The organism is Pseudomonas baetica, assembly GCF_002813455.1.
GTDB classification, from domain to species: domain Bacteria; phylum Pseudomonadota; class Gammaproteobacteria; order Pseudomonadales; family Pseudomonadaceae; genus Aquipseudomonas; species Aquipseudomonas baetica.
The window spans coordinates 3897950-4010276 of record NZ_PHHE01000001.1; the positions used below are offsets into that span (position 1 = coordinate 3897950).

The 112327-nt window shown below is 59.2% G+C and carries 114 protein-coding genes, 2 pseudogenes and 1 riboswitch (1 of these 117 only partly in view); of the genes and pseudogenes, 74 read left to right on the forward strand and 42 right to left on the reverse strand.

Features of this window, described 5'->3' with window-relative positions; genetic code table 11:
* Nucleotides 1–17 precede the first annotated feature (17 nt).
* Entirely contained in the window at nucleotides 18–641 is a 624-nt protein-coding gene (locus ATI02_RS17820; protein ID WP_095186995.1) for a C40 family peptidase, read from the reverse strand.
* A 248-nt stretch (nucleotides 642–889) separates the two neighbouring features.
* On the opposite strand from ATI02_RS17820, the gene ATI02_RS17825 reads away from it, so the two are divergent.
* The gene (locus ATI02_RS17825; protein WP_100846943.1) at nucleotides 890–1324 is read left to right on the forward strand and encodes an NINE protein; all 435 of its coding nucleotides are present in this window, start codon (nucleotides 890–892) and stop codon (nucleotides 1322–1324) included.
* A 93-nt stretch (nucleotides 1325–1417) separates the two neighbouring features.
* On the opposite strand, the gene ATI02_RS17830 is transcribed toward ATI02_RS17825, so the two are convergent.
* The 7 genes from ATI02_RS17830 to gshB all read right to left on the reverse strand — a co-directional run bounded on the left by ATI02_RS17830 (nucleotide 1418) and on the right by gshB (nucleotide 7481).
* Nucleotides 1418–2689, reverse strand: coding sequence for a dihydroorotase (locus tag ATI02_RS17830; RefSeq protein WP_100846944.1), 1272 nt, complete (start codon nucleotides 2687–2689; stop codon nucleotides 1418–1420).
* Nucleotides 2686–3690 (reverse strand): aspartate carbamoyltransferase catalytic subunit, encoded by a 1005-nt coding sequence (locus ATI02_RS17835; RefSeq protein ID WP_007913665.1) that lies wholly within the window; start codon nucleotides 3688–3690, stop codon nucleotides 2686–2688. Before ATI02_RS17835 ends, ATI02_RS17830 begins: the two co-directional genes overlap by 4 nt.
* A gap of 27 nt (nucleotides 3691–3717) precedes the next feature.
* Complete coding sequence (gene pyrR, locus ATI02_RS17840) at nucleotides 3718–4224, reverse strand: bifunctional pyr operon transcriptional regulator/uracil phosphoribosyltransferase PyrR (RefSeq protein ID WP_100846945.1); 507 nt, start codon at nucleotides 4222–4224, stop codon at nucleotides 3718–3720.
* Nucleotides 4225–4321: 97 nt separating this feature from the next.
* Nucleotides 4322–4759: a Holliday junction resolvase RuvX gene (ruvX, locus tag ATI02_RS17845; protein WP_064589634.1), complete on the reverse strand. Its 438-nt coding sequence runs from the start codon at nucleotides 4757–4759 to the stop codon at nucleotides 4322–4324.
* Nucleotides 4759–5331, reverse strand: coding sequence for a YqgE/AlgH family protein (locus ATI02_RS17850; RefSeq protein ID WP_100846946.1), 573 nt, complete (start codon nucleotides 5329–5331; stop codon nucleotides 4759–4761). The genes ruvX and ATI02_RS17850 overlap by 1 nt, the downstream gene beginning before the upstream one ends.
* 171 nt (nucleotides 5332–5502) lie before the next feature.
* Nucleotides 5503–6402: an energy transducer TonB gene (locus ATI02_RS17855; RefSeq protein ID WP_095187000.1), complete on the reverse strand. Its 900-nt coding sequence runs from the start codon at nucleotides 6400–6402 to the stop codon at nucleotides 5503–5505.
* 107 nt (nucleotides 6403–6509) lie between these two features.
* Nucleotides 6510–7481, reverse strand: coding sequence for a glutathione synthase (gene gshB, locus ATI02_RS17860; protein ID WP_095187001.1), 972 nt, complete (start codon nucleotides 7479–7481; stop codon nucleotides 6510–6512).
* A gap of 225 nt (nucleotides 7482–7706) precedes the next feature.
* On the opposite strand from gshB, the gene pilG reads away from it, so the two are divergent.
* The 17 genes from pilG (at nucleotide 7707) to ATI02_RS17950 (ending at nucleotide 27575) form a co-directional block, all read left to right on the forward strand.
* On the forward strand, nucleotides 7707–8111 hold the full coding sequence (pilG, locus tag ATI02_RS17865) for a twitching motility response regulator PilG (protein ID WP_007913673.1): 405 nt from the start codon (nucleotides 7707–7709) through the stop codon (nucleotides 8109–8111).
* 60 nt (nucleotides 8112–8171) lie between these two features.
* Nucleotides 8172–8537: a twitching motility response regulator PilH gene (gene pilH / locus ATI02_RS17870; RefSeq protein ID WP_027926574.1), complete on the forward strand. Its 366-nt coding sequence runs from the start codon at nucleotides 8172–8174 to the stop codon at nucleotides 8535–8537.
* 10 nt (nucleotides 8538–8547) lie between these two features.
* A complete protein-coding gene (locus tag ATI02_RS17875; RefSeq protein ID WP_100846947.1) occupies nucleotides 8548–9087 on the forward strand; it encodes a chemotaxis protein CheW in 540 nt (179 codons plus the stop codon).
* 154 nt (nucleotides 9088–9241) lie between these two features.
* Nucleotides 9242–11290, forward strand: a complete 2049-nt coding sequence (locus ATI02_RS17885) for a methyl-accepting chemotaxis protein (protein ID WP_100846948.1) — start codon at nucleotides 9242–9244, stop codon at nucleotides 11288–11290.
* A gap of 11 nt (nucleotides 11291–11301) precedes the next feature.
* Nucleotides 11302–17214 (forward strand): Hpt domain-containing protein, encoded by a 5913-nt coding sequence (locus tag ATI02_RS17890; protein ID WP_100846949.1) that lies wholly within the window; start codon nucleotides 11302–11304, stop codon nucleotides 17212–17214.
* On the forward strand, nucleotides 17207–17677 hold the full coding sequence (locus ATI02_RS17895) for a chemotaxis protein CheW (RefSeq protein WP_100846950.1): 471 nt from the start codon (nucleotides 17207–17209) through the stop codon (nucleotides 17675–17677). Before ATI02_RS17890 ends, ATI02_RS17895 begins: the two co-directional genes overlap by 8 nt.
* 528 nt (nucleotides 17678–18205) lie before the next feature.
* On the forward strand, nucleotides 18206–18571 hold the full coding sequence (locus ATI02_RS17900; protein WP_095187006.1) for a DUF6124 family protein: 366 nt from the start codon (nucleotides 18206–18208) through the stop codon (nucleotides 18569–18571).
* A 412-nt stretch (nucleotides 18572–18983) separates the two neighbouring features.
* Entirely contained in the window at nucleotides 18984–20654 is a 1671-nt protein-coding gene (mdcA, locus tag ATI02_RS17905) for a malonate decarboxylase subunit alpha (protein ID WP_100846951.1), read from the forward strand.
* A complete protein-coding gene (locus ATI02_RS17910) occupies nucleotides 20654–21526 on the forward strand; it encodes a triphosphoribosyl-dephospho-CoA synthase (RefSeq protein ID WP_100846952.1) in 873 nt (290 codons plus the stop codon). Before mdcA ends, ATI02_RS17910 begins: the two co-directional genes overlap by 1 nt.
* Complete coding sequence (locus ATI02_RS17915) at nucleotides 21526–21825, forward strand: malonate decarboxylase subunit delta (RefSeq protein ID WP_007913697.1); 300 nt, start codon at nucleotides 21526–21528, stop codon at nucleotides 21823–21825. The genes ATI02_RS17910 and ATI02_RS17915 overlap by 1 nt, the downstream gene beginning before the upstream one ends.
* On the forward strand, nucleotides 21818–22669 hold the full coding sequence (locus ATI02_RS17920; RefSeq protein ID WP_100846953.1) for a biotin-independent malonate decarboxylase subunit beta: 852 nt from the start codon (nucleotides 21818–21820) through the stop codon (nucleotides 22667–22669). The genes ATI02_RS17915 and ATI02_RS17920 overlap by 8 nt, the downstream gene beginning before the upstream one ends.
* The gene (mdcE, locus tag ATI02_RS17925) at nucleotides 22666–23451 is read left to right on the forward strand and encodes a biotin-independent malonate decarboxylase subunit gamma (RefSeq protein WP_100846954.1); all 786 of its coding nucleotides are present in this window, start codon (nucleotides 22666–22668) and stop codon (nucleotides 23449–23451) included. Before ATI02_RS17920 ends, mdcE begins: the two co-directional genes overlap by 4 nt.
* The gene (locus ATI02_RS17930) at nucleotides 23445–24065 is read left to right on the forward strand and encodes a malonate decarboxylase holo-ACP synthase (RefSeq protein WP_100846955.1); all 621 of its coding nucleotides are present in this window, start codon (nucleotides 23445–23447) and stop codon (nucleotides 24063–24065) included. The genes mdcE and ATI02_RS17930 overlap by 7 nt, the downstream gene beginning before the upstream one ends.
* The gene (gene mdcH / locus ATI02_RS17935) at nucleotides 24062–24982 is read left to right on the forward strand and encodes a malonate decarboxylase subunit epsilon (protein ID WP_100846956.1); all 921 of its coding nucleotides are present in this window, start codon (nucleotides 24062–24064) and stop codon (nucleotides 24980–24982) included. Before ATI02_RS17930 ends, mdcH begins: the two co-directional genes overlap by 4 nt.
* A gap of 65 nt (nucleotides 24983–25047) precedes the next feature.
* Nucleotides 25048–25464: a malonate transporter subunit MadL gene (madL, locus tag ATI02_RS17940; protein ID WP_095187013.1), complete on the forward strand. Its 417-nt coding sequence runs from the start codon at nucleotides 25048–25050 to the stop codon at nucleotides 25462–25464.
* A 1-nt stretch (nucleotide 25465) separates the two neighbouring features.
* Entirely contained in the window at nucleotides 25466–26230 is a 765-nt protein-coding gene (gene madM / locus ATI02_RS17945; protein WP_095187014.1) for a malonate transporter subunit MadM, read from the forward strand.
* Nucleotides 26231–26327: 97 nt separating this feature from the next.
* On the forward strand, nucleotides 26328–27575 hold the full coding sequence (locus ATI02_RS17950) for an IS256 family transposase (protein WP_095191982.1): 1248 nt from the start codon (nucleotides 26328–26330) through the stop codon (nucleotides 27573–27575).
* 134 nt (nucleotides 27576–27709) lie between these two features.
* Here the strand turns inward: ATI02_RS17950 and ATI02_RS17955 are convergent, their stop codons facing one another.
* Nucleotides 27710–28624: a LysR family transcriptional regulator gene (locus tag ATI02_RS17955; protein ID WP_095187015.1), complete on the reverse strand. Its 915-nt coding sequence runs from the start codon at nucleotides 28622–28624 to the stop codon at nucleotides 27710–27712.
* A gap of 228 nt (nucleotides 28625–28852) precedes the next feature.
* On the opposite strand from ATI02_RS17955, the gene trhA reads away from it, so the two are divergent.
* On the forward strand, nucleotides 28853–29461 hold the full coding sequence (gene trhA / locus ATI02_RS17960) for a PAQR family membrane homeostasis protein TrhA (protein WP_420875253.1): 609 nt from the start codon (nucleotides 28853–28855) through the stop codon (nucleotides 29459–29461).
* A 175-nt stretch (nucleotides 29462–29636) separates the two neighbouring features.
* Here trhA and ATI02_RS17970 read toward each other — a convergent pair whose 3' ends face one another.
* Complete coding sequence (locus ATI02_RS17970; RefSeq protein ID WP_100846957.1) at nucleotides 29637–30356, reverse strand: 16S rRNA (uracil(1498)-N(3))-methyltransferase; 720 nt, start codon at nucleotides 30354–30356, stop codon at nucleotides 29637–29639.
* Nucleotides 30357–30498: 142 nt separating this feature from the next.
* The gene (locus ATI02_RS17975) at nucleotides 30499–31905 is read right to left on the reverse strand and encodes an adenosylmethionine--8-amino-7-oxononanoate transaminase (RefSeq protein WP_095187019.1); all 1407 of its coding nucleotides are present in this window, start codon (nucleotides 31903–31905) and stop codon (nucleotides 30499–30501) included.
* Nucleotides 31906–32127: 222 nt separating this feature from the next.
* Between ATI02_RS17975 and ATI02_RS17980 the strand changes: the two genes are divergently transcribed.
* The 3 genes from ATI02_RS17980 (at nucleotide 32128) to ATI02_RS17990 (ending at nucleotide 35404) form a co-directional block, all read left to right on the forward strand.
* A complete protein-coding gene (locus tag ATI02_RS17980; RefSeq protein ID WP_100846958.1) occupies nucleotides 32128–33903 on the forward strand; it encodes a flavin monoamine oxidase family protein in 1776 nt (591 codons plus the stop codon).
* Between the two features lie 339 nt (nucleotides 33904–34242).
* Nucleotides 34243–34794 (forward strand): cytochrome b, encoded by a 552-nt coding sequence (locus ATI02_RS17985; protein WP_100846959.1) that lies wholly within the window; start codon nucleotides 34243–34245, stop codon nucleotides 34792–34794.
* A gap of 31 nt (nucleotides 34795–34825) precedes the next feature.
* Nucleotides 34826–35404: a YceI family protein gene (locus tag ATI02_RS17990; protein ID WP_095187022.1), complete on the forward strand. Its 579-nt coding sequence runs from the start codon at nucleotides 34826–34828 to the stop codon at nucleotides 35402–35404.
* Between the two features lie 257 nt (nucleotides 35405–35661).
* Here ATI02_RS17990 and rhlE2 read toward each other — a convergent pair whose 3' ends face one another.
* The 4 genes from rhlE2 to ahcY all read right to left on the reverse strand — a co-directional run bounded on the left by rhlE2 (nucleotide 35662) and on the right by ahcY (nucleotide 41202).
* A complete protein-coding gene (gene rhlE2 / locus ATI02_RS18000; RefSeq protein WP_095187023.1) occupies nucleotides 35662–37548 on the reverse strand; it encodes an RNA helicase RhlE2 in 1887 nt (628 codons plus the stop codon).
* 222 nt (nucleotides 37549–37770) lie between these two features.
* Nucleotides 37771–38583, reverse strand: coding sequence for a substrate-binding periplasmic protein (locus tag ATI02_RS18005; protein WP_095187024.1), 813 nt, complete (start codon nucleotides 38581–38583; stop codon nucleotides 37771–37773).
* Between the two features lie 193 nt (nucleotides 38584–38776).
* Nucleotides 38777–39622, reverse strand: a complete 846-nt coding sequence (gene metF / locus ATI02_RS18010) for a methylenetetrahydrofolate reductase [NAD(P)H] (RefSeq protein WP_095187140.1) — start codon at nucleotides 39620–39622, stop codon at nucleotides 38777–38779.
* 170 nt (nucleotides 39623–39792) lie between these two features.
* A complete protein-coding gene (ahcY, locus tag ATI02_RS18015) occupies nucleotides 39793–41202 on the reverse strand; it encodes an adenosylhomocysteinase (protein ID WP_007913721.1) in 1410 nt (469 codons plus the stop codon).
* Between the two features lie 23 nt (nucleotides 41203–41225).
* A riboswitch (S-adenosyl-L-homocysteine riboswitch) is annotated at nucleotides 41226–41324 on the reverse strand.
* A 198-nt stretch (nucleotides 41325–41522) separates the two neighbouring features.
* Here ahcY and ATI02_RS18020 point away from each other — a divergent pair.
* Both ATI02_RS18020 and ATI02_RS18025 read left to right on the forward strand, forming a co-directional pair.
* Nucleotides 41523–41930, forward strand: coding sequence for an acyl-CoA thioesterase (locus ATI02_RS18020; RefSeq protein ID WP_095187025.1), 408 nt, complete (start codon nucleotides 41523–41525; stop codon nucleotides 41928–41930).
* 176 nt (nucleotides 41931–42106) lie between these two features.
* Nucleotides 42107–42994 (forward strand): formate/nitrite transporter family protein, encoded by an 888-nt coding sequence (locus tag ATI02_RS18025; protein WP_100846960.1) that lies wholly within the window; start codon nucleotides 42107–42109, stop codon nucleotides 42992–42994.
* On the opposite strand, the gene ATI02_RS18030 is transcribed toward ATI02_RS18025, so the two are convergent.
* From ATI02_RS18030 to sctN, 9 genes are all read right to left on the reverse strand, one after another.
* A complete protein-coding gene (locus ATI02_RS18030; protein ID WP_100846961.1) occupies nucleotides 42995–44260 on the reverse strand; it encodes a cation:proton antiporter in 1266 nt (421 codons plus the stop codon).
* 174 nt (nucleotides 44261–44434) lie between these two features.
* Entirely contained in the window at nucleotides 44435–45493 is a 1059-nt protein-coding gene (gene sctU, locus ATI02_RS18035; RefSeq protein ID WP_095187028.1) for a type III secretion system export apparatus subunit SctU, read from the reverse strand.
* The gene (gene sctT / locus ATI02_RS18040; RefSeq protein WP_095187029.1) at nucleotides 45490–46278 is read right to left on the reverse strand and encodes a type III secretion system export apparatus subunit SctT; all 789 of its coding nucleotides are present in this window, start codon (nucleotides 46276–46278) and stop codon (nucleotides 45490–45492) included. The genes sctU and sctT overlap by 4 nt, the downstream gene beginning before the upstream one ends.
* Nucleotides 46275–46541, reverse strand: a complete 267-nt coding sequence (sctS, locus tag ATI02_RS18045; RefSeq protein ID WP_095187030.1) for a type III secretion system export apparatus subunit SctS — start codon at nucleotides 46539–46541, stop codon at nucleotides 46275–46277. Before sctS ends, sctT begins: the two co-directional genes overlap by 4 nt.
* Nucleotides 46542–46543: 2 nt before the next feature.
* Nucleotides 46544–47197 carry a type III secretion system export apparatus subunit SctR gene (sctR, locus tag ATI02_RS18050; protein ID WP_095187031.1) on the reverse strand — a complete coding sequence of 218 codons (654 nt, stop codon included), beginning with the start codon at nucleotides 47195–47197 and terminating at the stop codon, nucleotides 46544–46546.
* Nucleotides 47194–48126: a type III secretion system cytoplasmic ring protein SctQ gene (sctQ, locus tag ATI02_RS18055; protein WP_095187032.1), complete on the reverse strand. Its 933-nt coding sequence runs from the start codon at nucleotides 48124–48126 to the stop codon at nucleotides 47194–47196. The genes sctR and sctQ overlap by 4 nt, the downstream gene beginning before the upstream one ends.
* Nucleotides 48123–48722: a type III secretion system needle length determinant gene (locus tag ATI02_RS32395; protein WP_170947192.1), complete on the reverse strand. Its 600-nt coding sequence runs from the start codon at nucleotides 48720–48722 to the stop codon at nucleotides 48123–48125. The genes sctQ and ATI02_RS32395 overlap by 4 nt, the downstream gene beginning before the upstream one ends.
* Before the next feature lie 404 nt (nucleotides 48723–49126).
* The gene (gene sctO / locus ATI02_RS18065; RefSeq protein ID WP_100846963.1) at nucleotides 49127–49594 is read right to left on the reverse strand and encodes a type III secretion system stalk subunit SctO; all 468 of its coding nucleotides are present in this window, start codon (nucleotides 49592–49594) and stop codon (nucleotides 49127–49129) included.
* Complete coding sequence (sctN, locus tag ATI02_RS18070) at nucleotides 49591–50913, reverse strand: type III secretion system ATPase SctN (protein ID WP_095187035.1); 1323 nt, start codon at nucleotides 50911–50913, stop codon at nucleotides 49591–49593. The genes sctO and sctN overlap by 4 nt, the downstream gene beginning before the upstream one ends.
* 191 nt (nucleotides 50914–51104) lie before the next feature.
* Here sctN and sctW point away from each other — a divergent pair, with 191 nt between their 5' ends.
* From sctW to ATI02_RS18235, 33 genes are all read left to right on the forward strand, one after another.
* Nucleotides 51105–51980, forward strand: a complete 876-nt coding sequence (gene sctW / locus ATI02_RS18075) for a type III secretion system gatekeeper subunit SctW (protein WP_100846964.1) — start codon at nucleotides 51105–51107, stop codon at nucleotides 51978–51980.
* Entirely contained in the window at nucleotides 51961–52236 is a 276-nt protein-coding gene (locus tag ATI02_RS18080; protein ID WP_095187037.1) for a TyeA family type III secretion system gatekeeper subunit, read from the forward strand. The genes sctW and ATI02_RS18080 overlap by 20 nt, the downstream gene beginning before the upstream one ends.
* Before the next feature lie 9 nt (nucleotides 52237–52245).
* Nucleotides 52246–52614, forward strand: a complete 369-nt coding sequence (gene sycN, locus ATI02_RS18085; RefSeq protein WP_095187038.1) for a type III secretion chaperone SycN — start codon at nucleotides 52246–52248, stop codon at nucleotides 52612–52614.
* Nucleotides 52611–52976 (forward strand): type III secretion apparatus assembly protein SctX, encoded by a 366-nt coding sequence (gene sctX / locus ATI02_RS18090; RefSeq protein WP_095187039.1) that lies wholly within the window; start codon nucleotides 52611–52613, stop codon nucleotides 52974–52976. The genes sycN and sctX overlap by 4 nt, the downstream gene beginning before the upstream one ends.
* A gap of 5 nt (nucleotides 52977–52981) precedes the next feature.
* A complete protein-coding gene (gene sctY, locus ATI02_RS18095; RefSeq protein ID WP_095187040.1) occupies nucleotides 52982–53323 on the forward strand; it encodes a type III secretion apparatus assembly chaperone SctY in 342 nt (113 codons plus the stop codon).
* Nucleotides 53307–55433 (forward strand): type III secretion system export apparatus subunit SctV, encoded by a 2127-nt coding sequence (sctV, locus tag ATI02_RS18100; protein WP_095187041.1) that lies wholly within the window; start codon nucleotides 53307–53309, stop codon nucleotides 55431–55433. Before sctY ends, sctV begins: the two co-directional genes overlap by 17 nt.
* Complete coding sequence (locus tag ATI02_RS18105) at nucleotides 55430–55864, forward strand: LcrR family type III secretion system chaperone (RefSeq protein WP_100846965.1); 435 nt, start codon at nucleotides 55430–55432, stop codon at nucleotides 55862–55864. Before sctV ends, ATI02_RS18105 begins: the two co-directional genes overlap by 4 nt.
* Nucleotides 55865–55906: 42 nt before the next feature.
* The gene (locus ATI02_RS18110; protein WP_100848473.1) at nucleotides 55907–56185 is read left to right on the forward strand and encodes an LcrG family type III secretion system chaperone; all 279 of its coding nucleotides are present in this window, start codon (nucleotides 55907–55909) and stop codon (nucleotides 56183–56185) included.
* A gap of 10 nt (nucleotides 56186–56195) precedes the next feature.
* On the forward strand, nucleotides 56196–57128 hold the full coding sequence (locus ATI02_RS18115; protein ID WP_100846966.1) for a virulence-associated V antigen: 933 nt from the start codon (nucleotides 56196–56198) through the stop codon (nucleotides 57126–57128).
* Nucleotides 57129–57137: 9 nt separating this feature from the next.
* A complete protein-coding gene (locus ATI02_RS18120) occupies nucleotides 57138–57644 on the forward strand; it encodes a SycD/LcrH family type III secretion system chaperone (protein WP_100846967.1) in 507 nt (168 codons plus the stop codon).
* The gene (sctE, locus tag ATI02_RS18125) at nucleotides 57625–58791 is read left to right on the forward strand and encodes a type III secretion system translocon subunit SseC family protein (RefSeq protein ID WP_100846968.1); all 1167 of its coding nucleotides are present in this window, start codon (nucleotides 57625–57627) and stop codon (nucleotides 58789–58791) included. The genes ATI02_RS18120 and sctE overlap by 20 nt, the downstream gene beginning before the upstream one ends.
* A gap of 10 nt (nucleotides 58792–58801) precedes the next feature.
* The gene (locus ATI02_RS18130) at nucleotides 58802–59692 is read left to right on the forward strand and encodes a YopD family type III secretion system translocon subunit (protein WP_100846969.1); all 891 of its coding nucleotides are present in this window, start codon (nucleotides 58802–58804) and stop codon (nucleotides 59690–59692) included.
* A gap of 123 nt (nucleotides 59693–59815) precedes the next feature.
* Nucleotides 59816–60259, forward strand: a complete 444-nt coding sequence (locus ATI02_RS18135; RefSeq protein WP_095187048.1) for a type III secretion system chaperone — start codon at nucleotides 59816–59818, stop codon at nucleotides 60257–60259.
* An 8-nt stretch (nucleotides 60260–60267) separates the two neighbouring features.
* A complete protein-coding gene (locus ATI02_RS18140) occupies nucleotides 60268–60513 on the forward strand; it encodes a T3SS regulon translocated regulator ExsE family protein (protein WP_100846970.1) in 246 nt (81 codons plus the stop codon).
* Complete coding sequence (locus ATI02_RS18145) at nucleotides 60510–60926, forward strand: YscW family type III secretion system pilotin (RefSeq protein WP_100846971.1); 417 nt, start codon at nucleotides 60510–60512, stop codon at nucleotides 60924–60926. Before ATI02_RS18140 ends, ATI02_RS18145 begins: the two co-directional genes overlap by 4 nt.
* Before the next feature lie 254 nt (nucleotides 60927–61180).
* Complete coding sequence (locus tag ATI02_RS18150; protein WP_100846972.1) at nucleotides 61181–61996, forward strand: helix-turn-helix transcriptional regulator; 816 nt, start codon at nucleotides 61181–61183, stop codon at nucleotides 61994–61996.
* Nucleotides 61997–62114: 118 nt separating this feature from the next.
* Nucleotides 62115–62948: a T3SS regulon anti-activator ExsD domain-containing protein gene (locus ATI02_RS18155; RefSeq protein WP_100846973.1), complete on the forward strand. Its 834-nt coding sequence runs from the start codon at nucleotides 62115–62117 to the stop codon at nucleotides 62946–62948.
* 22 nt (nucleotides 62949–62970) lie between these two features.
* Nucleotides 62971–63393 carry a YscB family type III secretion system chaperone gene (locus ATI02_RS18160; RefSeq protein ID WP_100846974.1) on the forward strand — a complete coding sequence of 141 codons (423 nt, stop codon included), beginning with the start codon at nucleotides 62971–62973 and terminating at the stop codon, nucleotides 63391–63393.
* Entirely contained in the window at nucleotides 63381–65180 is a 1800-nt protein-coding gene (gene sctC / locus ATI02_RS18165; RefSeq protein ID WP_100846975.1) for a type III secretion system outer membrane ring subunit SctC, read from the forward strand. The genes ATI02_RS18160 and sctC overlap by 13 nt, the downstream gene beginning before the upstream one ends.
* Before the next feature lies 1 nt (nucleotide 65181).
* On the forward strand, nucleotides 65182–66486 hold the full coding sequence (gene sctD / locus ATI02_RS18170; RefSeq protein ID WP_095187055.1) for a type III secretion system inner membrane ring subunit SctD: 1305 nt from the start codon (nucleotides 65182–65184) through the stop codon (nucleotides 66484–66486).
* Nucleotides 66452–66655, forward strand: a complete 204-nt coding sequence (locus ATI02_RS18175; RefSeq protein WP_095187056.1) for an EscE/YscE/SsaE family type III secretion system needle protein co-chaperone — start codon at nucleotides 66452–66454, stop codon at nucleotides 66653–66655. Before sctD ends, ATI02_RS18175 begins: the two co-directional genes overlap by 35 nt.
* Nucleotides 66655–66909, forward strand: coding sequence for a type III secretion system needle filament subunit SctF (sctF, locus tag ATI02_RS18180; RefSeq protein ID WP_095187057.1), 255 nt, complete (start codon nucleotides 66655–66657; stop codon nucleotides 66907–66909). Before ATI02_RS18175 ends, sctF begins: the two co-directional genes overlap by 1 nt.
* Nucleotides 66910–66911: 2 nt before the next feature.
* The gene (locus ATI02_RS18185; protein ID WP_100846976.1) at nucleotides 66912–67262 is read left to right on the forward strand and encodes a YscG family type III secretion system chaperone; all 351 of its coding nucleotides are present in this window, start codon (nucleotides 66912–66914) and stop codon (nucleotides 67260–67262) included.
* Nucleotides 67259–67840: a YopR/YscH family type III secretion effector gene (locus tag ATI02_RS18190; protein ID WP_100846977.1), complete on the forward strand. Its 582-nt coding sequence runs from the start codon at nucleotides 67259–67261 to the stop codon at nucleotides 67838–67840. The genes ATI02_RS18185 and ATI02_RS18190 overlap by 4 nt, the downstream gene beginning before the upstream one ends.
* A complete protein-coding gene (gene sctI, locus ATI02_RS18195) occupies nucleotides 67840–68178 on the forward strand; it encodes a type III secretion system inner rod subunit SctI (protein WP_100846978.1) in 339 nt (112 codons plus the stop codon). The genes ATI02_RS18190 and sctI overlap by 1 nt, the downstream gene beginning before the upstream one ends.
* Complete coding sequence (gene sctJ / locus ATI02_RS18200; RefSeq protein WP_100848474.1) at nucleotides 68175–68924, forward strand: type III secretion system inner membrane ring lipoprotein SctJ; 750 nt, start codon at nucleotides 68175–68177, stop codon at nucleotides 68922–68924. Before sctI ends, sctJ begins: the two co-directional genes overlap by 4 nt.
* Nucleotides 68924–69565: a Yop proteins translocation protein K gene (locus ATI02_RS18205; RefSeq protein WP_100846979.1), complete on the forward strand. Its 642-nt coding sequence runs from the start codon at nucleotides 68924–68926 to the stop codon at nucleotides 69563–69565. Before sctJ ends, ATI02_RS18205 begins: the two co-directional genes overlap by 1 nt.
* Nucleotides 69544–70227: an HrpE/YscL family type III secretion apparatus protein gene (locus tag ATI02_RS18210; protein WP_100846980.1), complete on the forward strand. Its 684-nt coding sequence runs from the start codon at nucleotides 69544–69546 to the stop codon at nucleotides 70225–70227. Before ATI02_RS18205 ends, ATI02_RS18210 begins: the two co-directional genes overlap by 22 nt.
* 88 nt (nucleotides 70228–70315) lie before the next feature.
* On the forward strand, nucleotides 70316–72355 hold the full coding sequence (locus ATI02_RS18215; RefSeq protein ID WP_095187063.1) for a patatin-like phospholipase family protein: 2040 nt from the start codon (nucleotides 70316–70318) through the stop codon (nucleotides 72353–72355).
* Nucleotides 72356–72361: 6 nt separating this feature from the next.
* On the forward strand, nucleotides 72362–72772 hold the full coding sequence (locus ATI02_RS18220) for a CesT family type III secretion system chaperone (RefSeq protein WP_095187064.1): 411 nt from the start codon (nucleotides 72362–72364) through the stop codon (nucleotides 72770–72772).
* 348 nt (nucleotides 72773–73120) lie between these two features.
* A protein-coding gene (locus ATI02_RS18225) for an IS3 family transposase (RefSeq protein ID WP_425273620.1) occupies nucleotides 73121–74340 on the forward strand; the annotation gives its coding sequence in 2 pieces (ribosomal slippage) (nucleotides 73121–73466 and nucleotides 73466–74340; 1221 coding nt in all).
* Nucleotides 74341–74428: 88 nt separating this feature from the next.
* Nucleotides 74429–75262, forward strand: a complete 834-nt coding sequence (locus ATI02_RS18230) for an EamA family transporter (protein WP_095187065.1) — start codon at nucleotides 74429–74431, stop codon at nucleotides 75260–75262.
* Between the two features lie 40 nt (nucleotides 75263–75302).
* Entirely contained in the window at nucleotides 75303–75686 is a 384-nt protein-coding gene (locus ATI02_RS18235; protein WP_095187066.1) for an MAPEG family protein, read from the forward strand.
* Between the two features lie 141 nt (nucleotides 75687–75827).
* Here ATI02_RS18235 and mltA read toward each other — a convergent pair whose 3' ends face one another.
* Nucleotides 75828–77012, reverse strand: coding sequence for a murein transglycosylase A (gene mltA, locus ATI02_RS18240; RefSeq protein ID WP_095187067.1), 1185 nt, complete (start codon nucleotides 77010–77012; stop codon nucleotides 75828–75830).
* Nucleotides 77013–77140: 128 nt separating this feature from the next.
* Here mltA and ATI02_RS18245 point away from each other — a divergent pair, with 128 nt between their 5' ends.
* Nucleotides 77141–77590 carry a c-type cytochrome gene (locus ATI02_RS18245; protein WP_100846982.1) on the forward strand — a complete coding sequence of 150 codons (450 nt, stop codon included), beginning with the start codon at nucleotides 77141–77143 and terminating at the stop codon, nucleotides 77588–77590.
* Nucleotides 77591–77750: 160 nt separating this feature from the next.
* Here ATI02_RS18245 and ATI02_RS18250 read toward each other — a convergent pair whose 3' ends face one another.
* The 4 genes from ATI02_RS18250 to ATI02_RS18265 all read right to left on the reverse strand — a co-directional run bounded on the left by ATI02_RS18250 (nucleotide 77751) and on the right by ATI02_RS18265 (nucleotide 82356).
* Nucleotides 77751–78146, reverse strand: a complete 396-nt coding sequence (locus tag ATI02_RS18250; RefSeq protein ID WP_095187069.1) for a DUF1090 domain-containing protein — start codon at nucleotides 78144–78146, stop codon at nucleotides 77751–77753.
* Between the two features lie 96 nt (nucleotides 78147–78242).
* On the reverse strand, nucleotides 78243–79919 hold the full coding sequence (gene ligB, locus ATI02_RS18255) for an NAD-dependent DNA ligase LigB (RefSeq protein ID WP_100846983.1): 1677 nt from the start codon (nucleotides 79917–79919) through the stop codon (nucleotides 78243–78245).
* Between the two features lie 232 nt (nucleotides 79920–80151).
* Entirely contained in the window at nucleotides 80152–81342 is a 1191-nt protein-coding gene (gene metK / locus ATI02_RS18260; RefSeq protein ID WP_095187071.1) for a methionine adenosyltransferase, read from the reverse strand.
* Nucleotides 81343–81360: 18 nt separating this feature from the next.
* Complete coding sequence (locus tag ATI02_RS18265; RefSeq protein WP_100846984.1) at nucleotides 81361–82356, reverse strand: ArsR/SmtB family transcription factor; 996 nt, start codon at nucleotides 82354–82356, stop codon at nucleotides 81361–81363.
* A gap of 258 nt (nucleotides 82357–82614) precedes the next feature.
* Here ATI02_RS18265 and tkt point away from each other — a divergent pair, with 258 nt between their 5' ends.
* From tkt to fba, 6 genes are all read left to right on the forward strand, one after another.
* On the forward strand, nucleotides 82615–84612 hold the full coding sequence (tkt, locus tag ATI02_RS18270; protein WP_095187073.1) for a transketolase: 1998 nt from the start codon (nucleotides 82615–82617) through the stop codon (nucleotides 84610–84612).
* 150 nt (nucleotides 84613–84762) lie between these two features.
* A complete protein-coding gene (gene epd, locus ATI02_RS18275) occupies nucleotides 84763–85815 on the forward strand; it encodes an erythrose-4-phosphate dehydrogenase (protein ID WP_095187074.1) in 1053 nt (350 codons plus the stop codon).
* A 12-nt stretch (nucleotides 85816–85827) separates the two neighbouring features.
* Nucleotides 85828–86991 (forward strand): phosphoglycerate kinase, encoded by a 1164-nt coding sequence (locus ATI02_RS18280; RefSeq protein ID WP_095187075.1) that lies wholly within the window; start codon nucleotides 85828–85830, stop codon nucleotides 86989–86991.
* A gap of 34 nt (nucleotides 86992–87025) precedes the next feature.
* Complete coding sequence (locus ATI02_RS18285; protein WP_095187076.1) at nucleotides 87026–87247, forward strand: hypothetical protein; 222 nt, start codon at nucleotides 87026–87028, stop codon at nucleotides 87245–87247.
* Between the two features lie 57 nt (nucleotides 87248–87304).
* A complete protein-coding gene (locus ATI02_RS18290) occupies nucleotides 87305–87637 on the forward strand; it encodes an MliC family protein (RefSeq protein WP_095187077.1) in 333 nt (110 codons plus the stop codon).
* A gap of 253 nt (nucleotides 87638–87890) precedes the next feature.
* Nucleotides 87891–88955, forward strand: coding sequence for a class II fructose-bisphosphate aldolase (gene fba, locus ATI02_RS18295; RefSeq protein ID WP_100846985.1), 1065 nt, complete (start codon nucleotides 87891–87893; stop codon nucleotides 88953–88955).
* 81 nt (nucleotides 88956–89036) lie between these two features.
* Here the strand turns inward: fba and ATI02_RS18300 are convergent, their stop codons facing one another.
* Both ATI02_RS18300 and ATI02_RS18305 read right to left on the reverse strand, forming a co-directional pair.
* On the reverse strand, nucleotides 89037–90236 hold the full coding sequence (locus ATI02_RS18300; RefSeq protein WP_095187078.1) for a type II toxin-antitoxin system HipA family toxin: 1200 nt from the start codon (nucleotides 90234–90236) through the stop codon (nucleotides 89037–89039).
* Nucleotides 90233–90484, reverse strand: a complete 252-nt coding sequence (locus ATI02_RS18305; RefSeq protein ID WP_095187079.1) for a helix-turn-helix domain-containing protein — start codon at nucleotides 90482–90484, stop codon at nucleotides 90233–90235. Before ATI02_RS18305 ends, ATI02_RS18300 begins: the two co-directional genes overlap by 4 nt.
* Nucleotides 90485–90580: 96 nt before the next feature.
* Here ATI02_RS18305 and ATI02_RS18310 point away from each other — a divergent pair.
* Nucleotides 90581–90865: pseudogene (locus ATI02_RS18310) on the forward strand (class II fructose-bisphosphate aldolase); the annotation flags it as partial.
* Between the two features lie 90 nt (nucleotides 90866–90955).
* Here ATI02_RS18310 and ATI02_RS32045 read toward each other — a convergent pair.
* Both ATI02_RS32045 and ATI02_RS18315 read right to left on the reverse strand, forming a co-directional pair.
* Nucleotides 90956–91225, reverse strand: coding sequence for a hypothetical protein (locus ATI02_RS32045; RefSeq protein WP_146166132.1), 270 nt, complete (start codon nucleotides 91223–91225; stop codon nucleotides 90956–90958).
* A 1197-nt stretch (nucleotides 91226–92422) separates the two neighbouring features.
* Nucleotides 92423–93127 carry a transposase gene (locus ATI02_RS18315; RefSeq protein ID WP_100846986.1) on the reverse strand — a complete coding sequence of 235 codons (705 nt, stop codon included), beginning with the start codon at nucleotides 93125–93127 and terminating at the stop codon, nucleotides 92423–92425.
* A gap of 695 nt (nucleotides 93128–93822) precedes the next feature.
* On the opposite strand from ATI02_RS18315, the gene ATI02_RS18320 reads away from it, so the two are divergent.
* From ATI02_RS18320 to ATI02_RS18325, 4 genes and pseudogenes are all read left to right on the forward strand, one after another.
* Nucleotides 93823–95042 (forward strand): IS3 family transposase gene (locus tag ATI02_RS18320; protein WP_425273621.1). Its coding sequence is split into 2 segments (ribosomal slippage): nucleotides 93823–94168 and nucleotides 94168–95042, totalling 1221 coding nucleotides; the frame shifts between segments, so codons are not numbered across the junction.
* A 206-nt stretch (nucleotides 95043–95248) separates the two neighbouring features.
* Entirely contained in the window at nucleotides 95249–95476 is a 228-nt protein-coding gene (locus ATI02_RS32050) for a hypothetical protein (RefSeq protein WP_146166131.1), read from the forward strand.
* A 390-nt stretch (nucleotides 95477–95866) separates the two neighbouring features.
* Entirely contained in the window at nucleotides 95867–96346 is a 480-nt protein-coding gene (locus ATI02_RS32055; RefSeq protein ID WP_146166130.1) for a hypothetical protein, read from the forward strand.
* A 90-nt stretch (nucleotides 96347–96436) separates the two neighbouring features.
* A pseudogene (locus ATI02_RS18325) lies at nucleotides 96437–96532 on the forward strand (class II fructose-bisphosphate aldolase); the annotation flags it as partial.
* A 164-nt stretch (nucleotides 96533–96696) separates the two neighbouring features.
* On the opposite strand, the gene ATI02_RS18330 reads toward ATI02_RS18325, so the two are convergent.
* Nucleotides 96697–96969: a hypothetical protein gene (locus ATI02_RS18330; protein ID WP_100846988.1), complete on the reverse strand. Its 273-nt coding sequence runs from the start codon at nucleotides 96967–96969 to the stop codon at nucleotides 96697–96699.
* A gap of 396 nt (nucleotides 96970–97365) precedes the next feature.
* Here ATI02_RS18330 and ATI02_RS18340 point away from each other — a divergent pair, with 396 nt between their 5' ends.
* A complete protein-coding gene (locus ATI02_RS18340) occupies nucleotides 97366–97824 on the forward strand; it encodes a hypothetical protein (protein WP_100846990.1) in 459 nt (152 codons plus the stop codon).
* A 510-nt stretch (nucleotides 97825–98334) separates the two neighbouring features.
* Here the strand turns inward: ATI02_RS18340 and ATI02_RS18345 are convergent.
* Together ATI02_RS18345 and ATI02_RS18350 are read right to left on the reverse strand one after the other, a co-directional pair.
* On the reverse strand, nucleotides 98335–98700 hold the full coding sequence (locus ATI02_RS18345; RefSeq protein WP_100846991.1) for a DUF6124 family protein: 366 nt from the start codon (nucleotides 98698–98700) through the stop codon (nucleotides 98335–98337).
* A gap of 399 nt (nucleotides 98701–99099) precedes the next feature.
* On the reverse strand, nucleotides 99100–99768 hold the full coding sequence (locus ATI02_RS18350) for a polysaccharide lyase family 7 protein (protein WP_100846992.1): 669 nt from the start codon (nucleotides 99766–99768) through the stop codon (nucleotides 99100–99102).
* 321 nt (nucleotides 99769–100089) lie between these two features.
* Between ATI02_RS18350 and ATI02_RS18355 the strand changes: the two genes are divergently transcribed.
* The 3 genes from ATI02_RS18355 (at nucleotide 100090) to ATI02_RS18365 (ending at nucleotide 103130) form a co-directional block, all read left to right on the forward strand.
* Nucleotides 100090–102213, forward strand: coding sequence for a putative bifunctional diguanylate cyclase/phosphodiesterase (locus ATI02_RS18355; RefSeq protein WP_100846993.1), 2124 nt, complete (start codon nucleotides 100090–100092; stop codon nucleotides 102211–102213).
* A 43-nt stretch (nucleotides 102214–102256) separates the two neighbouring features.
* Nucleotides 102257–102748, forward strand: a complete 492-nt coding sequence (locus ATI02_RS18360) for a M48 metallopeptidase family protein (RefSeq protein ID WP_100846994.1) — start codon at nucleotides 102257–102259, stop codon at nucleotides 102746–102748.
* Between the two features lie 85 nt (nucleotides 102749–102833).
* Nucleotides 102834–103130: a winged helix-turn-helix domain-containing protein gene (locus ATI02_RS18365; RefSeq protein ID WP_100846995.1), complete on the forward strand. Its 297-nt coding sequence runs from the start codon at nucleotides 102834–102836 to the stop codon at nucleotides 103128–103130.
* A gap of 96 nt (nucleotides 103131–103226) precedes the next feature.
* Here the strand turns inward: ATI02_RS18365 and ATI02_RS18370 are convergent, their stop codons facing one another.
* Nucleotides 103227–103679, reverse strand: coding sequence for a GNAT family N-acetyltransferase (locus tag ATI02_RS18370; protein ID WP_095187088.1), 453 nt, complete (start codon nucleotides 103677–103679; stop codon nucleotides 103227–103229).
* A 255-nt stretch (nucleotides 103680–103934) separates the two neighbouring features.
* On the opposite strand from ATI02_RS18370, the gene ATI02_RS18375 reads away from it, so the two are divergent.
* The gene (locus tag ATI02_RS18375; RefSeq protein ID WP_100846996.1) at nucleotides 103935–104672 is read left to right on the forward strand and encodes a substrate-binding periplasmic protein; all 738 of its coding nucleotides are present in this window, start codon (nucleotides 103935–103937) and stop codon (nucleotides 104670–104672) included.
* A 112-nt stretch (nucleotides 104673–104784) separates the two neighbouring features.
* Here the strand turns inward: ATI02_RS18375 and yccS are convergent, their stop codons facing one another.
* The 5 genes from yccS to ATI02_RS18400 form a co-directional block, all read right to left on the reverse strand.
* On the reverse strand, nucleotides 104785–106977 hold the full coding sequence (gene yccS, locus ATI02_RS18380; protein WP_100846997.1) for a YccS family putative transporter: 2193 nt from the start codon (nucleotides 106975–106977) through the stop codon (nucleotides 104785–104787).
* Nucleotides 106978–107206: 229 nt separating this feature from the next.
* The gene (locus ATI02_RS18385; protein WP_100846998.1) at nucleotides 107207–108385 is read right to left on the reverse strand and encodes a BaiN/RdsA family NAD(P)/FAD-dependent oxidoreductase; all 1179 of its coding nucleotides are present in this window, start codon (nucleotides 108383–108385) and stop codon (nucleotides 107207–107209) included.
* 159 nt (nucleotides 108386–108544) lie between these two features.
* Complete coding sequence (gene dbpA, locus ATI02_RS18390; protein ID WP_238156321.1) at nucleotides 108545–109882, reverse strand: ATP-dependent RNA helicase DbpA; 1338 nt, start codon at nucleotides 109880–109882, stop codon at nucleotides 108545–108547.
* 128 nt (nucleotides 109883–110010) lie between these two features.
* Nucleotides 110011–111438 carry a multidrug transporter subunit MdtD gene (gene mdtD, locus ATI02_RS18395; protein WP_100846999.1) on the reverse strand — a complete coding sequence of 476 codons (1428 nt, stop codon included), beginning with the start codon at nucleotides 111436–111438 and terminating at the stop codon, nucleotides 110011–110013.
* Nucleotides 111439–111616: 178 nt separating this feature from the next.
* Nucleotides 111617–112327 carry the 3' portion of a TldD/PmbA family protein gene (locus tag ATI02_RS18400; RefSeq protein WP_100847000.1) on the reverse strand. The gene runs 627 nt beyond the window's last position, so the window shows 711 of its 1338 coding nt (coding positions 628–1338); its start codon lies beyond the right edge, outside the window; the stop codon is at nucleotides 111617–111619.

Sequence of the window (112327 nt, forward strand, 5' to 3'; positions counted from 1 at the left end):
ATTCTGGATCAGTCAGCTCAGCGTTGAACTACGCGCATCTGCTTGCTGGCAGGCTCTTTCGGCAGCACCCGCTTGGCAACCACGTAATGTTTTTCCCAGTACGGTTTGTTCAACGTATCGATGCTCACCGACTTGCCACGACGCGGTGCGTGGATGAAACGGTCGTTGCCCAGGTAAATGGCAACGTGATTGACCCGACGGCTCTTGATGTTGAAGAAAATCAGATCGCCTGGCTTCAGATCCTTGCGATCGACTTTCTCGCCGTGGCCGCTGGCCATGGCATTGGAGGTGCGTGGCAGGTCAAACGTAGCGTCGTTGAACGCGTATTTCACCAGGCCGCTGCAGTCGAAACCTTTACTTGGGCTGCTGCCGCCCCAACGATAAGGTGTACCGAGCACATTCACCGCGCGGCTAAGGACATTGCTGCTTTCCTTGCTCGCCATTGGTGGCACCAGTTTGCTGTTGCCTTTGCTGCTCAGCGTGGTGACTTTGCTTTGCTTGCTTTTGCTCGATGGGGCAGAAGCATGGGATTTAGGGGTAAAGCCGTTAACGTTGGGAAGACGTTGCTCACGATTGGTGGCGTGGGCGGCCAGTGGCATTAATAGGCAAATAGTTAGCCATGTCTTGAAAAATGGTCGCATTAGGCGTGGCTCTTAAGTGATAGCGCGCAACTTTATAACAGCTTTTTTGTCCCTTCCGAGTCCGTTGGTCGATTGACTCTGGAGGCAACGGAACCAAATAAGCGGCAAATTGACGCGATTGTCTGACAGAAGTCCGGTGCTATAAGGCTTTGACGGAGCTCAGCCTAACATTTGCCATACGTCGGCTACCTGTAAAAAAGTCACAAAGAATTCAAGAATATTTATCTATCGAGTGAAACGAGGTCTTCATGAACAGCTATCAGCTACCCCGTGTGAAGGAAAAAGACACCCATAGCAAACTCATCGGTTACCTGCTGTGGATCTTCGGATTTACCGGCGCTCACCGCTTTTATTACGGCAAGCCAGTGACCGGGACGATCTGGTTTTTCACCTTCGGTTTGCTGGGGATTGGCTGGCTGATCGACTTGTTTCTGATCCCGGCAATGGATCGCGAAGCGGATCTGCGCTTTGCCGACGGGCCGATCGAGTACAACGTGGCGTGGATTCTGCTGACCTTTCTCGGCGCGCTCGGCGTGCACCGGATGTACCAAGGGAAATGGATCAGCGGGCTGATCTACCTGCTGACGGGCGGGTTGTTCTTTATTGGCGTGCTGTATGACTTCTGGACGCTGAACGATCAGGTGTCGGTGCGTAACGCCGAGAATCGCGGCGCCTTCCAGTAAGTCTTCGCGAGCAGGCTCGCTCCCACAGGGGATTTGTGTCGTTCACAGATCCAATGTGGGAGCGAGCCTGCTCGCGAATGGGGCCGCCCGGTATCAGGCCTGGTGGCTGATCCGCCCATCCACCAGGGTGTAACGAACCACACCCGGCAAACTGTGGCCGAGGAACGGGCAGTTCTCGCCCTTCGACAGCCAGCCTTCACCAGCCACGGTGGACGCTTTTGGATCGAACAGGACGATATCCGCCGCACCCCCCACCGCCAGTTTGCCCGCCGGCAGGCGCAGCGCCTCGGCCGGGCCAGCGCTCAGACGCGCCAGCAGCGTCGGCAGATCGAGCAAGCCATCCTCAACCAGCGTCATCGCCAGTGGCAGCAGCAGTTCAACACTGCTGATGCCCGGCTCGGTCGCGCCGAACGGCGCCAGTTTGGCGTCGCGCTCGTGGGGCTGGTGATGGCTGGAGATCGCTGAGACCACGCCGGACTTCACCGCTTCACGCAGGCCATCGCGATCCGCGCGGGTGCGTAGCGGCGGCTGGACATGATAGAGGCTGCTGAAGTCGATCAGCGCTTCATCGGTCAGGATCAGTTGATACAGCGCGACATCGGCGGTCACCTTCAAGCCACGCGCCTGAGCCTGAGCGATCAGGGCCACGCCGCGAGCACTGGTCAGTTGGCTAAAGTGCGCGCGTACGCCGGTCTGCTCGACCAGCAACAGGTCGCGGGCCAGCGCTACGGTTTCAGCGGTTTCCGGAATACCCGGCAGGCCGAGGAAACTGGCGACGGCGCCTTCATGGGCCAGGCCACCTTCGGCCAGATCGTGATCCTGCGAGTTGAAGATCACCGTCAGGTCGAACGTCGCCGCATAGTCCAATGCCCGGCACAGGGTGCGGGTGTTGCGGAAACTTTCCAGACCGTTGCCGAACGCCACGCAACCGGCGTCACGCAGCGCCACCAGTTCGGCCAGTTGCTCACCGTCCAGGCCTTTGCTCAGTGCGCCAATCGGGAACACCTTGGTGTTGCCGGCTTCGCGGGCGCGGTCGAGGATCAGTTCGGCCACGGCGGAGGTGTCGAGCACCGGTTTGGTTTGCGGCGGGCAGCACAGGCTGGTCACGCCGCCGGCCGCTGCAGCGCGAGTCTCGCTGGCAATCGAGCCTTTGCGGCTGTAACCCGGCTCGCGCAGGGCAACGTTCAGATCGACAAGGCCGGGAGCGGCCACCAGACCTGTGGCGTCGATGGTTTCGACTGCGCTGAAACCGGCCGGTGCCGCGCCGAGGGCGACGATCTTGCAGGCTTCAACGTGAATGTCGGTGATTTGATCCAGGCCGCTGCTGGGATCGATGACGCGGGCGCCGAGAATGCTGAGCTTCACTGGGCGTTCTCCTGCTCGAATTGACGTTGCGCTGTTTGCCCGCTCATGGCCATGGACAACACGGCCATACGAATCGCGATGCCGTAGGTGACCTGATTGAGGATCACCGAGTGCGGGCCGTCGGCCACAGCGGATTCGATCTCCACCCCCCGGTTGATCGGCCCCGGGTGCATGACGATGCAATCGGGTTTGGCCCCGGCCAGGCGCGCGGTGGTCAGGCCGAACAGGCGGTAGAACTCGCCTTCGCTCGGCAGCAGGCCGCCGGTCATGCGCTCACGTTGCAGACGCAGCATGATCACCACGTCGACGTCTTTGAGGCCTTCGGTCATGTCGGTGTAGACCTTCACGCCGTATTGCTCGATGCCGATCGGCAGCAGGGTTTTCGGCGCGATCACGCGGATGTCCGGGCAGCCGAGGGTTTTCAGCGCGAGCATGTTCGAGCGCGCGACCCGCGAGTGCAGGATATCGCCGACGATGGCCACCGAGAGGTTTTCGAAACCGCCCTTGTGCCGACGGATAGTCAGCATGTCGAGCATGCCCTGCGTCGGGTGCGCGTGACGGCCGTCGCCGCCGTTGATGATCGCCACTTGCGGGCAAACATGTTCGGCGATGAAGTGCGCGGCGCCGGAATCACCGTGGCGCACGACGAACATATCGGCGGCCATGGCTTCGAGGTTGCGCAGGGTGTCGAGCAGCGTTTCACCTTTACTCGCCGACGAGGTCGACACGTTCAGGGTGATTACGTCGGCCGACAGCCGCTGGGCCGCCAGTTCGAAGGTGGTGCGGGTGCGCGTGGAGTTTTCGAAGAACACGTTGCACACGGTCTTGCCGCGCAGCAATGGCACCTTCTTCACGGCCCGGGCACCGACTTCGAGGAATGAGTCGGCAGTGTCGAGGATTTCCGTCAGCAACTCGCGGCGCAGGCCGTCGAGCGAGAGGAAGTGGCGCAGCTGGCCCTGATCATTGAGCTGCAGCGGGCGCTTGGTATCTAGAGGCGTCATCGCGAGGGGGACTCTCAATAGGGCGGATTAAGGATTCAGGTCTTGCAGTTCGAGCGTCAACGGCTCGGGGCCGGACAGCTTCACGCGCTCGTGGGCGGCCAGCGCCAGGGTCGCGCCGACCACGTTCGGGCGGATCGGCAGCTCACCGGCGTCCAGGTCCAACAGGCAGACCAGGGTCACGCTGGCCGGGCGGCCGTAGTCGAACAATTCGTTCATGGCGGCGCGGATGGTGCGGCCGCTCATCAGCACGTCGTCGATCAGCACCAGATGCTGGCCTTCGATCTCGAAGGGCAGGGCGGACGGGCGCACTTGCGGATGCAGGCCGTTCTGGCTGAAGTCATCGCGGTAGAAGGAAACATCCAGCGTGCCCAGCGGCACGTCGCTGCCCAATTCCTTGAGCAAGGCTTGCGCGACCCAGATGCCGCCAGTGCGGATGCCGATGTAACGCGGTTCGCGGATATCACGCTGGGCAAGGTGCGCCTTGAGGCGTGTCGCCATCTGGCTGATCAGATCGGCGGGATTGGGCAGGCTCATGGTTGCTCCTTCTTCGACCCGAGCCGCGTCCTGCCGGACGTGGCTGGGGGTTTAGCCAAAAGAAAAGCGCCGTAGCGCTTTTCAGAATTAAATGCAGTCAGGATTCAAAGAGTGCGGTGTTTTCGTCGAGCCAGCCCTGCAACAGCAGAGCCGCGGCGATGGCGTCCACCGGGTTGTCGCGGTAACTGCCTTTCTGGCCGCCACGGGCCAGCCGTTCGCCCTTGGCTTCGAACGTCGTCAGTCGCTCGTCGTGGGTGTAAAAGGGCAGGTTGAAGCGGCCATTGAGGCGCCGGGCGAACTTTTCTGCGCGTACGCACATGTCGCTCGGCGTGCCGTCCATGTTCAGCGGCAGGCCGACGACGACGGCGTCGGGTTTCCATTCCTTTATAAGCGCTTCGACCTGGTTCCAGTCGGGCACGCCGTTCTGCGCTTTGAGGGTGCAGAGTTCGCGGGCCTGGCCGGTGATCACCTGGCCGACGGCAACGCCGATCTGTTTGGTGCCGTAGTCGAAGCCGAGAATCAGGCGCAGGGCCATCAGGCGTGCCCTGCCTGGCTGGTCAGCAGGTTGAGGTCGATCCCCAAGTGCCGGGCCGCCGCGTCCAGACGCAATTCGCTGCTGGTGTTGAACAGGATGTCGGTGTCATACGGGCAGGTCAGCCAGGCGTTGTCGGCCATTTCGGCTTCCAGTTGCCCGGCTTCCCAACCGGCGTAACCGAGGGCAATCAGGCTTTTGGCCGGGCCGACGCCGTCAGCGATGGCGAACAGCACGTCTTGTGAAGTGGACAAGGCCAAATCGCCGTCGAGCTGGGCGGTGGCCTGGAAGGTCTTGCCCGCCGGGTGCAGGACAAAGCCGCGATCGGTCTGCACCGGCCCGCCGATAAAGATCGGCACATGCTGGCAGAGGCCCGGCGGATCGATGTCCGGGCGCAATTGCTCAAGGATGTCAGCCAGATTCAGCTCTTGCGGCCTGTTGACCACAATGCCCATGGCGCCATTGGCCGTGTGCTCGACGATGTAGGTCAAGGTGTGGGCAAAGTTCGGGTCGGCCATGTGGGGCATGGCGATCAGGAAGTGATGCTTGAGGTAGCTGGGGCTGACGTTTTTCATGTGCGCTAGTGTGGCGTTCAAGGGGCGAACTGACAAGCTAGTGATGCAGGTGACACACCGATCCAATGTGGGAGCGAGCCTGCTCGCGAAAGCGGTGGATCAGTCACATCAGTGTTGGATGACACACCGCATTCGCGAGCAGGCTCGCTCCTACAGGGTTTTGTAGTGTCTTTAATTGCTCGAGAGCTTGTCGCCCCGGGCGAATTTCCAGGTACGGATGATTTCCAGTCGGTCGATATCCGACAGGTCACCGGTAAACGGTGCAAATGGCGCTGCCAGTCGGACGATGCGCTGCGCTGCCTGATCCAGCAGCGGCTGGCCCGACGATTCCAGCACCAGCACCTCATACAGCGAGCCGTCGCGATTGATCGAGACCATCAGGCGCAAATTGCCATAGATCTGCTTGCGCCGCGCTTCCTCGGGGTAATTGAGGTTGCCGATGCGTTCGACTTTCTTGCGCCAGTCATCCTTGTACCAGGCACCCTTGTCGCGCATGGTCGACGCCGCGCTCAGGCGGTGAATCCGCGGGCGTTTGGCGTACAGCTGTTGTTCCTTGGCCAGTTCCGCTTCGAGGCTGGCGATGTCGCTGGACAGCTGCGAGCTGTCGAACTCCGGCGCGTCGACGGTCGGTTTGACCTCGGTTTTGCTTTCTTCTTTCTTGGTCGGGGCTTTTTTCGGCTTCGGCGCGACGGTGGTCACCGCCGCCTTGGGCGCGGCTTCCTGCACTTGCGGCTTGGCGGCCGGTGGCGGCGTAACCTTTTTGACCTGATTGTCCTGGAACGGCGCGACCTCGGTGGTCTTCGGAATCGCCTTCTTGTCCAGCGTGCCGCTGCCTTCCTGGTGTTCCTGCGCGAGGAAATCGGCCTTCTCGGGCTTCTTTTCGCTCTTGAAGGTGGCGAGGGTGATTTCCAGGGTTTTACTGATCTGCTTGGGCTCGACCATGGTGAAACCGACGCCAAGCAACAGCGCCAAGTGAATCAGCGCGGCGAGAAACAGGGTAAATCCGAGGCGATCGGCCGGGCGCACGCCACGATGGGCGAGTTCTGTGGGCAGATCGGACGGGAGGGTCATGACAAGAAAACCAACATCGCGTTTTTCAGAGGCTGCGCATGATAACGCAATGTTGGTTTCACGCCTTGGGCTTCACGCTTCAAGCGACAGACTGCATGTGACGCACATCAAGCTTGCGGCTTTTTGCCGGCGGCTTGCAGCTTCTTGTCGATCGCGTCCATCAGCATGCCGCCGATGTCGGTGCCGAACGCGTTGTCGATTTCGCGGATGCAGGTCGGGCTGGTGACGTTGATTTCGGTCAGATTCTCGCCGATCACATCCAGACCGACGAACAGCAGACCTTTTTCACGCAAGGTCGGGCCGACCTGAGCGGCGATCCAGCGATCCTTGTCAGTCAACGGACGCGCTTCACCACGGCCACCAGCGGCGAGGTTGCCACGGGTTTCGCCCTGGGCCGGAATCCGCGCCAGGCAGTAATCCACCGGCTCGCCGTCGATCATCAGGATGCGCTTGTCGCCGTCCTTGATCGCCGGCAGGTAGGCCTGACCCATGATCTGCTGGCCGCCGAGGGCGGTCAGGGTTTCGAGAATCACCGAAAGGTTCGGATCGCCGGCACGGTGACGGAAGATCGACGTACCGCCCATGCCGTCCAGTGGCTTGAGAATCACGTCGCCGTGTTTGGCGGCGAACTCGCGCAGGACGTCGGCGCGGCGGCTGACGATGGTCGCCGGCGTGCACTGCGGGAACAGCGTGGCGAACAGCTTTTCATTGCAGTCACGCAGGCTCTGCGGTTTGTTGACCACCAGCACCCCGGCGGTTTCGGCCTGTTCGAGCAGGTAGGTGGAGTAAACGAACTCCATGTCGAATGGTGGATCCTTGCGCATCAGGATCACGTCCAGATCGCTCAGCAGGTTGTCCTGTTCGGCGTCCAGTTCGAACCATTTTTCCGGGTTGGCGAAGACTCGCAGCGGCTTCATCCGTGCCCGCGCCTGACCTTCGGCCTGATACAGGTCGCGCTGTTCCATATAGAACAGTTCCCAGCCGCGCTTCTGCGCGGCCAGCAGCATGGCCAGCGAGCTATCCTTTTTATAGGAAATGCTGGCGATAGGGTCCATGACAATCCCGACGCGAACGCTCATTGGGTTTTCCTCGAAAATTGGCTACCGGATCGGTATGAAAAAAGTGCCGCCAGAGTGGCGCCGGCAGGGTTTTCGGTCAAGGGAAAACCCGTCGATAGATTGCATCTGGAGACTGTGCTAAAAAGGCTGCCATGCAGTGCCGGCCCTTGAACATCAAGGGTTTCCGGCCATTACTGATAGCAAAACGGACAATTTGATTCGCAAAGGCGACGGTAGAGCCCTCTTATGGAACAGCAGTCCAGCGCCTTGAAGGTCATGGTGATCGACGACTCGAAAACGATTCGCCGTACCGCCGAAACCTTGTTGAAGAATGTCGGTTGCGAAGTCATCACGGCAATCGACGGTTTCGATGCTTTGGCGAAGATCGCCGACAACCATCCCGGCATCATCTTTGTCGACATCATGATGCCGCGTCTGGATGGTTATCAGACCTGCGCTTTAATCAAGAACAACAGTGCGTTCAAGGCAACGCCGGTGATCATGCTGTCGTCGCGCGACGGGCTGTTCGACAAGGCCAAGGGGCGGATTGTCGGTTCTGATCAATTTTTGACCAAGCCTTTCAGCAAGGAAGAATTGCTCAACGCGATCCAGGCCCATGTTCCGGGCTTCGCCGCCGTTTTGCCGCAGTAAGACACGTACAGTGACGCTCGGCCAGCGGGCCGGATGTCGACAAGAAAAATGGGGAAGACCATGGCTCGTATCCTGATCGTCGATGATTCGCCGACTGAAATGTACAAACTGACCGGCATGCTCGAAAAGCACGGCCATGAAGTGCTCAAGGCTGAAAATGGCGCCGACGGCGTCGCCCTGGCCCGTCAGGAAAAACCCGACGCGGTGCTGATGGACATCGTCATGCCCGGCCTCAACGGTTTTCAGGCGACCCGTCAACTGACCAAGGACCCGGACACCGGGCACATCCCGGTGATCATCATCACCACCAAGGATCAGGAAACCGACAAGGTCTGGGGCACCCGCCAGGGCGCCAAGGATTACCTGACCAAACCGGTCGACGAAGAAACCCTGATCAAAACCCTGAACAACGTGCTGGCCGGTTGATCGCGCGGTCATGAGCGAATCGCTGACCGCGTTCGAACTGCTCTGGCAGATTGACCAGCGCTGCCGCTTGCTGGCGGCCGACCTGCCGTCGCAACCGGTGCGCCACGATCGCTGGAGCGGCATCGGCTTTCGCCTTGGCGAGCACTGGTACGTGGCGCCGATGGGCGAAGTCAGCGAAGTGCTGCACGAACCGCGCTTCACCCAATTGCCCGGGGTCAAACCGTGGGTCAAAGGGGTGGCTAACCTGCGTGGGCGGCTGCTGCCGATCATGGACCTGTGCGGTTTCTTCGGGCATGAGCTGTCGCCATTGCGCAAGCAGCGGCGGGTATTGGTGGTTGAGCATGGGGACGTGTTTGCCGGGCTGATGGTCGATGAGGTGTTTGGTTTGCAGCATTTCGAGCAGGGTAGTTTCGAGCCCATCTCGATCAGCAAACGGCAGGGCTCCAAGGCCGAGTTCGTCAAAGGGTATTTCCGGCGCGAGCAGAACTGGCGGGTGTTCAGTTTGTTTGCCCTGGCCAAATCCCCGGTGTTCATGAGCGTCGCGATATAACAGATTCAACACCGTCCCCTGTGGGAGCGAGCCTGCTCGCGAAGAGGGCGTGTCAGGCAAGATAAATATTGGCTGACCCAGCGCTTTCGCGAGCAGGCTCGCTCCCACAGGGATTGCAGCAGGCCTCAAAGGTGTGGGTTAAGGGCGAGGACCGATGACAAAAGCAAAAACAGGCAAGCCGGCGGAAGGATCGCGCAGTCGCTCGCAGATCATCGTGCTGTTTATCGCACTGATCGTGTTCATCATGCTGCTGTTCGCCAACTTCGCTTACCTCAACACCCAGGCGAATTACGACAAACAGTACATCGGCCATGCCGGTGAGCTGCGCGTGCTCTCGCAACGCATCGCCAAGAACGCCACCGAAGCCGCCGCCGGCAAGGCTGCGGCGTTCAAGTTGCTCAGCGATGCGCGCAACGATTTCGCCCAGCGCTGGGGTTATCTGAAGAAGGGCGACCCGGCCACCGGCCTGCCGCCAGCGCCGGCCACCGTGCGCCCGGAAATGCGCGCCGTGCAGCTCGATTGGGAACGCCTGCTGAAAAACACCGACGCCATTCTCTCCAGCGAACAGACCGTGCTGTCGCTGCATCAGGTTGCCGCGACGCTGGCCGAAACCGTGCCGCAGTTGCAGATCGAATACGAAAAAGTCGTCGAGATTCTTCTCCAGCGGGGTGCACCAGCGGCGCAAGTGGCGATGGCCCAGCGTCAATCGCTGCTCGCCGAACGCATCCTCGGTGCGGTCAACACCGTGCTGGCCGGCGATGAAAACTCGCTGCAAGCCGCCGATGCCTTTGGCCGTGATGCCACGCGGTTTGGTCAGGTGCTTAACGGCATGCTTCAGGGCAATCCGGCGCTGAAGATCAGCCAGGTCGAAGACCGCGATGCCCGTGCGCGGCTGAGCGAAATTTCCGAGCTGTTCCAGTTCGTTTCCGGCTCCGTCGATGAAATCCTCGAGACCTCGCCGGAACTGTTCAAGGTTCGCGAATCCGCCAGCAATATCTTCAGCCTCTCGCAAACCCTGCTCGACGAAGCCTCGCACCTGGCCACCGGTTTCGAAAACCTTGCCGGCGGGCGCAACACCGACACCATCGGCGGTTATGTGCTGGGCCTGCTGGCGCTGGCCTCGATCATCCTCATCGGTCTGGTCATGGTTCGCGAAACCAATCGGCAGTTGCGCGAGACCGCCGGGAAGAACGAACGCAACCAGAACGCGATCATGCGTCTGCTCGACGAAATCGAGGATCTGGCCGACGGTGACCTCACAGTGACCGCCTCGGTAACCGAAGACTTCACCGGCACCATTGCTGACTCGATCAACTATTCCGTCGACCAATTGCGCGACCTGGTGGCGACCATCAACCTCACCGCCGGCCAGGTCGCCGCGGCCGTGCAGGAAACCCAGGCCACCGCCATGCACCTGGCCCAGGCCTCGGAGCATCAGGCCCAGCAGATTTCCGAAGCCTCGACGGCGATCAACGACATGGCTCAATCCATCGATCAGGTCTCGGCGAACGCTGCCGAATCCTCGGCTGTGGCCGAGCGGTCGGTAGAGATCGCCAACAAAGGCAACGAGGTGGTGCACAACACCATCCACGGCATGGACAACATTCGCGAGCAGATTCAGGACACCGCCAAACGCATCAAGCGCCTCGGCGAGTCGTCCCAGGAAATCGGCGACATCGTCAGCCTGATCGACGACATTGCCGACCAGACCAACATCCTCGCCCTCAACGCCGCGATTCAGGCGTCGATGGCTGGCGATGCCGGGCGTGGTTTTGCCGTGGTTGCCGACGAAGTGCAGCGGCTGGCCGAGCGCTCGTCCGCCGCTACCCGGCAGATCGAAACCCTGGTGCGGGCGATCCAGACCGACACCAACGAGGCCGTCATTTCCATGGAACAGACCACCACCGAAGTGGTGCGTGGCGCGCGACTGGCGCAGGATGCCGGGGTGGCCCTGGAAGAAATCGAAGGCGTATCGAAGACCCTCGCGGCGCTGATTCAAAGCATCTCCAACGCAGCGCAGCAGCAGACGACTTCCGCCGGGCAGATCTCGCTGACGATGAACGTGATCCAGCAGATCACCTCGCAGACCTCGTCCGGCTCTACGGCCACCGCCGAGAGCATCGGCAACCTGACGAAAATGGCCAGTCAGTTACGGCGTTCGGTGTCCGGATTCACCTTGCCGGCGGCGACAGATAAAGCGTGAGTGGAGTGGTTATGGGTGATCGGCACGACTATGTGGCCCTCGAATGGGTCAAAGGCGAAATTGCCGAAACGCTGAAGCTGGCGCATCAGGCGATTGAAGCCGTGCTCGATGATCCGCAGGCCTTTCCCGGGCTGGACGAGTGTCTGGCGTATATCCATCAGGTTCACGGCAGTTTGCAGATGGTCGAGTTCTACGGCGCAGCCTTGCTCGCCGAAGAGATGGAGCATCTGGTCGAAGCCTTGCAGCAAGGTCGCGTCAGCCATCGCGACGAAGCCCTGCACTTGCTGCTGCAAGCCCTCGGGCAATTGCCGATCTACCTCGACCGCGTGCAGAGCGCCCGCCGCGATTTGCCGCTGGTAGTGTTGCCGCTGCTCAACGATCTACGCAGTGCCCGGGGCGAAAGCCTGCTCTCGGAAACCAGCCTGTTCAGTCCGCAATTACCTGAGTTGCCGCCGCTCAGTGAGGAAGCCCTGGCGCTGCTGGAACCGGCGGAACTGCCGAACGTGCTGCGCAAATTACGCCAGATGCTGCAAATGGCGCTGGTCGGTTTGCTGCGCGAACAGGATGACCAGACGCACCTCGCTTATCTGGCGAAAGTCTTCAGCCGTCTCGAAGCGCTAAGCGGCGACGCACCGTTGAGCCCGCTGTGGCAGGTGGCGTCCGCCTTGGTCGAAGGCATGCGCGCAGGCGTGATTGCCAACAGCCCGGCGCTGCGCAGTCTGTTAAAGGACGCCGACAAGGAGCTCAAACGCCTGCTCGACCAAGGCATGCGCGGCCTCAACCAGCCGCCACCGCCGGAGCTGCTCAAAAGCCTGTTGTTCTATATTGCCAAAGCCGAACATCCCACCGGGCAGATGCTGACCATGAAAGATCACTACTCCCTGGACGACGCGTTACCCGACAGCGCGATGGTCGACGAAGAACGCGCGCGCCTGGCCGGCCCCGACCGCGATGCGATGCGCTCGGTGCTCGCGGCATTGTGCGAAGAGCTGGTGCGGGTCAAGGAACGCCTTGATCTGTTTGTGCGCAGCGATCGCCAACATACCTCGGATCTGGAAAGCCTGTTGGCGCCGTTGCGGCAGATCGCCGACACCCTCGCGGTGCTCGGTTTCGGCCAGCCGCGCAAGGTCATCATCGATCAACTGGCGGTGGTCCTGAGCATCGCCCAAGGCCAGCGCGAACCCAACGACGCGATCCTGATGGACGTTGCCGGTGCCTTGCTTTATGTCGAAGCAACACTGGCCGGGATGGTCGGCACCGTCGAGCCGGAAAGCCCGGAAGACTCACGCCTGCCGACCACCGATCTGACGCAGATCCATCAGATCGTGATCAAGGAAGCGCGCATCTGCCTGCAACAGGCCAAGGACATGATCGTCGACTACATCGACGCCGACTGGGATCGCCAGCACCTGCAACCGTTGCCGGAGCTGTTGACCCAAGTGCGGGGGGCGTTGGCGATGATTCCGCTGAACCGTGCGGCCAGTCTCGTTGAAGCGTGCAACGGCTTCATTCGCGAACACCTGCTGCTCGATCCGCACGAACCGGGTTGGCAGCAACTGGACAACCTCGCCGACGTCATCACCAGCCTTGAGTATTACCTTGAACGCCTGAGCGATGACCCGCAGGCGCCCAGCGAACAACTGCTGGATGTCGCGCAGAAGAGCCTCGCCAGTCTCGGTTTCTTTCCCAGCGAGCAGCCCGGCGAGCCACATGTGCCGGTGCTCGACGACGTGCTCAGCCCCAACCAAGCGCGGGTGATGCAAGACCTGCAGGCGCTCGACGACCCGCAATTCGTCCAGTCGCTGGCCGATGTGTTGGCCAGCCCGGTCTCGGCGATCAACCCGCCCGCGCTGGTCACGCCCGGCAGCCTGATGCCGCCGCCGGCCAATGAAGAGCCGGTGGACGATGAACTGCGCGAAGTGTTCCTCGAAGAGACCGACGAGGTCCTCGATGTCCTCCACGAATACCTGCCACGCTGGTCGGCCAATCCGCAGGATCGCGCGGCGCTGACCGAACTGCGCCGCGCCTTTCACACCTTGAAGGGCAGCGGACGCATGGTGCGTGCGCTGATTCTTGGCGAACTGGCGTGGGCTGTGGAAAACCTGCTTAACCGCGTGCTGGAGCAAAGCGTCGAGCCGGGCACGACGGTAGCGCAATTGCTGACCGACACGCTGCTGTTACTGCCGGAACTGATCAGCGAATTCGCCACCAATCGCCAGCGTCAACGCAGCGATGTCGATCAACTCGCCGCTCGCGCCCATGCCTTGGCCAAGGGCGACCAACCGTTGGCGGCCGAAGATGTGGAAGATGTCGCGGCGCTCGATCCGTTGTTGCTGGAGATCTTCCGCAACGAAGCCGAAACCCATCTCGCCAGCCTCAACCGCTTTCTCGATCAAGCCGCCGAACACGTGCCGCTGCCGGCCAGCGATGAATTACAGCGCGCCCTGCATACCCTCAAGGGCAGCGCGTCGATGGCGGGTGTATTGCCGATTGCCGAATTGGCGGCGCCGCTCGATCAACTGGCCCGCGAGTTCAAGGCGCACCAACTGCCGCTCGATCTCGACGAAGTGGAATTGTTGCTCGAAGCCGAGGGCCTGTTCCGCGTCGGCCTGCGTCAGCTCAAGCACGATCCGCTGGCGCCGATCGTCGGCGCGCAGTCACTGATCAAACGCACGGGCGAGCTGCTCGCCGAGCGACTGGAATCGATCCTCAATGCGCCGAGCAGCGGCCTGCGCATCAAGCACGCCCCGCAACTGATCAACAACTTCCTCGCCCAGGGCATGGACATCCTGCTCGATGCGGAAAACCTCTTGCAGCGCTGGCAGCAGCACCCCGGCGAACGCCAGGAACTCAGCGCATTGCTGGATGAATTGACCACCCTCGGCGAAGGTGCGCACCTGGCGGATTTGTTGCCGGTCGATGTGTTGTGCGAAGCCTTGCTCGACCTCTATGGCGCCGTCGAAGAAAGCAGCCTGGCGGTCAGCGACCGGTTTTTCCAGGAAGCGCAGCACGCCCACGAAGCGCTGATCAACATGCTCGACGAACTGGCCGCCGGCCAGGAAGTCACGCCGCAGCCTGCGCGGATTCGGGCGTTGCACGAGCTGCTCGATGAGAGTCTCGATCCGTCGTCGATGGGCCTGATTCGCAGTGACGGTAGCCGCACGTTGAGCATCCGCGAACTGGGTGCCGCGACTGCTGAACTTTCACAAACCGGCTCCGCGCGCGAACCGGACGATGAGATCGTCGAGATCTTCCTCGAAGAGGCGGTGGACATTCTCGACAGCGCCGGGCAAGCCTTGCAGCGTTGGCTGAGCGACGCAAACAATGTTGCGCCGCTGTCGTCGTTACAGCGCGATTTGCACACCCTCAAGGGGGGCGCGCGAATGGCCGAAGTCGAGGCCATTGGGGATCTGGCCCAAGAACTGGAAGGTCTCTACGAAGGTCTGGCGGATCGGCGCTATAGCTACAGCGAAGCGCTTGGTCGCTTGCTGCACAAGAGCCATGACCGTTTGGCGCTGCTGCTTGAACAGTTGCAGAATCATCAGCCGTTGAACCCGGCGCATGAGCTGATCGAGGCAATCCGGCAGTTCCGTCAGGGCGCGTCCGGCAGCGCTGAAACGGCGCAACCGCCCGTTGATCACGAAGGCACCGGGCATGATCCGGAGTTGCTGGAAATCTTCCTCGAAGAAGGTTTCGACATCATCGAAAACTCCGGCGCCGCGTTGTTGCGCTGGCAGGCCGAGCCGGGCAATCGGCAGGAAGTGGAAACCCTGCTGCGCGACCTGCACACGCTCAAGGGCGGCGCGCGGATGGTCGAAATCGGCCCGATCGGCGACCTCGCCCACGAACTCGAATACCTTTACGAAAGTCTCTCCGCCGGGACGTTGCAGGCCTCGACCGAACTGTTTGCGCTGGTGCAGCGCGGCCACGACCGACTGGCGCAGATGCTCGACGCGGTGCGCGCCGGACAACCGTGTCCGCCAGCGGATCGGCTGATCAATGCGATCCAGAGTTTCAGTCATCCGGTCACGCCTGAAGCGCCGCCATTGTTGCCTCTGCCGGTTAAAACCGAGACCGCGCCTGCAGCCGCCGAGGCCAGCGCGGACATGGTCAAGGTCTCCGCCGAACTGCTCGACGAACTGGTCAATCTGGCCGGCGAAACCTCGATCTTCCGTGGCCGCATCGAACAGCAAGTCAATGACGCACAAGTCGCGCTCAATGAGATGGAAACCACCATCGAGCGTATGCGCGACCAGTTGCGCCGGCTCGACACCGAAACCCAGGGGCGCATTCTCAGCCGCCAGCAAGTCGATGGCGAGCGTCTCGGCTACGAGGAATTCGATCCGCTGGAAATGGACCGCCATTCGCAGTTGCAGCAACTGTCGCGGGCGCTGTTCGAATCCGCCTCCGACCTGCTCGACCTCAAGGAAACCCTCGACCGCCGCAACCACGACGCCGAGAACCTGCTGCAACAGCAAGGGCGGATCAACACCGAATTGCAGGAAGGCCTGATGCGCTCGCGCATGGTGCCGTTCGAACGGATGTTGCCGCGCCTCAAACGCATCGTCCGTCAGGTCGCCGAAGAGTTGAACAAAGACGTCGCCTTCGTCATCGGCAACGCTGAGGGCGAAATGGATCGCAACGTGCTGGAGCGCATGGCGGCACCGCTGGAACACATGCTGCGCAACGCCGTCGACCATGGTCTGGAATCTGTCGAGGCGCGGCTGGCGGCGGGCAAACCGGCGCAGGGCACGATCACGCTGGATCTGTCCCGCGAGGGCGGCGACATTGTTTTCGACATCCGCGACGACGGCGCCGGTGTGCCGCTGGAAGCGGTGCGGAACAAGGCGATCAAGCGTGGCTTACTGGCGCCGGACGCCGAGATCAGCGACCGCGATGTGTTGCAGTTTATCCTTCAGCCGGGGTTTTCCACCGCTGAGAAGATCACCCAGATTTCCGGGCGTGGCGTCGGCATGGACGTGGTTCATGAGGAAGTCCGCCAGTTGGGCGGCAGCATGAGTATTGATTCGGTGCCGGGGCAGGGCGTGCATTTCCGCATTCGCCTGCCGTTCACCGTGTCGGTCAACCGCGCGTTGATGGTGCAGTGCGGCGAGGATCAGTATGCGATTCCGCTGAACACTATCGACGGCATCGTCCGCGTCTTGCCGAATGATCTGGACGGGCATTTCCGTCTCGATCCACCGAGCTATCAATACGGCGGCCAACGCTATGAGTTGTGCTATCTGGGCGAACTGCTGAAAACCTCATCGCGGCCAAAACTGCTGGGTCAGAGCCTGCCATTACCGGTGCTGCTGGTACAGTACAACGACCGGCGCATCGCGGTGCAGGTCGACGCCATGGCCGGGACTCGCGAGATCGTGGTGAAAAGCCTCGGCGCGCAATTTGCGGCGGTGCAGGGCGTGTCCGGCGCGACGATTCTTGGCGATGGCCGGGTCGTGCTGATTCTTGATTTACTGGCACCGATCCGCGCGATGCAGGCACGGGTGGCGCAGTATCCGACGGTGCCGGACATCGACAGCGAACCGCACAAACCGTTGCTGGTCATGGTGGTCGACGACTCGGTCACCGTGCGCAAGGTCACCAGCCGTTTGCTCGAACGCCACGGCATGAACGTGCTGACGGCCAAGGATGGCGTCGACGCCATGCTCCTGCTGGAAGAACACATGCCCGACCTGATGCTGCTCGACATCGAAATGCCGCGCATGGACGGCTTCGAAGTGGCCACGCAAGTGCGCAACGACGAACGCCTGCAACACCTGCCGATCATCATGATCACCTCGCGTACCGGGCAAAAACACCGCGACCGCGCCATGGCCATCGGCGTCAACGACTACCTCGGTAAGCCGTATCAGGAATCGGTATTGCTCGAAAGCATTGCCCACTGGAGCAAGAGACATGCATGAGCGCCGCCACAATGCGCGCACCAGCCAACTCACCGGCCTGCTGCTGCCGCTGGCGGATCGCAACCTGATCCTGCCCAACGTCGCCGTGGCCGAGCTGATCGACTATCAGGTCAGCGCCTTCGATCTGGACACGCCGCCGTGGTATCTGGGGCGGGTAACCTGGCGTGAGCGGCAGATTCCGTTGCTGAGCTTTGAATCGGCATGCGGGCAGAAAGTCGTGATTGGAGAGCGGGCGCGGATCGTGATTCTCAATGCGCTGGGTGGGCTGCCGCAGCTGAAGTTCATTGCGCTGCTGGTGCAGGGGATTCCACGGTCTTACAAGCTCGACAGTCAGTTGAGCTATGTCGATGTGCCGTTGTGTGCGCTGGAGCAGGCGGCGGTGCAGGTGGGTGAGCAGGTGGCGAAGGTGCCGGATTTGTTGGCACTTGAGCAGTTGTTGGTGGAGGCGGGGCTGGTCCACTGATCCTGAGTTTGCGTTGATCTTGCTGGCCTCTTCGCGAGCAGGCTCGCTCCCACAGTTGATCTTCAGTGATCCCGGATTTTGCGTACGACACAGACCCCCTGTGGGAGCGAGCCTGCTCGCGAAAGCGCCAGTCGCCACACCTCAATCCGACAGAAAAATCCTCAATCTCTGTCCACAATAAACGACTTTCAGTCTCGTTGTTTAAAGACACTCTGTGTTACGGCTCTACAAATCCTTGCGCCGCTGCCTACGCATGCACCAGAATCCGCCGGCTTGTGCGCCCAAGGCTGGCTGCGTAACTTGGATCGGGTCACTGATTCGCAGTGATCGGGTTTAGCAGCCCGGCTCGTCCTTACCTCGGTTGCACAAATCTCATCCAGTCAGGCATTCGCCTGTACTTGATGGTGGCTGTGCGCATGGCGCCTTCGGGTGCGCCGGGTTGGGGTTTGACCGGTCTGCTAACTTGCGCACAGCCGCCACCCTATCGTTTAGCAGCGGGATGGTGCGGCCTCACAGAGGTTCATCCCCATGTTCAAACCAACGCCAAACCCGCCGGTCACCGACCCGGCATCCCCCTACGAATCGCCCGAATCCAAGAAATTTCACGAAGCCGCCGAGCGCGCGCTCGATCACTACCTCGGCCCGCCAACCGCCGAAATCATGGCCGCACCCTACAAAACCAACAAGCTGTACATGACCGACCCTGAAGCTGATACCGAGTCTCTCCTGGCAGATGCCAGCGAAACCCTCGGCTCGGCCACCGTCATGATCCATAACCATGTGGCAATGGTTGAAGGAACGCACCGCAAAACCCTGCAAGGCATTGCTCAAGTGGTGATGCTGGCGGAGCTGGCAGTTAATCGGGTGCTGGACAGGTTAGTGCCTACGGATTGATCCAGAGCTTTCACTGATTGCACTGGCCCCATCGCTGACAAGCCAGCTCCCACAGTGTCCGGGTTGTATCCGAATCTTGTGAACCACACAAAACCCTGTGGGAGCTGGCTTGTCAGCGATGGGGCCAGTGGCATCAGCAACTTCCTGCCGGCCAACCCCCTGACTCATCGGCGGACTTATCCAGAACTTACGCTGCTTTGGCTGGCCTCTTCGCGAGCAGGCTCACTCCCACAGTTGATCTTCAGTGCCCCCGGTTTTTGCGGACGATAGTGATCCCCTGTGGGAGCGAGCCTGCTCGCGAAGGTGGCAGTGAACGTTACGCTCAGCGTAATGATTCACCACCGCGCTTGATTGATGCCCTCACCCCACACGCCTAACTTAGCTCCACGACAGCGAACCCCGTGGAGTGAGCATGACAACAACAATTTCCCCCGACTCGCGCTGGACGCGGCGGCGTGACGAGAAGCAGCGCCGCCTCGACAAGGTGCGCGGGCTGGCCGACGGTGTGGTGTTGCCCACCGACAAGATCGTCGCCGCGCTCGAAGCGCTGATTCATCCCGGCGACCGTGTGGTGCTTGAAGGCAACAACCAGAAGCAGGCGGATTTCCTCTCCCGCTCGCTGGCCAGGGCCGACCCGGAAAAACTCCACGATCTGCACATGATCATGCCCAGCGTCGGCCGCTCCGAGCACCTCGACCTGTTCGAACGCGGCATCGCTCGCAAGCTCGATTTCTCCTTCGCCGGCACCCAGAGCCTGCGCATCAGCCAGTTGCTCGAAGACGGCCTGCTGGAAATCGGCGCGATCCACACCTACATCGAACTTTACGCCCGCCTTGTGGTGGACCTGATCCCCAACGTCGTGCTCTCGGCCGGGTTCATGGCCGACCGCGCCGGCAACATCTACACCGGACCCAGCACCGAAGACACCCCGGCACTGATCGAACCGGCCGCGTTCAGCGACGGCATCGTCATCGTCCAGGTCAACCAGTTGGTCGATGACGTCAGCGAGTTGCCCCGTGTGGACATTCCTGCGTCGTGGGTCGATTTTGTGGTGGTGGCGGACAAGCCGTTCTACATTGAACCGCTGTTCACCCGCGATCCACGGCACATCAAGCCTGTGCATGTGTTGATGGCGATGATGGCGATTCGCGGCATCTACGAAAAACACAACGTGCAGTCGCTCAATCACGGCATCGGTTTCAACACCGCCGCCATCGAATTGATCCTGCCGACCTACGGCGAGTCTCTTGGCTTGAAGGGCAAGATTTGCCGCAACTGGACGCTCAACCCGCACCCGACATTGATCCCGGCGATCGAGAGCGGCTGGGTCGAAAGCGTGCATTGCTTCGGCACCGAACTGGGCATGGAAAACTACATCGCCGCGCGCCCCGACGTGTTCTTCACCGGCCGCGACGGCTCGCTGCGCTCCAACCGGATGTTCTGCCAACTGGCCGGGCAATACGCGGTGGATCTGTTTATCGGCGCGACGTTGCAGGTCGATGGAGACGGCCATTCTTCCACCGTTACCCGTGGCCGACTCGCCGGTTTCGGTGGCGCGCCGAACATGGGCCACGACCCACGCGGTCGCCGTCACGGCACGCCGGCATGGCTCGATATGCGCCACGACGACTCGCAGCAACCGATGTTGGAGCGCGGCAAGAAACTTGTGGTGCAAATGGTCGAGACCTTCCAGGAGGGCGGCAAACCGACCTTCGTCGAAACCCTCGACGCGGTGGAAGTGGCGAAGAAAAGCGGCATGCCGCTGGCGCCGATCATGATCTACGGTGACGACGTCACCCACCTGCTCACCGAAGAAGGCATCGCCTATCTGTACAAGGCGCGCTCGCTGGAAGAGCGTCAGGCGATGATCGCCGCCGTTGCGGGCGTCACCGCCATCGGCCTGCGCCACAACCCGAAAGACACTGAACGCATGCGCCGCGAAGGCCTGATCGCCTTGCCCGAAGACCTCGGCATCCGCCGCACCGACGCCACCCGCGAACTGCTGGCGGCGAAGAGCGTGGCCGATCTGGTCGAGTGGTCCGGCGGCCTCTACAACCCGCCCGCCAAATTCAGGAGCTGGTAATGCACGCACTCAACCTGCAAGCGAAACCGATAACCCTGACCGAGCGACTGGCCGACCTGGCAGTGGACGCGTTGATCGACGAAGCGGATCTGTCGCCGAAACCGGCGCTGGTCGATCGTCGTGGCAACGGCGCACACACCGATTTGCATTTGGGCCTGATGCACGCCTCGGCATTGTCGTTGTGGCCAGCGTTCAAGGAGATGACCGAGGCCGCCATTGAAGTCGGCGAGATCAATCAAACGTTGCGTGAAAGCATTGGCCGCATCGGCCGTGAAGGCGAGCAAGCGATGCTCGCCACCACCAACGGTGTGAACACGCATCGCGGGGCGATCTGGGCCTTGGGTCTGTTGGTGACGGCCGCTGCGCTGGAACCGCAATCCTCCAGCGCCAATGCCGTGACCCTGCGCGCTGCACGTCTGGCCTTGCTGGACGATCGCCACGCACCCAAACCCTTGAGCCACGGCGCCCAAGTCGCCTTGCGTTACGGCGCCCGTGGTGCCCGTGAAGAGGCACAACTCGGCTTCCCCTCGGTGCTGCAACGTGGCCTGCCGCAACTGAAGAAAAGCCGCACCGCCGGCCACGGCGAACAGAACGCCCGGCTCGACGCCTTGCTGGCGATCATGACCGACCTGGCCGACACCTGCGTTTTGTATCGCGCCGGAGAGCAAGGCCTGCAAGCCATGCAACAGGGTGCGCAAGCCGTGCTCGACGCTGGCGGCAGCGCCAGCCTCACTGGTCGCCGGCGCCTGCACGAACTGGATCAACAACTCATCGCATTGAATGCCTCGCCCGGCGGCGCCGCCGACTTGCTCGCCGCCGCGCTGCTGCTCGATCGCATCGAGCGCGACGGCATCCTTCAGGGAGCGTTTTGATGGAAACCCTATCGTTTGAATTCCCCGCCGGGCAGCCGCCACGCGGGCGGGCGCTGGTCGGTTGTGTTGGCTCCGGTGACCTGGAAGTGCTGATCGAACCGGGGCTGGCCGGCAAGTTGACGATCAACGTGCAGACCTCGGTCAACGGCGCACAGCTGCGCTGGCAGCATCTGTTTGCGCGGATGTTCGACGGCACCACGCCGCCAGCGATGGCCATCGATATCCACGATTTCGGCGCGACGCCGGGGGTGGTGCGCTTGCGTCTGGAACAAGGTTTCGAGGAGATCGGCCATGACTGACAGCGCAGCGCTTCTCAATAAGCACAGCTTCGTCGAACTCGGCGCGCGGCAACGGGCGAAAGCCTTGCTCGACGCCGGCAGCTTTCGCGAATTGCTCGATCCTTTTCAACGGGTGATGTCGCCGTGGCTCGAACGCCAGGGCGTGGTGCCGCAAGCCGATGACGGCGTGGTGATCGCCAAGGGCAGCGTCGACGGTTTGCCGGTGGTGATCGCCGCCATCGAAGGCGCATTTCAGGGTGGCAGCCTCGGCGAAGTCGGCGGGGCGAAGATTGCCGGTGCGCTGGAACTGGCCGCCGAGGACAACCGCAAAGGCATCCCGACCCGCGCCGTGTTGCTGCTGGAAACCGGGGGTGTGCGCTTGCAGGAAGCCAATCTTGGCTTGGCGGCGATTGCCGATATTCATGCGGCGATTGTCGATTTGCAGCGGTACCAACCGGTGGTTGGCGTGGTTGCGGGCAGCGTCGGTTGCTTCGGCGGCATGTCGATTGCCGCCGCGTTGTGCAGCTATTTGCTGGTGACTCAGGAAGCACGCCTCGGCCTGAACGGCCCGCAAGTGATCGAGCAGGAAGCCGGGATCGAAGAATACGACTCCCGCGACCGGCCTTTCATCTGGAGCCTGACCGGTGGCGAGCAGCGCTTTGCCAGTGGCTTGGTGGATCGTTATGTCGCTGATGACGTGGCGAAGATTCGTCAGCAGGTCGGCGAGTTGTTGCAGCAAGGCTTGCCGACTCAGCCGCGCAGCCAAAGGGCCGAGTGGTTCCTGCAACGGTTGGCGAGTCTGGACACTGACAAGCAAATCGAACCGTTGGTGGTTCGCGATCTGTATCAAGGAGAGCGCTCATGAGTGGTTATTCATTGCGCGGTTTGAACTGGTTCAACGCGTTGAGCGCTGGGGCGAAAGCGGTAGACGGTTTGCCGCCGTCGTTGAAGGTTGCCGATGGCGAACTCGGGCGCTTTCTGGCCGTGGTCGCTGATCCTGAAAACCGTTTTCCCCGTGCTCGCAACGGCGAAGTCGGATTGCTGGAAGGCTGGGGTTTGGCCAAGGCTGTGGATGACGCAATCACCGCTGACCGCGACAAAACTCAAAAGCGCCCGTTGATCGCCATCGTCGATGTACCGAGCCAGGCCTATGGTCGTCGCGAAGAAGCCCTCGGTATTCATCAGGCCCTTGCCGGTGCCGCGGACAGTTATGCCCGTGCACGGCTGGCCGGGCATCCGGTGATTGCGTTGTTGGTGGGTAAGGCCATGTCCGGTGCGTTTCTCGCCCACGGCTATCAGGCCAACCGCTTGATCGCCCTGCGTGACCCCGGCGTGATGGTGCACGCGATGGGCAAGGCCTCGGCGGCGCGGGTGACTTTGCGCAGCGTCGAAGAACTGGAAGCGCTGGCCGCCAGCGTGCCGCCGATGGCGTATGACATCGACAGTTACGCCAGCCTCGGGCTGCTTTGGGAAACCCTGTCGGTGCAGCAGATCGAACAGCCGACCGCGGAGGATCTGGCGCGGGTGACTGAGTGCCTGAGGCAAGCAATCGGCGATGTCACCGGCAGTGATTTGGGCGGTCGTCTCGGTGCGAAAAATCGCGAAGCGTCCAGCCGCGTGCGCGCGTTGCTGAGGGCGCAGTGGTGAACACGCCGCTGGCCCACGATCTGCTCTGGGGCATGACGCCGGCGCAGTTGCCGGCGGATGCGCCGCAGTGGGCGATTGAGTCGCTCACTGCCGGGCAACCGGTGGTGGTGCGTCGGGCCTTGAGTGCTGAGGGTTTTGTTGCCGTGGGCGTGCGCGGTGTATTGCGTGAACAGCGGTTGACGGCGTTCATGGCGCTCGATTCGATTGCCTGTCGGGTCAGCCCGGAGGCGCTGTGTCACGTCGACAGTGAGCGTGATTTGCCGGCACTGCGTGCGCTCAAGCAATTGCGGCCGATGCTCGATGATTGCGGTTGGGTCTGGGGTGTCAGCGGCAGTGCCGGGTTTGAACTGGCCAGCGGATTTAAGGCGATGCACGTGGCCAGTGACCTCGATCTGATTCTGCGCACGCCGCAACTGATCACCCGAAATCGGGCACGCAAACTGGTTGAGTTTCTCGATCTGGCCGCGTGCCGGGTCGACCTGCAATTGCAGACACCATTCGGTGCGGTCGCATTGCGCGAGTGGGCCGGCGGATCTGCACGTGTGCTGCTGAAAAACGAGTATCAGGCCTGTCTGGTGGCTGATCCATGGAACCCGCAGGAGCAGGCAGCGTGAGTAGCTTGCTGGTGTTCCCCGGCCAGGGCGCGCAGCAGCCGGGCATGCTCCAGCGTTTGCCTCGGGAAACGCTGGTCGAGGCCACTGATGTACTGGGTGAAGATGTCTTGCAGCTCGATTCTGCCGAAGCGCTGCGCAGCACAAGGGCGGTGCAACTCTGTCTGCTGATCGCCGGGGTCGCAGCTTCGCGGCAGCTGTTGCAGGACGGTTTGAACGCGGACTATGTCGCCGGCCTGTCCATCGGTGCTTACCCGGCAGCGGTTGTCGCTGGGGCCTTGAGCTTCAGCGATGCCTTGCATCTGGTCAGCCTGCGCGGTGAGTTGATGCAGCAAGCTTATCCACAGGGCTTTGGCATGACCGCGATCATCGGCTTGCAATTATCCACCGTCGAAACGCTGTTGGCGCAGGTGCACAGCGAGGATTCGCCGGTGTATCTGGCCAACATCAATGCCGACAATCAGGTGGCGATTGCCGGCAGTGACGAGGCCATGCAAGCGGTGGCTGAACTGGCGCGCAGTCGCGGCGCCGGTCTGGCAAAACGTCTGGCAGTGAGTGTTCCTTCGCACTGCCCACTGCTGGACGAACCGGCGCTAACCCTTGCGCAAGCGTTCGCCAACGTAGAGTTGAAAACCCCGAAAATCGCCTACCTGAGCGGCAGCCGCGCTCGGCCGGTGATCAAGGTCGACGCCCTGCGCGACGACCTCGCCTTCAACATGTGCCGCGTGGTGGATTGGCGCAGCACCGTGCAAAGCGCTTACGAGCGTGGCGTGCGTTTACAGATCGAACTGCCGCCCGGTGCGGTGCTGACCGGGCTGGCGCGCCGGGTGTTCGAGCAAGGCACCGTCACTGCCTTCGACAGTGCTCGTCTCGACACCTTGCAGGCGCTGTTGCGAGAGGAGGGTGGCCGCCAACTCTAAAACCGCCGACTCATGCTTCGAACAACAAAAACAACATTCGACGATGCACTTTGAGGACTACAACAATGATTATTTACGGTGTGGCGCTGCTGGCGATCTGTACGCTGGCAGGGGTGATCATGGGCGACATGCTCGGCGTGTTGCTGGGCGTCAAATCCAACGTCGGCGGGGTCGGCATCGCCATGATCCTGCTGATCTGCGCGCGGCTGTGGATGCAAAAACGCGGCGGCATGACCAAGGAGTGCGAGATGGGCGTCGGCTTCTGGGGCGCCATGTACATTCCGGTGGTGGTGGCGATGGCCGCGCAACAGAACGTCGTCACCGCGCTGCACGGCGGCCCGGTGGCGGTGTTGGCGGCGATTGGTTCGGTGGTGATCTGTGGCTGCACGATTGCCTTGATCAGCCGCTCCCACAAGGGCGAACCGTTACCCGACGAACCGGCGAAAATCACCCCGGTCGGCACGCCAGTAGGAGGTCGCTGATATGTGGGATCTCATCGAAAAAGGTCTGGAGCACAACGGTCTGATCACTGCCTTCGCCTTCGTCGGCGTGATCATGTGGGTGTCGGTCATTCTCTCCAAACGCCTGACCTTCGGGCGCATTCACGGCTCGGCGATTGCCATCGTTATCGGTCTGGTGCTGGCATGGGTCGGCGGCACCATGACCGGCGGGCAGAAGGGCCTGGCGGATCTGACGCTGTTCTCTGGCATCGGCTTGATGGGTGGGGCGATGCTGCGTGATTTTGCGATTGTTGCCACGGCGTTTGAGGTGCAGGCGACCGAGGCGAAGAAGGCCGGGATGATCGGCGTGATCGCGCTGCTGCTGGGCACGATCCTGCCGTTCATTGTCGGCGCGTGCATGGCCTGGGCGTTTGGTTATCGCGATGCGGTGAGCATGACCACCATTGGCGCGGGCGCGGTGACTTACATTGTCGGGCCAGTGACGGGCGCGGCGATTGGCGCGACGTCGGACGTGATGGCCTTGTCGATTGCCACCGGGTTGATCAAGGCGATTCTGGTGATGGTCGGCACGCCGGTCGCGGCGCGCTGGATGGGTCTGGATAACCCGCGTTCGGCGATGGTGTTTGGTGGTCTGGCCGGGACGGTGAGTGGGGTGACGGCCGGGCTGGCGGCGACGGATCGGCGGTTGGTGCCTTATGGGGCGTTGACGGCGACGTTCCACACCGGGCTTGGGTGCTTGCTGGGGCCTTCGCTGTTGTTCTTCATTGTTCGCGCGATTGTGGGCTAGGTTCGGGTTTTGAGTCGTCTGGCCTGACGCCTTCGCGAGCAGGCTGGGGGTGTCAGAAATTTTGTGTTCGGGCATAACATGAGTAAGAGGTGCATGTATGCCAACCAAAAAGAAACCCCTGCGTGACCTACCAAAAATCCCCAAGGAGCTGCTCGAAGAGTTCGGTGAGGGGCTGATTACCGCAGAGGCTATTGAAGACGCTTCTGCGGCCTTCAAGAAGGCCTTGATTGAGCGAGCATTGAGTGCCGAGCTCGGTCACCACCTGGGGTATCCGCCGGGCGCGCAGCGCCCAGAGGATGAAACCAACCAGCGCAATGGCAAAACGGGCAAGACGATTTTGACGGGGGATGGCCCGCTGCGGCTGGAGATTCCCCGTGATCGGGATGGCAGTTTTGCCCCCATTCTGATCCCCAAGCATGAGCGGCGTTACACCGGTTTTGATGACAAGATCATCGCCATGTATGCCCGAGGCATGACCGTTCGAGAAATCCGCGCTTTCCTCTCTGAGCAATACGGGACGGACGTTTCCCATGACTTCATCAGCTCAGTCACGCACGAGGTGATGGAGGAAATTGGTGCGTGGCAACAGCGACCGCTTGAGCCGATGTACCCAGTCATTTTCTTCGATGCGCTGCGGGTCAAGATCCGAGAAGAAGGCCTTGTCCGCAACAAGGCGATTTACTTGGCGCTGGGTGTTTTACCCGATGGAACGCGCGATATTCTTGGTATCTGGATCGAAAACACCGAGGGTGCGAAGTTCTGGATGAAGGTCTTCAACGACCTCAAGACCCGCGGCGTAGAGGACGTGCTGATCGCCGTGACTGACGGTCTCAAAGGCATGCCAGAGGCGCTAAGCGCAGTATTTCCGGCAACAACGCTGCAAACATGCATCGTCCACTTGATCCGCAACAGCCTCGATTACGCGGCGTGGGACAAGCGCCGTGAGCTGGCCAAGGCGCTAAAACCGATCTATCAAGCCATCAACGCAGAAGCGGCTGAGGAAGCACTGGATGCCTTTGAAAATGGCCCTTGGGGTAAGCAATACCCAACGGTGGTGGCGGCCTGGAGACGAGCCTGGGATCGAGTGATTCCATTTTTTGTCTTCCCGCCTGCCATTCGAAAAGTGATCTATACGACCAACGCTATCGAAAGCATCAACGCTCAGCTACGCAAGATCATCAAGACCCGGGGCCACTTCCCGACGGATGACGCAGCGACCAAGCTGATCTGGCTTGGGCTGCGTAACATCACGGCAAACTGGGGCTCGGCGGCTCATGACTGGAAGAGTGCGATGAACCAATTTGCGATTCTGTACGGAGATCGATTTATCAGGCCGACCTGGTAAAACCCGGCCTGCCTGACGGCAGGCCATTACCGGCCCGCACACAAAAAATCTGACACTCTCAGCAGGCTCGCTTCCACAGGGAAATGCATTCCAAATGTGGGAGCGAGCCTGCTCGCGAAGGAGGCACCTCGGTCTCAAGCCTGGCGATTGGCATACATCCGACACTCCGCCAACAGCGCCAACAAATTCGGATCCCTCTCCTTGGCCTTCAAAAACACCACACCAATGTGCTGCTGCAACCGGTACTTCTCCTGCAACGGAATCAGCTTCACCCGGTTCTCATACACCGCCGCAATCCGCCCCGGCAGTAACGCATAGCCCACCCCCGAACTGACCATGCTCAACAGCGTGAAGATGTCATTCACCTGCATCGCCACCTTCGGCTCGAACCCTGCCTGCTTGAACACCCGATTGCCGTCCTGATGGGTGGCGAAGCCTTGGGTCAGGGTGATAAACGTCTCGTCGCGCACTTCTGCCAGATCCACTTCACTGCGCTGGGCGAACCTTGAATCCGCCGGGGTGGCGAGGAAGATGTCGTCGGAGAACAGCGCAATCTGCTCGCAGTCCGGATCGTTGATGCTGTCGTCCAGCGACACCAGGATCGCGTCGACTTCCATGTTCTTCAGCTTGTAGAGCAGGTCGATATTCGAGCCGAGGATCAGGTCGATGTTGAGTTCGCTGCGGCGGATCTTCAGGCCCATGATCAGTTGCGGCACAGTCTTCACCGTCAGCGAGTACAGCGAGCCCAGCTTGAAGCGTTCTGCGGAGAACCCGGCGGCTTCGCGGGTCAGGCGCACGCTTTCGACCACGTCCTGAATCAGCTTCTGCGCGCGTTCTTCGAGCACGTAAGCACTTTCCAGCGGCGTCAGGTTGCGCCCTTCGTGTTTGAACAGCGGGCAGCGCAGGGCGCTTTCCAGCGAGTGAATCGCGCGGTGCACGCTGACGTTGCTGGTCTGCAACTCGGCAGCGGCGCGGGCCAGATTGCCGGTGCGCATGAAAGCGAGGAACACCTCGAGTTTTTTCAGGGTCAACTCTTCGTCGATCAGCATGGCGCGGACTCTTTTTTATGTCGGTCGATTGTGCACGGTATGCGCCGCTCTTTGTAGGAGCTGCCGAAGGCTGCGATCTTTGCTTTTCAAGATCAAAAGATCGCAGCCTTCGGCAGCTCCTACAGGGATCGTGTTTAACGGAAACATTGCGCTTTTACGCTCAAGGCCCGAGCCTTGCGCGCTGCGGTAACGAAACTGAGGTGAGCAATACATGTATCACGGAGAACGATTGAACGCCTGGACGCCTGGACGCATCTGGTCGGGGCGGTGGCGGCGTTTATTGGCGGGGTGTGGATGCTGGTCATTGCCTGCCTGGACGGCAGTCCGTGGAAGATTGTCAGTGTGGCGATTTACGCCTTTACCCTGCTGGTGCTCTACAGCGCGTCCACCGTGTACCACAGCGTGCGCGGGCGCAAGAAAGCGATCATGAAGAAGGTTGATCACTTTTCGATCTACCTGCTGATCGCCGGCAGTTACACGCCGTTCTGTCTGGTGACCCTGCGCGGGGTCTGGGGCTGGACGCTGTTCGGGATTGTCTGGGGGCTGGCGCTGATTGGCATCCTGCAAGAGATCAAGCCGCGTTCCGAAGCGCGGATTCTGTCGATCGTCATTTATGCGGTGATGGGCTGGATTGTGCTGGTGGCGGTCAAACCGTTACTGGCGGCGCTGGGCACCACCGGTTTTGCTTGGTTGGCCACGGGCGGGGTTTTGTACACCGTGGGGATTATCTTCTTTGCCCTGGATCACCGGTTGCGGCATGCCCACGGGATTTGGCATTTGTTCGTGATTGCCGGGAGTTTGCTGCACTTTGTGGCGATTATGTTTTATGTCCTGTGAATGCGATTCCTGTGGGAGGGGGCTTGCTCCCGAAGGCGCCAGGTCAGCCAACATCATTGTTGAATGACATACCGCATTCGGGAGCAAGCCCCCTCCCACAGTGTATTTCCAGTGAACACAAATTCTTTGTACACCCAAGATCTACTGTGGGAGCGGGCTTGCTCGCGAAGAGGCCCTAGAAATCACCCCACAATTGTTGAGCCACCGCCAACGCCACAACCGGCGCCGTCTCGGTGCGCAACACTCGCGGGCCGAGGCGCGCAGCGTGGAAACCATTGCCTTTGGCCTGCTCGACCTCGGCGTCGGACAAGCCACCCTCCGGCCCGATCAGAAACGCCAGCGTCGAAGGTTTCGCATGACTCACCAGCGGCTCGGCCACCGGATGCAGCACCAGCTTCAGATCCGCTTCAGTCTGCTTGATCCAGTCGGCTAACAGCACTGGCGGATGAATCACCGGCACCCGCGAACGACCGCATTGCTCGCACGCACTGATCGCCACTTGGCGCCAGTGCAGGAGGCGTTTGTCGGCGCGTTCGTCCTTCAGGCGTACTTCGCAGCGCTCGCTGAAAATCGGGGTGATCTCAGTGACGCCCAGTTCGGTGGCTTTCTGAATCGCCCAGTCCATTCGCTCGCCACGGGACAGGCCCTGGCCGAGATGAATCTGCAACGGCGATTCAACCTGGCCGGGCAACTGCTCGTCGATCTGCACGACAACGCGTTTCTTGCCGACTTCCACCAGCGATCCGCGAAACTCATGGCCGGAGCCGTCGAACATCTGCACCGCATCGCCCTCGGCCATGCGCAGCACGCGACTGATGTAATGCGCCTGGGCTTCCGGCAATTCGTGTTCGCCAGTGCTCAGCGGGGCGTCGATAAAGAAGCGGGACAGTCTCATTTCGGGTCTCTGAAAAGATGTGAATCAGTTGAATCGGTGTCGGTTTCATTCGCGAGCAGGCTCGCTCCCACAGGGGAATGCATTCCAGGGTGGGAGCGAGCCTGCTCGCGAAAGCGGCAGTTCAGGCACCACAAATTTTGAATCAGCCCGGATCGCGGAAACCGGGGTGGAAATCCTTCGGCACGGCCACGCTGACACTGTCACGGGTGGCAATGTCGATGCCTTCGCTGGCCACTTCGGCAAGGAAGTCGATCTGCTCCGGGGTGATCACGTACGGCGGCAGGAAATACACCACGCTGCCCAGCGGCCGCAGCAACGCGCCACGCTCCAGCGCATGCTGGAACACCTTCAAACCGCGCCGTTCCTGCCAAGGGTAGGCCTCTTTGCTGGCTTTATCCTTGACCATCTCGATGGCCAGGACCATGCCAGTCTGACGCACTTCAGAGACGTTCGGATGATCAACCAGATGCGCCGTGGCCGAGGCCATGCGTTGGGCGAGGGCCTTGTTGTTCTCGATCACGTTGTCCTGTTCGAAGATATCCAGCGTCGCCAGCGCCGCCGCACAGGCCAGCGGGTTGCCGGTGTAGCTGTGCGAATGCAGGAAGGCGCGCAGGGTTGGGTAGTCGTCGTAGAACGCGCTGTAGACCTCGTCGGTGGTCAGGCACGCGGCCAGCGGCAGATAGCCGCCGGTCAGGGCTTTGGACAGGCAGAGGAAGTCTGGGCGGATGCCGGCCTGTTCACAGGCGAACATCGTCCCGGTACGGCCGAAGCCGACGGCGATTTCGTCAAGGATCAGGTGTACGCCGTAACGGTCACAGGCCTCACGCAGCAGCTTGAGATACACCGGGTGATACATGCGCATGCCGCCCGCGCCCTGAATCAACGGCTCGACGATCACCGCTGCAACGCTGTCATGGTGCTCGGCCAGCGTCTGTTCCATGGCCGCAAACATGTTGCGCGAATGTTCTTCCCAGCTCATGCCTTGCGGACGCCCGTAGCAATCCGGGCTCGGCACCTTGATGGTGTCCATCAACAGGGCTTTGTAGGTTTCGGTGAACAGCGGCACGTCGCCAACCGCCATCGCTGCCATGGTTTCGCCGTGGTAGCTGTTGGTCAGGGTGACGAAGCGTTTCTTGGCAGGCGTGCCGCGATTGAGCCAATAGTGGAAGCTCATTTTCAGCGCGACTTCGATGCAGGACGAACCGTTATCGGCGTAGAACACCCGGTTCAGGCCTTCCGGCGTCATTTTCACCAGACGCTCGGACAGCTCGATCACCGGTTGATGGCTGAAACCGGCGAGAATCACGTGTTCCAGTTGATCGACCTGATCCTTGATGCGCTGGTTGATCCGCGGGTTGGCGTGGCCGAACACGTTGACCCACCAGGAGCTGACGGCATCGAGGTAGCGTTTGCCTTCGAAGTCTTCGAGCCAGACGCCTTCACCGCGTTTGATCGGGATCAGCGGCAGCTGTTCGTGGTCTTTCATCTGGGTGCAGGGATGCCACAACACCGCGAGATCGCGTTGCATCCACTGGTTATTCAGGCCCATTTACAGTCTCCTCGAGGCGGCTCGCGTCAGGCGCGGGCAAACAATCGCGCAAGCCTATGCAATGCATCGCACGGGGACAACCCATTGTGTCAATTGAGCTACTTTGTATGAGCCGATAGACGTCGCTGGCGGCGTTTTGATGGCTAACGTATTCTTCGCGGTTCTTTGGGTCGTCTGACCCGCAAAACTGCTTTTTCCTACGTGTTTTCCGGAGTTCGCTGAATGTCTGTCGGTTGGCTGCGCGCCTGTGCGCTGGTGATGTTGGGGCTGTTCAGCGTTAACGCGCTGGCCAAGGATAAAACCGCAATCGTGATCGGCGGCGGCCTGTCGGGTCTGACCGCCGCTTACGAGCTGCAAAACAAAGGCTGGCAGGTGACCCTGCTGGAAGCCAAGCCAGGCATGGGCGGTCGCTCGGGCATGGCCACCAGCGAGTGGATCGGCAACGACAAGACGCAGCCGGTGCTGAACAAGTACGTCTCGACGTTCAAGCTGGGCACCACGCCGGCCCCGGAATTCGTGCGTACCCCGGGTTATCTGATCGACGGCGAATATTTTTCCGCCGCTGATCTGGCGACCAAGCAACCGGCTACCGCCGAGGCCTTGAAGCGTTACCAGAAAACCCTCGACGACCTGGCGCGCTCGATTGACGATCCGCAAAACCCGGCGGCGACCAACACCCTGCACGCACTGGACCAGATCAACGTGTCGAGCTGGCTCGACAAGCAGAACCTGCCGGCCACCGCGCGTCAGTTGATCAACCAGGACATCCGTACCCACTACGACGAGCCTTCGCGTCTGTCGCTGCTGTATTTCGCCCAGCAGAACCGCGTGTATCGCGGCGTCTCCGACCGTGACCTGCGCGCCTCGCGTCTGGTCGGCGGCAGCCAGGTGCTGGCGCAGGCCTTCGTCAAACAGATCAAGACCATCAAGACCAACTCGCCGGTTTCCGCTATCAGCCAGGACAAGGACGGCGTGACCGTCAAGGTCGGCAGTGTCGGTTATCAGGCCGATTACGTGGTGTTGGCCGTACCGCTGCGTGCGCTGAGCAAGATTCAGCTGACGCCGGCGCTGGATGCCCAGCATATGGCAGCGATCAAGGGCACCAACTACGGCTGGCGCGACCAGATCATGCTGAAGTTCAAGACGCCGGTTTGGGAAAGCAAGGCGCGCATGTCCGGCGAAATCTACAGCAACGCAGGTCTGGGCATGTTGTGGATCGAGCCGGCGCTGAAGGGCGGCGCCAACGTGGTGATCAACCTGTCCGGCGACAACTCCCGCGTGATGCAGGCGTTCGGCGACAAGCAGATGGTCGATCAGGTGCTGATCCGTCTGCACGCGTTTTATCCACAGGCCCGTGGCTCGTTCACCGGTTATGAAATCCGTCGCTACAGCACCGACCCGTCGATGGGCGGCGCTTACCTGGCCTACGGCCCGGGCCAGATCAGCAAGTTCTGGCGTATCTGGGAACGCCCGCTGCAACGCGTAGCGTTCGCCGGCGAACACACCGACACCTTGTACCCTGGCACCCTGGAAGGCGCCTTGCGCACCGGTCAGCGTGCAGCCAGCCAGGTTGAAGATCTGGCGGCAGGCAAATCGTTCGAACCGGCCAAAGTGGTGCCGGCCGCAGCAGCGGCAGGCGCGGCAGGTGCCGTGGCGGCGAAGAAGGGCAACTTCTTCAGCAATCTGTTTGGCGGTTCGGATGATGAGAAGAAGCCAGAGCCTGTGAAGGCGCCTGAGCCGGCTCCAGCGCCAGTAGCGCCTGCGCCAACCCCGGCACCTGCGCCAGCTCCGGTGGAAGCACCGAAGCCAGCGGCCCCGGTGAAAGCCGAGCCTGCGAAAAAAGCGGCGGCCAAGCCGGCAGCGAAGAAGCCTGCGGCCAAAACCGAAGCGAAAAAGCCAGCGGCGAAACCGGCGGCGAAAAAGGCTGAACCGGCGAAGAAGTCGGCGGCCAAGCCTGCAGCCAAGCCTGCGGCAACGACCGAGACCAAGGCGCAGTAAAGCCTTGCGGTGAATGAAGAAGCGCGGCGCTTATGCCGCGCTTTTTTTTGCCTGAGCGACCGCTTTCGCGAGCAAGCCCGCTCCCACATTTGACCGTATTTCTTCAGTTGGAATGCGATCACCTGTGGGCGCGGGCTTGCTCGCGAAGGGGCCGGCGCAGGCAACCCGATTCCATTGCCTTGTAATAACATCCCGCCACACTTTCGCCTTTAATCTTTCCTTAACACGCCACTTTCAGACTCTTGATCGTATTTCTCGATATTTCAAAGCGAAATTTTCCGCTTTAATTCGATAGATAACTCGCTAGTCTTGGTTCGCAGTTCTCACAGGATTTGGGCAATGCAGCTACGTAACTCTTCTTCGCGCTATGGTTGGGTCAGCATCTTCATGCACTGGGGTGTGGCGCTGGCGGTCTTCGGACTGTTTGCTCTCGGCCTGTGGATGGTAGCTCTGGATTACTACAGCACCTGGCGCAAAGACGCGCCGGATCTGCACAAGAGCATCGGTCTGGTACTGCTGGGTGTGATGGTGTTGCGGGTGCTGTGGCGCTTTCTCAGCCCACCGCCGCCGACGCTGCAAAGCTACAGCCGCATGACCCGAATTGGCGCCAAATTCGGCCATGGGTTTCTGTATTTCGCGCTGTTTGCTGTGATGCTTGCCGGTTACCTGATTTCCACCGCAGACGGTGTCGGGATCCCGGTGTTTGGCCTGTTTGAAGTTCCTGCACTGGTTTCCGGGCTACCGGATCAGGCAGATACCGCTGGGGTGATTCATCTCTGGCTGGCATGGGCACTGGTAATTTTTTCCGGTCTCCATGCGTTGGCAGCATTGAAGCACCACTTTATCGATCGTGATGCGACTCTGACGCGAATGCTCGGTCGCAAAGCCTGAAATTCAACCTCGACTCAAAGGAAAAGAAAGCATGTTGAAAAAGACTCTGGCCGCTCTGGCAATCGGTTCTGCACTGCTCTCGGCTGGTCAGGCCATGGCTGCGGACTACAAAATCGACAAGGAAGGCCAGCACGCCTTCGTTGACTGGAAAATCAGCCACCTGGGTTACAGCTTCATCCACGGTACGTTCAAAGATTTCGACGGTACTTTCTCCTGGGATTCGGCCAAGCCTGAAGCCAGCAAGATTTCCGTTGACGTGAAAACCGCCAGCCTGTGGTCGAACCACGCCGAGCGTGACAAGCACATCGCCAGCAAAGATTTCCTGGATGTGGGCAAATTCGCTGACGCCAAGTTCGTCTCCACCGCCGTCAAATCGACCGGTGACAAGACCGCTGACGTGACCGGTGATCTGACCCTGCATGGTGTGACCAAGCCTGTGACCTTCAAGGCCACGTTCAACGGCGAAGGCAAGGATCCATGGGGCGGCGAGCGCGCTGGCTTCAACGCCAAAACCACCCTCAACCTGAACGATTTCGGGATCAAGGGCCCAGGTCCTTCCTCGCAAACCGCGGATCTGGACATCTCGCTGGAAGGCGTGAAAGTTAAATAACTTTCCCCCGCCACACAAAAACGCCCCCGGTCGAAAGGCCGGGGGCGTTTTTTATTGCCTGCGACACACACATCCCCTGTGGGAGCGAGCCTGCTCGCGAAGGCGGCGGGTCAGTCAGCAATGATGTTGGCTGAATGACCGCTTTCGCGAGCAGGCTCGCTCCCACAGGGGAAATACGGTGATTCAGGGGTATTTGTGGCGCCATAAAAAATGCCCCGGCTCTTGCGAGGCGGGGCATTTTTTATGGCGGCGTTAACTCAGCGATTGCGGGTGAGCAATGCCGGTTTTTCACCGCGCGGGCGGGTTGGCAGTTGATCGAGCTGCTCAGGTGTCGGGAAGCGGTCGGCTTTCGATTCCTTGTGCATGATCTTTGGGCCGTTGCTGCGCGGGTTCTGCACTGCTGGCTCGCTACGTGGCTGATCGTCACGGGCCGGGCGGCGGTTGCGCGAGGACGAGGATGAGTCGTCGCGACGACCCGACTGACCATCACGCGGTGCGCCGTTGCGCGGGCCGCTGCGTTTGGCTGGCGGGGTGCCAGTGCTCGAACCGTTGCTGTTGCGCGGGCCGTTTTGGCGACCTTGCGACTGACCGCCGCGTGGTGCGCCGGTGCCAGCGCCTGCGCCCTGAGCCGGTGCGCCTGGACGACGGCCGCGGCCGCCGGCTGGAGCAGGCTTGGGCACGTAGTCAACGCGGTTACCGAAGTTATCGATATCGTCGTCGAGGAACTCGTCCGGAGCGCGATCAGCCGCAGCGCGTGGCGGCTGCGATGGCTGACGCTGTTCGCGGGCCGGAGTACCTTCGCGCGGCTTCTGTTGACGGGCAGGACGCTCGCCACGTTCACCGGCCGGTTTTTCCTTGCCCTTGTCCTTGCCTTTGTCTTTACGACCGCCGCCACCGCCGCCGCCATTCGGGCCGTCACCGCGTGGGCCACGGGAATTGCGTGGGTTACGCACGTCCGGACGCTCGCGCACTTCAGGCTTCTCGGCCTCGATGGTGCTGGAGTCGAAACCCATCAGGTCGCCGTCGGCGATCTTCTGCTTGGTCATGCGCTCGATGCTTTTCAGCAGCTTTTCTTCGTCCGGTGCGACCAGCGAGATCGCTTCGCCCGAGCGACCGGCACGGCCAGTACGGCCGATACGGTGCACGTAGTCTTCATCGACGTTTGGCAGTTCGAAGTTGACCACGTGTGGCAACTGGTCGATGTCCAGACCACGCGCGGCGATGTCGGTAGCCACCAGAATGCGCACTTCGCCAGCCTTGAAGTCGGCCAGGGCTTTGGTGCGAGCGTTCTGGCTCTTGTTGCCGTGAATCGCGACAGCCGGCAGACCGTGCTTGTCGAGGTACTCGGCCAGACGGTTGGCGCCGTGCTTGGTACGGGTGAACACCAGCACCTGTTCCCACGCGCCCGCGGTGATCAGGTGAGCCAGCAGCGCACGCTTGTGGCTGGCCGGCAGACGGAATACGCGCTGTTCGATGCGCTCGACCGTGGTATTCGGCGGCGTGACTTCGATGCGTTCCGGGTTGTGCAGCAGCTTGCCGGCAAGGTCGGTGATGTCTTTGGAGAACGTCGCCGAGAACAGCAGGTTCTGGCGCTTGGACGGCAGGCGTGCGAGGACTTTCTTCACGTCGTGCACGAAGCCCATGTCGAGCATGCGGTCAGCTTCGTCGAGCACGAGGATTTCAACGTGGGACAGATCGACGCTGCCCTGGCCGCACAGGTCGAGCAAACGACCCGGGCAGGCGACGAGGACGTCGACGCCACGGGACATGGCCTGAACCTGCGGGTTCATGCCGACGCCGCCGAAGATGCAGGCGCTGACGAATTTCAGGTCACGGGCGTAGATCTTGAAGCTCTCGTGAACCTGGGCCGCGAGTTCGCGGGTCGGGGTCAGGACCAGTACGCGCGGTTGGCGCGGGCCATGACGCTGGGATTTGTCCGGGTGACCGTTGGGGAACAACCGCTCCAGAATCGGAAGGGCGAAACCGCCGGTTTTACCAGTACCTGTCTGAGCCGCAACCATCAGGTCGCGACCTTGCAACACGGCGGGAATAGCCCGCTGTTGCACCGGAGTAGGCTCGGTATAGCCCGCATCTTCGATGGCGCGGACTAAAGCCTCGGAGAGACCGAGGGAAGCAAAGGACATGAGTAATCCTGTTTTAGTTAGGGCTTGGCCCAATGGGAGTCTTGCCTGGCGCGAATGGCGTTTAAGAGGACGCAATCCCGTCCGGTCCTGCTGCGGTTCCGAAGGCACGTCTGGAGTGCTCGCGCGGGCTGCAAAGCTGCGCTGTAGCGGGTCGAGAGGCCTGTTACGGTTCCGGGCGTCCGGGCGTGAGCCTGGCGGGAACGCCGGAGTATAACAGAGCAATCACCGCGCGCTGCTTTCCTGCTGCTCAACGGTTTTGCTGTTGGCCGAGACATTGCCCAGCGGCGCGGCCCCGACAGGCGCTGCGCCATAGCGAGCACTCAATTCGGCGTAGGCCGGTTCGCGCTTGAAACGCTTGAGTTCGGCACCGAAGCGTTGCACCAGCAAATCCATGCCGGCATTGCGCCGAACCGCAAGAAACTGGCTCTGGCGGCTAATGACTGTAGGGTTTTCGCTGATCTGATCGCGAATATTCAACTGATCGAGCAAATGCTGACCGACGCGGCGATCAGTGATGAGCAAGTCGATACGGCCGCGTAGCAGTTTGCCGAAGTTGGCTTCGTGGGTCGGTGCCGGTTCACGGGTAAACAGCGTCGATTCGCTGAAGTCGGGGCTGTACAGATAGCCCGGCGAAGTGCCAATGGTCAGGCCTTTGAGTTCTTCGAGTTTGCTGAAAGGGTGTGGCCGGTCGTTGGCATAGAACATCACGAACTCGACATCCGACAGCGGTTCGCTGGGGTAAAGCAGGGTGGCGTCGCGCTCGTCGCTGTGAAAGATGTCCAGCGCGCCGTCAGCCTGGCCGGTTTCCAGCATCGACAGACAGCGTTTCCACGGCAGAAATTGCCATTCGACTTCTATGCCCAGGCGCTTGAACACGATTGCGGTGGTTTCGTAGTCCAGGCCGAGGCTCTTGCCGTTCTCCTCGTAGACGTAAGGCGCCCACGGTTCGGTGACGATACGCAACTTCTCGCCTCGAGCGGCGAAGCTCAGGCAAGCAAAAACCAGCACGGCGAATAACTGCGTGATCAAGGGCATGGCTTGAGATTACGACGAGAAACGCGAAAGAGCCAGAAAGTGCCTGCACAAGCTCTGTCTCGGGCCTTTAAAAGCAAAAGATCGCAGCCTTCGGCAGCTCCTGCAGGGTGAACTAAATCCCAATGTAGGAGCTGCCGAAGGCTGCGATCTTTTGATCTGGCTTGTAGCTTTCAGCTTGAAGCTTGTAGCTGCTTCAGCGCGGCAACTTCAGGTTATTCCAGATCGCCAGGCTAGGTTCGGCCTGGTTCATGGAATAGAAGTGCAGCCCTGGTGCGCCGCCTTGTAGCAGGCGTTCGCACATCTCGCTGACGACTTGCTCGCCAAAGCGCTGAATGCTTTGCGTGTCATCGCCGTAGGCTTCCAGTTGCTTGCGGATCCAGCGCGGAATTTCCGCACCGCAGGCATCGGAGAAACGCGCGAGTTTGCTGTAGTTGGTGATCGGCATGATCCCCGGCACGATCGGCAGATCCACACCCTGCGCCTGCAAACGGTCGACGAAGTAGAAGTAGCTGTCGGCGTTGAAGAAGTACTGAGTGATCGCACTGTCGGCGCCGGAGCGGGCCTTGCGCACGAAGTTGGCGAGATCGTCTTCGTAATTGCGTGCTTGCGGATGCATCTCCGGGTAAGCAGCAACTTCGATGTGGAAATGATCGCCGGTTTCTTCGCGAATGAATTCAACCAGTTCATTGGCGTGACGCAGCTCACCACTGGTCATGCCCATGCCGGAAGGCAGGTCGCCACGCAGGGCAACGATGCGCTTGATGCCGGCAGCCTTGTACTCGTTCAGCAGGCCGCGCAGGTCGTCCTTGCTGTCGCCGACGCACGACAGGTGCGGTGCGGCCGGTACTTTGACTTCGCTTTCCAGTTGCAGAACGGTGTTGAGGGTGCGATCACGGGTCGAACCACCAGCGCCATAGGTGCAGGAGAAGAAATCGGGATTGTACGTTGCCAACTGACGGGCAACGTTGAGCAGCTTTTCATGCCCAGCATCGGTCTTGGTCGGGAAGAACTCGAAGCTGTAGCGACGGTCTTGGGACATGGTCATACCCTTGGAAACAAGAACCTTCGAGGCGCTGCAATCCCTTGTGGGAGCGAGCCTGCTCGCGAAAGCGCTGGGTCAGACAACGCGGATACTGAATGATAAACCGCCTTCGTCGGATCGCCGCCCGGAGCAGGCTCGCTCCCACAGGGAGAGCGAGCAAGCGCCTGTTAGTAGCGGTAAGCGTGCGGCTTGAACGGCCCTTCGACGGTCACGCCGATGTAGTCAGCCTGTTGCTTGGTCAGTTGAGTGACCACGCCGCCGAAGCCGCGAACCATTTCCAGGGCCACTTCTTCGTCGAGTTTCTTCGGCAGTACTTCAACGGTCAGGCGCTCGGCTTTCTGGGCTGGCGACAGGTCGGCGTACTTCTGGCCGAACAGGAAGATCTGTGCCAGAACCTGGTTGGCGAACGAACCGTCCATGATGCGGCTTGGGTGGCCAGTGGCGTTACCCAGGTTAACCAGACGGCCTTCGGCCAGCAGGATCAGGTAGTCGTCGTTCTGAGCGTCGAACGCGCCCGGGCCGGTACGGTGGATCTTGTGTACCTGTGGCTTCACTTCTTCCCATGCCCAGTTCTTGCGCATGAAAGCGGTGTCGATTTCGTTGTCAAAGTGACCGATGTTGCAGACAACAGCGCGCTTTTTCAGGGCTTTGAGCATGTTCGCGTCGCAAACATTGACGTTACCGGTGGTGGTCACGATCAGGTCGATCTTGCCCAGCAGCGCTTTGTCGATGCTTGCTTCGGTGCCGTTGTTGATACCGTCGATGAACGGCGAAACCAGTTCGAAACCGTCCATGCAGGCTTGCATGGCGCAGATCGGGTCAACTTCGGAAACCTTGACGATCATGCCTTCCTGACGAAGGGACTGAGCCGAGCCCTTGCCCACATCACCGTAGCCGATGACCAGCGCTTGCTTGCCGGACAGCAGGTGGTCGGTACCGCGCTTGATCGCATCGTTCAGGCTGTGACGGCAGCCGTACTTGTTGTCGTTCTTGGACTTGGTCACCGAGTCGTTGACGTTGATGGCCGGGATTTTCAGCTCGCCCTTGGCCAGCATGTCCAGCAGGCGGTGTACGCCGGTGGTGGTTTCTTCGGTCACGCCGTGAACGCGATCCAGTACTTGTGGGTACTTGTCGTGCAGCAGCTGAGTCAGGTCGCCGCCGTCGTCGAGGATCATGTTGGCGTCCCATGGCTGGCCATCTTTGAGGATGGTCTGCTCCAGGCACCACTCGTACTCTTCTTCAGTCTCGCCTTTCCAGGCGAAAACCGGGATACCGGCAGCAGCGATAGCGGCAGCGGCCTGATCCTGAGTCGAGAAAATGTTGCAGGACGACCAGCGCACTTCGGCACCCAGGGCAACCAGGGTTTCGATCAGCACGGCAGTCTGAATGGTCATGTGGATGCAGCCGAGGATCTTGGCGCCTTTCAACGGCTGTTCGCCGGAGTACTTGCGACGCAGACCCATCAGGGCCGGCATTTCCGATTCGGCGATGATGGTTTCGCGACGGCCCCAGGCAGCCAGGGACATGTCGGCAACTTTGTAATCGTTAAAATCTGCAGGCGTGATAACAGCGCTCATGAAGAGCCTCCATTCGTAATGTATGCGAATGGGCGCCGTTGTGCGTTTAGTGTCCGGCCTGAGCCAGTCAACGCCCCATCCGAGCCTGACAGGTTGAACCTGCTGCAGCGCCCCTCGGACAGGTGGCGGGAAAACGGTATCAATTGAAGATGACCGTTTTGAAACGGGGGCGATTATAGCCGTCTAAACTGATCTTCCAAAGGGTTTCTGTCGGCCAAATGAAGATCGCTAATGGCGACCATAGTAGAAGCCGCATGGAGCATGACCGCTCAGTCTGCCAAGATAGCGTCCATCATTGGGCAAGACACTCAGGAGTGAAGATGAATTTCCACACCCGCAAATGGGTAAAACCCGAAGACCTGAACCCCAACGGCACCCTGTTCGGCGGCAGCCTGCTGCGCTGGATCGACGAAGAAGCGGCGATCTACGCCATCGTCCAGTTGGGCAATCAGCGCGTGGTGACCAAGTACATCTCCGAAATCAACTTCGTCAGCGCCTCGCGCCAGGGCGACATCATCGAACTGGGTATCACCGCCACCGAGTTTGGCCGCACCTCGATCACCCTGACCTGTGAAGTGCGCAACAAGATCACCCGCAAGAGCATTCTCACCGTCGAAAAAATGGTTTTCGTCAACCTCGGCGAAGACGGCTTGCCGGCCCCGCACGGGCGCACCGAGATCAGGTATGTCAAAGACCAGTTCAAGGAAGATGAATCGCTCACTAACTGATATCGGCGTTGGCCTCTTCGCGAGCAGGCTCGCTCCCACATTTGGAATGCGTTCCCCTGTGGGAGCGGGCTTGCTCGCGAATGCGGTTGTGCAGCCACCGAATCTTTATCTGGCCACTGAACAGTCGTGAGCCGCGGGAGTCGTAGGTAAACACCACCCCCACCGGTTCCCACGCCATGACCACCCCGACAGACGGCAAGACCCCCGACCTCTCGACCGAAGAAAAACACGAAGTCGAGAAAAGCCAGCCGCCCCGCGCGGCGGTGCTGCATGAAATCATCCGCACCCAAGGCGATCAGGAACTGGAGCGCAGCATTGCTGCGCTGTGGTGGTCGGCACTGGCAGCCGGGTTGACCATGGGCTTGTCGCTGATGGGCATGGGGCTGCTCACTTCGCGGTTGCCCGACGGCGACGAATTCAAGGTGATTGCCAGTTTCGGCTACTGCGCAGGCTTTCTCGCGGTGATTCTCGCCCGCCAGCAACTGTTCACCGAAAACACCCTGACTGCCGTGCTGCCAGTGATGACCAAACCGACCCTGCTCAATGTCGGCCGGCTTGTTCGCCTTTGGACCGTGGTGCTGTTTGGCAATCTGTGCGGCACGATTCTGGTGGCGTACGTGATGCTGGAATTGCCGATCTTCGACACCAAGACGGATCACGCCTTCCTCGAAATCGGCCGCAAAGTCATGGAAAACCACGCCAGCCAGATGTTCGCCAAGGGCATCGTGTCCGGCTGGATGATCGCCACCATGGTCTGGATGATCCCGTCCATGGAAAGCGCGAAGATGTGGATCATCATCCTCATCACGTACCTGATGGCGCTCGGCGATTTCACCCATATCGTGGTGGGTTCGGCGGAGGTGTCTTATCTGGTGTTTGCCGGCGAGTTGCCGTGGAGTGATTTCTGGATGGTATTTGCCGGGCCGACATTGGCGGGGAATATCATCGGCGGCAGTTTCATCTTCGCCTTGATCAGCCATGCGCAGATTCGCAGCGAAAGCGGCAAACCGAAGGAGTCTGCGGATCAGGCGCAAGAGCCCGATCCGCAGCAGATCAAAAAATGATCAGTGGTGCGCGGGTTCACTGACCGTCGCGGGCTCGTTGCGAGTCGCGTGCTTGACCAGCTTGCCGATGGTCAGGCCCTGCAACAGGATCGACGACAGCACCACGATGTAAGTGATGCTCAGCAGCAGATCGCGTTCCGGGCCCAGTGGCAGGGCCAGCGCCAGTGCCACCGAGACGCCACCGCGCAAACCGCCCCAGGTCAGAATCCGGATGGTGCCGCTCGGCACCGTACGCCAGCGACGCAGCAGGACGATGGCCGGCGCCACGGTGAGCAGGCGCGAGAGCAGGATTGCCACCGCCAGCAAACTGGCCGCCGCGACGTGCAGCCAATTGAACGGCAGTAGCAACAGTTCCATGCCGATCAACGCAAACAGCAGCGCATTGAGCATGTCATCGAGCAGTTCCCAGAAGCCGTCGAGGTATTTGCGCGTCATGTCGTTCATCGCCAGGTTGCGCCCCAGGTTGCCGATGATCAGGCCGGCAACCACCATCGCAATCGGCGCCGAAACGTGCAGCTCGGAAGCCATTGCCGAACCGCCGATCACCAGCGCCAGGGTCAGCATCACTTCGATCTGGTGCTGCTCGATGCTCTTGATCATCAGGTACACCAGATAGCCGATCAGACCACCGAACAGCACACCGCCGATGGCCTCGTGAGCGAACAGCATGGCCGTGGCGCCGACGGTGGGTGTTTCGCCGAGTTGGGCAATGCCCAGCAACACGGTAAACACCACAACCGCGGTGCCATCGTTGAACAGCGACTCGCCAACGATGGTGGTTTTCAGCGGCTTCGAGGCGTTGGCGGTCCGCAGCACGCCGAGCACCGCGATCGGGTCGGTCGGCGAGATCAGTGCGCCGAACAACAGGCAGTAGAGGAAACTCACGTGCCAGCCGAACAGGGCAAAAATGTAGTAGGCCAGGCTGCCGATCACCGCAGTGGCAATCAATACACCGAAGGTCGCCAGCAGGCCGATGGGCCAGCGATAGCTGCGCAGGTCGTTCAGGTTGACGTGCAAGGCGCCTGCGAACAGCAGGAACGAGAGCATCCAGTTCATCAGCAGATCACCGAAGTCGATCTGGCCGATCAGTTGCTGCACGCGTTCTTCGAGGCCGGGGTAGCCGAGCAGGCTCAAGCCTTGCAGCAGTAGCGAAAACAGCAGCGCGGTGACCATCACGCCGATGGTCGGCGGCAGGCCAATGAAGCGAAAATTGACGAAGGTGAGGAGGGTGGTGAGGCAGATGAATGCGGCGACAAGTTCAAGCATCCGGGGTCCTTTGGATGGGAGCGTGAGAAGTTTGCCCGCAATGGCGGGCACAGCTTTGATGCGTGGTTTTACGCGGGAGATACATCCTGCGAGGCGTTAACGCCGGTCTGCGTTGACCGCAGGATCGGCGTGCCGTTTCCGCCTGCCGTAAAAAAAACGGGTGGCGCAGGCGTGTTACAGCTCCGATGGCGGTGTCTGTTGTTGACTGTCGAGCCAGCGCAATACTTCGGCTGTGGTCTGAATCAGCTCGGCCGGGATGTATTGGTCAACATGGCCATCCTGGTACAACGCTCGGGCCAACGGCACGCGGTGCAACACCGGAATGCCTTCTTCCTCGGCAATTCGCCGCACTTGCAGGGCCAGTGCTTCGGTGTGTTTCAAGGTGACGACCGGCAGCGGTGTCTCGCCCTTCACGTAGCGGATACCAACTGCAATGTGGGTGGGGTTGGCGACGATCACCGAAGAACGTTTGACGTCGGCGCGCAGGTTGCTCGACTGCAACTCCTGGTGAAACTGACGCCGTTTGCTTTTGATTTCCGGGCTGCCTTCCATTTCTTTGTATTCGCGTTTGACCTCATCCTTGCTCATGCGCAATTGCTTGGTGTGCTGGTAACGCTCGAAGGCATAGTCGAGCGCCGAGATCACGATGAAGCCCACGCCGCAGACCACCAGCAAGTCTTCAAGCAGCAGACCGATCACGGGTGCAATGCAGGTCAGGCCGCAGCCGGGCAGGCGGACCAGGGTATCGAGGTTGTCGGCCAGAATCGTCCAGACCAATATCGACAGTAACGCCACTTTGAACAGCGACTTGAGAAAATCCACCAGGCTGCGGATCGAGAAGATCTTCTTGGCGCCTTCCACCGGGTTGATCTTCTGCAAATCGGGCATGATCGATTCGCCACTGAGCAGGAAGCCGTACTGCGCCACATGCGCGGCGATTACCACCACTGCCGCGACGACCAACAGTGGCAGGCAGAGGTAGATCATCTCCTGGAACAGGTTTTCCACCATCAACTTCAAGGCCAGTCCAAAAGGTAGATTCAGGTACGTCTCGGGCATCAGCATCAGTTGCCCGAGGTGCTCCATGTAGTATTCGGAAAAGCCGATAAGTGTGGCGATCAATGCAAGGATCAGCGCGGTGGACACCACTTCCCGACTCTTGACGACCTGGCCTTTGGTTCGTGCATCGCGAAGTTTCTTCGGCGTGGGCTGTTCGGTTTTTTCAGCGCTCATGGCGTCTCCAGTACCGGGCGCAGTTGGCGCAGTGGGTCGATGGCGATCAGCAGGCTGTCGTAGGCGTGATCCATCAATACGTTCAGGTAAATCACCAACAGCAGACTGGCGACGATGCTTTTGATCGGCATGGCGAGGATGAACACGTTCAACGACGGCGCGAAGCGGCTGATCAGGGCCAGGCCGAATTCAGCGAGGAACATGGCGATCAGCAGGGGCGCTGCGAGCAACAGACACAGGCGTAACAGTTGCCCGAACTGAGCGTAGAAAAAGTCCACCCACTGACTACCGATGTACGGGAAGAAGGTTGCCACCGGCCAACTGACATAGCTCTGGTACAGCGCGCCGATCAAGGTCAGGAACGCACCACCGGTGAAAAACAGCGTGATCAGGGTTTGTGTCAGCAACAGGCCGGTGGGGCTGGTCTGGCTGCCCAGTGTCGGGTTGAGCGTCGAGGCAATGGAGGCGCCGCGTTGGTTATCAATGATGAAACCGGTGGCCTCGATGGCCCAGAACGGGATCGTCGCGACGAAGCCGATCAGCAGGCCAAGCAACACTTCTTTGCCGATCAGCATGGCCAGATCGATACCGTCGAGCGTCATCGGCAACGTACCGGCGACGGTCGGGTAGGCAAACAGCGCCAACGAACAGGCGACGCCATTACGCACCAGGCCGCCACCGAGCATCTGCTTGCTGAGAATCGGCATGACCACAAAACAGCTGATGATTCTGGGCAGCAGCAGGGTGTAGGCCAGCAGCAGTTGTTGCAGATCCTGAATGCTCATCGCACGAGGGGGATCTTGAGCAACGTCAGTTCGGCAAAGGCATACAGTTCATTGCCCATCCAGCCGGCCGTGACAAACAGGGTGATCACCACGGCAATCAGTTTGGCGACAAAGCCCAGGGTTTGTTCCTGGATCTGCGTCAGCGCCTGCACCAGCGACACCAGCGTGCCGACGGCAGCGGCCATGAGCACGGTGGGCATCGACAGAATCAGCACCAGCCACAGGCTCTGGCTGGTGAAGTGAAGGATTTCGGCGTTGTTCACCCTCAGCCCCCGTAACTGATCACGAGACCGTGGGTCAGCCGCGCCCAGCCGTCCAGCAGGACGAACAGCAGCAACTTGAACGGCAAGGAAATGGTCATCGGCGAAACCATCATCATCCCCATCGCCAGCAGGATGTTGGAGATGATCAGGTCGATTGCAATGAACGGCAGGTAAATCAGAAAGCCGATTTCGAAGGCGCGGCTCAGTTCGCTGACGGTGAATGCCGGCAGCAGGATCAGCAGACTGTCGGGTTCCAGGCGGTCCGCGTACTCGCTGGGCCAGACCTGGCGGGTGCCGTCGACGAAAAAGGCGTGTTCACGGGCATTAATCTGCTTCTTCAAAAAGGCCCGATACGGCTCCATGCCTTCGTCCAGAAATTGTTCCACCGATGCGGTATTGCTGAGGCTGACGTCATGCGTGCGCAAGTAGTCGCGGGTGGCGAAACCGATGGGGGCCATCACGTACAGACTCAAGATGATTGCCAAGCCATACATGGCCATATTTGGCGGAATCTGCTGCACGCCCAAGGCGTTGCGCAGCAATGAGAAGACCACGGTCATCTTGATGAATGAGGTGGCCATGACCGCAATGAACGGCAGCAATGCCAGCAGCGCCAATCCGAAAATCAGGCTGAGCTCGTCAGGCAGTTGAATCATGCGGGCTGATCCTGCAACAGGCGGGTGATGCGCACACCGAGACGATCCTGAATATTCACCAGCTCACCCACGCCCAGGCAGCGCTGGTTGACGAGGATTCGCACCTCGCCGTCGAGCGGTGCGGCCAGGTCGATCAACGAACCTGGTTGCAGGGTGGCGAGGGTCTGCAGGTCGAGGGTCTGACGGCCCACTTCGAAGCTGACCTGGACCGGGAGTTGATCCAGGCTGGCCAGATCCTGTGGGGTTTCGACGGGCGCTTCGGTGTGCATGGCGAGCAGTTCCAGTTGAGAATCGTGGTGGCGAAATCGTGCCCATGGGCGGTCTTCGACGACGCCGAGTAAGGGGCTGGCGGCGTCGTGGCGCGCTGGCAGCAACAGGAGATCACCGGTGGCCAGTGAATGCAGTTGCGCCGGGAGGAGGCAAACCGGGCCCCATTGCAGCGAGAGTCGCAAGGCAATTGCCGTCAGCTCTGCCAATGGGCGCGCGGGCATGCACGCAAGCAACGCGTCGGGGGCACCCTCAAGCCAGATCACCAGACGCTGCGCGCCACGTGACAGCGTCAACGCCAGCGTCGGTGTGTTCGTGCCGGATTCGGGTCGACACGGTTCGATGCTTTTCCAGATGAGCCCCGGCAGCACCGCACTTTCCAGCTCCAGCAATGCTAATTGCAGCGGCGGTGGCAGGCTGCTGAACGCGGCTTCCTGCAAGTGGGGTTCAAGCCATCCGGCCAGGCTTGCACTGTGACAGCGCCAGCTCAGGGCCAGACCTTGCCAGTGAACATTGAGCCGCACATCCAGCGCGTCGGGCTGCGGCAGGAACGTCAGCCGGGCTTCGCCGTCCGCGAGCGGGTAGCGCGTGCGACAACGACTGACTTTCTGTTGCAAGGCCAGTGCGCAAGCTTCAACGCGCGGCAGTTTCAGGCTGCTCATGTGTCTGGCTCCCACTCGTCCTGCACATGCCGACGCTGGCGCGAGCCCTGATCGCTGCCCTGTTGATGCTGGTTGAAGGTCAGCTGGATCGGTTGTCCGGGGTTGAGCCGTTGCAGGCGCTCCATCAGATCGCCACGGGCGAGTTGAAGTTGCAGCAAGCTGCCGGGGCTGGCCTGGATTTCAACGTGCAGGTGCCCATGCGAATGGGCGAGCTGGACATCGATCTGTCCCAGTTGCGCCAGGTTCACCTGCAATAACGTGGTGCTGCCATCGCGGGTCACGCCGGCATGGATGTGCAGTTGCAGGGTCTGCATCAGTTTGTCGAGGTCTTTGCCCAGTGCAGGCGGCTCGGCGCCTTGGAGCAAGCGAGCCAGCAGCTTGTCACCCGGTGTCTGAGTCGTCACGGCAACAGGTGCCGGCTCTTCGATCAGTGTATTCAGGGGGGGCTGTTGCTCTTGCTCGCCAGAAGAATTGTGCTGGTCAGAGGCCGTTTCTGCGACGACCCCGAGTGCAGGGCCACCGAGCGGAACGGGCAGACCCGGTTCGGGGTTCTTCGCGGTCACCGGGGTGTTTTCGCGCGGGCCTGTGGCAGGCACGGGACGTTCGCTCGCAAGCGCGGGTTGCTGATGCGCGCCTGTGGGCGATGGCGTGGGTTCTGCTCCAGGCTCCGGTTGCGCGCCGGCTCCGTCCTTTTCAGCGCGCTCATCCGGCGTGCCTGGATCTGACTCAGGGCCGGTGAGCGATTTTCGTCTGTGGTTTGCGGTCTCTGTGACGTGCCGGGAACCATCTTCCGGAACGCGCGATGCATTCGCAGGCGTTTTGCCCGGTTCACGACTATCGGACTTGCGCAAAGCTTCGGCCCGACGTTTCTCGTTCGCGTCAGGTTTATGGTTGAGTGCCCGTTCGAATTCAGCCTGACGGCTCTGGTCGGCTGCAACCCGTGCCGGTGCCGGTGTGCGCGTAAAGACATCCTGTGGGAAGTCCGGTGGAGAAGTTCTGCTCATGAAACGGCCTCGACACGACGGAACTCTTCGAGCTCCTGTTCTTCTTTGAACTCAAGCAACAGCCGTTCCTCGGCGAGGGCATGGCGGGTCAATTCGGTGAATTTTTCCACCTGCTGCTGAGCTTCCTGCAAGCGACGTCGGCTCAGGCGCAGGCGTTCGCGTTCCTGGCTCAGATTTTCTGCGTGCTCGGCAATGCGCTGTTCCAGTGTTGCTTCCTTTTCTCGCAGCAGGGCAACCTGTTGCTGCCATTGTTCAAGCGCCTTGCGGTTCATGAGCTTGGCCTTGCAGCGTTCGAACAATTGGTGCTCTTGCGCCTGGCGCCACTCTCGGTATTGCTGGTGTTCGGCGATTGCGGACTGATGGCTACGGTGTGCCTCGGCGACCTGCCGCTCCTGGCGTTGCAGCGCCTGTTCCGCGCGCTCGACGCGCAAGCTCTTGATGCGCAGCAGGGTGGGTAATGTCATCGGGTCAGACTCGCAAGTTGTTCAAGACAGTGCGGCAAATCACTGGGCTCGTGGGTGCCCTGACGTAACCAGGCCCGGATACCGTCCATTTTTTCGATGGCCCGATCAGCCACAGGGTCCTGGCCTTTCTGGTACTCGCCAATCTTGATCAGCAACTCGACCTCTTCGTAGCGGGCCAGCCATTCGCGCAACTGGTTGGCGCCTTTACGGTGTTCAGCGGTCACGATCTGGTTCATCACCCGGCTGACCGAACGCAGTACATCAATGGCCGGGTAGTGGTTGGACGCGGCCAGCTTGCGCGAGAGGATGATGTGCCCGTCGAGAATCGAGCGGGTCTCGTCCGCCACGGGTTCGGTCATGTCGTCGCCTTCGACCAGCACGGTATACAGCGCGGTAATCGAACCTTTGTCCGACTGGCCGGCGCGCTCCATCAATCGCGGCAAGGCGGCGAATACCGAGGGCGGATAGCCGCGCCGGGTCGGTGGTTCGCCCGCAGCCAGGCCGATCTCGCGCTGGGCTCTGGCAAATCGGGTGACCGAATCCATCAGCAGCAGCACGCGTTTACCCTGATCGCGGAAATACTCGGCAATCGTGGTGGCGACAAACCCCGCCTTGGCCCGCTCCATTGCTGGACGGTCCGAGGTGGCAACCACCAGCACCGAGCGTTTGAGCCCTTGCTCACCGAGGTCGGACTCGATGAATTCGCGTACTTCCCGGCCTCGCTCACCGACCAGCGCGAGGACGATGACGTCGACGTCAGCGCTGCGCATCAAAGTGGCCAGCAGCGTGCTTTTACCCCCACCGGCCGCCGCGAAAATGCCCATGCGCTGACCTTCACCGCACGTCAGCAGGCCGTCGATGGTGCGCACGCCAAGGGAAATCGGCCGCTCGATCAGCTTGCGGCTCATGGGGTCCGGCGCGTCGCGGTAAACCGGGTACCAGGCTGCGGGCTCAGCGAGGCTGCTGCCGTTGAGCGGCTGGCCGAGGCCGTCGAGTACCTGGCCCAGCAGGTGATCGCCAACACCAACCTGATGCATGGTGCCGGTTGGGCTGACTTCAGTGTTCGAGGAAATGCCGAGCATTTCACCCAGCGGAGTCAAGAGCGCTTGATGCTGCTGAAAGCCGATGACTTCGGCCATCAGCGACAGCGACTGATCCGGGTTGCGCAATTGGCATAGTTCGCCCACGCGCACACCCGGGACCACCGCTTTGAGCAGTGTGCCGGTGACCTGGGTGACCCGGCCGCGAATTTGAATCAGCCGACCTTTATCGATGGCCTGCTGCATCTGGCCGGTGATGTGTTCGAGTGAGAGGTGCATGGTCGGCTTGGGAGTGGGACTGGCCGCCACTATAAATAAAGGCTCGCTGCGGTAATTTCAGTGCCGGTCGCAAGTTTTTAGAAATTGGTTGGCGCAAGGCCTAAAAAAATGCGACTGATTTTGGCAGAGCCCTCGGCGGACGAATTTCTACAATGGCCCCACATCTCCGTTGCCTGCAAGCGAGTACTCCTATGGCCATTATTCAGAGTGTCGTCCCTGCGGCGTCGCTGCCGGATCGACAGACCGAGACGGGTATTGCGCGTGAAAGCCGGCCGACCGGCAGCTTCCAGGGCGAACGTGTGCATTACGTTTCCATCAGCCAGTCGATGGCTGACGCCGCTGAAGAGCTGACCTTCGCGCTCTCCGAGCGAGTTGAAAAGTCGTTGGCCAAGCGTAGCGTCAGCGACGGCCATGCGCGGCTCAGTGAAATCCTCGAAATGCTCGAAGAGCACCTCAGGAAAGTCCCGGACCTTGAGTCGCAACAAAAACTCGACGCCCTCGTCGCGCACCTCGGCAGTGGCCAGTTGAACAACCTTGCGCAGCTCAAGGCGTACCTCAAGGGGTTTTCTCGAGAGATCAGTCATCAGTTTGTTGCCCTGACCTTTGCGCGCAAAGAGCTGGCCGACAAGACCGACGCCTGGGCGATAGTCGAGCTGATTGATCAGGCGCTGCTGGAGATGGCCCAGGAACGGGGCCGCGCCATCGAGCTTGGCTTAAAGATCGGGCCGTTGGCGAAGGAGGCGGCAGAGCAGGGGATTGGAGACATCCAGTCACTGCGAGACACCTACCGCGATGCGGTCATGGATTATCGCGGCCTGAGTGCGGCGTGGGACGACATTCATGCGCGGTTCAGCAATAGCGCGCTGGAAGGCGTGACCGGATTTTTGATGAAGGCGTTGAGTGCCGACCTTGATAGTCAGCAGGCGTGGATCGACCCGATCAAGCTCGAACGGGTAATGAGCGACATGCACAAGTTGCGGGTGCTGAAGGGGTTGTCGGACCAGGTCAATGCACTCTGGCAAGCGCTGGTAACGGGGGAACGAGTCCATGGCATACGGGCCTTCTGACCTTATGGGGGGGCTGATCAAGTTGATCGACAAACGCTGGGCGAGTGTGCAGGACGTGCAGCGTCTGATCGCGCCGCTGGCAATCAACGACGCGGCGCGCCGGATTCATTTCTTTCGCGAGATCAAGCGCCTGATCCGTCTGATCCCGACAGAAATTTTTAGCGATGAGGAGCAGCGTCAGAACCTGCTCAATGCCTGCCAGCTGGCGCTGGACCTGGCCATCGATCAGGAAGAAGACGAATGGCAGGCACAGTGAGTAAACGACATGCACTGGATTGACCAGGCGCTGGCCCAGTTTTGCCAGGACCTTGGGGTGGCCGTGCCCGCTCCGGCAGGCGCGCTGATTCAGCTGGAGTTCGAGGAAAGCGGCACGCTGCAACTGGAGCAGCACGACCGCAAGCTGACGCTCTGGCTGGCGGTGGATCTGGCGTGGCATCAGGTTCATCAGGGCGCGGTTCGCGCGCTGGCGTTGACGTTCAGCCGCACCGGGCCGGCATTGCCGCTGCGGTGTGCGTGGGCGAGCGATCGCCTGTTATTGCTGATTACTCTGGATGAGCGGCGCGTCACCGCCCCGGTGCTGCATCAGGCGTTGCGGACCCTGAGTTCGGCGCGCCGCGCGGTGCTTGAACCGTGAGTCGGATCAGCGCGCCGCACATTGGCATCGAACAGCTGACCGAGGTCGGCGAGCACCATCGCACCGCCGCCTTGCCCGAGCGTTATGTGCTGCCGCCCGATGGTCGTTCGATCGAGACCCACCTCGATAATTTGTACCCGGCAGATCTTGCCGGGCGGCGGCTGCTGGCGTTTGCCTGCCCCACGGAAGGCTTTGACGAGCTGCTGCGGCCCCAGGCATTTCGCCACGCCCTGAAAGACCTCGAGCAGCAGGTTCGCTCATCCGATGTGCCCGAGTTGCAGGCGGCATTGGCGCTGCTGCAAGCGCGCAACGAAGACGAGTACTTGCTGCAGATGGCTCTCCATCTGCTGCACAAGGTATGACCCCCATGATGTTGAAACCGGTACAGCAAAACCTGCTGCTGTTGCTCGGCTGGTTGCAGCTGCAATGCGGCCAGCCAGGCCGTGCGCGAATATTTCTGGAAGCTCTGCTGGTGGTCGATCCGGCTCATTGCCAGGCGCGTCGTGCGTTGGTGGTGGCGTTGTTGCAACTGGAGGAAGGTGTCTTGGCTGAGCGTCAATGCGATCAGTTACTGGCCGATGGCGAGGATGATCTGGCGCTGTGGGGTTGTGTCAGCCGCGCGTGCCAGTTACAGGGGCGCATCGCCGATGCACGCGTCGCTCACGAACGGTTTCTGAGTCTGCGAGAGTCCCATGAACGCGCTGTCTGATTTCCTCAGGAAGGTAGGCGATCGTCAGGACATCATGCTGGCTGTGATGCTGCTGGCCGTGGTGTTCATGATGATCCTGCCGCTGCCGCCGTTTCTGCTCGACATCCTGATTGCGATCAACATCACCGTGTCGGTGGTGTTGATGATGATGTCGGTCTACGTCAGTTCGCCGTTGCAATTTTCGGTATTCCCGGCGGTGTTGTTGATCACTACGCTGTTTCGGCTTGCCTTGTCGGTCAGCACCACCCGCATGATTTTGCTGGAAGCCGACGCCGGCCAGATCGTCTACACCTTTGGCAATTTCGTGGTGGGCGGCAATTTGGTGGTCGGTTGCATCATCTTCCTGATCATCACCATCGTGCAGTTTCTGGTGATCACCAAAGGTGCCGAGCGCGTGGCCGAAGTGAGTGCGCGGTTCTCCCTCGACGCCATGCCCGGCAAGCAGATGAGTATCGACGGCGACATGCGCGCCGGTGTCATCGACGTCAACGAAGCGCGGGACCGGCGTGCGGTGATCGAGCGCGAGAGCCAGATGTTCGGCTCGATGGATGGCGCGATGAAGTTCGTCAAGGGCGATGCGATTGCCGGCCTGATCATCATCTTCATCAATATTCTGGCGGGCATCACCATCGGCGTGACCCAAAAGGGCATGAGCGCCGGCGACGCCCTGCAACTGTATTCGGTGCTGACCATTGGCGATGGCATGGTCAGCCAGGTACCGGCCCTGTTGATCGCGATCACGGCCGGGATCATCGTGACCCGGGATTCGTCCGATGGCGCCTCGGATCTGGGCAATGACATCGGCGGTCAGGTCGTGGCGCAGCCCAAGGCGTTACTGATTGGTGGTGTGCTGCTGGTGTTGTTCGGCCTTATCCCCGGCTTCCCGACGATCACCTTCATGGTGTTGGCGGCCGTAGTGGGGGGTGGCGGCTATTTCATGCTGTTGCGTCAACGCGGCGAGGCGGCCGAGAACAACCCCAGAGACTTGCCGACGCTATTGGCGCAAGGTGCGGGCGCCGCGTCGTCGGCCAGGCCCAAACCCAAGCCCTCGGGCAGCAAACCGAAAAGCTCGCGGTTGGCCGACAAGGAAGAGTTCGCCATGACCGTGCCGTTGCTGATCGATGTCGACGCGAGCATGCAGCAGGAACTCGAAGCATTTGCCCTCAACGATGAGCTGGTGCGGGTGCGGCGTGCGCTTTATCTGGACTTTGGCGTGCCGTTTCCGGGTATCCACCTGCGCTTCAATGACGGTTTGAAAGACGGCGAATACCTGATTCAGCTGCAAGAAGTGCCAGTGGCCCGTGGGCGTCTGCGCAGCGCGCGGTTGCTGGTGCAGGAACGGGCCAGTCAGTTGGAGCTGATCGGCGTGCCGTTTGAAGAAGGCGAACCGGTGTTGCCGGGCCAGCCGACGTTGTGGGTCGACGCCGAGCACGAGGGACGGCTGGAGCGATCCGGTTGCGCCTTTCTGAGCATGGATCAGGTGCTGACCTGGCACCTGTCCCACGTGCTGCGCGAGTACGCCGAAGACTTTATCGGCATCCAGGAAACCCGTTACCTGCTGGAGCAGATGGAGCACAGCTATTCGGAACTGGTGAAAGAAGCCCAACGCATCATTCCGTTGCAACGCATGACCGAGATTCTCCAGCGCCTGGTCGGCGAGGACATTTCGATCCGCAACCTGCGGGCGATTCTCGAAGCCATGGTCGAGTGGGGGCAAAAAGAGAAGGATGTGGTGCAACTCACCGAATACATTCGCAGCAGTCTCAAACGCTACATCTGCTACAAATATTCGAGCGGCAATAACATCCTGCCGGCCTATCTGCTCGACCAGCTGGTGGAGGAGCAGATTCGTGGTGGCATCCGCCAGACCAGTGCCGGCAGCTATCTGGCGTTGGACCCGGCGGTCACCCAGTCCTTTCTCGAACAAGTCCGGCTGACCGTCGGCGACCTCTCGCAAATGCAGACCAAACCGGTGCTGGTGGTGTCGATGGACATCCGCCGCTACGTGCGCAAGTTGATTGAAGGCGATTACTACGGCCTGCCGGTGCTCTCGTATCAGGAGCTGACCCAGCAGATCAACATTCAGCCCTTGGGGCGGGTTTCGTTATGAACGGCGATCCATTGACGCACTGGCTGCAAGCGAAAGGCTATGACATTCAGCCGCATTTTCTGCGCCAGAGCTCGTTGTCGCTGGGTTGGCGATTCGTGCATGGCGGCTGTGAGCTGGCCTGGCGCTGCGAAGGTTCGCGGGTCTGGATTGTCATGCTGCGCCGCGTCGACGGACGCCTCGGTCTGGGCAATTCCTTTGCTGCGCTTTATGTACTGGCTGAAGCGGTACTCGCGGTTCTCGGGCCGCAGGCCGGTTTGTACGGCAAGGTAGATGCGATGGCCGGAAGTCCGCTGGAGGGCCAGCGGATGGAGCGTTTCTATCGTCGCTGGACGGGCGCCGCCGAGCCGCAAGCCGGCTGGTTCGAGTTACAGGCTGGCCGCGTGTGCTCGCTGCAATCAATGCGAAAACGACAAAAAATCGACCGTACCTGACAGGAAGCCGGATGCCCTGCCCCTACTATAGGAATCATGGACATGTCTGACGAAACCTACGCTGCAACCGTTCAGGCCTCCGCTCTGGCGATTGAAGACAGCGAGCATCGCGCGCGTTTGCTCAGCGAAATGTGGCAAGGCTTGGGGCTGCCCGACGAGATCCGTGATCAGCTTTTTCAATCACCTGACAAGCCGCTGGTGCAGGCGGCAGAGCAAGAGCTGTTAAAGGAAGTGCAGCGGATGCGGGCCAACCGCCCACCCGTTGCCGAAGAAGGAAAACGACTGCGCCGACCCGCTTCGATGCGTGGACTTCAGGTGTAAGGAGCTGCCTATGCAAATCAAACACTACCAGCAAGACCTGTCGGGCTTTCTCAATCAATTGCAGACCGTGCCCGAGGATCAATTGCGCGGCAGCGATTCCGAGGCGCTGGCAGCGCTTCAGGCGCTGATCGCAAGCCGCAATATCACCTTCACGCATGACGCTCAGACCTTGTCGCCCGCCCAGGTCGAAAAGCTGCTGGCGTATTTTCTGCCGCCTGATCCGAGCGCCAGCGGCGGATTGTATGAGCTACAGGTCAAATCCGGGGTCGAGTCGGTCAAGCAACTGATCAGCCAGTACGCCGATGCCTCGCCGGGGCAACCGTGGCCAGTAAAAGAGTTCCTCGCCAAGGCACATTTCGGGCTGACCGGTGACCGCATCGACGATGACGTGCGGGACGTCTATGGCGAAGTGCTGGTGAACCAGGATAGCAAACGGACGGCGTTGCGTGATGACCTCAAATTGCTGACTGCCGAGCTCAACATCTTCAGCAAGATTCAGTCGCAGATCAACGCGAAGCTGGCGGCCAAGCAGGAGATCCAGATCGAGCCGGGGCTCAACCTGTTCGATCGCACCTTGTATGGCTACCCGGACGACAAGACCTGGCAGGCCAGCTCGGAATACAAGTTGCTCACCGGACTCAATACTTACAGCGCGGGCAATCCGCTGAGCATCAAGGCATTCCTCATGGGCAGTCCCAAGGAAAGCGGTGCGATGAAGGACAGCGACTTGCAGAACAAGTATGCGTTCGAGAAAGAGAACAATCCGATCGCCAACTTCGCCACGACGGTGGGCGATCGTGCGCGTCCGATCAATGACAAAGTCAGTGAAAAAACCACGCTGTTGAACGACGTCAGCTCGCGCTACAACTCGGCGATCGAGGCCTTGAATCGCTTCGTCCAGAAGTACGACAGCGTGATGCGCGACATTTTAAATGCCATATAGGAACGGTTGATGAGCCAGCAAGAACATGATGTGTCCGAGGATACCGAGAAGGAACTGGAGGCGTTTCTGCGCGACGGCGGCACGCTGGCCATGCTCAGGAATATCTCCACTGACAGCCTGGAGCAGCTCTATTCACTGGCCTTCAATCAATACCAGGCCGGCAAGTGGGAGGACGCCCACAAGATCTTTCAATCGTTGTGCATGCTCGATCATTACGACGTTCGCTTCTTTCTCGGGCTGGGTGCGTGTCGCCAGTCCATGGGGCAGCTCGAGCTGGCACTGCAGAGCTACAGCTACGGCGCGGTGATTGACATCAACGAGCCCAGATTTCCGTTTCATGCCGGCGAGTGTCACCTGCAAATGGGTGATCTCGACGGAGCCGAGAGTGGCTTCTACTCGGCTCGGGCCTTGGCCTCGGCACAGTCGGCGCACGCGGTTTTGGCCGAGCGTGCCGGCGCCATGTTGGAAGCCGTATTAGCGAGAAAGGATCAACACAATGAATCCGATAACGTTTGATCGCGTTGCGATTGCCATCGGGGATGTTCAATCGAACGACCCGGTGGCCCGTCCACGCAATGACCGAGGAGGGGACGCGCTTGCGGTCTCCAGGGTCGAAGCGGATGGCCGTCAGGCCCTCCATTCTCAAGGGGTGCAATTGACCGCGCCGCTGGCAGCCAGTCAGCAGCGTCTGGATGCCAGCTCTCGGGCGGACGTCAATCGTCTGGTGCAGTCGGTGCGCACGGACAGCGTGCAGGCTCAGCGCTTTATCGCTGAAACCTCTCGGCTGGGTGTGGCGCGCCTCAGCTCGGTGGAGGACTTCGAAATCGAGTTGGCCAAAGTGATCGGCGAACAGGAGTCCACGCAGAAGAAGCTCAAGATCGAAGAGATCAAGCAGGCGCGTGAGCAAAACCTGCAGAAGATAGAAGAAAACCAGAAGAAGATTCTGGAGGCGACCGAGGCGGCTAAAGAAGCGCAGAAGTCCGGTCTGATCGGCAAGATCTTTGGCTGGATCAGTGCCATTGCTTCGATCATCGTTGGCGCGATCCTGGTGGCAACGGGCGTTGGCGCGGCTGCCGGAGCACTGATGATTGCCGGTGGTGTAATGGGTGTCGTCTCCCAGGCTGTGCAACAAGCAGCGAAGGACGGATTGATCAGCAAAGAAGTGATGGAAAAGCTCGGACCGGCTCTGATGGGGATTGAAATCGCCATCGCCGTGATCGCTGCGGTAGTCAGTTTCGGGGGGGCTGCCGTGGGGGCGGTCGCCAAGGTGGGTGCAAAAATCGGTGGCAAGGCCGCCGAGCTCACTGCCAGTCTCGCCGGCAAAGTGGCGGATCTGGGTAGCAAGTTCGGCAACGTTGCCAGTCAGTCGCTTTCCCATGGCGCCAAACTCGGCATGCAGATTTCCGATGTGACGCTGGATGTCGCCAACGGTGCGGCGCAAACCGCCAGCTCGGCGTTTCAGGCCAAGTCAGCCGTCAAACAGGCCGATGTCCTGGAGGGGCGCTCCGAGCTCACGCAGTTCCAGGCCGTCATGGACAGGCTCAAGGAAGAGCTCAGTCACATGGTCGAGTCCTTTTTGCAGGTCATGGAACAGATTTTCCAGATGATCAATGCCAAGGGCGACAGCCTGCACAATCTTTCCAGCCGTCCTGCGGCTATCTGAGGAGCACATCATGATTATTGAAACAGGTTATGGCGCTCACGGGCTGAGTCAGGTTGGCAATACTCAGCCGCTGGAAAAAACTCAATCCGCCGCGCGCAGCGAAACCGTTCACGCCGCCGGCATGATGCCGCTCGGTGAAGCGAAAAAGAGCTCGGGCGTCGATCTGATCGAGCCGCGTCAAACGTTCAAGCCCGAAGGCCTGGGCAAAGTCAGCAGTGAACTCAATGGCAGTGTCGAGCTGATGGTGCTGTTGTTTCGCATCGCGCAGAAGGCTCGCGAGTTGGGCATCGTTCAGCGGGACAGCGAGAACACTTCGATTATCAACGCGCAGCAAGCCCAGGTGGATGAAATGCGCAGCGGCTCCAAGTTGATGATTGCGATGGCGGTGATTTCCGGGGTGATGGCCGTGGTATCGGCGATTGCCGGTGCCATCGGCGCGGTCAAGAATGGCAAGGAGATCAGCCAGGAGAAAATCCTGGAGAAAAACATCGCCGGTCGCAACGAACGGATCGACGCGGAGATGCAGGCATTGGGTAAAACCTCGGATGCCGATCGTGTCGAAGTCGGCAAGATCTGGGCCAAGGATCAGGCAGCCGATACCAGTGCGCTCAAACTGGCCGGGCAGCGCATTGATAACCGCAATGCCAAGCTGCAAAGCATCAACGGCGTAAATCAGGCACTTGGACAGATGTCCAATAACTCGGTGCAGGTCGAGCAAACGGCGGTTCAGGCCAATGCCAAGGAAGATGAAGTCAACGCATCGATTGCCCAGAGCGAAAAGCAAAAGGTCGAAGACCAGTTGAGCTACAACGCCAACTTCATGAAGGAGATGCTGCAGTTACTTGCGCAGTACACCCAGAACCACAACCAGGCATGGCGAGCGGCCGCTGGCGTAGCCTGATTTGATTTTGGTTGTAGGAAAAAAGCCGCAGTGATGTGGCTTTTTTCTTAAAAGAAAAGCCCGTCAGTGACAAAACCGCTGCATGGCCGGGTGCTAGCATTCGCCTAGCTCGAGGAGACATGCATGGATTTGAGTATCAGGGTCAATCAGCTACTTGCCGAATTTGCCAGTCGCAGTGGCCTTCCTGCTTTGTCGCTGGATGAAGAGGGGGTTGCCAGCCTTCTGTTTGACGATCACTTGGGCGTGACACTGGTATTGCTGCCCGGACGTGATCGGCTGGTCTTGGAAGCCGATGTGGCGGGGATTGAAACCTTTGGCGAGGGGATTTTTCGTCAACTGGCTAGTTTCAACCGTCGCTGGTATCGCTTCGACCTGCATTTTGGTTTTGACGAGGAAGCCGGACTGGTGCAGCTGTACGCCCAGATTCCGGCCACCGAGTTGACCTTGTTACGCTTCGAAACCACCTTGGCCAACCTGCTGGATCACGCCGAATTCTGGCAGCAATTGCTGCCTGGACACGACAGTGCCGCTCAGGCGCAATCCAGACCCGCCGGTATGAGGGTTTAAGCAGAGCTATGAAAATAGACAGCGTTGGTATTTCGCCCGCGGTCAAGACGGACGAGGCGCGGGTGTCCGGGAGTTTTGCCGGGCGCTCGCTCAGTCAAGTGCCCAGCCGTCAGGCAGGGGTCGCCAGTGTGGCTGAATTGGGGCGTTGGCTGGCAACCAAGGTGGCTACCGATCAACAGAGTGAGCGTGTGCTGCAACGATTGGTGGATGGCGACACATCGGTTCTTTATGGGCGTCGGGTTCGACAGCCATGATCAGGGCGCTGCGATGCAGTGTTCCTTTGGCTCTGGTTGGTTGTGTCAGTGTGTCGCCGGCGCCGATCGCGAAGATTGAAGTCAGAGGTGAGGTGCGCATGCCGTCCCCTGTCACGCGCCCGGCCTATGTCAGTGTGCGTCTTTACGCACCGGTCGAAGGGCAGCCGCGAATGATTGCTCAGGCCAGCTACCGGGTGACGGCGTTGCCTGTGCATTTCACCTTTCGCCTGATGCCAGCGCAAATAGCGGGTGACGGGGTGTTGCTGCGTAGCGAACTGGCCTGGTCCGAAGACGGGCCTGTGCAGGCTCGAAGTTGGCAGCCTGCGGTAACCGGCAGCGAGATGAACGTACATCTTGGACAGCTACCGTGTTATCCAAAGTGCACTGTTCGACGCGCATCGACAGATCGTTGAAATACTTTGTATTGATTTTTTTCTAATTAATTTCAGTGAGTGTTCCGATACATCATTCGTTAGACAAAGACAGGCGTGAGAGCGTTAAATAAGAGTAATTGTCCTAATTCGACAATTGACCATTATTAATGACAGCTATTGTTGAGCTGATCATCGTGAAAAGCGTCACGTCGTACTATGTCGAGAATGAGTTTTCGTGCGTCGCCTACCTGGGCGCCGCACAAACTGTATGTGCAGGTTGGGGTCACTAAAAAATGCAAGGTGCCAGTACCCGTGCTTGGAAACAGATAAAACTGTGCCGTTGGGCTATTCCTACGTTTGAGTTTGTATCGAACGGTGAAGCAGGGATTTATATCCTGCTAGAAGGACAGCTCACAGTTCAGGATTGTAATGCGACACTTTGCCTCATGCCGGGTGAACTGGTGTTTGCACGCAGAGGCAACTATGTCATCAGCACGGGCGAACATGAATGTCATGTACTTTGGATCCCATTATCGGTTCAGTTTTTACAAAAGTTTATTCAGCGTTTCGGTGAGCTGTTAAGTGAAGTCGAGCGCTGGGATGAGCCAGGGGTCAGTCTTATCGCGTTTGCCAGTACGCCGTTGATGGCCGACTGCATCAAGGGGCTCGAAGGCCTGATGGTGCACGAGCACCCGCCGATGCTGGCGCTGTTGCGGGTTGAAGAATTGTTGATGTTGTTCGCGTTCAGTCCGCAAGGGCCAGCACTGATGTCGGTGCTGCGCCAGCAGGGCAGCCGGCACGTCGAGCGATTGCAGGCGTTCATGGAGCAGCACTATCTCAAGGAGTGGCGGCTCTGTGAGTTTTCCCGGCAGTTCGGCATGGGCCTGACAACGTTCAAGGAGTTGTTCGGTTCAGTCTACGGCGTTTCCCCTCGTGCCTGGATCAGCGAGCGGCGTATCCTCTACGCCCACCATTTATTGCTTAACAGTGAGATGAGTATTGTGGATATCGCAATGGAAAGCGGTTTTTCCAGTCAGTCCTACTTTACCCAGAGCTATCGTCGCCGTTTCGGGTGTACGCCCAGTCGTTCCAGACAAGGAAAAGAATAGCGTCGGGCTAAAAAAAAATGACGTTTTTTGCAAGTTTGGTCCATTGGCCCTCAGTAAGATTGGTCACAGTGAAGGACGCTGACGGGTGTGCCACGAAACGAGATAGTCAAGGCAGAGAATGAGCCAGGAAGACCATAATCAACAGCCTCAAGCCGGTATTTTTGCTGGCCGTCGGGTCTCCGTAGTGGGACAGGATGCCCGCAGTCGAGGCAGAGCCGCAGGCTGCGTATCAGGCGGGCTGTACCGCGAATCGGGAATCATCAGCGCGCGTCAGTTGAGTTTGTTACAGCGCCTGCTGCCGCGTGCGCGACTGGAGCAGCTGTTTCAGTCCAATTGGCTGCAGCAGCGTCTTGCCCGCGGCATGGCCCTTGAGCGCGGGGACATTCAACTGGTGCTGCGTCACGCTTCTGCCCAAGGCGAGGACTGGTGCAACTGGCTGGGTGACCGAATCAACCTGGCCTCGACCCAGGCAATCATCGATTGGGTGCTGTTACCGGTCTACGGCTGGTGGGAGAGCCTTTTCGACGAAGCGATCCCCAGTTGGCGTTCGGCACTGATCGAGTATGAAACCCAGGCTCGTCAGTTGCGTATCAAGGCCGAGTTCTGGCGGCAGGTGGGCGCAACCGATTCGCAGCTGGCCCGGTTGGAATTGGCCAAAATCGAACGCTGTGAGGCCAAGACCCAGGTTGAAACGGCGGCGCTGGTGTGCAAGCTGAGTGCTATTTCCGAACAGGCGAGATTGGCCTGGCCTAACTGGCACCACGGCATGGCCGTGTTGCTGGCAGATGGCAAGCTCGATGGATTTGCGCCCGTGCCGGTGGTGCTGACCTCGCTGTGGGAGCCGCTGGCCAAACTTGACGAGGACGCCGGCGCCGCCGATGCGGTGCAGCTCTTCCTGCAAGAACGGAGCCTGTGTCAGGCCCACGATCACTTTTACTGGCAGAGCTCCTGACTGCCGGACACGCCGAGGAATCATGGAACATTTACTGACTGGATTGGCCGCACGCACAGGCCAGGGGGCCTTTGTGGCCGATCGAGCGGGCCGCTTCCACCTGCGGGTCGACGGTCACAGCCTGTTTTTGCAGCGTCAGGGCGATGACATGGTGCTGTCCAGTCCGCTGAACTGGCAGGTTCAGGGCCAATCCCCGACGGATCGCGACATGCTGATAAACCTGCTGGGTAAAGTCACCCGCTGGAGCCGGCAGCATCCTCAGGCGCTGGCGACTGATGAACAATCCAACCTCATCCTTGAGGCACGCCTTGACCTCGGCGCACTTGAACTTGACGACCTGGAACAGGCCATGGCGGCGCAGGTCGCCATTCTCGAAACGATCAAGCCCGACCTGCTGCTCGCAGGCCTGGAACCGCAGTGGAAACAAACGTCATGGCGTCCCTGAGAGTCTCGCGGTATTTGAGTCTGGTCGTGGTGTGGCTGTTGACCGGCACCGCGCACGGCCAGGATCTGGACTGGCCCGTCATTCCCTACAACTACGTAGCCCAAGGTGAAAACCTGCGCGATGTATTGGCCAATTTCGGCGCCAACTACGACGGCTCGGTGATTGTCAGTGACAAGGTCAATGACCAGGTCAGCGGGCGCTTCGACCTCAAGGATCCGCAGTCCTTTCTGCAACTGATGGCCTCGCTTTACAACCTCATCTGGTATTACGACGGGGCTGTTCTGTATGTTTTCAAATCCACTGAAATGCAGTCGCGACTGGTCAAGCTGGAGCAAGTCAGCGAAGCCGAATTGAGGCAGGCGCTGGAAGCGGGGGGGGTCTGGGAACCGCGCTTTGGCTGGCGACCGGACATGAGCGGACGACTGGTGTATATCTCCGGCCCTTCGCGTTACCTCGACCTGGTGGAGCAAACCGCCATGGCGCTGGAGCAGCAGCACGCGTTGCGCAGTGAAAAGACCGGCGACCTGGTGGTGGAAATCTTTCCGCTCAAGTACGCGGTCGCCGAAGATCGTCGAATCAAGTACCGCGAGGACGACATTGAAGCCCCTGGCGTGGCGACCATCCTCGCCCGGGTGCTGGGTGACGCCAACGTGGTGGCGGTCGAGGGGCAGGACAGTCCACGGTCGCCGGTGCAGTCCGGGCGTGCAGTGGTCCAGGCCGAGCCCTCGCTCAATGCCATCCTCGTGCGCGATACCAAGGAACGCATGCCGATGTACCGGCGCCTGATCACGGCACTGGATCGGCCGTCGGCGCGTATCGAAGTGGGGTTGTCGATTGTCGACATCAACGCAGAAAACCTCGCCGAGCTGGGTGTGGACTGGCGCGTCGGGATCAGCGTCGGACCTCGCCAGTTGGTCGACATCCGCACCACCACAGAGGACCTCGGCGGGCCCGAGGCCGGTGCCAGTCTGGTAGACAGTCGAGGTCTGGATTTCCTGCTGGCGCGAATTACCTTGTTGCAGAACCAGGGCCGCGCGCAGATCGGCTCGCGGCCGACCGTGCTGACCCAGGAAAACACCCTCGCGGTGATCGATCACAGCGAAACCTACTATGTCAGGCTTATCGGTGAGCGAGTGGCGGAGCTGCGGCCCATCACTTACGGAACCATGCTCAAGCTGACACCGCGGGTGATCCAGTTGGGCGACAAACCGGAAATCAGCCTCAGTCTGCACATCGAGGACGGCAACCAGAAGCCTAACAGTTCCGGACCAGGAGGCCTGCCGACCATCGCCCGTACCGTGGTCGATACCGTGGCCCGCGTCGGGCATGGCCAGAGCCTGTTGATTGGCGGTATCTACCGCGACGAACTCAGCGAATCGATACGCAAAGTGCCGTTGCTGGGTGATATCCCGTACCTGGGCGCACTGTTCCGTTTCAAGTCCAGTTTCACCCGTCGTTCGGTGCGCCTGTTTCTGATCGAGCCGCGACTGATCGACAACGGTCTCGGCCATTTCGTGGCCTTGGGCAGCAAGCGCGGCTATATGGATCAATTGCTCCAGGTCGATGAGTTGTCGAACCAGAGTCTTTCGTTGCAGAAATTGCTCGGTACCACGCAGTGCCAGGCACTGGGTCAGGCTCGCGAGCTGCAGCAGATCCTGGCGCAGACCGGCAAAGACTCTTCGCTGACCGCCTGCGCTATGGGCAACGACACTCAGGGTTGGCGCATCGCCGAAGGGGCTTGCGTCGAAGGCGTTGATCAGTGCGTCCGCGCGCCTGAGAAGCCTTGAGATGAGTTGGAAGATCCGTTTTTACAGCGGCCTCAATCAAGGGGTCGAAGTGCCTCTGGGCGAAGGGCGCGTGGTCATCGGTAGCGATCCGTTGCAAGCCGATCTGGTGCTGGTCGATGAAGGTATTGCGCCGGTTCATCTGGTGTTGGATGTCGACCCGCAAGGTGTTCGTCTGTTGGAGTGGGCCGAGGGTAATCAGCCGCTTCAGGGGGGGCAGCCGCTGGTCGGTGGTACTGCGTTGCAGGCGCTGGTCCGACAGGCTTGCGGGCCGTTGCTGTGGGCTTTTTGCGCTCAGGAGCGTCAGTTCAGCGAACAGTTGCCCATGGCCGCCCACCCTCAGGAACGGCGTACGGCGGTACCCCGCTCTTATTGGGGCGGGCGATTGATGCTCGCGGTCAGCGTGTTACTGCTGGTGGGTTTCGTGGGGTTGCTTGGCGGGCCATGGTCGGGCGGCAGCGGCGGTATGACCGGCGAAGATCCGCTGGTCGCGTTGCGCAGTTTTTTACGTGATCGCCAGTTCCAGTCCGTGCAGGTCGCGGAGCCACAGGCCAATGGCAGCATCACGCTCACGGGTTACCTGGAAGATAACCGCGCGCGGTTGGCACTGCAGCAATACCTTGAACGCAGCACGCTGACCTATCGGCTCGATGTGCGCAGCATGGAAGAAATTCGGCAGGGGGTGGAATTCATCCTGCAGAAATTCGGTTATCGCCAGGTACGCACGGTTAATGCTGATCAACCCGGCTGGATTCGCCTGACCGGCGAGTTGGCGCTGGAAGATGATCACTGGCTACAAATCGACAGCTTGCTCAAGGCAGACGTACCCGGATTGCTGGGCGTGGAAAACCGCGTGCGGCTGGCCGGCTCGCACCTCAAGCGACTCGACCAGATGCTCGCGGATTTCGGCCTTGAAACCGCATTGGCCTATGTTGACAAAGGCGAGCGCATTGAGGTGCGCGGGCAGCTCGATGAGGCGCAGCTCAACCAGTTTTATAAGTTGCAGCATGAATTTCGTCAGGAGTTCGGCGCCCGCCCGGCCCTGGAATTACTCAGTCGCAACAAGCGCGCCAGTACCGATGAGCTGGAGTTCGTGGTGCGTTCGGTGTCTCTCGGCAAACTGCCTTATGTGGTGCTGGGTGACGGTCAGAAATACCCGGTCGATGCGTCGACTCCGCAAGGCGTGAGGGTGTTGGCGATCAACGCCGACGCGGTGATTGTCAGTCGCGGCAAACAACAATTCATCATCAACCTGAAGGGAGAGCCACTTAGTGATGACGGCTTTGGAGGAGCGTCTGCGCGCCGCTGACGTGGATTTTGAGCGGCAGATTCGCGCGCAGTTGGAACAGGCCCAGGCCATTGGCAAGCGTCGTTTGATCAGCGGCGGTGAGCCTCGGCAATACCAGCAATGGCAGATGGAAGCCCAGGCAGTCGAGGCCGCCATCAGCATTCTCAACACCCTCAAGGGAGCTTCGTAATGGCATCGATTTTTACCAATGACAGCGCCGTCAACACCCTCGACAAAGTCGCGGACAACCTCAAGGAGCAGGCGAACAACGCCAACAAGGAAGTCGGCGATGCCATTGCGGCACTCAAGGAGGCCGCTGACAACCCGGCGCTGCTGGCCGAGCTTCAGCACAAACTCAACAAATGGTCGGTGATCTACAACATCAACTCGACCGTCACGCGTTCGATGAGAGACCTGATGCAGGGCATCCTGCAGAAAATCTGATGATGGACAGTTCATTGAAAGGGCTGATGGCAGAACTAGCTCTGGCCGGTACCGGCCACCATTGCCACGAAGAAGCGCAACATATTGCCAACTGGCTCGAACAGGTTGAAGGGCAGGCGCAGGCCGCGTGCCTGATCCGTCTCTCCAGTCTGATGAATCAGGGGCATTACCAACAGGCGCTGGAGTTGGGCGAGGGTCACCCCTGGCCGGAACTGGCACCCTGGCTGGCGTTGTGCGAATGGCGACTGGGCCTGGGCACGGCGCTGGATCGGCGTCTGGCCGGGCTGGCCGCGAGCGATGACCCGCGCCTGGTGCAGTTTGCCCAAGGCATGCGTAACCCGGAGGGGCCATGAACAAAATTGATGGATCGTCCGCGCAGTTGCCATTGCGCAATGGACCGGATGCAAGACCCCCGGCGCCGGTCGAGCCCGCTCAGGTGCAGGCTTTCGAAGCGGCGATGAAGGGCCCCCCGGTGGCGACCCGGCCAGCGCCGGTCGATGCCGCTCAGCAACTGTGGTTGCAAGGCGCGAGCCTGACGACAGCCCTGACCGGAAAGGACCGCACGCAGCAGCGCGACACCGTCTGGAAATGGTTTCGCGAGGACCTGCCGGAGTCGGCCAAGAACCGTCGTTCCGAGCTGCGTGACTGGCTCATGTACGGTCTGTCGGACCGCTTGCTGGCGCACTTCCCGCAATCACGGGGAGGACCTGAGCAGGATCGTCTGGCGCTCAAGGACCTGCTCAAGGAACAGGCACCTTTTGGCAAGCAACAGGAAACGCTGTTGCTCTACGTACTGGGCGAGATCAAGGGGGTTGAGGGCAGCGAGTACCTGAACACCCTGGTGCGCAGCGAGTTGCAGATCCTGATCCCGACCAACGGACTGGTCAAAAACATGATGAGCTTCACCCACTCACCCGATCTGGAGTCGTGATGGATATTAGTCCGATAAGTCAGACCGCGGTCACCAGTCTCGATGAACTCAAAACCCCCCAGGCCAGTGCCGGGCAAATCGCCGATTTCGAGCAGGCGATGGCCAAGGGCACCGAGAGTCTTGGGGGGGGGCTGCTCAATGAAATCGGACAGATCAAAGAACGTATCTCCCAGGTCAAGCACGATCTTGAGGTCCAGATGTCGACCCCCGGTGATGACCCGAGCAGCCTGATGCAGATGCAGTGGACGTTGATGCGCATCAGCATGCAGGAAGAGCTGATCGCCAAGACGGTCGGACGCATGAGTCAGAATATCGAAACGCTGATGAAAACCCAATAAGGTGCTGCGTGAAGAGACTCAATCGAACTCTGATGTTGCTGACCGTGATGTTGCTCGCCGGTTGCAAGGTCGAACTCTATGCCGGTATCAGCCAGAAAGAAGGCAATGAAATGCTCGCGTTGCTGCGCACCGAAGGGATCGGAGCGTCCAAGCAGCCGGACAAGGACGGCAAGATCAAATTGCTGGTCGAGGAGTCGGATATCGCCGAGGCCATTGATGCGCTCAAGCGCAAGGGCTATCCGCGTGAGAGCTTTTCCACGCTCAAGGATGTGTTTCCCAAGGAGGGATTGATCTCCTCGCCGGTCGAGGAGCGTGCCAGGCTCAATTACGCCAAGGCCCAGGAGATCTCCCGGACCCTGTCGGAGATCGACGGTGTACTGGTGGCGCGCGTCCATGTGGTGCTGCCTGAAGACCGTGATGGTCTGGGCAAGAAATCTTCCCCGGCTTCGGCGTCGGTGTTTATCAAGCATGCAGCCGACATCCAGCTCGACGCCTATATTCCGCAGATCAAGCAACTGGTGAACAACGGCATTGAAGGCCTGAATTACGACCGCATCAGCGTGGTGCTGGTGCCTTCGGCGGACGTTCGGCAAGTTCCGCTCGCACCGCGTTATGACACGGTGTTCTCGATTCAGGTGACGGAAGCATCCCGTGGACGGTTACTCGGGCTGTTCGGGTTACTGGTTGCGCTACTGGTGGTGAGCAACCTCGGTCAGTACTTGTGGCAGCGCAGCAGGACTTCGTAATGACGTTGTTGCTGACGCCCTATCAATTGCGATTTTGCCCGGCCCGCTACATCCACCTTACGCGTGTTCCGCCCGCGCTGATGCAATTGGCCGACACATTGAGCCATTGGCGTCGGCACAGTGGAATCAACGCCTGGCTGCTCAGTGAGTGCTCGCTGGACATCCATTACGAGTTGCCGCCGACACTCGGCGGTCTGGCGTTCTTTGAGCAAGCTGCGCTGGAAAAGACCCTCGGTTACCTGGGTGCGCTGCTGCATGGCCACGCTATTCGCCAAGTGCTGGACGCGAACAACCTGCGTCGGGTTCACGCGGTGATCGGCGAGGCTGGACATCGCTACTGCCTGGAGCAATTGGATCTGATCATTGGCGCCTGGCCGCAAGGCTGGCAGCAGCCATTGCCTGACGGTGAGCTCGGTGATTGCCTGCGCCAACGTGCGCTGGCTTTCTGGTTGCAGGCCTGCATTGACGTTGCACCGGGATTTGCCCGGCGCATTGCCTTGCGCCTGGCGCTCACCGATACCGCTGTGTCCGCGCCCCCGGTGCAGTGGGCAGTGAGCAGTGACCAGCGTTCATTGGCCCAGGCGTTGTGCCTGAAAGTCGCCCGACAAGTGAGCCCGCAATGCTTCCATTTATTGAAATAAAAGCTTCTGAAGTGCAGCTCGCGCCGGACCAGGTGTTGCTGCGCAGCCGCGACTATCAGGATTATCTGACAGCAGGCGAACTGGTCGAAGTGGCTCGTAAGCGCGCCGCCGAAATCGAACAGGCCGCCCATGATGTCTACGCACAACAGAAGGCATTGGGCTGGCAGGCCGGCATCGAAGAAGCACGTATTCGTCAGGCCACGCTGATTCAGGAGACGCTGTTGCAGTGTCATCAGTATTATCATGAGGTCGAACAACAGATGAGCGACGTGGTGCTGCAAGCGGTGCGCAAGATTCTCCAGCACTACGACAATATCGAGTTGACGTTGCAAGTGACACAGCAGGCGCTGTCACTGGTCAGCAACCAGAAGCAGGTGATCTTGCACGTGCAGCCGGATCAGGTGGTTGAGGTGCGCGAACAGATCTCCCGGGTGCTCAAGGATTTTCCGGAAGTGGGCTACGTCGAGGTCATTGCCGATGCCCGGCTGGATCAGGGCGGCTGCATTCTGGAGACCGAAATCGGCATTATCGACGCGAGCGTCGATGGTCAGTTGAGTGCTCTGGAGGCGACCTTCAAGCAGGCGTTGGTGCACAAGGGCAGAGCCTCTGCGCCCGCCATCGACAGTGCTGTCGATACGCCAGCATTTGACGTTCTAAATTGACAAAAATACGCCCGATATTTGAAAAGCCAAAAAAACCGTTCCCTTAGTATGGGCTCCTGTAAAGGACCAACGTTAGTTGGGAGCTACTATGCTAATTTCGTCCTCAGTCAACGCCCTCACGGGTGCTGGCAGGCAGCAGGAAGTCTCCCCGCCGAAGGATTCGCAACCGGCCAAGGCCACCTTGTCCACCCAGGTTGTGGGTCAGGGTCTGATGGCTGCGCTCAAGACCACGATTGGCATTGCGCTCAGCACGAAAGTGCCGGACATCAGCCGAGCCAGCCTGGTAACCCCACAGCCTGAAGGTGCGTCGCAGCTGATCGCCGATGCGGCGGGACAGCGCAAGGTTACGCTGCGCAGTTTCGAGAACGGCGTCACCGAAGTGCAACTGGCGCGGCCGCCATTGACCACCCTGGTCCTCAGCGGTGGTGGCGCCAAAGGCGCGGCGTATCCGGGGGCGATTTCGGCGTTGGAAAACAAGGGTGCGCTAGAGGGCATCAAGAGTATTTCCGGTTCGTCGGCCGGGGCTATCACCGCCGCGCTGCTGGCGTCGGGCATGAGCGCCACTTCGTTCAAGACTCTGTCGGACAACATGGACCTTATCACCCTGCTCGACAGCAGTAAAAGCTGGTTGAGAAAAGTCCAGCATGTGATTTCCGGCTGCGCTAATGCGATCACCCTTGGCAGGATGGGTGTAGTCGGCAGCATTGTTCGTCTGCTGTACAACATCTTGCCACGTTCGGATTCCGAAGCGGCACCGCTGGAGAAAGTGCTGCGCGAGGAGACGAGTAAGGCGGTAATGAACCAGATCGCGGCTCATATGGACATCGCTGAACAACCCGCCGTGAGAGCTATTGCACAAAAACTGGGGGCCGGCGGCGTGGTGACCTTCCGCGACCTGGCTGTGCTCAGTCGGTATATCCCACAGATCAAGGAACTGAGCATGACCGGCACGGCCATGTACGAAGGGCGTCCGCAGTTGGTGGTGTTCAACGCCGACCTGACCCCCGACATGGACATTGCCCGTGCTGCACACATTTCCGGGGCGTTCCCGCTGGTGTTCCAGAAAGTCGCGGAAGCCGCGCACCCGTTCCAGGAACAGGGCGAAGTCACGCTGTTTCAGGATGGCGGGGTCATGTCCAATGTGCCGGTTCCCGAGATGATCAATCAGCAGTTCTCGAACAGCCCGTTGCGTCAGGCCGATAACCTCATCCTCAAGTTCCCTGAGGATGAAGTCGCCCAGAAGGGTCCGGGCCGGGGCGCTATCAATGTGAAAGAGTGGATTGTCGGTGCTCCGTTGGGAGCGCAAGCGGCATTGCAGGATCGCGGGCTTGCCGCGTTCGAAGACCAGACGGTTGTAGTGCCGCTCAAGACCGAGTCCGGCGACTACAGCGGGATGCTGGGCGGAACCCTGAACTTCACCATGCCCGCCAGCGTCAAGAATTCGTTGCAGGCGTTATTGCAGAACGAAGTCGGTGACCACCTCGACAACCGTTTGCAAGCCCGCGAAGCCCACACGTTTGCGACGATGGAAGGGGCGTTGCTGGCCCTTGATGACGAAATGCTTGCCAGTGTTGCGGCCCAGGATCCGGTGCGTACCGCAGACGTTGTGCAGTTCCGTCGGGAGGTTGGCGAGGCGTTATCCGGGCTGACGGTGGCGATCCTCTCGGCTGAAAACATGAAGCTGACCGATAACCTGCGTTCGGCCTTCTCGCGGCTGGATGCCTTGGCGACTACGCCGGAGCGCAAGGAATGGTTGAGCAAAACGTTGAACAACGCCGATAACACCGACCATCAACGCTTGCTCGGCGCTCTGCGCAACACGCCTGTGGAGTCGCCGGTACTGAAGGCGGCGGTGGACGAAATGCGCAAGCGCGATGTAGCGGTGATTGCTGAGAACATTCGCAAGGAAGTGATCTTGCCTTCCCTGTTCCGTGTCGGACAGCCGAAATCCAACGTGGCGTTGTTGCATCGCGTCGAGCAAAGCCTGATGCGTGCAACCACTCCGGCCGAGATCAATCGAGCGCTGGATGACCTTGCCGACAATTACGGCGCGCGTAACAAACCCTGGAGCAAGGCATTCAGTTCTACCACCGTTAACATGGCCCGGGCCTGGCGGATCAAGGAGTAAACCCTCATGACAGTTGAAGCATGGCTGGATCAATGGGATTTGGCGTTGCCGTCAGAGGCGCAGCAGACCTGCCGTTTGCGCGTTGGCGACGGGCCTGAGTTGTTGCTCGAGCGCACCCCCGGCGGCTGGTTGCTTGCCTTGCGTCTGGGCCCGCTACCGAGGACCCTGCTGCAGGGCGTGGTCCTGCAATTGTTGCAGGTCAACAGCCCGTTTTCGCTGCTGGCTCCGGTGCGAATGACGGCTGACGTCGCTGGTGATCTGGTGCTGTGTGTCGAAGCGCTTGACGGGCAGGCAGACGTCGAGCAGTTGAACGCCTGGTACGGCAAATTGCTGCAAGGCCATTCCTTGTTCAGTTCGTTGACCGCGCAAGGTGCGACCCTGACCGATGCACCTTTGCAAGGTGGCGTGTTTGTCTGAGCTGACTGTTTGAATGACAACGGGCCCTTATGGGCCCGTTGTCATTTCGAGGTAGCGTCAACTCAGTGCGCGGCGTCGACGGCGAAGCGATGGCTGCGTTGCAAGATCGGACACAGCGCGAAGGCCCCCCATAACACCCGTGTGATCGCCACCGGCATCACCGAGCGGCTGGAATCCGACTGTTCAACCTGTCACTGTAAGAGTTGCCTAAGACTCGTGCCGCGATCGGACGATCTTTTGACTTTGGTTTATAAAAACAAGATCAAAAGCTCGCTGCCTGAACGAGCCCCATGAAAGACAGGACACCGTTTCCCCCTTACGATAAGGGATAGGCAAACGGTTATGTTTATGACTAATAGCAACGATAAGAGTGGTGAGCTTTTGGGCCAGGAGCGGCGTCGTCGCTGGAGCCCAGAGCAAAAGCTGGCCATGGTTCGAGAGAGCCTTGAACCAGGACAAAGCGTTTCGGTCGTGGCTCGGCGCAACGGCATCAATGCCAACCAGTTGTTCCTGTGGCGCAAGCTGTACCAGGACGGCAGTCTATCGGCGGTCAGTGCTGGCGAAGCCGTGGTGCCGGCCTCCGAGCTGAGCGATGCGCTCAAGCAGATCCGTGAACTGCAACGGATGTTGGGCAAGAAAACGATGGAAGCGGAAATCCTCAAAGAGGCCGTGGAGATCGCCCGGTCGCGAAAATGGATTGCGCATTCACCCTTGTTGCCGGGGGACGACCAGTGAAACTGGTCAGCGAATGTCTCGGTGTGGCGCGCTCGCAATTAACGGTTCGAATCAAGCAATCGGTATCGCCCAAGACACGGCGAAGCAGGCCTGTGAACGACGCTGAGTTGGTGGCCGAAATCCAGCAACAGGTCAGCGAGCTGCCCAGCTATGGCTACCGTCGAGTCTGGGGATTGCTGCGTCGCGCCCGTGAAACCCAGCTGCTACCTGCGATCAACGTGAAGCGAGTTTACCGGGTGATGCGTGATCACAACCTGCTGCTTGAGCGCCGGATCAAACAACCCGGCGTGCCGCGTCGGCACGAAGGCCGTATTGCGGTGCAAACCAGCGATACGCGTTGGTGCTCGGACGGCTTTGAGTTCCGTTGTGAGGACGGCGCTAAACTGAGCGTGACCTTCGCCCTGGACTGCTGTGATCGCGAAGCCATCGGCTGGGTCGCGAGCCCGACCGGGTACAGCGGCGATGATATCCGCGACTTGATGCTGGAAAGTGTGGAGAAGCGCTTCGGTGATCAACTGCCTGCAACACCGGTGCAGTGGCTCAGCGATAACGGTTCGGCCTACACCGCCGAACAGACGCGCCTGTTTGCTCGGCAGATCGGCTTGCAGCCGGTGACCACACCAGTGCGTAGCCCGCAGAGTAATGGCATGGCCGAGAGCTTCGTGAAGACGATCAAGCGTGACTACGTGGCGCACATGCCCAAACCGGATCGAGAAACGGCGTTGCGTAACCTGGCAATTGCCTTCGAACACTACAACGAGCAGCATCCGCACAGCGCCTTGAACTATCGCTCACCGAGGGAGTTCAGGCGCTTGGCAGTGGCATCAATTTAACGGGGAGTTGGTGTCCGGTTTTGTAGGGGCAAGTCCACTGCCTTCGACAGCCCCTACAGGGTCGGGTGATAACAATAAGGAGAGGGATGTGCTGGCGACAGCTCTGGTGTTGGTGGCGGCGCTGCTGCATGCGGCGTGGAATACCTTGATCAAATTCAGTGCCGAACGGTTGCTGGTGGTGGCCTGCATGGACACGGTGGCGCTGCTGTTCGTCGCCATCGCGTTGCCGTTCGTGAGCCTGCCGCCCATGGACATCTGGCCGTGGATTCTCGCCTCGGCGGCATTCGAACTGCTCTATCGCTACCTGCTGATTCAGGCCTACCGGGTCGGTGATCTGGGGTTGGTCTATCCGCTGATGCGCGGCCTGTCGCCGCTGGTGGTATTGGCATTGACCCTGGTCTTCGCCGGCGAAGTGCTCACCTCCCAGCAGATCTTCGGAATCATGCTGATTCCATTCGGCATGGCCTGCCTGCTGTGGCAGGGCGGCGGCGGGAAACATTTGCCGTGGTCGATGCTGCCGGTGGTGGCGCTGATCGGCCTGTGTATCGGCTGTTACACCTACATCGATGGTCAGGCGTTGCGACGCTGGTCGCATCCGCTGGATTACCTGGTCTGGGTCACGCTGCTCAGTGCCTGGCCGTTCCCGTTGCTGGCCTGGGTCGCCAAACGCCCGGCGTTCATGCAGTTTTGGCATGAGCAGTGGAAGTTGGGCCTGGCGGTCGGGTTCTGCGTGCTGTTCAGCTACGCTCTGGTGCTGTGGGCGATGCAGTTGGGCTCGATCGCCGAAGCGGCGGCGTTGCGCGAGATCAGCGTGATTCTGGTGGTGCTGTTTGGCATGCGCTACCTCAAAGAACCTTTTGGCCGGCCACGGCTCTTAGCCTGTGGGTTAGTGCTGATCGGCATGCTGGTGATGAAGTTCTGACGGCCTGGCCAATTCTATAACTCGAAAGAAGGACGGCGTTATGACGGTGGCTCTGTGGTGTGTGTTGATCGCGATCTTTTTGCCGTATGTGTGCACGATTGTCGCCAAGATCTCGGGCGGTTTCAGGCTGAGGGACAATCATGATCCCCGGGACTTTCTCGATAGCGTTGATGGCGTGGCCCGGCGGGCGCATGCGGCGCAATTGAACAGTTTTGAGGTGATGCCGGCATTTGCCGCCGCGGTGATCGTCGCGCACCTGGTGGGAACCGCGGAGCTGGTGACGGTGAATGTGCTGGCGGTGCTGTTTATCACCAGTCGCCTGCTGTACATCATTTGCTACCTGGCGGACTGGGCGGTTTTGCGTTCGCTGGTGTGGTTTGTCGGCATGGGGTTGATCGCTGCGTTCTTCTTTGTGTCGGTCTGATTCTCGGTTGCTGCCACCGGTCTCTTCGCGGGCAAGCCCGCTCCCACAGGTATCAGCGGTGAACACGAATTCTGTGTACACCAACGAACCTTGTGGGAGCGGGCTTGCTCGCGAAGACGATTGATCAGGCAACGAAATAGCTTAAGGTTTTTCCTTGGCCGTATCGGCGACTTGAGGCACTTGCGGCAGCGCCGCGCCTTTAGGCCAGAGCATCCAGATCTGCCCTTGCTGTTTCATATCTCCGGCGAGTTGCCCGGCCGCATCACCGGTGCCCCAGAACAGGTCCGCGCGCACTTCGCCGGCAATCGCGCCGCCGGTGTCCTGCGCTGCTACCGGGCGAACCAATGCTGTGCCATCCGGGCGTGTTGTCGACAGCCACAACAGGCTGCCCAGTGGAATCACCTTGCGATCCACCGCTGCGCTGTAACCCGCCGTGAGTGGCACGTTCAGCGAGCCGCGCGGGCCTTCATTGCTGTCCGGATTGCGGGTGAAGAACACGTAACTCGGGTTGCTGCCCAGCAGTTCCGGAATACGTGAAGGGTTGGCTTTGGCCCAGTTGCTGATCGCACCCATGGTCACGTCTTCTTTCTTCAGCTCGCCTTGCTCGACCAGCCAACGCCCGATTGGCCGGTACGGGTGGCCGTTCTGGTCGGCATAGGCAATGCGCAGCTGTTTACCGTCCTGTGTCTGGATTCGGCCGGAACCCTGGATCTGCAGAAACTGCAGATTCATCGGATCGGTGAGGTAGGCCACGACTGGCGCGTTCACGCCTTTGGATTCAATGGTCGCTGCGTCGTCGTAGGGTTTGAGCACCCGACCTTCGAGACGCCCGCGCAGACGTTTGCCTTTCAGCTCGGGGTAAATGCTGTCGAGCGAGACGATGATCATGTCTTCAGGCACGCCGTACACCGGCACATTGGCGGTCTCGGTCGGTGTCAGGCTGCCGGGGTAGACCGGTTCGTAGTAGCCGGTAATCAAGCCGTTGGGGTTGTCGTTTTCAGCGCGCAGGCCATAGACATCAAGGTTCTGTTTAAGGAAGGCACGGATTTCGTTGGCGCTCTGCGGCACATTGGCCGCCGCCGCGCAGGTGGGGCCCCAGACCGCGTCTGCCTTGAGCCGGGTGCAGGCGCTGCGCCACGAGCCGAAACCGGCGACCAGATCGCTATCGGACACTGCCGGCAGTGCTTCCCAGGTTGCGCTGGAGTACGTCGCCAACGCATGGGTTTTCGGTTTGGCACTGTCGCCGCCAGTGCAGCCGGCGAGGATCGCCAGCATTGGCAGGGTTGCAATCAGCGGGTGACGCCAGGCCTTGAAACGGCTGTTCATGGAGAGATTCCTGTGCCGGTTGCGCGAGTGCTCCATGCGCTCAAGCAACCCGTAATTTTAATAGGGCTATTGGTGTTTGTCGGTGACGCGGGGATACTGGCCGCCGAATTCCGTGACCTGAAGCCACCATGACTCTTAAAAGAATTGCTGCTGTATTGCTGGCCTGTCTGACCTTGTCCGCCTGTGGCGGTGTCGATCCGAACTCCCCGCTGGGTCAGCGCAAGGCGATCTTCAAACAGATGCTCAAGACCGGCGAAGACCTGGGCGGCATGTTGCGTGGACGCATTCCCTTCGACGGGCCGAAATTCGCCGAGGGTGCGGTGAAACTCGATGCGTTGTCCCATGAGCCGTGGAAGCATTTCCCGCAGGTTCGCGAAGAAGATCACACCAGCGCCAAGGACGATGTCTGGCAAAAGCAGGCCCGCTTTCAAGAGATGGCCCACAACCTTGAAGCCGCCACCGGTGAATTGGTGATTGCCAGCAAGGTTCAGCCGTACAAGGCCAGCAACCTGGGGCCGGCGGTGCAGAAAGTTGAAGATGCCTGCAGCGCTTGCCATAAAGAGTTTCGCGATCATTGATCTCTGTTGTTTGAGCTGACGCCTTCGTCGGATCGCCGCCCGGAACAAGCTCGCTGCCACAAGGTTCTTCGGTGTGCCTGGCATTGAGGGTCACTGGAGGTCCCTGTGGGAGCGAGCCGGCTCGCGAAAGCGGTTTGAAATTCACCGCGACACTGAAGGATTACTTGTCGAGCTGGTCCAGCGCGTCCTGCAACTCTTTACGCGACTCGGCGAGCTTGTCTTTGCGCTTGTTGATCTTCTCCGGGTCGCCTTTCTTCATCGCCTTGTCGAGGTCAGCCTGTCGCTTGCTGACTTCGTGCTTGGCTTCAAGCACCTTGTTTTCGCGTTCTTTCTTCAAGCCTGCGTCAGTGCAATGCTCGGTCACTTCACGCAAAGCGGTTTCCAGGCCCGCCTGCTGATCGGTATTGCCACGGGACTTTGCCTGTTCGATCTGATTGATGATGCCCTGCTTCTTGGCGGCGCAACCGGTCAGGCCCGGAGCGTCTTCGTCGGCCATCACTGGCGCGGCCATGGCGGCGCAAAGGGTGAGCAGGGCGAGCGGTGCAAGAAATTTCATAAAAGCTCCATGTGCAAAGACAATCGGGTCGGTGAGGCACTGCGCTGTTGGAGCGCCCGCCGGCCGTTGGGTTCCCGGCGCACCGGGATTGCGTGTTCAGAAACCGTCGATTCCGGCGGCGTGTAAAATTTCACTCAAGGCTAGCACCTGCGGGTCGCGAAAGAACGCGCTCAATTGCGCCGCGCGACCGGGGCCGATGCCGGCTTCTGCCTGCCATTGTTCGGTGTCGCGTTGTACCAGCGCCTGCCATGAGTCAGGGAGTTGCGCCTGACCGGTCGGCGGCAAGCCCAAGGCCTTGAGCCATTGTGCGAATGGCCGTTGGCGGGCGTTGTGAATACTGTGCATCAGGCGCGCGCTGCTGCGTTCGCCGAAGCCGGCAATGTTAGCAAGCTCTGGCGCGTCGAGGGCCAACCAATCCAGCAGGTTGCTCAGGCGGCCTGTTTCGAGAAGTTTCTCCCAAGTGCCGCGACCGACATGTTGCATGGCCAGTCCCTGTTTGCCACTGAGCCAGGTCAGGCGCGCGAGAAACTGGCTTTCGCAGCCTGGTGTCGGTTGCCAGCAACTCAGGGCGTGGAAGTCGTCGGCGCTCGGGATGTCCATGTGCGCTCGGTCGATGCTGCGCAACACCACGCTGTCGAGCCGGGGGATGGTCAGGCCCGCCAGACTGATCGCCACCTGATCGCCGGGACGGATATCCAGTGCTTGCCAGCGCTTGAATGAGCTGGCGCTGACCCGTTTGATCTCGCGGTCATCGAGCATGACCGGGTTCAGTTCCAGCACTGGGGTGATGCGCCCGGTGCGCCCGATCTTGAAATTCACCTTGCGCACTTCGGCCAAGGCCTGAGCAAACGGGTACTTCCAGGCCACAGCCCAGTAAGGCGCATGAGCCTGCCAGCGCTCGGCGGGTGGGCGCTGGCTCTGGCGCAGAACCACGCCGTCCGTGGCGAATGGCAGGGGCGAGCGGTACCAGTGTTCGCGCCACTTCTGTGCGTCAGCGAATTGCGAAACGCGATGGCTATAGCGCTCCGTTGCGGTAAAACCCAGCGCCGCCAATGTCGATAACCTTTCAGACAAGTCCGCAGGTCCTTGCGGCCAGTCCCAGACGAACAGCCCGATCCCGTCGGCTTGTTCTGCGCTCAAGCTTTTGCGTCCCATCAGACCGGCCACGGTGGCGCGGGCGTTGACGCTGCCGGCTTGAGCCTGAATATGTTCGGTCAGGCGCCAATAGAGTTCACCTTGCACCAGCAGATCCAGCGGTTGCTTGAGTCGTTGCGGGATGGCGCCGATCTTGCGCGCAGATGCCGTCCAGTCCTGCCCGCTGACGCCGTCGCCGCGACTGATTGCTTGCTGCAAAAGTCCATCGCGATAAATGAGCGTCACCGCAACGCCATCGACCTTGGGTTGCACCCAGACCTCTTTGCGATCACGTAGCCAGGCTTGCACGGCCTCGGCTTTGTGAAGTTTATCCAGGCCGGTGTGGGCGACTGGATGTGCGACTGGCCCGGAGGCTGTGCGCACGGCCTCAATCGTCGCTGGCAATTTAAAACATGCTCGCCATTCGCTTAGCTGCAGGCGCGATTGGTCATAGAGTTCGTCGGCAATCAGCGAGCGGCCTTCGCGGTGGTAGGCGTCGTCCCATTGGTCGATCTGTTTTTGCAGCGCGGTGATTTCGGTTTTTGCTTGAGTGGCTGGCCATTTCGGGCAATCGGCGTGGGCATTGAGGGCCGTACAGGCCACGAGGAAAACAAACCGCAGGCGAAGCGTGGCAAGCATCGTGAGCGTCCTTGCTCGGGGGGAATGCTTGAAGGTTAGAAGACGAAATGGAGCTTGGTAAGTAGGGTGTTTTGCGGGGTGTGTCTGGTCGGGAAGTGATGTCGGTCCGGCTAGCCCCTTCGCGAGCAGGCTCGCTCCCACAGGATTCGGGTGTGAATTCAAAATCGAGTTTCAAGCATGAAAAAGCCCCGCACGGCGCAAACCGTGCGGGGCTTTTTATGCAGCCAGGGAATTACAGGCCAGCAGCGGAACGCAGAGCGTCGGCGCGGTCGGTTTTTTCCCAAGTGAAGGTGGTGAAGGTGTCTTCGCCAACAGTCTTGGTCTGCGGGGCACGGCCGAAGTGACCGTAAGCAGCAGTTTCCTGGTACATCGGGTGCAGCAGGTCGAGCATGGTGGTGATGGCGTATGGACGCAGGTCGAACACTTCACGTACCAGTTTGATGATCTTGTCATCGCTGATCTTGCCGGTGCCGAAGGTGTTCAGCGAGATCGAAGTAGGCTGGGCCACACCGATCGCGTAGGAAACCTGAATCTCGCAACGCTCGGCCAGGCCGGCAGCAACGATGTTCTTGGCCACATAACGGCCGGCGTAGGCAGCCGAACGGTCAACCTTCGATGGATCCTTGCCGGAGAACGCGCCGCCGCCGTGACGGGCCATGCCGCCGTAGCTGTCGACGATGATCTTGCGACCGGTCAGACCGCAGTCACCTACCGGGCCGCCAATGATGAACTGGCCGGTCGGGTTGATGTGGAACTGGGTGTCTTTGCTCAGCAGTTCGGCAGGCAGCACGTGCTTGACGATCAGCTCCATCACGCCTTCGCGCAGGTCTTTGTACGACACTTCCGGGTTGTGCTGGGTCGACAGAACCACGGCGTCGATACCGACAACCTTGCCGCCTTCGTAACGGCAAGTCACTTGCGACTTGGCGTCCGGACGCAGCCAAGGCAGCAGACCCGACTTGCGGGCTTCGGCCTGGCGCTGCACCAACTGGTGCGAGAAAGTGATCGGTGCAGGCATCAAAACGTCAGTTTCGTTGCTGGCGTAGCCGAACATCAGGCCCTGGTCGCCGGCGCCCTGATCTTCAGGCTTGGCACGGTCAACACCCTGGTTGATGTCCGGGGACTGCTTGCCGATGATGTTCATCACACCGCAAGTGGCGCCGTCGAAGCCGACATCGGAGCTGTTGTAGCCGATGTCCAGAATGACGTTACGCACGATTTCTTCCAGATCGACCCAGGCCGACGTGGTCACTTCACCGGCGATGATTGCAACGCCGGTCTTTACCAGAGTCTCGCACGCCACACGGGCGAACTTGTCTTCAGCAATAATGGCGTCCAGCACCGCATCGGAAATCTGGTCGGCGATTTTGTCCGGGTGCCCTTCGGACACGGACTCGGAGGTGAAGAGGGAGTATTCGCTCATCTCGATGTTTTCCTGAATTTACCGATGGTGAGTGTCGCCAGCCGGTCGCTGAAAGTGGCGAACCTGGATCTGGAAACCATTACGTAAGCCTACATAGAGGCTTTCCCCGGGAACGAGTCCCGCAGCGGTGGCCCAACGGGCCAAATCGTCCTGTTCAAACCCCAACCACAGATCACCGCAGGCCTCCCTGGCCCAACTCTGGTTGTGGCTACATAACTCTGTCACGAGCAGGCTACCGCCCGGTTGCAGCAGACCGGCCATGTGCTTGAGCGCTTCGGCCGGCGCGGCGAAATGGTGCAAGACCATATTCAGTACCACGCAATCGGCCTGAAGGCTGCTGCCGTTCAATGCATCGGCCAATTGCAGGCTGACGTTAGCCAGTCTTTCACGAACGCATACCTGACGGGCCAGTTCGAGCATCGCCGGGCTGTTGTCCAGCGCGGTTACGGTGCCAAAGCGGCGGGCCAGTTCCGGCAGAAAAGCACCATCGCCGGGACCGACTTCAATGGCCGTGGCAGCGCCATCGAAGTTCAGTTTGTCGAGCAGGGCCAGCACGCTGTCGCGGTATTGCGGCAGGCCTGCAATCAAGTCTTGCTGGGCGCGGAATTTCTCCGCCACCCGGGCGAAAAAATCCTGGCTGGCCGCAGCACGTTGCCCGTGAACCTGCGCAATTCGCGCCTGAACGTCGTCGGGCAGCGCCAGGTTGTCGACTTCTTCTAACAACGCCGCGTGCAACTTGCCGCCGAGCAGTTCGGTGTGGGGCAGGGCGCGGCGATAAAAAATCGCGTTGCCTTCGCGACGGGTCGCCACCAGATCGGCTTGTGCCAAGACCTTGAGGTGATGACTCATACCTGACTGACCCGTGCCGAAAATCTGCGCCAGTTCCAAAACACCAAACGAATCGTTGGCCAGCGCGCGCAATACATTCAGCCGCAGCGGATCACCGCCGGCCTTGCACAGGGCCGCCAGCTCGTCGCAATCGTCATGGCGAATGGAAGGCACGCGTAAGTTCATGGGGCAGCAGTCTAGAGACGGGGGTAAATCCCCGCAAGGCCAATATCAAAAAGTTTTGATATTGCTCGATAGATGGCACTTCTCACGAGCTGGTTAACTCTACAAACGAACTGCGGAAAGGTTTCACCCACCGAAACCCGCGTTATCCATTGGAAAAAGGCCTCTGCATGACTATCTGTCATTGCCCCGAGGCGCTCCGGTGAGGGAAAATGCCCTCCTTTTTTCCGTTCCAGTTTATTCACACCCAGGAGATCAGCGATGCCTAGCCGTCGTGAGCGTGCCAACGCCATTCGTGCCCTCAGCATGGATGCCGTGCAAAAAGCCAACAGCGGCCATCCCGGTGCCCCTATGGGTATGGCAGATATCGCCGAAGTGCTTTGGCGCGACTACCTCAAGCACAACCCGAGCAACCCATCGTTCGCCGACCGTGACCGCTTCGTGCTGTCCAACGGCCACGGCTCGATGTTGATCTACTCGCTGCTGCACCTGACCGGTTACGACCTGTCGATCGAAGACCTCAAGCAATTCCGTCAACTGCACAGCCGTACCCCGGGCCACCCGGAATTCGGTTACACCCCGGGCGTTGAAACCACCACCGGCCCGCTGGGTCAGGGTCTGGCCAACGCTGTGGGTTTTGCCCTGGCAGAAAAAGTCCTGGCGGCGCAGTTCAACCGTCCGAGCCACAACATCGTTGACCACCACACCTACGTGTTCCTGGGTGATGGCTGCATGATGGAAGGCATTTCCCACGAAGTCGCTTCCCTGGCCGGTACTCTGGGCCTGGGCAAGCTGATCGCTTTCTACGATGACAACGGCATCTCCATCGACGGCGAAGTCGAAGGCTGGTTCACCGATGACACCCCGAAGCGTTTCGAAGCCTACAACTGGCAAGTGATCCGCAACGTCGACGGTCACGATCCGGAAGAGATCAAGACCGCCATTGAAACCGCTCGCAAGAGCGCGCAGCCGACCCTGATCTGCTGCAAGACCACCATCGGTTTCGGTTCGCCGAACAAGCAGGGTAAAGAAGACTGCCACGGCGCCCCACTGGGTGACGCGGAAATCGCTCTGACCCGTCAGGCGCTGAACTGGAACCACGGCCCGTTCGAAATCCCGGCCGACATCTACGCCGAATGGGATGCCAAAGAAGCTGGCCGCGCTGTTGAAGCCGAGTGGGATCAGCGTTTCGCTGCTTACTCTGCCGCATTCCCGACCGAAGCCAACGAACTGATCCGTCGTCTGAGCGGCGAGCTGCCGTCCGACTTCTCGGAAAAAGCCTCGGCCTACATCGCTGAAGTCGCTGCCAAAGGCGAAACCATCGCCAGCCGTAAAGCCAGCCAGAACACCCTGAACGCCTTCGGCCCGTTGCTGCCGGAACTGCTTGGCGGTTCGGCTGACCTCGCCGGTTCCAACCTGACCTTGTGGAAAGGTTGCAAAGGCGTCAGCGCTGAAGATGCCAGCGGCAACTACATGTACTACGGCGTGCGCGAATTCGGCATGACCGCCATCATGAACGGCGTCACTCTGCACGGTGGCCTGGTGCCTTACGGCGCGACCTTCCTGATGTTCATGGAATACGCCCGCAACGCCGTGCGCATGTCGGCGCTGATGAAGAAGCGCGTGATCCACGTCTACACCCACGACTCCATCGGTCTGGGCGAAGACGGCCCGACGCACCAGCCGATCGAACAACTGACCAGCCTGCGCACCACACCGAACCTCGACACCTGGCGTCCAGCCGATGCCGTGGAATCGGCAGTGGCCTGGAAAAACGCTCTGGAGCGTAAAGACGGCCCATCGGCGCTGATCTTCTCGCGTCAGAACCTGCAGCACCAAGAGCGCGATGCCGGCCAGATCGCCGACATCAGCCGCGGTGGCTACGTGCTGAAGGACTGCGCAGGCGAGCCTGAGCTGATCCTGATCGCCACCGGTTCGGAAGTGGGTCTGGCTGTTCAGGCCTACGACAAACTGACCGAGCAGGGCCGCAAGGTGCGCGTGGTTTCGATGCCTTGCACCAGCGTGTTCGACGCTCAGGACGCCGGCTACAAGCAGTCGGTTCTGCCGCTGCAAGTCAGCGCACGTATTGCGATCGAAGCGGCTCACGCCGACTTCTGGTTCAAGTACGTGGGTCTGGAAGGTCGCGTGATCGGCATGACCACTTACGGTGAGTCGGCGCCTGCGCCAGCGCTGTTCGAAGAGTTCGGCTTCACCCTGGAAAACATCCTGGGTCAGGCTGAAGAGCTGCTGGAAGACTGATCCAGATCAGGTGTCGTCTGAGCTGACGCCTTCGCGAGCAGGCTCGCTCCCACATTGGAACGCGTTTCCCTGTGGGAGCGAGCCTGCTCGCGAAAGCGTTGGTTCGGGCAACATCGCACTGCCTGATTCACCACGGTAATCGAGAACCCCATGCCTCAACCGCGTCCTTACAAAGTTGCACTCAACGGCTACGGCCGGATTGGTCGTTGCGTCTTGCGTGCGTTGTTTGAGCGAGGCGAAAAAGCCGGGTTTGAAATTGTCGCAATCAACGATCTGGCCGACATGGCCAGCATCGAATACCTGACACGCTTCGACTCCACCCACGGCCGCTTTCCCGGCGAAGTGCGGGTCGAGGGCGACTGTCTGCATATTAATGGCGACTGCGTGAAGGTTCTGCGCAGTGCCACCCCCGAAGGCATCGATTGGGCGTCGCTGGGCGTCGATCTGGTGCTCGAATGCTCCGGTGCCTACAACACCCGTGAAGACGGCCAGCGTTTCCTCGACGCCGGCGCGCCACGTGTCCTGTTCTCGCAGCCGATGGCCAGCGAGGCGGATGTCGACGCCACCATCGTTTACGGCGTCAATCAGGATTGCCTGACCGGCGACGAGTTGCTGGTGTCCAACGCCTCCTGCACCACCAACTGCGGCGTGCCGCTGTTGCGTCTGCTGGACAAGGCGATCGGCCTCGATTACGTGTCGATCACCACGATTCACTCGGCGATGAACGATCAGCCGGTGATCGACGCCTATCACCACGAAGACCTGCGCCGCACCCGTTCGGCGTTCCAGTCGGTGATCCCGGTGTCCACTGGTCTGGCGCGCGGTATCGAGCGTCTGTTGCCGGAACTTGCCGGGCGAATTCAGGCCAAAGCCGTACGCGTGCCGACGGTCAACGTGTCCTGCCTCGACATCACGATGCAGACCGCCACGGCGACCGACGCCAATGAGGTCAACCGGATCCTGCGCGAGGCTGCCACCAGCGGCCCGCTCAAAGGTTTGTTGGCCTACACCGAATTGCCTCACGCCAGCTGTGATTTCAACCATGACCCACATTCGGCCATCGTCGATGCCAGTCAGACCCGTGTTTCCGGCCCAAAACTGGTGAACATCCTGGCCTGGTTCGACAACGAATGGGGTTTTGCCAACCGAATGCTGGACGTTGCAGACCACTATCTGCAAACAGCAACTTCAAAAAAACCGTAGGAAGTGCGACCCATGACCGTGTTGAAGATGTCCGACCTCGATCTGCAAGGTAAGCGCGTATTGATCCGCGAAGACCTCAACGTCCCAGTCAAGGACGGTGTTGTCACCAGCGACGCGCGTATCCTGGCTTCGCTGCCGACCATCAAGCTGGCCCTGGAAAAAGGTGCGGCGGTGATGGTCTGCTCGCACCTGGGTCGTCCGACCGAAGGCGAGTTCTCCGCAGAGAACAGCCTCAAGCCAGTCGCCGACTACCTGAGCAAGGCCCTGGGCCGCGAAGTGCCGCTGGTGGCCGATTACCTGGGCGGCGTTGACGTCAAGGCCGGCGACATCGTGCTGTTCGAAAACGTGCGCTTCAACAAGGGCGAGAAAAAGAACGCTGACGAACTGGCCCAGCAATACGCCGCCCTGTGCGACGTGTTCGTAATGGATGCGTTCGGCACTGCTCACCGCGCCGAAGGCTCGACCCACGGCGTGGCCAAGTTCGCCAAGGTCGCCGCTGCCGGCCCGCTGCTGGCCGCTGAGCTGGATGCATTGGGCAAAGCCCTGGGTGCTCCGGCCAAGCCAATGGCTGCCATTGTTGCCGGCTCCAAGGTGTCGACCAAACTCGACGTGCTGAACAGCCTGAGCCAGATCTGCGATCAATTGATCGTCGGCGGCGGCATCGCCAACACTTTTCTTGCCGCAGCTGGTCACCCGGTCGGCAAGTCGCTGTACGAGCCGGACCTGCTCGACACCGCCCGCGCCATCGCCGCCAAGGTCAGCGTGCCGCTGCCGGTCGATGTGGTGTGCGCCAAGGAGTTCGCGGAAAGCGCTGAAGCCACCGTCAAGCTGATCGCTGACGTCGCTGCCGACGACATGATTCTGGACATCGGCCCGCAGACCGCAGCCAACTTCGCTGAACTGCTGAAATCGTCCAAGACCATTCTGTGGAACGGCCCGGTTGGCGTGTTCGAGTTCGACCAGTTCGGCAACGGCACTAAGGTGCTGGCCCAGGCCATCGCTGAAAGCTCGGCATTCTCGATCGCTGGCGGTGGCGACACCCTGGCCGCCATCGATAAATATGGCGTGGCTGAGCAAATCTCCTACATTTCCACCGGTGGTGGCGCGTTCCTCGAATTCGTCGAAGGCAAGGTTCTGCCAGCCGTCGAAGTCCTGGAAAGCCGGGCCAAGGCCTGAGGCCACCCGTTTGGCCAGGCAAAGGAGTGGTCACATGGTCAAGTCGTTAGCATTGTTGTTGCTGACCGGTACGTTGGCGGCCTGCGGGAGTAACCCCAAAGCCGAAGCGACACCGGCGCCCAGCGAAGTACAGAAAGGCTGCTACCAGGCCGACTGGCAGGCCGAAACCAACCCGGTGCTGAACAAGCGTTCCGGGCCGGACGGGCTGGACAAATACGAGACGCAAACCCCGGCCAAGGAACATGGTTGTCCTTGACGGGTCTGACTCTTTAACTCAGGGCTGGCGGCATGCGCCGTCAGTCGAGGAACACGGATGAAAGGCTTGATCGCCATTGCGGCGCTGGCATTGTTGGGCGGTTGCGCGCAGTTGAACCTGTTCCAGTCGTCCGCCCCTGCGGATAACTGGACCACCTGGACCTGCGACAGCCAGGCCAAAGTGCTGTGGCGTTACGCCGATGCCGGCCAGAAAGAAGTCGATGTTCGACTGGGCGGCGGTGATCAGGTCTATCGCCTGAAAGAAGAGCCGGGCGCCTCGGGCACGCTGTACAGCGACGGCATGCTGGCGTTTCACCTCAAGGGCGAGGAAGGCCTGGTGTACTGGGTCGCCACCAATGACTTGATTGGCCGCGGCTGCAAAGCCGAGTAATTGCAACACCACAGATCCAAATGTGGGAGCGGGCTTGCTCGCGAAAGCAATCATGCCGTCGATGATGGAGTGTCTGTAAGACCGCTTTCGCGAGCAGGCTCGCTCCCACAGGGGTTCTCTGTTGTTCACACAGTTTTGGTAACACCGAATCACCAGACCGGGCCTCGACCCCCGATCTGCAATCACTTGAATAGCCGCCGCCGCTCCGGCAGGCTGGCACGATTAACGACCCAAACCGGGAGAGACACACACAATGGCACTTATCAGCATGCGCCAGATGTTGGACCACGCAGCCGAGTTCGGCTACGGCGTTCCAGCTTTCAACGTCAACAACCTTGAGCAGATGCGCGCCATCATGGAAGCCGCTGACAAGACTGACTCCCCGGTGATCGTCCAGGCTTCGGCCGGCGCCCGTAAATACGCTGGCGCGCCATTCCTGCGTCACCTGATCCTGGCCGCGATCGAAGAATTCCCGCACATCCCGGTGTGCATGCACCAGGACCACGGCACCAGCCCTGACGTCTGCCAGCGCTCGATTCAACTGGGCTTCAGCTCGGTAATGATGGACGGTTCCCTCGGCGAAGACGGCAAGACCCCGACCGACTACGACTACAACGTCCGCGTGACCCAACAAACCGTAGCCATGGCGCACGCCTGCGGCGTTTCGGTAGAAGGCGAGCTGGGCTGCCTGGGTTCGCTGGAAACCGGCATGGCCGGTGAAGAAGACGGCATCGGCGCCGAAGGCGTTCTGGATCACAGCCAAATGCTGACCGATCCGGAAGAAGCCGCTGACTTCGTTAAACGCACTCAGGTGGATGCCCTGGCCATCGCCATTGGCACCAGCCACGGCGCGTACAAGTTCACCAAGCCACCTACCGGTGACGTGCTGGCCATCGACCGCATCAAGGAAATCCACAAACGCATCCCGAACACCCACCTGGTGATGCACGGTTCCTCGTCGGTGCCACAAGAGTGGCTGGCGATCATCAACCAGTACGGCGGCGACATCAAAGAAACCTACGGCGTACCGGTTGAAGAAATCGTCGAAGGCATCAAGTACGGCGTGCGCAAGGTCAACATCGACACCGACCTGCGCCTGGCCTCCACCGGCGCCATGCGTCGCCTGATGGCCACCAACCCGAGCGAATTCGACCCACGTAAATTCTTCGGCGCCACCGTGACTGCAATGCGCGACGTATGTATCGCGCGTTATGAGGCGTTCGGTACCGCCGGCAATGCTTCGAAGATCAAACCGATCTCGCTGGAAGCGATGTACCAGCGTTATCTGAACGGTGAGTTGAATGCCAAGGTTAACTAAAGCCTGAGTGTTGAATCGCTGAATCAAGAAACCCGTCGTGAGACGGGTTTTTTGTGGGCGGTGTTTACTCGCTGTATTGAGTTATCCAAAAGTCAGAGAAAAAGGCGCTGCCGCTCGCTCAATGGCGCTGACTACATGGGGCGCCTGTTCGCGATATTGAGGATAGTGCCCAAGTACGGCTTCAACCGACGCCAGCAATCTTTGGATGCGCTCCTTGGGATGATCGATCTCACAGGTATGCGCAAACTCCAGTAGCCCTTGCCGCGAAGCGAACATTGACTTGTTGCCTGCCAGATCCAGAGCCAAAACATCTTCCGGAATATAGGCCGTGGTGTTGACGATGTCGTAAGCCGGCGCCAGATGCGCATCGCGCTGTGTCGGTTCGGAATAGAGCAATCCGAAGTTTTTCAAATGTGCGTCGCCATTCCCGACGATGCAACTCAGGGCGACGCTATCGAAGAGTTGGTCAAGGGAGGAGCGCAGATGCTCAGGCGGGCAGTACACACGTATGGCCTTGGCGATTGCCGCATAACTCTTGCTGTACTTCTGGTTAGCCGATAGCCCCATCAGCGCTGCCATGTCTTCAAAACCAATCGGATTGAGCTGGTCGTCGCGGTCAAAGCGGCGCATGACAAACAGCTTGGCGTTGTCGGAAAGATAAAACGGTGGAACGGGAATACCCGCGTCTTTCGCCATGGACATGCAAAGGAATTCATTGATTGCCAGGCCCGGGAATTCATCGCGGCCACTTTTGATGATCAGCTCAGAGGTTTTCGATGTCACTCGTGGCCATTCGATTTGCTGACGTTCCGGTACCAGCACCTTGGGTTGAACGCCTGAAATGCCCGCACGCAGGATATAGCGATCAAGCATGTCAGCGAAGATGTCTTCCGTGCCGTCCCACGTCAGAATCTCTTCGAGGTTTTCGCCCGGGAATTGTTGCTCCTCCAGCAAAGCGTCAACAGTTTCAGAACGCACTTGAAGCCTGCCAATGGGCGAAGAGCTGCCGGAGAGCGCCAGTAACAGCATCGGGTCGACATTCACTGTCTTGGCCAATCGATTACGCAGTTGCTCTAAAACATAGCCTTCGGGCAGGTTCATCTGAAAAACCGGGTGGAGTTCGCGCCTGCGATATTCGTCATGTCTTACTGGCATCGACAGACTGATCGCAATTTTGGGCGATGCATCTTCGTGATAACGGAAAGTGAAGTTCTCGGCATCGCTAAAAAGCCTGCCGCTATTGCCCTCAGGCGTGCTGACTTTCAGAGAGGTCATTTTCATTCGAATAGATCCCCAAGCTCTTCGAGTGTCGGCATCACGGCGGGGACGACTGCGAGCTCGCAATCCAGAGCTCCCAAGACGCGCGCATAAGCGATCATGCCGACAGAAAGAGTGCCTTTTTCCACTGCGATGACTTTGTACCGTGTCAATCCCGCGAGGTCGGCGAGCTGTGCTTGCGTCAGGCCGCGATTGATACGTTTCTCGCGTAGTTGGGTGCCGAGCCGGCTAATCAAAAGAGAGTGATCCATGTTCCGCTACCGTAACATTTGATTTTAAATGTAGCGCATGCGAAACATTTTATCCATCGCGGAGTTGACTCAACCCCCCGCGCTCGGTGTACCGGTGAAGAAATCGTCGAAGGCATCAAGTACGGCGTGCGCAAGGTCAACATCGACACCGACCTGCGCTTGGCCTCCACCGGCGCCATGCGTCGCCTGATGGCCACCAACCCGAGCGAATTCGACCCACGTAAATTCTTCGGCGCCACCGTGACTGCAATGCGCGACGTATGTATCGCTCGTTATGAAGCGTTTGGTACTGCGGGTAACGCTTCGAAGATCAAACCGATCTCGCTGGAAGCGATGTACCAGCGTTATCTGAAGGGTGAGTTGAACGCCAAGGTTAACTGAACCTGAGCGTTAAACAGCGTAAATAAAAAACCGCCTGAAAGGCGGTTTTTTTACAGCTTATTAAATAAGGCGGCGTAGGATTTATTGTTTTCAAACAGTGATGTTGTATGGAGCTGACCATTTTGTATTGTCAGGTGCACCATTGATCAATGCTTCCGCAACAACCGCGTATTTTCCGGATTTCGGGAAATTAATTTGAAAGCTATAGCCACCGTTTGCCCAGGAATTTCCTGATCCTAAGGTAGGAACGCCGCCTGTAACGGTAACGTAAACGATGCTGTTGGGCTTGGACGTCCCGGAAATAACATAATTTCCACTTACGTCCTTCGAAATGTTGTTGATAACGGTTTCATTCGCCATGGTTATTACTCCTTGTAAATGTTGGTAGGAGCTTGCCTGTATAAATAAGGCAGTTCCAGTCAAGTGTCTTCTTTGTCTGCTTGTGGCGTGAGGGATGTTAAGTGTTTCTTTTGTGGGGTAGACCTGTAATATCTGACAGTTTTTAATAATGTTTTGCGATATATCTTATAGCGAGTGATAGTTTTATATTTTATGAATTGTGAGATAGAAAAGAAGGTTAAGAGGGCGGATTTGTTAAATGACAATGAATCTACCAGAAGTGAGTTAAATAAATCTGTCCCCTTGAGGATTATGATTTGTTCGCTCTTCGTATGCTTAATATCGCAAAACGATATTAGGGGCTGTCAACTATGACAGTTGACGATCCGGGACCTTCAATCTAATCTCGTATACGTGCAGCAGAAGAGTGGGAGGGTAAATAAATCCGTCCCCTTTGGACGATGGGCTAAGGACGGGTAAGGGGACGGATTTATTTATCTTGAGTGTTGAGCCGCTGATTCGGATTAAATAAATCCTTCCCGTTACTCATCTTATGTTAGCTTTTCACATTTTTAATATAGCTAAATAATATTAAGCCCTGTCAACTATGACAGGTGACTGCACGTGTTGTTCAATCTAGCCTTGCATATGAGCCGCAGAAGAATGGGGGATAATAAAACTGTCCCCTTTGTAAACTCAATGATGCGAGGGATAAAAAATGGCAGCTGGAGATTTTGATCATAAATATGATTATGTTGTAAGTGGTTTAAGCGGAAATACAGGGGGGGCTTTGCCTTCTACACCCGATACACCACTAATGACGCGACACATCCCCCCGACATATAGCGAAGATACGGGTATGTGGAATCATCAGCCAGGAAAATTTTGTACGTGTGGGTGCGAAAAAGGTGGTTGGAGCACTTCCGAACATGCCGTGGTAAAAAAAACGTAAAAAGTTTCATAGCCTCTTCTTTACTTGTCAAATATTCGACAATGAAACCCGCCCAATTGCGAGTTTCTTTTTTGTACGTCAGGCATGGCGCGTTGCGCGCAAGCGCACCCAGCTTGGCTATGGTGGCCATGCTGATGACTTGGAGGTGAAGGTTCTACGCACTCTGCACGGGGAGGTATTAGCCAGAGGCAAGAGTGTTGACTGCGAATCTTAGGTGTAAGGGGCGGATTTATTTACCGTAATTCCACCCCCTTTTTATGAATTTCTTATGTTTCTACTATGCATTTCGCTGGTCTCCCCCTAGGCCGATTTGATATGTGCAACCCGGTAATAACTTCAATCTCAGCAGTGAACTGCGAATTGCCCGTCAATTGACCACGCTGTAGCGCACTTCTTATCAATTCCAGCTCCTGTGATGGTGGGGGCTGCTTCATGAACTCGATGTAGCGATCATTGCGGATGGCCACGGTTGGCCCTAGATCTGTGAAACCGGGATAGTCATCCAGCCAATTAGTCTCTTCCGTTGCGTTCAGTCTCACTTGCAGGCTCGACCATCTATAGTCTTGCGCATGCTCGACTATTTGAGCACGCACTGGATTCAGCTCTATATATCGGCAGCACGCCAACAAATAGGTATCGGTTTGAACGACGCTGGATTTGTAGCGGCTTTCCCACAGCGTGCCAGAGCGTCCCTCGAGCTTGTTGCGATAGCGGGTCATGCGAGCTGCCAGGCTCTTCATCAATTGCCCGAGGCTGGCTGCTGACTCGCCAGGTGCAAGCAACAGATGGACATGGTTGGTCATCAGGCAGAAGGCATAGACCTTCACATCCAGTAGGGTTTTCAGTTCACACAGGTCGCTGAGATACCGCTCGAAATCGGCCGGTTCTTTGAACACGGCCTGCTTGTTGTGACCGCGTTGTACGACGTGATGGGGATAGTGAGGTAATACGACTCGCGCGGTTCTCGGCATATAGCCTCCTACGTCCGTGTAGGGAAAGGGGACGGATTTTGAACGACCCGACCTGTTTTTTGTTTCTTGCGTGAGGGTAAAGCGCTTGGTGTGGCTCGTCACCTGTCAAAGTTGACAGGTGTGTGATGTTTTTTTGTTCGATGGTGGTGTGGGGTCATTCGGATTTTCAAAGTTTCGGCTGATCCGGCCTGAGAGGTTGCCTGCAACGGCCTCTCTCCGTATGCCGTAATGGCAGTGGAATCGATGTTTTTACTTGAGTTTTGTGATGATCAAATCCAAAACCGTTCGCCAGATGGGATAAATAAATCTGTCCCGTTAAAGGTTCGGTTGAAGACTCAAAGATCGAATTACGGAAAATTGATTAATTTGTTTGTATCTGCGGTGTTTAATATCGCAAATCGATATCAGGGACTGTCAACTATGACAGGTGACGAGTCGCGACCTTACAGTTAGCCTTGCAAGCGAGAAGTAGTAGAACGTAATGGGTCAATATAGAGCCGTCCATTTAACACAGTAAGGTGGTTCTGGACGTTTGGGTGGTGGTAAATGGTTTGTGTATAGGGCTTCAGCGTGAAGCTCTAGACGGTGATGTTTTTTCACAACGTAGTGGTCTCTATTTATTGATTGAACGAGCCCCATGAAAGACAGGACACCGTTTCCCCCTTACGATAAGGGATAGGCAAACGGTTATGTTTATGACTAATAGCAACGATAAGAGTGGTGAGCTTTTGGGCCAGGAGCGGCGTCGTCGCTGGAGCCCAGAGCAAAAGCTGGCCATGGTTCGAGAGAGCCTTGAACCAGGACAAAGCGTTTCGGTCGTGGCTCGGCGCAACGGCATCAATGCCAACCAGTTGTTCCTGTGGCGCAAGCTCTATCAGGACGGCAGCCTGTCGGCGGTCAGTGCTGGCGAAGCCGTGGTACCGGCCTCAGAGCTGAGCGATGCGCTCAAGCAGATCCGTGAACTGCAACGGATGCTGGGCAAGAAAACGATGGAAGCGGAAATCCTCAAAGAGGCCGTGGAGATCGCCCGGTCGCGAAAATGGATTGCGCACTCACCCTTGTTGCCGGGGGACGACCAGTGAAACTGGTCAGCGAATGTCTCGGTGTGGCGCGCTCGCAATTAACGGTTCGAATCAAGCAATCGGTATCGCCCAAGACACGGCGAAGCAGGCCTGTGAACGACGCTGAGTTGGTGGCCGAAATCCAGCAACAGGTCAGCGATCTGCCCAGCTATGGCTACCGTCGAGTCTGGGGATTGCTGCGTCGCGCCCGTGAAACCCAGCTGCTACCTGCGATCAACGTGAAGCGAGGTTACCGGGTGATGCGTGATCACAACCTGCTGCTTGAGCGCCGGATCAAACAACCCGGCGTGCCGCGTCGGCACGAAGGCCGTATTGCGGTGCAAACCAGCGATACGCGTTGGTGCTCGGACGGCTTTGAGTTCCGTTGTGAGGACGGCGCTAAACTGAGCGTGACCTTCGCCCTGGACTGCTGTGATCGCGAAGCCATCGGCTGGGTCGCGAGCCCGACCGGGTACAGCGGCGATGATATCCGCGACTTGATGCTGGAAAGTGTGGAGAAGCGCTTCGGTGATCAACTGCCTGCAACGCCGGTGCAGTGGCTCAGCGATAACGGTTCGGCCTACACCGCCGAACAGACGCGCCTGTTTGCTCGGCAGATCGGCTTGCAGCCGGTGACCACACCAGTGCGTAGCCCGCAGAGTAATGGCATGGCCGAGAGCTTCGTGAAGACGATCAAGCGTGACTACGTGGCGCACATGCCCAAACCGGATCGAGAAACGGCGTTGCGTAACCTGGCAATTGCCTTCGAACACTACAACGAGCAGCATCCGCACAGCGCCTTGAACTATCGCTCACCGAGGGAGTTCAGGCGCTTGGCAGTTGCATCAATTTAACGGGGAGTTGGTGTCCGGTTTTGTAGGGGCAAGTCCATTGAGCTAGGAAAGAGGTGCGGATTTATTAATATCCTAACCTAACCTAACCTAACCTAACCTAACCTAACCTATCCTGTTTTTGTTTTTTTTGAGGGTCGAGTGGTGTAAAAAATTGCCCTGATATTATGCTGATATTATGTATTTCATATTAATGGTGAGGTAGGAAAATGACTATTGTTCAGACTTACAAGGAAGGTGTTATAACCCAATCCTGTGCCATAACGGTTTCTCACAAACTGTTTTCTTTTATAAAAGTAAAGCCTGATGGTGGAGGTGCGGAGGTGCGTTTTATGGATGACGATGATAAGCGCTACGAGAGTTATCCTGTAGGATCTCGCATTAAATATGTGCTGATTAATGGCAATGCTACGAAGGCGGAAGGTTTTAACTATTAAAGAAGTGAGGGGGAAGGGATAAGCGGGGGCGGGTTCTTGATGGAGTCATCTCGCATGGTCTTAAATAAATCCGTCCCCTTTCCTGCTCCTATGTTTTAGATTGGAGTCTTAAGAGTTGTCAATTTCTCTGCGTTCGTCAACTGTTAGAAGTAACAGTATTCAGGTTGTTTATAACCATTTGTCCTAAATCATATATCAATTAGATAGAGTGTAAGTCTACAAGGTATTGGGCTCATTTCCATCTTTTGGGTTTTTGTCAACTGTCAAGTTTGACAGTTGCGAGGCGGTTGAGGCTGAGTTATCACTTAGAGGCGTGAAAGAATGGTCTGCCTTCTGCTGTTTTAATTGTAGAGGCGGGCAGTAAATTATCTTGAAATAAGGAGCAAAAGGATGCCTTTTCAATTGCTGGGTGCGGATAGCTTTAGTTTAGAGCCAGCACTGGTGCCGGCTCCACAAAAAGCGCCTGCTGGTTCGACTTCGATTTACCATACACACTGCGGCTCTGTCGAAGAAGTAGAATGTGAAGTTCATCCTGTTCAGGCTCCGCCTCTTCCTCTTGGGGCGGGTACTACATTTCAGTTGATGCTGCGCTTGATTCGTGACGCTAAAGGCGTGCCTGTACTCGCATCGAGCAATCCATGGGAAGTCGTTGCGAGCGATTCGCCCAATATTGTTAATTTAGTCGCAACGGGTGCGAATCCTACTCCGGCGCTGCGTGCATATTCGCAGCCTCTATTTCTTTACTTTAATCCTCGGGCAATCGGGATTGTAGTTGATGGAACTTATCAGGCGAAATTGTCATTTCACGATAGCAATGGGCAGAACGTCGGTGCTACTAAAGCGCAAACTGTTTATTTTGGTTTAGCATAAACCTGGTCTAAGGGGCGGGTTAAGAGGACGGATATATTTATCATGAATTGCAGATGGCTGGACTAGCGCCTTTTCGGCGCCATCGTGACTTCGATGCATGATATGTGTATCGCTCGTTATGAGGTGTTTGGTACTGCGGGTAACGCTTCGAAGATAAAACCGATCTCGCTGGAAACAATATACTAGCGCTATCTGAAGGGTGAGTTGAATGCTAAGGTTAACTAAGGATTAGCATTCAGGTCGTATGTAAACCCGCCGAGACAAGGCGGGTTTTTTATTTGGGGGACTAGGTTGCATGCAATGTGTAGGCCCAATAATTAAATTATCATTTTCGTTTTAATTAGTTGGGTTTATTCAGTGATTCGAACTATGCTGACGTCGATGATCCATTCGCCGTTCTTGTTTTTTGAATCGAAAACTAATTCATCGGTTAAGAGTTCATAGCAATATCGGTATGAACCATCACCAGTCTCTATTTGAGATTGGTAAATGCGTCCATCGATCACATCTTTATATTTGTGTCCCGGCGTTGGATTTTCCACGCTCAGGTTTTCAATAACAACGCTCACTTTTTGACCTTCAGAGTTGGACTCTGTTGGTGGTGTTGTGGATTTCGCTTCCATGATGCGTATCCTGTGTAATGAAATGAAACTCAAAAGTTATCAATTTTTCTGCGCTTGTCAACTGTTAGAAATTACAGTTTTCAAAATCTTCTTTTCCTGCTCGTCCAGTTTTTTGGGGGGCATTGTCAAAGCTCCTGCTAATGAAAAAATTAACAGGGATGCGCGGGTCGTGGTTTTTGTTAATTATCAATAATATAGAGTGCGGATTGCGAAACTGTCGTGGCTGTCGGTCGTTTTTGGGTTTTTGTCAACTGTCAACTATGACAGTTGTGAGGCAGTTGAGGTTGAGCTATCACTTGGGTGTGTTGAAAAGAGCGGCCTGCCAGCAGTTCTTTTGGTTTGTTGTTTAGGTTCTATAGGTGGGCAGCAGATTATCTTGATAGACAGGAGAAAAATATGGCTTTTATATTGCTGGACGACAAATACTTTAGTATTGGGCCAATAGTGGACCCCGCTCCAAACGGTGCGCCTGCTGGTTCGATTACGGTTTTTCACCCGAGCTGCGGTCCTTCCTCTGAACTTGAGATTGAAGCGCATCCCGTTGAGGATCCCCCTTTATTTCTCCAGGACCCTTTTAAATGTGAGCTTATGATGCGCCCGATTCTTGACGCTCAAGGTAAGCCTCTCTCGGGATCGAGCCATCCATGGAAAGTCTATGGGAGCGTTTCGTTAACTATCATTAAATCATCTTCAGCGAGTCCGGTTGCGTTTACGACGCCTGCATTTATATATGTTGATCTTTACGCGGCAAACGTTATTTATTATGGAACCTATCAGGCGAGATTGTCCTATTTCAATGGCAATGGGCAGAACGTTGCTGCTACTAAAGTGAAGACTGTCTTTTTTGCGCGGTGAATAAGCTGATGTATTTCTGATAATGCTGTATGTTTAATAAAAATCCTCCTTGAGTGGAAATTTGTCCCCGTAAAGCTACGGAGCGATTTGGCCGTACAATTTGAGCTCGAATTGGGCGATAACCTGTTTTATGTTTATTCTAAATAGTTCTCAAGGACTGTCAGGTTTGACAGTAGACGAAGTCCAGTAATTCTTGAAAGATCAAGCTTCACCCCGTAATGGAGCACTTGGCGATGAGCAACAGTGAAGAAAACTCGGACAGCCCAAAACCGAATCTCAAGGAAAATAACCCGATAGTTGCGAAAGTCAGGGCACCCAAGCCGCAGTCATCTCCTCCACCGAAGAAGGAGAAGTAAGCCCGCCGCTGAAGAACCCGCAGAAATGCGGGTTCTTTTTGCAGCAGATTATTAATGTTTAGCGATCAGGCGGTGATGTTGAACCCCGCTGAGTCAGACTGTACGAAGGCGGATTTTCGTGGGACCCGTTCGCCCGCGTTGTTTATCCGTGCGATCACTTCTCCTTTAACTCCACATGATCCAGCGCCTGATTCACTGCCAGTTCACCCAGCATTACCACCTGCGCAATGCCCAGCGCTGTCTTGCGGTGTGAGGTGTCGAGCATCGCGGCGAAGTTGTTGAGCATTTCGCTGGCTGAACCCAGGGTTTCACTGGCGTTGGCCAGCAGGGATTCGGTGTTGTACTTCGGGTTGGCGAGGTACATGGGTTCGGGTTTGTTGGTGCTGGCCATGATCTGGGCGGCGGGGGTGAGGTAGTGGTCCAGGGCGCGCTCGGCGGCGTCGTGGAGTTTTTTTGAGTTGAGGGATTCGTAGGGGGAGGCCGGGTCGGTGACCGGTGGGTGTGGCGTTGATTTAGTCATTTGCTCGAAACCTGATTGGAGTGCCCCCGCTCTGGCTACTAATCAAAGTGGAGGCAACTGTACGCAGGTTAGTAGACCGGGGTTTCGAGCAAGCCGGCGCACCCGAAGGTGCCCTGCGCACAGCTACCATCAAGCGCAGGAATCGAAATCCCTGACTGACAGATGCATGTGCACCAAGCTTGAAACCACGGGCTACTAAACCCGATCACTGGAAATCAGTGATGCGAATCAAGTTACCGATGGCCCGCCAGGCGCACAAGCCGGCGGATTCTGGCGCAGTGGTAGGCAACGACGCAAGCTGTTGTAGGCATCCGGAAGTAACCGCCGACAGATCTAAACAACACCGTTTAAATGTAGGAGCTGCCGAAGGCTTGGGCCGCTCCTACAGGGGTGTCCGGGTTATTTGTCGTGATCGATGTCGAGTTTGCTGAAAGTCACCTGGCCACCTTCGCTGGTGTACCCGGTGTTGTCCTGCACATACACCCCGGCCTTGAAATACAGCGGTTTATTGCGCCAGGTCGCACTGATCTGGCTGTCCCACTGATAACCCGCCGCGCTGATGCCGAGCGCGCCACCGGGGCTCAAGTGGATGAGGTAGTTGAATTCGCGATCCAGTTTGATTCCGGTCGCCAGGGTAATGACGCGGCTTTCGTCGTCATCCGGGTGCATGCGCACTTTCATGACCAGGTTGCCGGTTTCGGTTTTGGTCTTGTATTGGTATTCGAGTTTGACCATCGGCTTCTGGCTTTCGTAAGCGTGGATCTGGCCGATGACGATTTTGCCGGAGCTGGGTACTTTGTTCACCGTCACGGTGGCGCGCAGTGAATTGTCGGCATCGGGGTAGTACCAGTTGCGCAGGGTGCCGTTGCTGAAGGTCTCGCGCAGTTCCGTGCGCGGGTAGATGGCGTTTTCGGTTTTCGACCCGGTCACCGGTGACCAGAAGAACAAGGTGCAGGTGTCGGAATGGAAGTACTGATCCTTGAAGCCGTTCACCAGTTTGGAGGTTTCGACGGTGTAGGGCGGGCTGCCAACGGGAACGCTGAGGTTCCAGGTTGCGAGATCGATCATGTCGGTTCTTCCACTCAAGTTTCACTGCACGCACGTGCCAGAAGCTCTAGCTCGCGCGTTTTGGGGCGGCCTTTATAAGCGTAGAGGGGAATTTTGTTAACGCCCGTTTGGCAGATGATTGACGTCAACATCCTGTCGAAATGCCATCTGTACCGGTTTCAGCGGGCTACAGCGGTGACCGTTAGTCGGCAAGTCGCGGCTTTGTTTAAATGATGGCCTGATGATAGCTACTGCTTTCGTCGATCCGCGACTAGAGTGATGGCTCAGTATGTGTACGGTTTTAGCCGGAAAACCGCCTGTAGTCCCGACAAGAGAAGCAGCATGGAATGCGCGCAACCCCAGCCAGGTGAAGGCAACTCTGTCCTTTTGATCGTTGATGATTACCCTGAAAACCTGATCAGCATGCGCGCGTTGTTGCAGCGTCAGGATTGGCACGTGCTGACCGCCGCCTCCGGATTCGAGGCGCTCAACATGTTGCTGGAACACGACGTCGATCTGGTGTTGCTGGATGTGCAGATGCCGGGCATGGACGGTTTCGAGGTCGCGCGCCTGATGCGTGGCAGTCAGCGCACACGGCTCACGCCGATCATCTTCCTCACCGCCAACGAGCAATCCCAGGACGCGGTGATCAAGGGCTACGCCAGCGGCGCGGTGGATTACCTGTTCAAACCATTCGATCCGCAGATCCTCAAACCCAAAGTGCAGGCGTTGCTGGAACACCAGCGCAACCGCCGGGCCTTGCAGCAACTGACTCGCGATCTGGAGGTGGCGCGGGCATTTAATGCCTCGGTGCTGGATAACGCCGCCGAGGGCATTCTGGTGTTGGGCGAGGACGGCTTGATCCGCTTTGCCAATCCGGCCATTTCACGGCTGCTCAATGCGCCGGTGAAGGAGTTGGAGGGTAAGGAGTTTCTCGATTACCTGCAGAAACCGCACATCCCGCTGTGGGCCGATTCCGAATTCAAAAGCAGCTATCTGCGTGGCGAAACCCTGCGTCTGCACGATGCCCTGTTGCGCACCGCCCCCGGCCAGCAGGTGCCGGTGGCGTTGTCCTGCGCACCGTTGCCTTCTGAGCAACAGGCGATGGTGGTGACGGTGCTGGACATGTCGGTGGTGCGCCATCTGCATCAGCAGCTGGAGTTTCAGGCCGTTACCGACCCGCTGACCGGTTTGCTCAATCGTCGCGGTTTCTACCAGACCGTGGAAAACCTGCTGCTGCGCGGTGAACGCAACGACAGCAGTTGGGTGCTGCTGTATCTGGATCTCGACGGGTTCAAACGGGTCAACGATTCCCTCGGTCACGATGCCGGCGACCGTGTATTGCGCTGGGTGTCCGAGCAGTTGAAGGCGTGTCTGCGGCCGTTCGACATTCTTGCGCGCATGGGTGGCGATGAATTCACCGCGCTGCTGGATCTGGAGTTTCCCGAGCAAGCGGCGAAGATTGCCGAGAAGCTCATCGAGCGGGTGTCGATCTGTCAGCAAATCGAAGGGCTGGATATCGCCCTAGGCGCGAGCATCGGCATTGCCACGTATCCGGATTGCGGTTCGAACCTCGACGGTTTGCTGCGTGCGTCGGACATTGCCATGTACGAAGCCAAGCGCGCCGGGCGTCAGCAGTATCGCTTCTACGATCATGAAATGAATGGTCGCGCCCGCTCGCGCCTGATGCTCGAAGAAAGCGTGCGCACGGCCATCGAAAACCTCGACTTCAACTTGGTGTATCAGCCGCAGGTGGCGATCGACACGGGGCAGATACGCGGGTTTGAAGCGTTGTTGCGCTGGCAGCATCCGAGCGTCGGCGATGTTCCACCGGGGCTGTTCCTGCCGTTGCTGGAAGAAGCGCGGTTGATCAGTCGGCTCGGTAGCTGGATCTATCATCGCGGGGCGGGGCAGCGCAAAGCCTGGGAAACCCTGTTTGCCGAAGACCTGGTGCTTGGCGTGAGCTTGAGCAACACCCAGTTCAGCCTGCCGAATCTAGTCACCGAGCTGCGTCAGGTCATGGAACGGCATGCTTTGCAGCCACGGCAACTGGAGGTCGAGGTCACCGAAGAAGCGTTGATGCAAAACCCCGACGAAACCCGCAAGCAGTTGCGTCTGTTGCGCAATCTCGGGGTGCGCGTGGCGCTGGATGACTTCGGTTCCGGGCCGTGTTCGCTGGCGCACTTGCGTGACCTGGAACTGGATACGCTCAAGCTTGACCGCCATCTGATTGCGCGATTGCCGGACTCGGCGCGGGACGCTTCGCTGGTGAGCACAGTGATCAGTCTGTGCAAGCAATACGGGTTGCTGGTGATTGCCGAAGGCGTCGAAACCATCGAGCAATACCAATGGCTGCAAGCCCACGGCTGTGAGTACGTGCAGGGCTTCCTGGTGGCGCGGCCATTGATCGCAGAGGACGCCGCCACCTTCGCCGAACCGTTCGACTGGAGCGCGCTGCCCGGTTGAATTCGCTACACTGGTGCACCTTTTCGAACCGTGCTGCCCGTCCATGACTGTGTTGAAGTACCTCCAGGCCTATCCCGCGCAATTGCAGGATCAGGTGCGCCAACTGATCGCCGACGGGCGTCTGGGTGAATACCTGGATCAGCGGTATTCGGGCCGGCATGACGTGCAGAGCGACAAGGCGCTGTACAGCTACGCGCTGGATCTGAAGCAGGAATACCTGCGTAATGCGCCGGCCATCGACAAAGTGCTGTTCGACAACCGCCTCGACCTGACCCATCGCGCCCTCGGTCTGCACACCACGGTTTCGCGCGTGCAGGGCGGCAAGCTCAAGGCCAAGAAAGAGATTCGTATCGCCTCGCTGTTCAAGGAAGCTGCGCCGGACTTTCTGAAAATGATCGTGGTGCATGAACTGGCGCACTTCAAAGAGTCGGATCACAACAAGGCGTTTTATAAATTGTGCGAGCACATGCTGCCGGGGTATCACCAGGTCGAGTTTGATCTGCGGGTGTACCTGACCTGGCGGGATTTGCAATGAAGTTCCAGATCAAAAGATTGCACGCAGCTGTAGGAGCTGCCGAAGGCTGCGATCTTTTGATCGTTAATCGATTCGGAGTGCATGCATGGACGTAAGCAAGACCAAAAGCAGTTTCTACCGCCGCCTCTATGTGGCTTACCTGATCGACAGCGGCCTGGCGCCCAGCGTACCGGCATTGACCGAAGTCACCGGCATGCCCCGGCGCACGGCGCAGGACACGATCGCGGCGCTGGCGGATCTGGATATCGTCTGTGAATTCGAGCAGGAAGAGGGCGCGCGCAATCATGCCGGGCGTTATCGGATTCGCGAGTGGGGGGCGATTGATCGCGGGTGGATCGAGCGCCATTTACGGCAGATAAAAGCGGTGCTGGAATATCCGTGAAAGGTGTTGGCCTGAGCTGACGCCTTCGCGAGCAAGCCCGCTCCCACAGGGGAATGCATTCCAGATGTGGGAGCGGGCTTGCTCGCGAAAGGGCCCTTAAGAACGACGCATCCCGATATGCGGAATGTCATCCTCCAGATATTCCTCACCCGCCACGACAAACCCGTACTTGCCGTAATACCCCTGCAAATGCGCCTGCGCCGAGAGATAGATCGGCACCTGCGGCCAATGCTTCTCGGCCTGTTTCAGCGCTTGTTCCATCATCTCGTGGCCCAGTCCTTTGCCTCTGCCCTGCGGCGCGGTGATCACGCGCCCGATCACCACGTCACCGCCCTGGGATTCCGGGTCGAGCAAACGCAGGTAGGCCATTAACTGGTCATCCTCCCAACCCATCAGGTGGTAGGTGTCGCCCTCCAGATCCTGGCCGTCGAGGTCTGGATACGCGCATTTCTGTTCGACCACGAACACTTCCGAGCGCAACTTCAAAAGGGCATACAACTGCTCTTTGCCCAAATCGCTGTGATGTTTGCAAACCCATTCGATTGTCATTTTTCGATTCCTTGAACGTGTCGCCCGATACTAAGCGCAGCGCCCGTAGATGTCTGTATGGCGTAAGAGTCTGTGACAAAGGTCAAATTGCCATCATTCCTTTCTCGCACCCGTGTCTTCTTTGTGTAATCTGCTGGAGAGCGCTGTGCACTGGCTGCAATGAGCTAATGTTAGGGCCTGGGTTTTGCCGGTAAGGGGCCTTGGGGTTTTGACTGAAAACACGCCGGGCGTGCCGCCCGCTAAGGATTTTCAAGCATGCCACGACTGCATCGAGCCTTTGCTTTGATCGGATTGCTCTTGCTGGCCCAAACCGCTGCCGCCGAAAAGCTGCGGCTGGTGTTTGATATCTGGCCACCCTTTACCGACGACACGCTGGTCAACGGCGGTCTGGCCACCGACATCGTCAGCACCGCGCTGGCGCGTGCGGGCTATGCCAGCGGCTACGAGCAGGTGCCGTGGGCGCGGGCACTGCTGGGCGTCGGCGAGGGCCGTTACGACGTGCTGGTCAACGCCTGGTACAACGACGAGCGGACGAAGCTCGGGCAGTTTTCCGCTGAATATCTGGTCAACCGTATCCGTTTTCTTAAACGCAAAGACACCCCCCTCGAATACAACAACCTGCAACAACTGCACACCTATCCGATTGCCGTGGTGCGCGGTTACGCCTACTCGCCGCCATTCGAGGCCGATACGGCGTTGCAGAAAGTCCCTGTGCATAACTTCGCCATGGGCGTGCGCATGTTGGCGGCGGATCGGGTCAAGTTGACGCTGGAGGACGAGTATGTGGCGCGGTATTACCTGGCGCGCGAATCAGCCAAGGTGCGCAATGCCGTGGAGTTTTTGCCCAAGCCGTTGAGCGAGAACAGCCTGCATATATTGGTGAGCCTGAAGAATCCGCAGCATGAGCAGATTGTCGCGGGGTTTGATCGGGCTATTGCGGCGATGAAGGCGGATGGCAGTTATGACCGGCTGCTGAGGCAGCATGGGATGTGAGGGTTAATCCAAAATCTTCGGTGCGGCTGATGGCCCTTTCGCGAGCAAGCCCGCTCCCACATTTAAACCGCATTCCAACTGTGGGAGCGGGCTTGCTCGCGAAGGCGTCCTTTCAGCCAGCGCTGACCTCACTGGTATCCTTGATCAGGTGCGCCGCCAACGTTCGCAACGGCCCCAACTGCCGGCAGATCAACGCCAGTTGCGTCTGCACCAGCCGTTGCCCTTCATCAATCTCATCCGGCATCTGTTCCAGCTCATTGGCCAGCGCTTCTTCCTCATCACTCTGAATCGCAATCGGCTGCTTGCTCGCCAGCCCTTGAGCGATTTCATCAATGCTCGCCGCGAGGCTCACACCCGCACCGTCAATCAGATGCTCGCGCACCTCTGCAGGCAGTTGCGTCTCACGATGCGCGCCCAGCCCTGACAGATAACTGAGCAAGGTGTGCGACAACACCAGAAAGCGGAAGCCGACGTCCGCTTCCTTCCGGAAATGCCCCGGCTCCATCAGCATGTTTGCCAGCGTTGTCGACAGCGCTGCATCGGCGTTGTGCGCATTGCGCCGGGCCAGGCGATAAGCGAGGTCATCGCTCTTGCCAGCGGCGTATTGCTGCATGATCTGGCGCAGGTAGATGCTGTTGCAGGTCAGGGTGTTGGCCAGCACTTTGTTCAGGCGCCGACCCTGCCAGTCGGGCAGGAACAGGAACACCGTCAGGCCGGCGATCAGGCTGCCGAGCAAGGTATCGAACAGTCGCGGCAGGAACAGCCCGTAACCGTCACCGACCTGATTGAAGCAGAACAACACCATGATGGTGATCGCGGCGGTCGCCAGGGTGTAACGGGTGGTGCGGTTGGTAAAGAACACCACCCCGGCGGCGATGGCGAAGCACGACTGCACGAGCGGGCTCGGGAACAGATCGAACAACGCCCAGGCGATGGTCAGGCCGATGGCGGTGCCGAGAATCCGCTGACCGAGTTTGCGTCGCGTCGCGCCGTAGTTCGGCTGGCAGACGAACAGCGTGGTGAGGATGATCCAGTAGCCTTGCGAGGGGTGAATCAAATGCACCATGCCGTAGCCGATGCTCAACGCCAGCGGCAAACGCAGGGCATGGCGGAACAGCAACGAAGTCGGTGTCAGTTGCGTGCGCAGGCGAACCCACACGTCTTTCAGATTGCGCGGCGAGCGGTCGAGCAGGCTGCTGTCGGTCGCATCGGCCAAGGCGTCGGGGTTGCTCGCGTCGCTGAGCAAACGGTCGAGCGTGCCGAGGTTGGCGGCCAGTGCGCGCAGTGAGCGCAGCAGGCCGCGCCAGGCCGGATTGCTCTGGATACGCAGGTGTTCGAGCGAGGCATCGAGGTCGCTCAGGGCTTGGGCGAAACTGGCGTCGTAGACGAATGGCTGGCGCATCTGGATCGATTCGGCCAGCGCCCGGCAGGCCTTGCCTTGCTGGCGCAGCAGGCGCTGGCAGCGGAACAGCACGTCGCTGTGGAAGAACGCATCGGCCAGCGCGTTGTACGGATAGTGCGAGGAGCTGGCGCGTTCGTGGATGTCCTGGGCGAGGAAGTACAGCTTCAGGTAACGGCTGACTTTCGAGCCGGGGCGACCGTTGCCGACCCGGTGCAGGATGATTTCCTTGGCGCTGTTCAGCGCGGCGACTACGCGGCCATTTTGCTGGGCCAGTTCCAGTCGGCGCGCCTCGACATCCAGTTGGCGGATCGGCTCGAACAGTGAGGCTTTCAGCTTCAGGTAAAAACCCAGTTCACGAAACAATCGCGCCAGACTCTGCTGCACTGGCTGGTTGGAAAACATTGCCTGCCACAGTACCGAGAGCAAGCCGTACCACGCCGCACCGGCCACCAGCAGCATCGGTTCGTGCCAGAAATCGGTGACCGCGCCACCGCGCTGATCAACGCCGATCATCGTGTACACCGACAGAATCAACGTCGCCGAGGCAATCGCGCCATAGCGCTCGCCGAGCGCACCGAGCATGGTCAGGCCGAAACTGGCCAGGGCCAAAGCGATGGCAAAGACGATGGGGTAGGGGAACAGCAATTCCACCGACAGCGCAGCGATGCTGAAACACACCAGCGTCACGGCGAGTGCGTTGAGGCGGCCCTGCCAACTGTCGTCGGTCTCGGCCAGGGCGCTGGCGATAATCCCCAGGAACAACGGGATCAGCAGGCCCATTTCATCCTGATACCAACACAGCGCCATGCTGCCGGTCAGGGCGATGAACACCCGCACGCTGTAGCTGAATTTATCCAGCGCCCACAGGCGCCGCAAAGACTGACGAAACGAGGTCGAGGACATGAAGTGCGAAGGCCTTCCGAGGCGATGCCGCTAAATTGAGCCAGTAATGACGCCGACGCAATGGCGCCGATCACATCTGACAGCAAAAAGTGTTCCTTACTGCATCACACATAACAATGTGGGAGGGGGCTTGCTCCCGAAAGCGGTGTGTCATTCAACATTGATGTCGACTGGTACACCGCATTCGCGAGCAGGCTCGCTCCCACAGTGTTTTGTATTTGGCCTTCAGTTAAGCGTACTGCGCAGCGGCGTAGCCGGACGCCCAGGCCCACTGGAAGTTGAAGCCGCCCAGGTGGCCGGTCACGTCGAGCACTTCGCCGATGAAGTACAGGCCCGGGCTTTTCAGCGATTCCATGGTCTTGGACGACACTTCGCGGGTATCGACGCCACCGAGTGTTACCTCGGCAGTGCGATAGCCTTCAGTGCCGGCCGGCACGACTTTCCAGCTGCCCAGCTTGTCAGCGATCTCCGCCAGTTCCGCATGGGTGTACTGCTTCATCGGTTTGGACACGAACCAGTTGTCTGCCAGCAGATTGGCCATCTTCTTGGTGAAGATTTCACCGAGCAGGGTTTTCAGCTCGCTGTTCGGGCGCTCGGCCACTTGCTGTTGCAGCCATGCGGCGGCGTCGTGATCCGGCAGCAGGTTGATCTCGACGGTGTCGCCGGACTCCCAGAACGAGGAAATCTGCAAAATCGCCGGGCCACTGAGGCCACGGTGAGTGAACAGAATATTCTCGCGAAAGCTCTGATCGTTGCAGCTGACCAGACAATCCACCGACGTGCCGGACAGCTCGGTGCACAGTTCCTTGAGCTGATCGGTGATGGTGAACGGCACCAGACCGGCGCGAGTCGGCAGCAACTCGTGGCCGAACTGTCTTGCCACCTGATAACCGAAGCCGGTAGCGCCCAGCGTCGGGATCGATAGACCGCCGGTAGCGATCACCAGCGACTGGCACTGGATCTGGCCGAGGGTGGTGTCGAGCAGGTAACCGCTCTCGACTTTCTCGATCGTCTGGATCGAGGTGTCGAGGTGCAGTTCGACGCCAACTTGATCGCACTCGGTGAGGAGCATTTCGAGGATATCGCTGGATTTGTTATCGCAGAACAACTGACCGAGTTTCTTCTCGTGGTACGGCACGGCGTGTTTGCCGACCATGCCGATGAAATCCCACTGGGTGTAACGCGCCAGTGCGGATTTGCAGAAGTGCGGGTTCTGCGAGAGGAAATTGCCCGGTTCGGTGTACATGTTGGTGAAATTGCAGCGGCCACCGCCCGACATCAGGATTTTCTTGCCGGCCTTGTTCGCGTGGTCGAGCAGCAACACCTGACGCCCACGCCCGGCGGCGGTCAGTGCACACATCAACCCTGCGGCGCCAGCGCCAATGATCACGACTTCGGTAGAGCGCAAAACGGTGTCCTCACAAAGAATTCAATATTCACCGAAGGCCAATGTGGGAGCGGGCTTGCTCGCGAAAGCGGTATATCAGTCAACATTGATGTTGTCTGACACTCCCTCTTCGCGAGCAAGCCCGCTCCCACATTTGATCTCTGTCGGGCAGCAGATCGTTTACAAGATACGCACGCGCAACGAACGGCCCTTGATCTTGCCGTCGTTCAGGCGCTGCAGGGCCTGCATGGCCACGGTGCGTTCAACCGCCACATACGCCTGGAAATCGAAGATCGCGATCTTGCCGACCTGAGCACCCGGAATGCCGGCGTCGCCAGTCAGTGCGCCGAGAATGTCGCCCGGACGTACTTTGTCTTTACGGCCAGCGCCAATGCACAGGGTGGTCATCGGCGGCTGCAGCGGGGCGAGCCCCTGGGACTTGAGGTTGTCGACCTGATCCCAGTTCAGCGGCGATTTCTGCAGTTGTTCGATGGCCTGCGCGCGGTGTGCTTCGCCCGGTGCAACGAGGCTGATGGCAATGCCTTTCTCGCCGGCACGACCGGTACGACCGACGCGGTGAATGTGGATTTCCGAATCGCGGGCCAGTTCGACGTTGATCACCATGTCCAGCGCATCGATGTCCAGACCACGGGCGGCGACGTCGGTGGCGACCAGTACCGAAGTACTGCGGTTGGCGAACATCGCCAGCACCTGATCGCGGTCACGCTGTTCCAGATCGCCGTGCAGGCCGACGGCGGAGATGCCTTTGGCGGTCAGGTGATCGACGGTTTCCTGCACTTGCTGCTTGGTGAAGCAGAACGCCACGCAGGACGCCGGGCGGAAGTGGTGCAGGACTTTGGTCACTGCGCTCATGCGGTCTTCCGGGGAAATCTCGTAGAAACGCTGCTCGATCTGCGTGTCATCGTGGAACGCTTCGGCCTTGACCGTTTGCGGATCACGCATGAATTTCGAGGCCAGTTGCTTGATGCCCACCGGGTAAGTGGCGGAAAACAGCAGGGTCTGACGACGCTCCGGGGTCTTGACGATGATGTCTTCGATGGCGTCGTAGAAACCCATGTCGAGCATGCGGTCAGCTTCGTCGAGGATCAGCGTGTTCAGGCCATCAAGCACCAGCGAACCCTTGCGCAGGTGCTGCTGGATGCGGCCAGGAGTACCAACGATGATGTGTGCGCCGTGTTCCAGCGAAGCGATCTGCGGGCCAAACGACACGCCGCCGCACAGGGTCAGGACCTTGATGTTGTCTTCGGCACGGGCCAGACGACGGACTTCCTTGGCGACCTGGTCGGCCAGCTCACGCGTCGGGCAGATCACCAGTGCCTGGCAACCGAAATAGCGCGGGTTGATCGGGTTGAGCAGGCCGATGCCGAATGCAGCGGTTTTGCCGCTGCCGGTCTTGGCCTGGGCGATCAGGTCCATCCCTTTGAGGATCACCGGCAAGCTCTGCGCCTGGATCGGCGTCATCTGGGCATAACCGAGGGATTCGAGGTTAGCCAGCATGGCGGCGGACAGCGGCAGAGTATTAAAAGCGGTGGCGATGGTGGTCACGGGACTGGCCTGCAAAACAAAATGTCGCGCAGTGTAGCAGCCCCGGGCCACTTTCCTCGAAAGTTCTGGACGAACAGCGATTAATGTTCGATGTGTTCTTCCGGCCGTTTGGCGCGCCGGCCGTCTTCTTTCGACAGCTGCGAGAAGATCGTCGCGGCGAGCATCGCCATGATGCCGACGGTGACAAAGGTTAACTGGAACGCACCCAGCACGGTTTCCACGCCATCGTTGCCGATCTCCGCCGTAAAACCACCGAGCAATGCACCGGCGCACGCCACACCGAGACTCAATGACAACTGCGCCACCACCGAGAGCAAGCTGTTGCCGCTGCTGGCGCTGGCGTCATCCAGATCGATCAGGGTCACGGTGTTCATCGCGGTGAATTGCAGCGAGTTGATCGCGCCGAGCACCGCCAGCAGGCACAGCAGCAACCAATACGGCGTCTGCTCGCTGACCAGGCCCATGCTCGCCAGCATGAGACCCAGCGCCAGCGTGTTAGCGGTCAGCACAATGCGATAGCCGAGGCGTTCGATCAGCGGCCGCGCCACCCACTTGGCGATCATCGCCGCAGCGGCCAGTGGCAGCATGCTCATCCCGGCTTGCGACGGCGAATAGCCCAGCGCCACTTGCAGCAGCAATGGCACCAGAAACGGCAAGGCGCCGCTGCCTAGGCGGGCGAACAGGTTGCCGAGAATGCCAACGGCAAAGGTACGGGTCTTGAACAGCGACGGCGCGAACAATGGGTTTTCGATGTGCCCGGCGCGCAGCCAGTACGCCGCCAGACACGCCATGCCACCGAACAACAGTAACATCACCCGCAAGTGCGGCAGGTGCAGTTCGCCGAGGCCTTCCATGGCGATGGTGATGAGGATCATCGCCGCGCCAAACAGCAGGAAGCCGAGGCTATCGAAGCGCGTGCGCTCAGTGCCGCGCAGGTCGGGAATGAATTTCCATACCGCGTAACAACCGATGACGCCGACCGGCAGGTTGATCAGAAAGATCCAGTGCCACGTCAGGTATTCGACCATCCAGCCGCCCATCGTCGGGCCGATCAACGGGCCGAGCAGGCCGGGAATGGTGATGAAGCCCATGATCCGCACCAGTTCCGATCGCGGATAGGCGCGCAAAACCACCAGGCGTCCGACCGGCAGCATCAACGCGCCGCCCAGGCCCTGAATCACTCGGGCGCCGATCAGCATGCTCAGACTGCTCGATAGCGCGCAAAGCAGCGAGCCGAGGCTGAACAGCAGGATCGCGCCGAAGAAGATTTTCTTGGTGCCGAAGCGGTCGGCGATCCAGCCGGAAGCGGGGATCAGCAGGGCCACGGTAAGCATGTAAGCGATGACCACGCCTTGCATGCGTAACGGGTCTTCCGCCAGATCTCGGGCCATCGCCGGGAGGGCGGTATTGAGGATGGTCCCGTCGAGGGACTGCATGAAGAACGCGATGGCGACGACCCACGGCAACCAGCGGGCGGTGATGGCGTCGAGAGGCGGGCGGTTGGGCATGGAACCTCTGGTGGTTGGGGTTAATGCATATCCATGGTCGAGCGCGGTTTGGCTTTGGCTGGGAGCGGGCTTGCTCGCGAATGCGGTGTATCGGTCACCATCAATAGCGACTGACAAATCGCTTTCGCGAGCAAGCTCGCTCCCACATTAGATCTCCAGTGTTCTGGAGATCTTTGTCTTAGAGGGTCAGGGTCAGTCGACTCACCAATGCCCCCGGCAACAATGCCGACGAAGTATTGCGCTGGCTATACGTGCTCGCCGACAGCAACAACTCGCGCTCCGCCGTCAGTGCTTCCAGCTGCGAACCCAGCAGGTTGTAGGCGCTGTCGTCAAAACGCATGGTGCTGACCGGCGCCTGGATTTCGCCGTTCTCGACCCAGAACGTCGCAAACCGGGTCATGCCGGTCAAGCGCGCCGCCGGTTGATCCGAGAAGTTCAGGTACCACAGATTGCTGATGTACAGCCCGGTGCCCAATTGCTTGAGGATATCCGCTTGCGACAGATCACCGGCGGCCATGTTCAACGCACTTGGCGATTCACCGCCGCTGGCGCCGTTGGCTGTCAGACCGTATTCAGCCGCGCTGCGCGATCCGACGAGTTGCTCACCGGCCTTGCCCTCGATGATCAAGCGCAGATCACTGCGCGGATAACCTTCGCCGGAAAACGCCGGGCTCAACGATTCACTGACTTTTTCATCGAGTGACACTAATGGGCTGAACGTCTGATCGCCCACGTACAGCTTCTGCAACGGGCTGCTTTTGCTGGCAATCGACTGCGCCGAGAAACCACCCCAGCTGAGCATGCCCATGATCTCTTCCAGCGCTGCCGGTGCCAGATAAGCGCGATATTGTCCCGGCGCCAGCGTGCGCAATGGTCGACCCAGAAACGC

Bases quoted from the DNA above. Each gene is read 5' to 3' on its own strand.
- ATI02_RS17820 (WP_095186995.1), bottom strand. From the start codon at position 641: ATGCGACCATTTTTCAAGACATGGCTAACTATTTGCCTATTAATGCCA.
- ATI02_RS17825 (WP_100846943.1), top strand. From the start codon at position 890: ATGAACAGCTATCAGCTACCCCGTGTGAAGGAAAAAGACACCCATAGC.
- ATI02_RS17835 (WP_007913665.1), bottom strand. From the start codon at position 3,690: ATGACGCCTCTAGATACCAAGCGCCCGCTGCAGCTCAATGATCAGGGC.
- pyrR (WP_100846945.1), bottom strand. From the start codon at position 4,224: ATGAGCCTGCCCAATCCCGCCGATCTGATCAGCCAGATGGCGACACGC.
- ruvX (WP_064589634.1), bottom strand. From the start codon at position 4,759: ATGGCCCTGCGCCTGATTCTCGGCTTCGACTACGGCACCAAACAGATC.
- ATI02_RS17850 (WP_100846946.1), bottom strand. From the start codon at position 5,331: ATGAAAAACGTCAGCCCCAGCTACCTCAAGCATCACTTCCTGATCGCC.
- ATI02_RS17855 (WP_095187000.1), bottom strand. From the start codon at position 6,402: ATGACCCTCCCGTCCGATCTGCCCACAGAACTCGCCCATCGTGGCGTG.
- gshB (WP_095187001.1), bottom strand. From the start codon at position 7,481: ATGAGCGTTCGCGTCGGGATTGTCATGGACCCTATCGCCAGCATTTCC.
- pilG (WP_007913673.1), top strand. From the start codon at position 7,707: ATGGAACAGCAGTCCAGCGCCTTGAAGGTCATGGTGATCGACGACTCG.
- pilH (WP_027926574.1), top strand. From the start codon at position 8,172: ATGGCTCGTATCCTGATCGTCGATGATTCGCCGACTGAAATGTACAAA.
- ATI02_RS17875 (WP_100846947.1), top strand. From the start codon at position 8,548: ATGAGCGAATCGCTGACCGCGTTCGAACTGCTCTGGCAGATTGACCAG.
- ATI02_RS17885 (WP_100846948.1), top strand. From the start codon at position 9,242: ATGACAAAAGCAAAAACAGGCAAGCCGGCGGAAGGATCGCGCAGTCGC.
- ATI02_RS17890 (WP_100846949.1), top strand. From the start codon at position 11,302: ATGGGTGATCGGCACGACTATGTGGCCCTCGAATGGGTCAAAGGCGAA.
- ATI02_RS17895 (WP_100846950.1), top strand. From the start codon at position 17,207: ATGCATGAGCGCCGCCACAATGCGCGCACCAGCCAACTCACCGGCCTG.
- ATI02_RS17900 (WP_095187006.1), top strand. From the start codon at position 18,206: ATGTTCAAACCAACGCCAAACCCGCCGGTCACCGACCCGGCATCCCCC.
- mdcA (WP_100846951.1), top strand. From the start codon at position 18,984: ATGACAACAACAATTTCCCCCGACTCGCGCTGGACGCGGCGGCGTGAC.
- ATI02_RS17910 (WP_100846952.1), top strand. From the start codon at position 20,654: ATGCACGCACTCAACCTGCAAGCGAAACCGATAACCCTGACCGAGCGA.
- ATI02_RS17915 (WP_007913697.1), top strand. From the start codon at position 21,526: ATGGAAACCCTATCGTTTGAATTCCCCGCCGGGCAGCCGCCACGCGGG.
- ATI02_RS17920 (WP_100846953.1), top strand. From the start codon at position 21,818: ATGACTGACAGCGCAGCGCTTCTCAATAAGCACAGCTTCGTCGAACTC.
- mdcE (WP_100846954.1), top strand. From the start codon at position 22,666: ATGAGTGGTTATTCATTGCGCGGTTTGAACTGGTTCAACGCGTTGAGC.
- madL (WP_095187013.1), top strand. From the start codon at position 25,048: ATGATTATTTACGGTGTGGCGCTGCTGGCGATCTGTACGCTGGCAGGG.
- madM (WP_095187014.1), top strand. From the start codon at position 25,466: ATGTGGGATCTCATCGAAAAAGGTCTGGAGCACAACGGTCTGATCACT.
- ATI02_RS17950 (WP_095191982.1), top strand. From the start codon at position 26,328: ATGCCAACCAAAAAGAAACCCCTGCGTGACCTACCAAAAATCCCCAAG.
- ATI02_RS17955 (WP_095187015.1), bottom strand. From the start codon at position 28,624: ATGCTGATCGACGAAGAGTTGACCCTGAAAAAACTCGAGGTGTTCCTC.
- ATI02_RS17970 (WP_100846957.1), bottom strand. From the start codon at position 30,356: ATGAGACTGTCCCGCTTCTTTATCGACGCCCCGCTGAGCACTGGCGAA.
- ATI02_RS17975 (WP_095187019.1), bottom strand. From the start codon at position 31,905: ATGGGCCTGAATAACCAGTGGATGCAACGCGATCTCGCGGTGTTGTGG.
- ATI02_RS17980 (WP_100846958.1), top strand. From the start codon at position 32,128: ATGTCTGTCGGTTGGCTGCGCGCCTGTGCGCTGGTGATGTTGGGGCTG.
- ATI02_RS17985 (WP_100846959.1), top strand. From the start codon at position 34,243: ATGCAGCTACGTAACTCTTCTTCGCGCTATGGTTGGGTCAGCATCTTC.
- ATI02_RS17990 (WP_095187022.1), top strand. From the start codon at position 34,826: ATGTTGAAAAAGACTCTGGCCGCTCTGGCAATCGGTTCTGCACTGCTC.
- rhlE2 (WP_095187023.1), bottom strand. From the start codon at position 37,548: ATGTCCTTTGCTTCCCTCGGTCTCTCCGAGGCTTTAGTCCGCGCCATC.
- ATI02_RS18005 (WP_095187024.1), bottom strand. From the start codon at position 38,583: ATGCCCTTGATCACGCAGTTATTCGCCGTGCTGGTTTTTGCTTGCCTG.
- metF (WP_095187140.1), bottom strand. From the start codon at position 39,622: ATGTCCCAAGACCGTCGCTACAGCTTCGAGTTCTTCCCGACCAAGACC.
- ahcY (WP_007913721.1), bottom strand. From the start codon at position 41,202: ATGAGCGCTGTTATCACGCCTGCAGATTTTAACGATTACAAAGTTGCC.
- ATI02_RS18020 (WP_095187025.1), top strand. From the start codon at position 41,523: ATGAATTTCCACACCCGCAAATGGGTAAAACCCGAAGACCTGAACCCC.
- ATI02_RS18025 (WP_100846960.1), top strand. From the start codon at position 42,107: ATGACCACCCCGACAGACGGCAAGACCCCCGACCTCTCGACCGAAGAA.
- ATI02_RS18030 (WP_100846961.1), bottom strand. From the start codon at position 44,260: ATGCTTGAACTTGTCGCCGCATTCATCTGCCTCACCACCCTCCTCACC.
- sctU (WP_095187028.1), bottom strand. From the start codon at position 45,493: ATGAGCGCTGAAAAAACCGAACAGCCCACGCCGAAGAAACTTCGCGAT.
- sctT (WP_095187029.1), bottom strand. From the start codon at position 46,278: ATGAGCATTCAGGATCTGCAACAACTGCTGCTGGCCTACACCCTGCTG.
- sctR (WP_095187031.1), bottom strand. From the start codon at position 47,197: ATGATTCAACTGCCTGACGAGCTCAGCCTGATTTTCGGATTGGCGCTG.
- sctQ (WP_095187032.1), bottom strand. From the start codon at position 48,126: ATGAGCAGCCTGAAACTGCCGCGCGTTGAAGCTTGCGCACTGGCCTTG.
- sctO (WP_100846963.1), bottom strand. From the start codon at position 49,594: ATGACATTACCCACCCTGCTGCGCATCAAGAGCTTGCGCGTCGAGCGC.
- sctN (WP_095187035.1), bottom strand. From the start codon at position 50,913: ATGCACCTCTCACTCGAACACATCACCGGCCAGATGCAGCAGGCCATC.
- sctW (WP_100846964.1), top strand. From the start codon at position 51,105: ATGGCCATTATTCAGAGTGTCGTCCCTGCGGCGTCGCTGCCGGATCGA.
- ATI02_RS18080 (WP_095187037.1), top strand. From the start codon at position 51,961: ATGGCATACGGGCCTTCTGACCTTATGGGGGGGCTGATCAAGTTGATC.
- sycN (WP_095187038.1), top strand. From the start codon at position 52,246: ATGCACTGGATTGACCAGGCGCTGGCCCAGTTTTGCCAGGACCTTGGG.
- sctY (WP_095187040.1), top strand. From the start codon at position 52,982: ATGATGTTGAAACCGGTACAGCAAAACCTGCTGCTGTTGCTCGGCTGG.
- sctV (WP_095187041.1), top strand. From the start codon at position 53,307: ATGAACGCGCTGTCTGATTTCCTCAGGAAGGTAGGCGATCGTCAGGAC.
- ATI02_RS18105 (WP_100846965.1), top strand. From the start codon at position 55,430: ATGAACGGCGATCCATTGACGCACTGGCTGCAAGCGAAAGGCTATGAC.
- ATI02_RS18110 (WP_100848473.1), top strand. From the start codon at position 55,907: ATGTCTGACGAAACCTACGCTGCAACCGTTCAGGCCTCCGCTCTGGCG.
- ATI02_RS18115 (WP_100846966.1), top strand. From the start codon at position 56,196: ATGCAAATCAAACACTACCAGCAAGACCTGTCGGGCTTTCTCAATCAA.
- ATI02_RS18120 (WP_100846967.1), top strand. From the start codon at position 57,138: ATGAGCCAGCAAGAACATGATGTGTCCGAGGATACCGAGAAGGAACTG.
- sctE (WP_100846968.1), top strand. From the start codon at position 57,625: ATGAATCCGATAACGTTTGATCGCGTTGCGATTGCCATCGGGGATGTT.
- ATI02_RS18130 (WP_100846969.1), top strand. From the start codon at position 58,802: ATGATTATTGAAACAGGTTATGGCGCTCACGGGCTGAGTCAGGTTGGC.
- ATI02_RS18135 (WP_095187048.1), top strand. From the start codon at position 59,816: ATGGATTTGAGTATCAGGGTCAATCAGCTACTTGCCGAATTTGCCAGT.
- ATI02_RS18140 (WP_100846970.1), top strand. From the start codon at position 60,268: ATGAAAATAGACAGCGTTGGTATTTCGCCCGCGGTCAAGACGGACGAG.
- ATI02_RS18145 (WP_100846971.1), top strand. From the start codon at position 60,510: ATGATCAGGGCGCTGCGATGCAGTGTTCCTTTGGCTCTGGTTGGTTGT.
- ATI02_RS18150 (WP_100846972.1), top strand. From the start codon at position 61,181: ATGCAAGGTGCCAGTACCCGTGCTTGGAAACAGATAAAACTGTGCCGT.
- ATI02_RS18155 (WP_100846973.1), top strand. From the start codon at position 62,115: ATGAGCCAGGAAGACCATAATCAACAGCCTCAAGCCGGTATTTTTGCT.
- ATI02_RS18160 (WP_100846974.1), top strand. From the start codon at position 62,971: ATGGAACATTTACTGACTGGATTGGCCGCACGCACAGGCCAGGGGGCC.
- sctC (WP_100846975.1), top strand. From the start codon at position 63,381: ATGGCGTCCCTGAGAGTCTCGCGGTATTTGAGTCTGGTCGTGGTGTGG.
- sctD (WP_095187055.1), top strand. From the start codon at position 65,182: ATGAGTTGGAAGATCCGTTTTTACAGCGGCCTCAATCAAGGGGTCGAA.
- ATI02_RS18175 (WP_095187056.1), top strand. From the start codon at position 66,452: ATGACGGCTTTGGAGGAGCGTCTGCGCGCCGCTGACGTGGATTTTGAG.
- sctF (WP_095187057.1), top strand. From the start codon at position 66,655: ATGGCATCGATTTTTACCAATGACAGCGCCGTCAACACCCTCGACAAA.
- ATI02_RS18185 (WP_100846976.1), top strand. From the start codon at position 66,912: ATGGACAGTTCATTGAAAGGGCTGATGGCAGAACTAGCTCTGGCCGGT.
- ATI02_RS18190 (WP_100846977.1), top strand. From the start codon at position 67,259: ATGAACAAAATTGATGGATCGTCCGCGCAGTTGCCATTGCGCAATGGA.
- sctI (WP_100846978.1), top strand. From the start codon at position 67,840: ATGGATATTAGTCCGATAAGTCAGACCGCGGTCACCAGTCTCGATGAA.
- ATI02_RS18205 (WP_100846979.1), top strand. From the start codon at position 68,924: ATGACGTTGTTGCTGACGCCCTATCAATTGCGATTTTGCCCGGCCCGC.
- ATI02_RS18210 (WP_100846980.1), top strand. From the start codon at position 69,544: ATGCTTCCATTTATTGAAATAAAAGCTTCTGAAGTGCAGCTCGCGCCG.
- ATI02_RS18215 (WP_095187063.1), top strand. From the start codon at position 70,316: ATGCTAATTTCGTCCTCAGTCAACGCCCTCACGGGTGCTGGCAGGCAG.
- ATI02_RS18220 (WP_095187064.1), top strand. From the start codon at position 72,362: ATGACAGTTGAAGCATGGCTGGATCAATGGGATTTGGCGTTGCCGTCA.
- ATI02_RS18235 (WP_095187066.1), top strand. From the start codon at position 75,303: ATGACGGTGGCTCTGTGGTGTGTGTTGATCGCGATCTTTTTGCCGTAT.
- mltA (WP_095187067.1), bottom strand. From the start codon at position 77,012: ATGAACAGCCGTTTCAAGGCCTGGCGTCACCCGCTGATTGCAACCCTG.
- ATI02_RS18245 (WP_100846982.1), top strand. From the start codon at position 77,141: ATGACTCTTAAAAGAATTGCTGCTGTATTGCTGGCCTGTCTGACCTTG.
- ATI02_RS18250 (WP_095187069.1), bottom strand. From the start codon at position 78,146: ATGAAATTTCTTGCACCGCTCGCCCTGCTCACCCTTTGCGCCGCCATG.
- ligB (WP_100846983.1), bottom strand. From the start codon at position 79,919: ATGCTTGCCACGCTTCGCCTGCGGTTTGTTTTCCTCGTGGCCTGTACG.
- metK (WP_095187071.1), bottom strand. From the start codon at position 81,342: ATGAGCGAATACTCCCTCTTCACCTCCGAGTCCGTGTCCGAAGGGCAC.
- ATI02_RS18265 (WP_100846984.1), bottom strand. From the start codon at position 82,356: ATGAACTTACGCGTGCCTTCCATTCGCCATGACGATTGCGACGAGCTG.
- tkt (WP_095187073.1), top strand. From the start codon at position 82,615: ATGCCTAGCCGTCGTGAGCGTGCCAACGCCATTCGTGCCCTCAGCATG.
- epd (WP_095187074.1), top strand. From the start codon at position 84,763: ATGCCTCAACCGCGTCCTTACAAAGTTGCACTCAACGGCTACGGCCGG.
- ATI02_RS18280 (WP_095187075.1), top strand. From the start codon at position 85,828: ATGACCGTGTTGAAGATGTCCGACCTCGATCTGCAAGGTAAGCGCGTA.
- ATI02_RS18285 (WP_095187076.1), top strand. From the start codon at position 87,026: ATGGTCAAGTCGTTAGCATTGTTGTTGCTGACCGGTACGTTGGCGGCC.
- ATI02_RS18290 (WP_095187077.1), top strand. From the start codon at position 87,305: ATGAAAGGCTTGATCGCCATTGCGGCGCTGGCATTGTTGGGCGGTTGC.
- fba (WP_100846985.1), top strand. From the start codon at position 87,891: ATGGCACTTATCAGCATGCGCCAGATGTTGGACCACGCAGCCGAGTTC.
- ATI02_RS18300 (WP_095187078.1), bottom strand. From the start codon at position 90,236: ATGAAAATGACCTCTCTGAAAGTCAGCACGCCTGAGGGCAATAGCGGC.
- ATI02_RS18305 (WP_095187079.1), bottom strand. From the start codon at position 90,484: ATGGATCACTCTCTTTTGATTAGCCGGCTCGGCACCCAACTACGCGAG.
- ATI02_RS32045 (WP_146166132.1), bottom strand. From the start codon at position 91,225: ATGGCGAATGAAACCGTTATCAACAACATTTCGAAGGACGTAAGTGGA.
- ATI02_RS18315 (WP_100846986.1), bottom strand. From the start codon at position 93,127: ATGCCGAGAACCGCGCGAGTCGTATTACCTCACTATCCCCATCACGTC.
- ATI02_RS32050 (WP_146166131.1), top strand. From the start codon at position 95,249: ATGACTATTGTTCAGACTTACAAGGAAGGTGTTATAACCCAATCCTGT.
- ATI02_RS32055 (WP_146166130.1), top strand. From the start codon at position 95,867: ATGCCTTTTCAATTGCTGGGTGCGGATAGCTTTAGTTTAGAGCCAGCA.
- ATI02_RS18330 (WP_100846988.1), bottom strand. From the start codon at position 96,969: ATGGAAGCGAAATCCACAACACCACCAACAGAGTCCAACTCTGAAGGT.
- ATI02_RS18340 (WP_100846990.1), top strand. From the start codon at position 97,366: ATGGCTTTTATATTGCTGGACGACAAATACTTTAGTATTGGGCCAATA.
- ATI02_RS18345 (WP_100846991.1), bottom strand. From the start codon at position 98,700: ATGACTAAATCAACGCCACACCCACCGGTCACCGACCCGGCCTCCCCC.
- ATI02_RS18350 (WP_100846992.1), bottom strand. From the start codon at position 99,768: ATGATCGATCTCGCAACCTGGAACCTCAGCGTTCCCGTTGGCAGCCCG.
- ATI02_RS18355 (WP_100846993.1), top strand. From the start codon at position 100,090: ATGGAATGCGCGCAACCCCAGCCAGGTGAAGGCAACTCTGTCCTTTTG.
- ATI02_RS18360 (WP_100846994.1), top strand. From the start codon at position 102,257: ATGACTGTGTTGAAGTACCTCCAGGCCTATCCCGCGCAATTGCAGGAT.
- ATI02_RS18365 (WP_100846995.1), top strand. From the start codon at position 102,834: ATGGACGTAAGCAAGACCAAAAGCAGTTTCTACCGCCGCCTCTATGTG.
- ATI02_RS18370 (WP_095187088.1), bottom strand. From the start codon at position 103,679: ATGACAATCGAATGGGTTTGCAAACATCACAGCGATTTGGGCAAAGAG.
- ATI02_RS18375 (WP_100846996.1), top strand. From the start codon at position 103,935: ATGCCACGACTGCATCGAGCCTTTGCTTTGATCGGATTGCTCTTGCTG.
- yccS (WP_100846997.1), bottom strand. From the start codon at position 106,977: ATGTCCTCGACCTCGTTTCGTCAGTCTTTGCGGCGCCTGTGGGCGCTG.
- dbpA (WP_238156321.1), bottom strand. From the start codon at position 109,882: ATGCTGGCTAACCTCGAATCCCTCGGTTATGCCCAGATGACGCCGATC.
- mdtD (WP_100846999.1), bottom strand. From the start codon at position 111,438: ATGCCCAACCGCCCGCCTCTCGACGCCATCACCGCCCGCTGGTTGCCG.